The 112,917-nt window shown below is 66.9% G+C and carries 106 protein-coding genes and 1 tRNA gene (2 of these 107 cut by a window edge); 54 read left to right on the forward strand and 53 right to left on the reverse strand.

The window, feature by feature from the left end; genetic code table 11:
- The 3 genes in view from AC731_RS16835 to AC731_RS16845 are tightly spaced (at most 33 nt apart) and all read right to left on the reverse strand, a layout consistent with a single transcriptional unit that may run on beyond the window.
- On the reverse strand, positions 1–106 hold the 5' end (the start) of the coding sequence (locus AC731_RS16835; RefSeq protein WP_048707842.1) for an NIPSNAP family protein. The gene continues 251 nt to the left of window position 1, outside the view; 106 of the gene's 357 nt are visible here — the first part of the coding sequence; the start codon lies at positions 104–106; its stop codon lies beyond the left edge, outside the window.
- The gene (locus AC731_RS16840) at positions 96–1,865 is read right to left on the reverse strand and encodes an FAD-dependent oxidoreductase (RefSeq protein ID WP_048707844.1); all 1,770 of its coding nucleotides are present in this window, start codon (positions 1,863–1,865) and stop codon (positions 96–98) included. Before AC731_RS16840 ends, AC731_RS16835 begins: the two co-directional genes overlap by 11 nt.
- 33 nt (positions 1,866–1,898) lie before the next feature.
- On the reverse strand, positions 1,899–2,714 hold the full coding sequence (locus tag AC731_RS16845; protein ID WP_082794361.1) for an SDR family NAD(P)-dependent oxidoreductase: 816 nt from the start codon (positions 2,712–2,714) through the stop codon (positions 1,899–1,901).
- 123 nt (positions 2,715–2,837) lie between these two features.
- On the opposite strand from AC731_RS16845, the gene AC731_RS16850 reads away from it, so the two are divergent.
- Positions 2,838–3,734 (forward strand): helix-turn-helix domain-containing protein, encoded by an 897-nt coding sequence (locus AC731_RS16850; RefSeq protein ID WP_004259965.1) that lies wholly within the window; start codon positions 2,838–2,840, stop codon positions 3,732–3,734.
- 49 nt (positions 3,735–3,783) lie between these two features.
- Here AC731_RS16850 and AC731_RS16855 read toward each other — a convergent pair whose 3' ends face one another.
- The 3 genes from AC731_RS16855 to AC731_RS16865 form a co-directional block, all read right to left on the reverse strand.
- Positions 3,784–5,439: a methyl-accepting chemotaxis protein gene (locus AC731_RS16855; protein WP_048707848.1), complete on the reverse strand. Its 1,656-nt coding sequence runs from the start codon at positions 5,437–5,439 to the stop codon at positions 3,784–3,786.
- A gap of 224 nt (positions 5,440–5,663) precedes the next feature.
- Positions 5,664–6,689, reverse strand: coding sequence for a TRAP transporter substrate-binding protein (locus AC731_RS16860; RefSeq protein ID WP_048707850.1), 1,026 nt, complete (start codon positions 6,687–6,689; stop codon positions 5,664–5,666).
- A gap of 29 nt (positions 6,690–6,718) precedes the next feature.
- On the reverse strand, positions 6,719–7,744 hold the full coding sequence (locus AC731_RS16865) for a TRAP transporter substrate-binding protein (protein ID WP_048707851.1): 1,026 nt from the start codon (positions 7,742–7,744) through the stop codon (positions 6,719–6,721).
- A gap of 398 nt (positions 7,745–8,142) precedes the next feature.
- On the opposite strand from AC731_RS16865, the gene AC731_RS16870 reads away from it, so the two are divergent.
- The gene (locus AC731_RS16870) at positions 8,143–9,156 is read left to right on the forward strand and encodes a TRAP transporter substrate-binding protein (protein ID WP_048707854.1); all 1,014 of its coding nucleotides are present in this window, start codon (positions 8,143–8,145) and stop codon (positions 9,154–9,156) included.
- Between the two features lie 93 nt (positions 9,157–9,249).
- Positions 9,250–9,687 (forward strand): type II 3-dehydroquinate dehydratase, encoded by a 438-nt coding sequence (aroQ, locus tag AC731_RS16875; RefSeq protein ID WP_048707856.1) that lies wholly within the window; start codon positions 9,250–9,252, stop codon positions 9,685–9,687.
- Between the two features lie 18 nt (positions 9,688–9,705).
- Here aroQ and AC731_RS16880 read toward each other — a convergent pair whose 3' ends face one another.
- Positions 9,706–10,593, reverse strand: coding sequence for a LysR family transcriptional regulator (locus tag AC731_RS16880; protein ID WP_048707858.1), 888 nt, complete (start codon positions 10,591–10,593; stop codon positions 9,706–9,708).
- Positions 10,594–10,679: 86 nt separating this feature from the next.
- On the opposite strand from AC731_RS16880, the gene AC731_RS16885 reads away from it, so the two are divergent.
- From AC731_RS16885 to AC731_RS16915, 7 genes are all read left to right on the forward strand, one after another.
- Positions 10,680–11,039 (forward strand): protocatechuate 4,5-dioxygenase subunit alpha, encoded by a 360-nt coding sequence (locus tag AC731_RS16885; RefSeq protein ID WP_048707859.1) that lies wholly within the window; start codon positions 10,680–10,682, stop codon positions 11,037–11,039.
- Positions 11,040–11,055: 16 nt separating this feature from the next.
- Positions 11,056–11,898 carry a class III extradiol dioxygenase family protein gene (locus AC731_RS16890; RefSeq protein ID WP_004259997.1) on the forward strand — a complete coding sequence of 281 codons (843 nt, stop codon included), beginning with the start codon at positions 11,056–11,058 and terminating at the stop codon, positions 11,896–11,898.
- A gap of 248 nt (positions 11,899–12,146) precedes the next feature.
- Complete coding sequence (locus AC731_RS16895) at positions 12,147–13,172, forward strand: TRAP transporter substrate-binding protein (protein ID WP_004260001.1); 1,026 nt, start codon at positions 12,147–12,149, stop codon at positions 13,170–13,172.
- Positions 13,173–13,277: 105 nt separating this feature from the next.
- Positions 13,278–13,790, forward strand: coding sequence for a TRAP transporter small permease (locus tag AC731_RS16900; protein ID WP_237266556.1), 513 nt, complete (start codon positions 13,278–13,280; stop codon positions 13,788–13,790).
- Positions 13,787–15,112, forward strand: a complete 1,326-nt coding sequence (locus tag AC731_RS16905) for a TRAP transporter large permease (protein WP_048707861.1) — start codon at positions 13,787–13,789, stop codon at positions 15,110–15,112. The genes AC731_RS16900 and AC731_RS16905 overlap by 4 nt, the downstream gene beginning before the upstream one ends.
- Before the next feature lie 173 nt (positions 15,113–15,285).
- Positions 15,286–16,149: a VOC family protein gene (locus tag AC731_RS16910; RefSeq protein ID WP_048707863.1), complete on the forward strand. Its 864-nt coding sequence runs from the start codon at positions 15,286–15,288 to the stop codon at positions 16,147–16,149.
- Positions 16,150–16,185: 36 nt separating this feature from the next.
- Entirely contained in the window at positions 16,186–17,082 is an 897-nt protein-coding gene (locus AC731_RS16915; protein ID WP_048707865.1) for a sugar phosphate isomerase/epimerase family protein, read from the forward strand.
- 44 nt (positions 17,083–17,126) lie between these two features.
- Here the strand turns inward: AC731_RS16915 and AC731_RS16920 are convergent, their stop codons facing one another.
- The 5 genes from AC731_RS16920 to AC731_RS16940 are packed head-to-tail and all read right to left on the reverse strand — an operon-like array spanning position 17,127 to position 22,298.
- Positions 17,127–19,046, reverse strand: a complete 1,920-nt coding sequence (locus tag AC731_RS16920; protein WP_004260018.1) for a bifunctional sugar phosphate isomerase/epimerase/4-hydroxyphenylpyruvate dioxygenase family protein — start codon at positions 19,044–19,046, stop codon at positions 17,127–17,129.
- A 35-nt stretch (positions 19,047–19,081) separates the two neighbouring features.
- Complete coding sequence (locus AC731_RS16925) at positions 19,082–19,504, reverse strand: universal stress protein (protein ID WP_048707867.1); 423 nt, start codon at positions 19,502–19,504, stop codon at positions 19,082–19,084.
- A 5-nt stretch (positions 19,505–19,509) separates the two neighbouring features.
- Positions 19,510–20,394: a shikimate dehydrogenase gene (locus AC731_RS16930; protein ID WP_048707870.1), complete on the reverse strand. Its 885-nt coding sequence runs from the start codon at positions 20,392–20,394 to the stop codon at positions 19,510–19,512.
- Between the two features lie 36 nt (positions 20,395–20,430).
- Positions 20,431–21,708: a TRAP transporter large permease subunit gene (locus AC731_RS16935; protein WP_048707872.1), complete on the reverse strand. Its 1,278-nt coding sequence runs from the start codon at positions 21,706–21,708 to the stop codon at positions 20,431–20,433.
- Between the two features lie 11 nt (positions 21,709–21,719).
- Positions 21,720–22,298 carry a TRAP transporter small permease gene (locus AC731_RS16940; protein WP_004260034.1) on the reverse strand — a complete coding sequence of 193 codons (579 nt, stop codon included), beginning with the start codon at positions 22,296–22,298 and terminating at the stop codon, positions 21,720–21,722.
- Positions 22,299–22,436: 138 nt separating this feature from the next.
- Here AC731_RS16940 and AC731_RS16945 point away from each other — a divergent pair, with 138 nt between their 5' ends.
- Positions 22,437–23,288, forward strand: coding sequence for an IclR family transcriptional regulator domain-containing protein (locus AC731_RS16945; RefSeq protein WP_004260039.1), 852 nt, complete (start codon positions 22,437–22,439; stop codon positions 23,286–23,288).
- A gap of 69 nt (positions 23,289–23,357) precedes the next feature.
- On the opposite strand, the gene AC731_RS16950 is transcribed toward AC731_RS16945, so the two are convergent.
- The 4 genes from AC731_RS16950 to AC731_RS16965 form a co-directional block, all read right to left on the reverse strand.
- Positions 23,358–24,857: a tripartite tricarboxylate transporter permease gene (locus AC731_RS16950; protein WP_048707874.1), complete on the reverse strand. Its 1,500-nt coding sequence runs from the start codon at positions 24,855–24,857 to the stop codon at positions 23,358–23,360.
- Entirely contained in the window at positions 24,854–25,354 is a 501-nt protein-coding gene (locus AC731_RS16955; RefSeq protein ID WP_004260047.1) for a tripartite tricarboxylate transporter TctB family protein, read from the reverse strand. The genes AC731_RS16950 and AC731_RS16955 overlap by 4 nt, the downstream gene beginning before the upstream one ends.
- A gap of 100 nt (positions 25,355–25,454) precedes the next feature.
- Positions 25,455–26,444 (reverse strand): tripartite tricarboxylate transporter substrate binding protein, encoded by a 990-nt coding sequence (locus tag AC731_RS16960; RefSeq protein WP_004260050.1) that lies wholly within the window; start codon positions 26,442–26,444, stop codon positions 25,455–25,457.
- A 278-nt stretch (positions 26,445–26,722) separates the two neighbouring features.
- Positions 26,723–27,532, reverse strand: a complete 810-nt coding sequence (locus AC731_RS16965; protein WP_004260054.1) for an IclR family transcriptional regulator — start codon at positions 27,530–27,532, stop codon at positions 26,723–26,725.
- 195 nt (positions 27,533–27,727) lie between these two features.
- On the opposite strand from AC731_RS16965, the gene AC731_RS16970 reads away from it, so the two are divergent.
- Positions 27,728–29,548: an FAD-dependent oxidoreductase gene (locus AC731_RS16970; protein WP_237266557.1), complete on the forward strand. Its 1,821-nt coding sequence runs from the start codon at positions 27,728–27,730 to the stop codon at positions 29,546–29,548.
- 117 nt (positions 29,549–29,665) lie between these two features.
- On the opposite strand, the gene AC731_RS16975 is transcribed toward AC731_RS16970, so the two are convergent.
- The 7 genes from AC731_RS16975 to AC731_RS17005 all read right to left on the reverse strand — a co-directional run bounded on the left by AC731_RS16975 (position 29,666) and on the right by AC731_RS17005 (position 36,670).
- Entirely contained in the window at positions 29,666–30,475 is an 810-nt protein-coding gene (locus AC731_RS16975; protein ID WP_048707879.1) for a sugar phosphate isomerase/epimerase family protein, read from the reverse strand.
- A 13-nt stretch (positions 30,476–30,488) separates the two neighbouring features.
- Positions 30,489–31,109: an NIPSNAP family protein gene (locus tag AC731_RS16980; protein WP_004260063.1), complete on the reverse strand. Its 621-nt coding sequence runs from the start codon at positions 31,107–31,109 to the stop codon at positions 30,489–30,491.
- Positions 31,110–31,153: 44 nt separating this feature from the next.
- Positions 31,154–32,206 carry a Gfo/Idh/MocA family protein gene (locus AC731_RS16985; RefSeq protein WP_048707882.1) on the reverse strand — a complete coding sequence of 351 codons (1,053 nt, stop codon included), beginning with the start codon at positions 32,204–32,206 and terminating at the stop codon, positions 31,154–31,156.
- Positions 32,207–32,214: 8 nt separating this feature from the next.
- The gene (locus AC731_RS16990) at positions 32,215–33,003 is read right to left on the reverse strand and encodes an SDR family NAD(P)-dependent oxidoreductase (RefSeq protein ID WP_048707884.1); all 789 of its coding nucleotides are present in this window, start codon (positions 33,001–33,003) and stop codon (positions 32,215–32,217) included.
- Positions 33,004–33,022: 19 nt separating this feature from the next.
- A complete protein-coding gene (locus tag AC731_RS16995; RefSeq protein WP_048707886.1) occupies positions 33,023–33,859 on the reverse strand; it encodes a sugar phosphate isomerase/epimerase family protein in 837 nt (278 codons plus the stop codon).
- Between the two features lie 32 nt (positions 33,860–33,891).
- Positions 33,892–35,751 carry an FAD-dependent oxidoreductase gene (locus tag AC731_RS17000; protein WP_048707887.1) on the reverse strand — a complete coding sequence of 620 codons (1,860 nt, stop codon included), beginning with the start codon at positions 35,749–35,751 and terminating at the stop codon, positions 33,892–33,894.
- 100 nt (positions 35,752–35,851) lie between these two features.
- The gene (locus tag AC731_RS17005; protein WP_004260077.1) at positions 35,852–36,670 is read right to left on the reverse strand and encodes a shikimate dehydrogenase family protein; all 819 of its coding nucleotides are present in this window, start codon (positions 36,668–36,670) and stop codon (positions 35,852–35,854) included.
- 160 nt (positions 36,671–36,830) lie between these two features.
- On the opposite strand from AC731_RS17005, the gene AC731_RS17010 reads away from it, so the two are divergent.
- Positions 36,831–37,463, forward strand: coding sequence for an HAD-IA family hydrolase (locus AC731_RS17010; RefSeq protein ID WP_053085846.1), 633 nt, complete (start codon positions 36,831–36,833; stop codon positions 37,461–37,463).
- 266 nt (positions 37,464–37,729) lie between these two features.
- Here the strand turns inward: AC731_RS17010 and pobA are convergent, their stop codons facing one another.
- On the reverse strand, positions 37,730–38,917 hold the full coding sequence (gene pobA / locus AC731_RS17015) for a 4-hydroxybenzoate 3-monooxygenase (RefSeq protein WP_048707890.1): 1,188 nt from the start codon (positions 38,915–38,917) through the stop codon (positions 37,730–37,732).
- A gap of 117 nt (positions 38,918–39,034) precedes the next feature.
- Here pobA and AC731_RS17020 point away from each other — a divergent pair, with 117 nt between their 5' ends.
- Positions 39,035–39,976: a helix-turn-helix domain-containing protein gene (locus AC731_RS17020; protein ID WP_082794362.1), complete on the forward strand. Its 942-nt coding sequence runs from the start codon at positions 39,035–39,037 to the stop codon at positions 39,974–39,976.
- Between the two features lie 10 nt (positions 39,977–39,986).
- Here the strand turns inward: AC731_RS17020 and AC731_RS17025 are convergent, their stop codons facing one another.
- The gene (locus tag AC731_RS17025) at positions 39,987–40,484 is read right to left on the reverse strand and encodes a DUF4097 family beta strand repeat-containing protein (RefSeq protein ID WP_048707895.1); all 498 of its coding nucleotides are present in this window, start codon (positions 40,482–40,484) and stop codon (positions 39,987–39,989) included.
- A gap of 192 nt (positions 40,485–40,676) precedes the next feature.
- Between AC731_RS17025 and AC731_RS17030 the strand changes: the two genes are divergently transcribed.
- Positions 40,677–41,060, forward strand: coding sequence for a hypothetical protein (locus tag AC731_RS17030; protein WP_048707896.1), 384 nt, complete (start codon positions 40,677–40,679; stop codon positions 41,058–41,060).
- Between the two features lie 81 nt (positions 41,061–41,141).
- Here the strand turns inward: AC731_RS17030 and AC731_RS17035 are convergent, their stop codons facing one another.
- From AC731_RS17035 to AC731_RS17045, 3 genes are all read right to left on the reverse strand, one after another.
- Positions 41,142–42,452, reverse strand: a complete 1,311-nt coding sequence (locus AC731_RS17035; protein ID WP_048707899.1) for a Glu/Leu/Phe/Val family dehydrogenase — start codon at positions 42,450–42,452, stop codon at positions 41,142–41,144.
- Positions 42,453–42,540: 88 nt separating this feature from the next.
- A complete protein-coding gene (locus tag AC731_RS17040; protein WP_048707902.1) occupies positions 42,541–43,500 on the reverse strand; it encodes a LysR family transcriptional regulator in 960 nt (319 codons plus the stop codon).
- 40 nt (positions 43,501–43,540) lie between these two features.
- Positions 43,541–44,923, reverse strand: coding sequence for an L-serine ammonia-lyase (locus AC731_RS17045; protein WP_048707903.1), 1,383 nt, complete (start codon positions 44,921–44,923; stop codon positions 43,541–43,543).
- A gap of 187 nt (positions 44,924–45,110) precedes the next feature.
- Between AC731_RS17045 and hsdR the strand changes: the two genes are divergently transcribed.
- From hsdR to AC731_RS17065, 4 genes are all read left to right on the forward strand, one after another.
- Positions 45,111–48,632, forward strand: coding sequence for a type I restriction-modification system endonuclease (gene hsdR, locus AC731_RS17050; RefSeq protein WP_048707905.1), 3,522 nt, complete (start codon positions 45,111–45,113; stop codon positions 48,630–48,632).
- Between the two features lie 119 nt (positions 48,633–48,751).
- Positions 48,752–49,927 (forward strand): Fic family protein, encoded by a 1,176-nt coding sequence (locus AC731_RS17055; protein ID WP_048707907.1) that lies wholly within the window; start codon positions 48,752–48,754, stop codon positions 49,925–49,927.
- Positions 49,928–49,957: 30 nt separating this feature from the next.
- Complete coding sequence (locus AC731_RS17060) at positions 49,958–51,397, forward strand: class I SAM-dependent DNA methyltransferase (RefSeq protein ID WP_048707910.1); 1,440 nt, start codon at positions 49,958–49,960, stop codon at positions 51,395–51,397.
- Positions 51,394–52,806: a restriction endonuclease subunit S gene (locus AC731_RS17065; RefSeq protein ID WP_048707913.1), complete on the forward strand. Its 1,413-nt coding sequence runs from the start codon at positions 51,394–51,396 to the stop codon at positions 52,804–52,806. Before AC731_RS17060 ends, AC731_RS17065 begins: the two co-directional genes overlap by 4 nt.
- Positions 52,807–52,878: 72 nt before the next feature.
- Here the strand turns inward: AC731_RS17065 and AC731_RS17070 are convergent, their stop codons facing one another.
- A complete protein-coding gene (locus tag AC731_RS17070; RefSeq protein WP_048707916.1) occupies positions 52,879–53,361 on the reverse strand; it encodes an acyl-CoA thioesterase in 483 nt (160 codons plus the stop codon).
- Between the two features lie 106 nt (positions 53,362–53,467).
- Here AC731_RS17070 and AC731_RS17075 point away from each other — a divergent pair, with 106 nt between their 5' ends.
- From AC731_RS17075 to AC731_RS17085, 3 genes are all read left to right on the forward strand, one after another.
- The gene (locus AC731_RS17075) at positions 53,468–53,833 is read left to right on the forward strand and encodes a cupin domain-containing protein (RefSeq protein WP_048707919.1); all 366 of its coding nucleotides are present in this window, start codon (positions 53,468–53,470) and stop codon (positions 53,831–53,833) included.
- A gap of 76 nt (positions 53,834–53,909) precedes the next feature.
- Positions 53,910–55,109 (forward strand): hypothetical protein, encoded by a 1,200-nt coding sequence (locus AC731_RS17080; RefSeq protein WP_048707922.1) that lies wholly within the window; start codon positions 53,910–53,912, stop codon positions 55,107–55,109.
- 42 nt (positions 55,110–55,151) lie between these two features.
- Entirely contained in the window at positions 55,152–56,222 is a 1,071-nt protein-coding gene (locus AC731_RS17085; RefSeq protein WP_048707923.1) for a toll/interleukin-1 receptor domain-containing protein, read from the forward strand.
- An 11-nt stretch (positions 56,223–56,233) separates the two neighbouring features.
- Here AC731_RS17085 and AC731_RS17090 read toward each other — a convergent pair whose 3' ends face one another.
- Positions 56,234–57,301, reverse strand: a complete 1,068-nt coding sequence (locus AC731_RS17090) for an AraC family transcriptional regulator (RefSeq protein ID WP_048707925.1) — start codon at positions 57,299–57,301, stop codon at positions 56,234–56,236.
- Positions 57,302–57,462: 161 nt separating this feature from the next.
- Here AC731_RS17090 and AC731_RS17095 point away from each other — a divergent pair, with 161 nt between their 5' ends.
- The 15 genes from AC731_RS17095 (at position 57,463) to qhpG (ending at position 73,683) form a co-directional block, all read left to right on the forward strand.
- A complete protein-coding gene (locus AC731_RS17095) occupies positions 57,463–58,644 on the forward strand; it encodes an isovaleryl-CoA dehydrogenase (protein ID WP_004291841.1) in 1,182 nt (393 codons plus the stop codon).
- Positions 58,645–58,664: 20 nt separating this feature from the next.
- Complete coding sequence (locus AC731_RS17100) at positions 58,665–59,267, forward strand: 2-hydroxychromene-2-carboxylate isomerase (RefSeq protein ID WP_048707930.1); 603 nt, start codon at positions 58,665–58,667, stop codon at positions 59,265–59,267.
- A 163-nt stretch (positions 59,268–59,430) separates the two neighbouring features.
- Positions 59,431–60,597 carry a beta propeller repeat protein gene (locus tag AC731_RS17105; RefSeq protein WP_048707933.1) on the forward strand — a complete coding sequence of 389 codons (1,167 nt, stop codon included), beginning with the start codon at positions 59,431–59,433 and terminating at the stop codon, positions 60,595–60,597.
- Positions 60,597–60,854 carry a MoaD/ThiS family protein gene (locus tag AC731_RS17110; protein WP_048707936.1) on the forward strand — a complete coding sequence of 86 codons (258 nt, stop codon included), beginning with the start codon at positions 60,597–60,599 and terminating at the stop codon, positions 60,852–60,854. Before AC731_RS17105 ends, AC731_RS17110 begins: the two co-directional genes overlap by 1 nt.
- Before the next feature lie 343 nt (positions 60,855–61,197).
- The gene (locus AC731_RS17115) at positions 61,198–62,805 is read left to right on the forward strand and encodes a carboxyl transferase domain-containing protein (protein WP_048707939.1); all 1,608 of its coding nucleotides are present in this window, start codon (positions 61,198–61,200) and stop codon (positions 62,803–62,805) included.
- 18 nt (positions 62,806–62,823) lie between these two features.
- Positions 62,824–63,615, forward strand: coding sequence for an enoyl-CoA hydratase/isomerase family protein (locus tag AC731_RS17120; RefSeq protein WP_048707942.1), 792 nt, complete (start codon positions 62,824–62,826; stop codon positions 63,613–63,615).
- Positions 63,616–63,683: 68 nt separating this feature from the next.
- Positions 63,684–65,684, forward strand: a complete 2,001-nt coding sequence (locus AC731_RS17125; RefSeq protein ID WP_048707944.1) for an acetyl/propionyl/methylcrotonyl-CoA carboxylase subunit alpha — start codon at positions 63,684–63,686, stop codon at positions 65,682–65,684.
- Positions 65,685–65,789: 105 nt separating this feature from the next.
- Positions 65,790–67,481 (forward strand): AMP-binding protein, encoded by a 1,692-nt coding sequence (locus AC731_RS17130; RefSeq protein WP_048707947.1) that lies wholly within the window; start codon positions 65,790–65,792, stop codon positions 67,479–67,481.
- A 16-nt stretch (positions 67,482–67,497) separates the two neighbouring features.
- Positions 67,498–68,433, forward strand: a complete 936-nt coding sequence (locus AC731_RS17135; protein ID WP_048707949.1) for a hydroxymethylglutaryl-CoA lyase — start codon at positions 67,498–67,500, stop codon at positions 68,431–68,433.
- Positions 68,434–68,530: 97 nt separating this feature from the next.
- Positions 68,531–68,728, forward strand: a complete 198-nt coding sequence (locus AC731_RS19690; RefSeq protein WP_082794363.1) for a DUF1289 domain-containing protein — start codon at positions 68,531–68,533, stop codon at positions 68,726–68,728.
- Complete coding sequence (locus AC731_RS17140) at positions 68,725–68,922, forward strand: DUF1289 domain-containing protein (protein ID WP_048707952.1); 198 nt, start codon at positions 68,725–68,727, stop codon at positions 68,920–68,922. The genes AC731_RS19690 and AC731_RS17140 overlap by 4 nt, the downstream gene beginning before the upstream one ends.
- The gene (locus AC731_RS17145; RefSeq protein ID WP_048707954.1) at positions 68,919–69,839 is read left to right on the forward strand and encodes an MBL fold metallo-hydrolase; all 921 of its coding nucleotides are present in this window, start codon (positions 68,919–68,921) and stop codon (positions 69,837–69,839) included. The genes AC731_RS17140 and AC731_RS17145 overlap by 4 nt, the downstream gene beginning before the upstream one ends.
- A 94-nt stretch (positions 69,840–69,933) precedes the next feature.
- Positions 69,934–71,664 carry an ABC transporter ATP-binding protein gene (locus AC731_RS17150; protein ID WP_048710305.1) on the forward strand — a complete coding sequence of 577 codons (1,731 nt, stop codon included), beginning with the start codon at positions 69,934–69,936 and terminating at the stop codon, positions 71,662–71,664.
- Positions 71,665–71,666: 2 nt separating this feature from the next.
- The gene (gene qhpE, locus AC731_RS17155) at positions 71,667–72,350 is read left to right on the forward strand and encodes a subtilisin-like serine protease QhpE (protein WP_048707956.1); all 684 of its coding nucleotides are present in this window, start codon (positions 71,667–71,669) and stop codon (positions 72,348–72,350) included.
- Positions 72,340–73,683: a flavin-dependent monooxygenase QhpG gene (qhpG, locus tag AC731_RS17160; protein WP_048707959.1), complete on the forward strand. Its 1,344-nt coding sequence runs from the start codon at positions 72,340–72,342 to the stop codon at positions 73,681–73,683. The genes qhpE and qhpG overlap by 11 nt, the downstream gene beginning before the upstream one ends.
- Before the next feature lie 101 nt (positions 73,684–73,784).
- Here the strand turns inward: qhpG and AC731_RS17165 are convergent, their stop codons facing one another.
- Positions 73,785–74,768: a helix-turn-helix domain-containing protein gene (locus AC731_RS17165; RefSeq protein WP_048707962.1), complete on the reverse strand. Its 984-nt coding sequence runs from the start codon at positions 74,766–74,768 to the stop codon at positions 73,785–73,787.
- Positions 74,769–75,289: 521 nt separating this feature from the next.
- On the opposite strand from AC731_RS17165, the gene peaA reads away from it, so the two are divergent.
- From peaA to AC731_RS17220, 12 genes are all read left to right on the forward strand, one after another.
- Positions 75,290–76,873, forward strand: a complete 1,584-nt coding sequence (peaA, locus tag AC731_RS17170; RefSeq protein WP_048707965.1) for a quinohemoprotein amine dehydrogenase subunit alpha — start codon at positions 75,290–75,292, stop codon at positions 76,871–76,873.
- A 68-nt stretch (positions 76,874–76,941) separates the two neighbouring features.
- A complete protein-coding gene (peaB, locus tag AC731_RS17175; protein WP_004253573.1) occupies positions 76,942–78,372 on the forward strand; it encodes a quinohemoprotein amine dehydrogenase maturation protein in 1,431 nt (476 codons plus the stop codon).
- A complete protein-coding gene (gene qhpC / locus AC731_RS17180) occupies positions 78,369–78,695 on the forward strand; it encodes a quinohemoprotein amine dehydrogenase subunit gamma (protein ID WP_004253576.1) in 327 nt (108 codons plus the stop codon). The genes peaB and qhpC overlap by 4 nt, the downstream gene beginning before the upstream one ends.
- A gap of 11 nt (positions 78,696–78,706) precedes the next feature.
- Positions 78,707–79,840 (forward strand): quinohemoprotein amine dehydrogenase subunit beta, encoded by a 1,134-nt coding sequence (peaD, locus tag AC731_RS17185; protein WP_004253579.1) that lies wholly within the window; start codon positions 78,707–78,709, stop codon positions 79,838–79,840.
- Positions 79,841–79,954: 114 nt separating this feature from the next.
- On the forward strand, positions 79,955–81,268 hold the full coding sequence (locus AC731_RS17190) for an alginate export family protein (protein ID WP_048707974.1): 1,314 nt from the start codon (positions 79,955–79,957) through the stop codon (positions 81,266–81,268).
- Between the two features lie 70 nt (positions 81,269–81,338).
- Positions 81,339–82,841 (forward strand): aldehyde dehydrogenase family protein, encoded by a 1,503-nt coding sequence (locus tag AC731_RS17195; protein ID WP_048707978.1) that lies wholly within the window; start codon positions 81,339–81,341, stop codon positions 82,839–82,841.
- Between the two features lie 93 nt (positions 82,842–82,934).
- Positions 82,935–83,060, forward strand: a complete 126-nt coding sequence (locus tag AC731_RS20330; protein ID WP_257721757.1) for a hypothetical protein — start codon at positions 82,935–82,937, stop codon at positions 83,058–83,060.
- 28 nt (positions 83,061–83,088) lie between these two features.
- Positions 83,089–85,263, forward strand: coding sequence for a cytochrome c biogenesis protein CcsA (gene ccsA / locus AC731_RS17200; protein ID WP_237266558.1), 2,175 nt, complete (start codon positions 83,089–83,091; stop codon positions 85,261–85,263).
- Positions 85,264–85,362: 99 nt separating this feature from the next.
- On the forward strand, positions 85,363–86,817 hold the full coding sequence (locus AC731_RS17205) for an alanine/glycine:cation symporter family protein (protein WP_004253595.1): 1,455 nt from the start codon (positions 85,363–85,365) through the stop codon (positions 86,815–86,817).
- A 62-nt stretch (positions 86,818–86,879) separates the two neighbouring features.
- Positions 86,880–87,785, forward strand: a complete 906-nt coding sequence (rapZ, locus tag AC731_RS17210) for an RNase adapter RapZ (RefSeq protein WP_048707983.1) — start codon at positions 86,880–86,882, stop codon at positions 87,783–87,785.
- A complete protein-coding gene (locus tag AC731_RS17215; RefSeq protein WP_048707986.1) occupies positions 87,782–88,171 on the forward strand; it encodes a NusG domain II-containing protein in 390 nt (129 codons plus the stop codon). The genes rapZ and AC731_RS17215 overlap by 4 nt, the downstream gene beginning before the upstream one ends.
- Positions 88,152–88,715 carry a Gx transporter family protein gene (locus AC731_RS17220; RefSeq protein WP_205626605.1) on the forward strand — a complete coding sequence of 188 codons (564 nt, stop codon included), beginning with the start codon at positions 88,152–88,154 and terminating at the stop codon, positions 88,713–88,715. Before AC731_RS17215 ends, AC731_RS17220 begins: the two co-directional genes overlap by 20 nt.
- A 214-nt stretch (positions 88,716–88,929) precedes the next feature.
- On the opposite strand, the gene AC731_RS17225 is transcribed toward AC731_RS17220, so the two are convergent.
- The 14 genes from AC731_RS17225 to ybgC form a co-directional block, all read right to left on the reverse strand.
- Positions 88,930–89,811 (reverse strand): dienelactone hydrolase family protein, encoded by an 882-nt coding sequence (locus AC731_RS17225; protein WP_048707988.1) that lies wholly within the window; start codon positions 89,809–89,811, stop codon positions 88,930–88,932.
- A 204-nt stretch (positions 89,812–90,015) separates the two neighbouring features.
- A complete protein-coding gene (infA, locus tag AC731_RS17230; protein WP_004253614.1) occupies positions 90,016–90,282 on the reverse strand; it encodes a translation initiation factor IF-1 in 267 nt (88 codons plus the stop codon).
- A gap of 541 nt (positions 90,283–90,823) precedes the next feature.
- A complete protein-coding gene (locus tag AC731_RS17235) occupies positions 90,824–91,276 on the reverse strand; it encodes a YaiI/YqxD family protein (RefSeq protein ID WP_048707990.1) in 453 nt (150 codons plus the stop codon).
- A gap of 60 nt (positions 91,277–91,336) precedes the next feature.
- A tRNA-Lys gene (locus tag AC731_RS17240) sits at positions 91,337–91,412 on the reverse strand.
- Between the two features lie 99 nt (positions 91,413–91,511).
- Complete coding sequence (locus AC731_RS17245; protein ID WP_048710309.1) at positions 91,512–92,618, reverse strand: YeeE/YedE family protein; 1,107 nt, start codon at positions 92,616–92,618, stop codon at positions 91,512–91,514.
- A 108-nt stretch (positions 92,619–92,726) separates the two neighbouring features.
- Entirely contained in the window at positions 92,727–93,419 is a 693-nt protein-coding gene (gene queC, locus AC731_RS17250) for a 7-cyano-7-deazaguanine synthase QueC (protein ID WP_048707992.1), read from the reverse strand.
- Between the two features lie 41 nt (positions 93,420–93,460).
- The gene (gene queE, locus AC731_RS17255) at positions 93,461–94,114 is read right to left on the reverse strand and encodes a 7-carboxy-7-deazaguanine synthase QueE (RefSeq protein ID WP_048707994.1); all 654 of its coding nucleotides are present in this window, start codon (positions 94,112–94,114) and stop codon (positions 93,461–93,463) included.
- 24 nt (positions 94,115–94,138) lie between these two features.
- Positions 94,139–94,852 (reverse strand): tol-pal system protein YbgF, encoded by a 714-nt coding sequence (gene ybgF / locus AC731_RS17260; RefSeq protein WP_004253628.1) that lies wholly within the window; start codon positions 94,850–94,852, stop codon positions 94,139–94,141.
- Between the two features lies 1 nt (position 94,853).
- Complete coding sequence (pal, locus tag AC731_RS17265) at positions 94,854–95,369, reverse strand: peptidoglycan-associated lipoprotein Pal (RefSeq protein WP_004253631.1); 516 nt, start codon at positions 95,367–95,369, stop codon at positions 94,854–94,856.
- Between the two features lie 50 nt (positions 95,370–95,419).
- A complete protein-coding gene (gene tolB / locus AC731_RS17270; protein WP_048707997.1) occupies positions 95,420–96,700 on the reverse strand; it encodes a Tol-Pal system beta propeller repeat protein TolB in 1,281 nt (426 codons plus the stop codon).
- 54 nt (positions 96,701–96,754) lie between these two features.
- The gene (locus AC731_RS17275; RefSeq protein ID WP_048708000.1) at positions 96,755–97,651 is read right to left on the reverse strand and encodes an energy transducer TonB; all 897 of its coding nucleotides are present in this window, start codon (positions 97,649–97,651) and stop codon (positions 96,755–96,757) included.
- Positions 97,648–98,061, reverse strand: coding sequence for a protein TolR (gene tolR / locus AC731_RS17280; protein ID WP_048708002.1), 414 nt, complete (start codon positions 98,059–98,061; stop codon positions 97,648–97,650). The genes AC731_RS17275 and tolR overlap by 4 nt, the downstream gene beginning before the upstream one ends.
- Before the next feature lie 18 nt (positions 98,062–98,079).
- Entirely contained in the window at positions 98,080–98,748 is a 669-nt protein-coding gene (gene tolQ / locus AC731_RS17285) for a protein TolQ (protein ID WP_004253640.1), read from the reverse strand.
- A complete protein-coding gene (gene ybgC, locus AC731_RS17290; RefSeq protein WP_082794364.1) occupies positions 98,745–99,206 on the reverse strand; it encodes a tol-pal system-associated acyl-CoA thioesterase in 462 nt (153 codons plus the stop codon). Before ybgC ends, tolQ begins: the two co-directional genes overlap by 4 nt.
- A 167-nt stretch (positions 99,207–99,373) precedes the next feature.
- On the opposite strand from ybgC, the gene AC731_RS17295 reads away from it, so the two are divergent.
- The 5 genes from AC731_RS17295 (at position 99,374) to AC731_RS17315 (ending at position 103,845) form a co-directional block, all read left to right on the forward strand.
- Positions 99,374–100,549, forward strand: a complete 1,176-nt coding sequence (locus AC731_RS17295; RefSeq protein WP_053085871.1) for an STAS domain-containing protein — start codon at positions 99,374–99,376, stop codon at positions 100,547–100,549.
- Positions 100,550–100,596: 47 nt separating this feature from the next.
- Entirely contained in the window at positions 100,597–101,133 is a 537-nt protein-coding gene (gene hslV, locus AC731_RS17300; RefSeq protein ID WP_004253647.1) for an ATP-dependent protease subunit HslV, read from the forward strand.
- A 10-nt stretch (positions 101,134–101,143) separates the two neighbouring features.
- On the forward strand, positions 101,144–102,478 hold the full coding sequence (gene hslU, locus AC731_RS17305) for an ATP-dependent protease ATPase subunit HslU (RefSeq protein ID WP_004253650.1): 1,335 nt from the start codon (positions 101,144–101,146) through the stop codon (positions 102,476–102,478).
- Positions 102,479–102,611: 133 nt separating this feature from the next.
- Entirely contained in the window at positions 102,612–103,490 is an 879-nt protein-coding gene (locus AC731_RS17310) for an AEC family transporter (RefSeq protein WP_048708009.1), read from the forward strand.
- Position 103,491: 1 nt separating this feature from the next.
- Entirely contained in the window at positions 103,492–103,845 is a 354-nt protein-coding gene (locus AC731_RS17315) for a cupin domain-containing protein (protein WP_048708011.1), read from the forward strand.
- Between the two features lie 12 nt (positions 103,846–103,857).
- Here the strand turns inward: AC731_RS17315 and AC731_RS17320 are convergent, their stop codons facing one another.
- From AC731_RS17320 to AC731_RS20095, 8 genes are all read right to left on the reverse strand, one after another.
- Positions 103,858–104,646 carry a slipin family protein gene (locus AC731_RS17320; protein ID WP_048710311.1) on the reverse strand — a complete coding sequence of 263 codons (789 nt, stop codon included), beginning with the start codon at positions 104,644–104,646 and terminating at the stop codon, positions 103,858–103,860.
- Positions 104,646–106,115, reverse strand: coding sequence for an NfeD family protein (locus AC731_RS17325; RefSeq protein ID WP_048708013.1), 1,470 nt, complete (start codon positions 106,113–106,115; stop codon positions 104,646–104,648). Before AC731_RS17325 ends, AC731_RS17320 begins: the two co-directional genes overlap by 1 nt.
- Before the next feature lie 158 nt (positions 106,116–106,273).
- Positions 106,274–106,750 (reverse strand): RNA-binding S4 domain-containing protein, encoded by a 477-nt coding sequence (locus tag AC731_RS17330; protein ID WP_237266559.1) that lies wholly within the window; start codon positions 106,748–106,750, stop codon positions 106,274–106,276.
- Positions 106,747–108,612, reverse strand: a complete 1,866-nt coding sequence (locus AC731_RS17335) for a tetratricopeptide repeat protein (RefSeq protein ID WP_048708018.1) — start codon at positions 108,610–108,612, stop codon at positions 106,747–106,749. Before AC731_RS17335 ends, AC731_RS17330 begins: the two co-directional genes overlap by 4 nt.
- A 132-nt stretch (positions 108,613–108,744) precedes the next feature.
- The gene (locus AC731_RS17340) at positions 108,745–109,896 is read right to left on the reverse strand and encodes a PEP-CTERM sorting domain-containing protein (protein WP_048708021.1); all 1,152 of its coding nucleotides are present in this window, start codon (positions 109,894–109,896) and stop codon (positions 108,745–108,747) included.
- Between the two features lie 350 nt (positions 109,897–110,246).
- Entirely contained in the window at positions 110,247–111,527 is a 1,281-nt protein-coding gene (cysN, locus tag AC731_RS17345) for a sulfate adenylyltransferase subunit CysN (protein WP_048710314.1), read from the reverse strand.
- Positions 111,528–111,905: 378 nt separating this feature from the next.
- Positions 111,906–112,820: a sulfate adenylyltransferase subunit CysD gene (gene cysD, locus AC731_RS17350; RefSeq protein WP_048710317.1), complete on the reverse strand. Its 915-nt coding sequence runs from the start codon at positions 112,818–112,820 to the stop codon at positions 111,906–111,908.
- Between the two features lie 7 nt (positions 112,821–112,827).
- Positions 112,828–112,917, reverse strand: partial view of a hypothetical protein gene (locus tag AC731_RS20095; RefSeq protein WP_004253676.1) — the 3' portion only. The gene runs 63 nt beyond the window's last position; the window shows 90 of its 153 coding nt (coding positions 64–153); the start codon falls outside the window, past its right edge; its stop codon occupies positions 112,828–112,830.

Here is a 112,917-nt window from a genome sequence, read left to right on the forward strand (position 1 = left end):
GGTCGAAGACCTCGATGAACTCGTTCATCTTGCGCAGCTGGATGGTGTAGATGCGGTGATCCACCAGCGGCTTGTCGAGCGGGCGGGGCAGGGCCTCAGGCAACATGGACCATCTCCTTGCGCTCGATCTGCATGGCGGGGATCTGCACCGTTTCCAGCGCACCGGCGATGTGACGGCCCGTGATGTAGCCGAAGGTCATGATCGGCCCGAGCGTGATGCCGGCGCCGGGGTAGTTGCCGCCCATCACGCTGGCGCGGTCGTTGCCCACCGAGAACAGGCCGGGGATGGGGGCGCCGGTGTCGTCCAGCACTTCGCCGACCACGCTGGTGCGGATGCCGTCGAAGGTGCCGAGATCGCCCATCACCACCTTGACCGCGTAGTACGGCCCCTTGCCGACCGGTGCGACGCAGGGGTTGGGCTTGTTTTCCGGGTCGGCCAGGTAGCGGTTGAAGGCGGTGGTGCCGCGGCCGAACTGCAGGTCGTGGCCGCCGGCCGCGCCCTGGTTGTAGGCGGCGACGGTCTTTTCCAGGCCCTCGGCATCGATGCCGGCGTTGCGTGCCAGTTCGGCCAGCGTGTCGCCCTTGATCAGGTAGCCGTTGCGGAGGAACTTGCCGACCGGCATCGGCGCGGGCTTGACATAGCCCAGGCCATACTTGCTCAGCGTGGCCTGATCGCACACCAGCCACATCGCGGTTTCCTTCTCGTCCTTGCAGGCCTCGATCATGGCGGCGCCGACGTCGTGGTAGGACTCGGACTCGTTGCAGAAGCGCTTGCCCTTGCGCGTCACACCGATGATGCCCGGCTTGTAGCGGTCGAGCAGGTGGGGAAAGACGCCGAAGCGGCCCTTGCCCAGCGGCACCCGCGACACCGGCATCCAGGCCGAGGCGTTGGGGTAGCGGATCTCGACCACGCCGCCGACCTGCTCGGCCATGCGCGCGCCGTCACCGGTGTTGCCGGCCGGCACGGGCGACAGGTGTTCGCCGCCGCGCTGCAGGTGCGGATAGGCCTTCCTGATGCGTGCGACATCGTGTGAGAAACCGCCGCAGGCCAGCACCACGCCGCGCCTGGCGGTGATGTGCACGGTATTGCCGTCCGGACCGTCGGCCAGGGCGCCCACGATGCGGCCGTCGTGCAGCGCCAGCTCCTTGGCGCCGGTGCGCGTGTAGATGGGAATGCCCAGGTCGAGGCAGGACTTGGCCAGCCGCGCGGCCAGCGCATTGCCGCTGGTGACGTTGATGCCGCGTCGGTACAGCGCCAGTTCCTTGACGTGGGTGGCCAGTCGCCGGGCGACGTAGGTGAAGGATTTCAGCGACTTGGTGGCGTTGAAGAAGTGCTTCAGGTCGGCATTGGACGAATTGAACATCATGCCGATGAAGGTGATCGTTTCCAGCGGCGGACGCAGGCGACCCATGTGCTCGCCCAGCACGCGAATGTCGAAGGGCGCGGCGAGGATCGAGCGGCCGATGTCGACCCCGCCCGGCACGGTGGGGTGGTAGTCGGGATAGAGGGTGGGGACGAATTTCACCGCGGTCTCGCGCTCGAAGAACTCGACCATCTCCGGGCCGGCGTCGAGAAAGGCCTCGGCCGCGACGGCGTCGTAGAAGGCGCCGGTCTCGTTCTTCATGTATTCGACGGCGGCCTCGCGGCTATCCGGGATGCCGGCCTTCTTCGCATGCGGGTTGCCGGGAATCCAGAGCACGCCACCGGAGAAGGCGGTGGTGCCGCCGAAGACGTCTTCCTTCTCGATCACGACCACATCGAGGCCGTGCTTCTTCGCGGTGATGGCAGTGGACAGGCCGCCGGCGCCGGAGCCGACGACGAGCAGATCGCAGCTGATCCGGCTCGGGGGAACGGGGTGGTTCATGGTCTCTTCCTTGATATGGGGGGCGGGTGCCGTTCAGGCTGCCTTGCCGGTCTGGTTGTAGCCGGGGCGCGGCACCAGATCCATCAGCATGCAGTCCATGCCGCCATCGACCAGGATCTCGGCGCCATTGACGTATGCGGCACGATCGCTGGCGAGGAAGGCGGCGACGTTGGCGATATCGACCGGCTCGCCGATGCGGCGGCTGGCAGTGACGGCCGCGCGCTTCTGCTCGAAGCCCGGTTCCTCGTAGAACTTCGCCGACAGTGCGGTACGGATCATGCCGGGGCATACCGCATTGCTGCGGATGCCCTGCGGGCCCCATTCGGCCGCCATCTGGCGCGACATCAGCAGCACGCCGGCCTTGCTCGCGCTGTAGGCGCCGCTATTGGTCTGCGGATTGAGCGCCGAGATCGAGGCGACGTTGACGATGCTGCCGCCGCCGCGTTCGCGCATGTGCGCGGCGAAACTGCGCGCGCACAGCAGATAGCCCGTCAGGTTCACGGCCAGCACCTGGTTCCAGTCGGCGAGGCTGACGTCGGCCAGCGGCGCGGCGCGCAGCAGGCCGGCATTGTTGATCAGCGCCTGGCAGGGGCCCAGTTCGCCTTGCACGCGCTGAGCGGCAGCCTGCACCGCCGCTTCGTCCGCGGTGTCGAGGGCGAGGCCGAGGGTCGTGGCACCGGCAGCGTTGAGTTGCGCCGACAGGCGCGACACGCCTTCGGCATTGAGGTCGAGCAGGACGACGCGTGCGCCTGCAGCGGCAAGGGTCTCGGCGATGGCGGCGCCGATGCCGCTGGCCGCGCCGGTCACGACGCAGACCTTGCCTTCGAGGCCGAGCCAGTTGTCGATCATGTTGGTGTCTCCCATGGGGGTCTTGGTGTGAGGCCATGTTAGGGAGGTCTATCGTCCGATCAAATCGACAAATGCTTCGGTGAGCCGGATAATTCGTGCATCGGCGGAAAGGAGTTCGATGGCGTGAAGACCCTCCCAAATTACGATCTGTATGGCACGGAGGCCAAGCCCGCGTGGCTGGATTCCTTCAGTTTCGAGTGGATTCCCGAGCGTTCCGCGCCCAATAACTGGGAAATCGACGCTCACACCCACGACGCGATGATGCAGCTGCTGTATGTCTGCAGGGGGAGCGGTGAGGCGCTGATCGACGGGACGAAATGGGCAATCGAGCCCCCGTGCCTGATCGTGATCCCGGCGCACGTGGTGCATGGCTTTCATTTCTCGCCCGAGATGGACGGGCCTGTGGTGACGGCGCCGCAGCGGCCGCTCGAGGCGCTTGCCGCCGTCGGGCGGCCGGAACTGTTGTCGGTGCTGCGCACGCCGGCGGTGATCCCGGTGGCGGAGGAGGCGCGCCATGCGGATGCGCTGATGCCGCTTTTCCTTGCGCTGGAGCAGGAGTCGCGCGCCTATGCGCCGGGGCAGATCGCCGCAGGCAGCGCACTGCTGTTGGCGCTGTTCGTGCAGATTGCGCGCATCGGCGAGAACCGCGAGGCGGGCGCCGGCGTTGAGCGCTCACGCCGCGCGGCGCGTATCGAGCGCTTCCGTGCGATGGTCGACCGCCACTTTTCCGAGCATCTGCCGGTCGAGCACTATGCGGCGGCACTGGGGGTGTCGGCGGGGCAGCTCGCACGCCTGTGTCGCGAATCGCTCGGCATGTCGCCGCTGGATGTCATCAACGCGCGCCTGATGCACGAGGCACAGCGCGAACTGGTGTATTCGACCCTCGCCGTCAAGCAGATCGCCGGCTTTCTCGGCTTCGAGGACGAGGCTTACTTCGGTCGCTTCTTCAAGAAGCACGCCGGCCGTACGCCTACGGCATTCCGCGAGCTGGCCCGACGGCAGCTGGCCGACGAGCGCTGACGCGCCCTCGTCGGCAGGCGTGCCGGCGAGGGTGGCAGTGGTCGGCGGTTCAGCCCTGCAGGCGGAAGCGGCGTACGGTTTCGCGCAGTTGCGCCGAGAGCACGGCGAGTTGGCGCGTGGCCTTGTCCACGTCGCGTGCCGAGGTGCTGTTGCGGCCGCTCATGTCCGCGATCTCGGCGATGCCGCGGGCGATGTCGCTGCTGGTCTGCGACTGTTCCTGGAGAGCGCTGGAGACGTCGCTGACAGTCTCCACCACCTTTTCCGATGCGGCGTTGATGCGGGCGATGGCCTCGCCGGCTTCGCCCGCCAGCGCGACGCTCGCTTCCACGCTGCGCACCTGGGTGTCCATCGCTTTCACCGCCGAGTCGGTGCCCGCGGTGATCTGGCCGACGATGCGGGCGATGTCCTGGGTCGATGCGGCCGTGCGCTCTGCGAGCTTGCGCACCTCGTCGGCGACGACGGCGAAACCGCGCCCCTGTTCCCCGGCGCGAGCGGCTTCGATCGCGGCGTTGAGCGCGAGCAGGTTGGTCTGGTCTGCCACTTCCTTGATCACGGTGACCACCGAGGCGATGGCCTGGCTGTGCTGGCCGAGATCACGCACGGCAGCAGACGCCTGGTTCACCGAGTCGGCGATGCGCTCGATGTCGCCGACCACGCGACGGATCACCTCGGCCCCGGTGCGCGACGCCGCGCCCGAGTCGGTTGCGATGTCCTTGGCCTCGGCGGTGAAGTTCGAGACCTGGCCGATCGAGCCGCTCATCTGGTCGATCGCGGCGGCGATCGACTCGGCGGCGCTGGACTGCTGGACGGTCGCGGCCGAGATCGTACCGGTGCTGCTGGCCAGGTTCTCGCTTGCCGAGGCGATCTGTTCGGCGTTGTTCTGGATCAGCTGCACCATGTTGCGCAGTTCCAACTGCATCGTCTGCAGGGCTGCGGTGAGGCTGCCGATCTCGTCGTCGCGCTGCACCTCGATGCGGCTGCCGAGGTTGCCGGAGGCAATGTCGTTGGCGAAGCGGCGGGCGTCGTCCAGCGGACGCATCATGAAGTTGCGCGCGAAGATCACGCCGCCGATGCCCGACAGCGTCGCGGCGGCGACGATCATCAGGATCATCAGCGTGAGCGCATCGTGGAAGTTCGCCTGCTCGGCCTCGTAGTCGCTGCGCGCCTGCTCCAGCTGGGTTTCGATCAGCTGGCGCAGGACCTCGGTGATCGGGTCCAGCGTCGGATAGAGGGTCTGTTCGGCGATGCCGTGGATCTCGAACAAGGCGTTGAGCTTCAGGCGCTCGACCATCAGGTCGACCAGGGCGTTGCCCTTTTCCATCGCGGGCTCGGCCTTGGCGATCAGGGCGCGCTCCGCCTCCGACAGATGGGTACTGGCGGTATAGGCCTTCCATTTGTCGTCGATCAGGCTGCGCGCCCGGGCCATCGTCGCGGCGGCCGTGTCGGCCTGGATGGTGCCGTCGCGCACCTTCTGCGTCGCGTCGACGATGGCCACCGCGTATTCGTCGGAGATGACCTTGAGGTCGCGCAGGGGGATCACGCGGTCGTTGTAGACCTCGTTGAGTCCGTTCAGCGTCGAGTACATGCCGCGCAGGCCGAGCAAGCCGAGCGCAACCGCCAGCACGATCTGGAAGGCGATGGCGATGTACAGCAGATTGCGTACGGAAAGGCTGCCGCTGCGGGCGGACGTATGCGTGCTCTTCATGAGTCTCCCCTGTTTATTGTTCGAGATTCCGGCGCAGGCGCGTGTGCAGCCGCATCCGCGCGGGCGGCTGATGGTAGAGGAGCCCAACGGCGCCCGCGCTCATGAAACGCGATAGCAGCTAGAACGCTTCATGCATAACACGAGCCGGTGGAGTACGAAAAAGCGCCGAACCCCGGCGGCGTGACCGGGTGTTCGGCGCGGGATCGAGGCGTGCCGGCCGCGAATTACTTCGAGTAGCTGGCCATCAATGCGGCGGCCTCGTCATGCAGGCGCTGACCGTCGAGCCCCTTCTCGTTCGTCTCCTTGATCCAGTCGCCAGCGATGCCGGCCGTCGCCGCCTTCCAGCGCTCGACCTCGGCGGAGGGCAGCACATAGACCTTGTTGCCGTTGGCAATGGTCTGGTCGCGACCGACGGTGGCCTGCGCATGCAGCACCGCCGCGGCCTGGGCCGAGAACTCGCGGCCGGTGCTGTCGTCGATGATCTTCTTCAGGTCGTCAGGCAGGCTGTCGTACTTCTTCCGGTTCATTGCGATGATGGTCGTCGCGGCCGACATGCGGTACTCGGCGTTGGCATCGAAGCTGAACCGGGTCAGCTCGTGCAGCTTGGCCGAGGGCACGGACTCCCACGGATACAGCGCGCCGTCGATCACGCCCTTGGCGATGCCCTCGGACATCTGCGGTGCCGGCATGCCGACCGGCGTGGTGCCGAGCGCGGCAAGCAGCTTGTTGCCCAGGCGCGAGGGTGTGCGCACCTTCGCGCCCTTGAGGTCCTCGAGCCGGGTCACTTCCTTGCCGTTCATGTGGAAGGCGTAGGCGCCGGGCGTCCAGGTGGCGAGCGGCTTCATGCCGGGAAACTCGTCGAGCGCGTTCTTCTGCACGAAGTCCCACATTGCGCGGGCCGTCGCCTCGGGCGTGGTGGTGAAGAAGGGCAGTTCGAACACTTCGAGCTTGGGGAAGCGGCCGGCGTTGTAGCCCGGCATGGTCCAGATCACGTCGGCCACGCCGTCGCGTACCTGCGTCAGCAACTGCGTCGGCGTGCCGCCCAGCTGCATGGCGGGGTAGATCTGGCACACCATGCGGCCCTTCGATTCGGCGGCGATCCGGTCGCACCAGGGCACGATGACATGCACGTGATAGGGGTTGGTGGTGGGCATGAAGTGGGCGAACTTCAGCGTCACTTCCTGCGCTTGCGCGGCGGCCGGGGCCAGCGCCGCAGTGGCGAGGCCGAGGGCGATGCGGCGAATCTTCATGGCGGTCTCCTGAGGACGTTGGGGGGCGCTCAGTTCGAGTACTTCTGCACCAGCGCAGCGGCTTCGTCGTGCAGCTTGCGGCCGTCGAGGCCCTTGGCGTCCATGTCCTTGATCCATTCCTGGGCGACCGGGGCGGTGGTCTGCTTCCAGCGCTTGAGCTCTTCCGGTGCGAGCTGGTAGACCGTGTTGCCGTTCTTCAGCGTGATGTCACGGCTCGCATTGCCGGCCTCGGCCAGCTGGCCCGCAGCGAAAGCGGAGACTTCGCGGCCGCGGTTGTCGTCGATGACCTTCTTCAGGTCGGCCGGCAGGCTGTCGTACTTCTTCTGGCTCATGACGAAGATCGTCGTTGCCGTGCTGAGCGCGATCTTGCCGGTCGGCTCGGCGTGGTACTTGGTCAGTTCCTGGATCTTCAGGGCGGGCACGACTTCCCACGGCAGCAGGGCGCCGTCGATCACACCCTTGGCAAGACCTTCGGTCATCTGCGGTGCCGGCATGCCGACCGGGGTGGCGCCGAGTGCGGCGAGCATCTTGTTGCCCAAGCGCGAGGGCGTGCGCACCTTCAGCCCCTTCAGGTCCTCCAGCGCATTGACCTGCTTGTTGCGGAAGTGGAGCAGGTAGGGACCGGCCGACCAGGTGGCGATCGGGCGCAGGCCGGCGAACTCGCTTGCCGCGCTGCCTTCGATGAAATCCCACAGCGCACGCGAGGTGGCTTCGTAGCTCGTGCTGAAGAACGGCAGCTCGAACACCTCGGTGATCGGGAAGCGGCCCGGCGTGTAGCCCGGCAGCGTCCACACGATGTCGGCGACGCCGTCGCGCACCTGGTTGAGCAGTTGCGGCGGCGTGCCACCGAGGCTCATTGCCGGATAAAGCTGGCATTTCATCCGGCCCTGCGACTGCGCTTCGATCTTGCCGCACCACGGCTCGATGAACTTGACGTGGGCCGGCGTCGTGGGCGTCAGGAAGTGGGCGACCTTGAGCACGACTTCCTGTGCCTGGGCGGCGCCCGGAACGAGTGCTGCGGCAGCGATACCGAGGGCGAATTGGCGGGCCTTCATGGGCGTGTCTCCTGTTTTCATGGGTTCTGGCTGCATTCGGCAACCGTTATGAAGTGAGGACATGGTAGGTCGGACGGTTTGCGGATAAAAACCACAAATCGCTCGATGAATAGGACAAAACCGGCACTCGAGCTCGGACGGACGATGCGGGCCGGGTGCGTCGGGATGGGGAGACAGCAGCCTGCGTGTCGGGTAAATTGTGCGCCAGGCGAACAGTAGCGCGCCTCCCGCCTTGGCGTGGGCAGGTCCGGGGCATAGATTGCAGTGATGCGGCAATCAGATGGAGCTGTTCGTCGCAGGGCTGCGTGCCCGAGTTCCGGTTTCTGTAGAGTGTGACGGCACGCCGCATCCTGCACCCATCGATTGCGTGCCGCATACGAGCCAAACAGGAGACATTCATGAAGCGTCGTCTGATGATGAAGACCGCCCTCGCAGCGCTGGCTGCCGTCAGCTTCGGCACGGCGGTCCATGCCGCGGACTTTTCCGAGCGTTCGCTCAAGTTCGGGGTGCAGAACCCGAAGGGCCATCCGGCGGAAATCGGCGCGCAGAAGTTCGCCGAACTCATCGCCGAGAAGTCCGGCGGCAAGATCAAGGTCCGGGTGTTCGCTGGTGGGGTGCTGGGCGGTGACCAGCAGACCGTCTCGGCGCTGCAGGGCGGCACCATCGAGATGACCGCGCTGAACTCCGGCATCCTGGCCTCGCATGTCAAGGAAATGGCGATCTACGATTTCCCCTTCCTGTTCGGCAACGCGCAGGAAGTCGACGCCGTCGTCGATGGCCCGTTCGGGCAGAGCCTGCACAAGAAGCTGGAAGAGAAGGGCATCGTCGGCCTCGGCTACTGGGACCTGGGGTTCCGCAACATCACCAACGGCGTACGCCCGATCAACAAGGTCGAGGACATCGCCGGTCTCAAGCTGCGCGTGATCCCCAACCCGATCAACCTCGACTGGGTGAAGGCGCTCGGCGCCAACCCGGTGCCGCTGGCCTGGCCGGAGGTGTATACCGCGCTGGAGCAGAAGGCGATCGACGGCCAGGAGAACCCGGTCACCGTGATCCACGCCAACCGGTTCAACGAGGTGCAGAAGCACCTGGCGCTGACCAACCATGTGTATAACCCGCAGTCGATGATCATCAGCAAGAAGGTGTGGGACACCTTCAGCGCCGACGAGAAGAAGGCTTTCCAGGATGCCGCCGCCGAGGCGATCGCGCATCAGCGCAAGGTGTCGCGCGAGCAGGCGTCGACCGCGATCGAGGCGCTGAAGAAGGCGGGCATGCAGGTGACCGAATTGCCGCCCGAGGAGGTGGCCAAGCTGCGCGAGAAGATGAAGCCGGTCCTTGCCGCGCATGCGGCTGCGGTGGGGCAGGAGACGGTCGACGCGATCAACGCCGAACTGGCCAAGCTGCGCAAGTAAGCGCCGCTGGCATCGAGGGCCGCGGGTGGGGCGCATGCGCCCGCTGCGCGGCCCCTTTTGCATTCAAGAACCCCTGCAACGGAGCCTGCCCGCATGAGCAAAGTCCTCGTCATCAACGGTCCTAACCTCAACCTGCTTGGCACGCGCGAGCCGCACATCTACGGCTCGACCACGCTGGCCGACGTCGAAAACGGCCTGCGTGCCCAGGCCAAGGAGCTTGGCCTGGAACTGGAGTGCTTCCAGAGCAACCACGAAGGCGGGATCGTCGACCGCATCCACGAGGCGCGCACCGAGGGTGTGAAGTTCGTCATCATCAACCCGGGCGCTTACACGCACACCAGCGTGGCCATTCGCGATGCCTTCGGCGGCGTGGCGATTCCCTTCGTCGAGGTGCACATCTCCAACGTGCACAAGCGCGAGGCTTTCCGCCACCACTCCTACCTGTCCGACATCGCTGAGGCGGTGATGGCCGGCTTCGGCACCCTGGGCTACAACCTCGCGTTGCAGTTCGTCGCCAGCAAGCTGCGCTGAGCCGGCAGGCGTCACACGCTACACCAGCGCCTCCAGTTCCGCGCGCAGCCAGCTGTGCGCGGGATCGTGGCGGTGGCGCAGGTGCCAGATCATGTACATCGGCATGCGCGGCGCGTCGAACGGCGGGGCGCAGTGCGCCAGCCCCTGCATCGCACCGGATTCCAGCGCGCCGGGGACGGTGGCGAGCAAGGTGCTGCCGCGGATGAAGGCCGGGATGCCGGAGAAGCCCGGCACCATGACGGCGAAGCTGCGGCGGATGCCGCGTTCGGCGAGCTCGTCGTCGAGATCCAGCGTGCGGCGGGGCATGTAGAGCACGGTGACGTGGTCGGCGGCGAGGTAATCCGCCAGTGTCGCGGGCGCCTTGCGCTGGCTGGCGTCGTAGAACACGCGGTAGCCGTCGTCGAACAGGCGCTTGTGCAGGATGTCGCTGGCATCCGGCGGGCGCGGTGAGATCACGAGCTGGCAGCGCTCCTCGCGCAGCATGTCCGCGTCGGGGATGTCCGAGGGAATCACGCGCAGCGACACCTGGGGTGCGCGCGCGCGTAGCCTCGCCAGCAGGCGCGGCAGCAGCAGGTCGCGCTGGAAGTCGTTGGCGGCGATGGTGAAGGTGGTGCGCAGGCTTGCCGGGTCGAAGTTCTCGGCCGTGGCGAAGCGGCGCATGTCCTCCAGCAGCACGCGGGCCTCGCGCGCCAGCAGTTCGGCGCGGGCGGTGGCGACGATGCCACGCCCGGACTTGACCACCAGCGGGTCGTCCACGATGGCGCGCAGCTTGCCGAGCAGGTGCGACACCGCCGACTGGGTGACGCCGAGGCGCTCGGCGGCGCGGGTGATCGAGCCTTCTTCCACCACGGCGACGAGCAGCTGCAGCAGTCGGCCGTCGAGGTGTGAATAATCGAAATCGCTCATGAATTTGATGAGTGTTAATGTGTTTATCGATGCATTCGACTCCGTGATACTGCCATTTCCCGCATGAGGATGGAGAGGAGATTCGAATGAACGCGGCATCGCAGAAGCTGGAGATTCCGGGCACCCGGGTGTTCGACGGCGAACTCGCGCAGAAGGGCTATGCGCTCAACAAGATGTGTTTCTCCTTCAACAATGCCGAGAACCGCGAGGCCTTCCGCCAGGACGAGGCGGGCTATTGCAGGCAGTTCGGACTCAATGCGGAACAGTACGAAGCGATCCGTACGCGCAACGTGCTGGGCCTGCTGGCGGCGGGCGGCAACGTGTATTACCTCGCGAAGTTCGCCGGCATCCTCGGGCTCGATGTGCAGGATCTGGGGGCCGCGCAGACCGGGATGAGCAAGGACGAGTTCAAGGCCATGCTGCTGGCCGCGGGCAAAGGCATCTGAGGAAGGAAACCGACACATGGCAAAGATCGTAGGCGCAATCACCACTTCGCACGTCCCGGCCATCGGCCGCGCCATCGCCGGCAAGCTGCAGGACGACCCGTACTGGAAGCCTTTCTTCGACGGCTTCCCGCCGGTTCATGCCTGGCTCGACAAGGTCAGGCCCGACGTTGCGGTCGTGCTCTACAACGACCACGGGCTCAACTTTTTCCTCGACAAGATGCCGACCTTCGCCGTTGGCGCGGCACCCGAGTACCACAACGCCGACGAGGGCTGGGGCATCCCGACCCTGCCGCCGTTCAAGGGGCATCCGGAGCTTTCGTGGCATGTCATCAACGAGCTGGTGGCAAGGGAGTTCGACCTCACCACCTGCCAGGAAATGCTCGTGGATCATGCCTACTCGCTGCCGCTGAAGCTGCTGTGGCCGAACGACGAGAAGTGCCCGGTGCCGACCGTGCCGGTGTGCATCAACACCGTGCAGTATCCGCTGCCGAGCGCGAAGCGCTGCTACAAGCTGGGCAAGGCGCTCGGCGAAGCGATCGGGTCGTGGGACAAGGATCTGCGCGTCCTCGTGATCGGTACCGGTGGGCTGTCGCACCAGCTCGACGGCGAACGTGCGGGTTTCGTCAATCCGGAGTTCGACAAGGCCTTCATGGACAGCCTCGTCTCGGACCCGGAGTGGGTGACCCAGTTCAGCAACGAGCAGATCGTGGAGAAGACCGGCACGCAGGGCGTCGAGTTGCTGATGTGGGTGGCGGCCCGGGCCGCCCTGCCGGGCAGGGTGGGGCTGGTGCATTCGAACTACCACATCCCCATTTCCAACACGGCCGCAGGCTTGATGGTGATGGAGGTTGCGGCCTGATCCGGGCGGGCGTGAGGTCTTCAGGCCGTGCGGGTGCGTGCGCAGAGGGACGACGGCCGGCCTGAGTCACCCAATGGGGATACGTATTGCAATAGCGGGTATTCAGCTATTTCAAAATTTTATAACTGATAGTGTTTATCCGGACTTTTTTCTGCCGGGCCAACGCGCGAGACTCGTGATGTCTGGAAGACTTGTGGTGTTCCGTGCCGCAGACTTCCTTGTTGCAAGAACATCACGAGGAGACATCTATGAAGATTCGTTCGCTGGCGCTGGGTCTTGCTGCCGCCGCTCTGGTCCCGACCGTTGCCCAGGCCGAGGAAGTCATCCTGAAGGTGGCGCATTTCCTGCCGCCGGTTTCTCCCGCCCATACCAAGTTCATCAGCCCGTGGTGCGACAAGATCGCTGCCGAGTCGCAGGGCAAGATGAAGTGCCAGATCTATCCGGCAATGAGTCTCGGTGGCACGCCGCCGCAGTTGCTGAACCAGGTCCGCGACGGCGTGGCCGACATCGTGTGGACGCTGCCGGGCTACACCCCGGGCCGTTTCCCGACCTCCGAAGTCTTCGAGCTGCCCTTCATCACCACCACCCATGAGGCCTCGTCGCGCGCCATGTGGGACTTCGTGCAGGCGCACTCGATGAAGGAATTCGCCGGCATGAAGCCGATCGCGACCTGGGTGAACGGTCCGAACGTGCTGCACTTCCGCGACAAGGAAGTGAAGACGCTGGAAGACCTCAAGGGCATGAAGGTGCGTGCGCCGTCGCGCCTCGGCACCAAGCTGCTGGCCGCGCTCGGCGCGACTCCGGTCGGCATGCCGGTGCCGCAGATGGCGGAGAGTCTGTCCAAGGGCGTGATCGAAGGCGCGCTGATCCCGTGGGAAGTCGTCCCCGCGACCAAGACGCACGAACTGACCAAGTTCCATGCCGAAGCGGGCGGGTCGCATGCGATGACCACCGCGACGATGATCTTCGTCATGAACCAGAAGAAGTACGACAGCCTGTCGCCTGAACTGAAGAAGGTCATCGACGACAACAGCGGCCGCGAGACCTCGGCTTGGGTGTCGGCTCAGTTCAAGGATGCGGACGCGGGTGGCCGCGAGGCTGCCGTCGGTCGCGGCAACACCGTCTATGCCCTGCCGGCCGAAGAGATGGCCAAGTGGCAGGCGGCTTCCAAGCCGGTCGCCGAGGAGTGGATCAAGGAGATTTCCTCCAAGGGCGTCGATGGCCAGAAGCTGTTCGACGACGCCAATGCGCTCGTGACCCAGTACTCCAAGTAATCCAAGCAACCCGACGAAGGCCGGCCCCTGCGCCTCGACGGCGCGGCCGGCCTTGTTGATCAGAGCCTGAAGAATGCCGGAAGGAGACGTGTGATGGCGGAGGCGATGGACCAACCGTATGTGGCCCCGACAGGGCCGGTTGGCAAGAGTATCGAATGGGCCTGCGCGGCGATGGCGATTCTCGCCGGCGTGATGTTCTGCATCGAGTCGGTGATGTCGGTTGTGAGCGTGGTCGGACGTGCCACGATCGGAGAGCCGGTGCCGGGCGACTACGAACTGGTGCAGATGCTCTCGGCGATGGGGATTGCGATGTGCCTGCCCTACTGCCAGCTGAAGAAGGGTCATGTGTTCGTGGATTTCTTCACCCTGTGGGCCCCGGCCGGCCTGAAGCGTCTCCTCGATTCGATCGCGGCGTTGCTCATGGCGTTCTGCGCCTTCGTGCTGGCCTGGCGGATCTGGGAAGGCATGCTGGAGATGCGTGAATACGGCGAGACCTCGATGGTGATCTCGCTGCCGGTGTGGTGGGGCTATGTCCCGGTGGTGCCGGCCTTCGTGCTGCTCGGCATCGCGGCGCTGTACACCTTTGTCCAGGAACTGCGCTCGGGAGCGGCAGCATGAGTGGAACGACGATCGGCCTGATCATGGGCGTGGTGATGATGTCGATGCTGGCGCTGCGCGTGCAGATCGGCATCGCGATGTTCCTCACCGGCGCCATCGGCTACATCTGGGTGTCGGGGCTGGACCCGCTGCTCGCCTATCTGAAGAACGCGCCCTATGGCCGTTTCTCGCTGTACGACCTGTCGGTGGTGCCGCTCTTCCTGCTGATGGGGCAGTTCGCCACCCACGGCGGGTTGTCGCGTGCGCTGTTCAAGGCGGGCAATGCCTTCATCGGCCACTGGAAGGGTGGCATGGCCATGGCGGGCGTGGCCTCTTGCGCCGGCTTTGGCGCGATCTGCGGCTCCTCGCTGGCAACCGCCGCGACGATGTCGCACGTGGTGCTGCCCGAGCTCAAGCGCCACCAGTACAAGCCCAGCCTGGCGACGGGTTCGCTGGCTGCGGGCGGCACGCTCGGCATCCTGATCCCGCCGTCGGTGCCGCTGGTGATCTACGCCATCCTGGCCGAGCAGAACATCGCCAAGCTGTTCCTGGCCGCCTTCGTCCCGGGCATCCTGGCGGCGATCGGCTACATGCTGGTGATTGCCATCGTGTGCCGCGTCGATGCCGCTGCAGGCGGTCCGGGCTCGCCCAAGCACAGCTGGGCCGAGCGCCTCAGGACGGTGATCGATACCTGGCCGGTGCTGCTGATCTTCCTGGTGGTGATCGGCGGTATCTACGGCGGTCTCTTCACCCCGACCGAAGCCGCGGCCGTCGGTGCGCTGGCGACCGGGATCGCTGCGTGGCGGTCGGGCGGCCTGAAAGGGCGCGGCTTCATGGAGTGCATCTATGGCACCGCCACCGGCACCGGCATGATGTTCCTGATCCTGCTCGGGGCCGATACGCTGAACTCGTTCATGGCGCTGTCGCAGCTGCCGGCCGAGGCCGCGGCCTGGGTGCAGGAGATGGGCTTCGGTCCCTTCACGGTGCTGTTCGCGATCATCCTCATCTACCTGGTGCTGGGCTGCGTGATGGACAGCCTGTCGATGATCCTGCTGACGGTGCCCATCTTCCTGCCGATCATCCTGGGCCTGGACTACTGGGGCTTGGGCATGGAAGAGAAGGCGATCTGGTTCGGCATGGTCGCGCTGGTGGTGATGGAGGTGGGCCTGATCACGCCGCCGGTGGGGATGAACGTCTACATCATCAACGGGGTGGCGAAGGACGTGCCGATGGCGACGATCTTCCGCGGCGTGCTGCCTTTCCTCGCCTCGGACATCATCCGCATCTTCCTGCTGGTGTTCTTCCCGAGCATCTCGCTGGTGGCGCTGTGGGCCGTATCCTGAGCTGAGCATCCATGATGTCTGACGCGTCGGCCGGTCCGGGCCTCCTTGGAGGGGCAGGACCGGCCGACGCATTTGCAGCACGAGGCGCCATCGGCTAGGCTCGGGGCGTTCTCCGGTGCGGTGCCCCGAGGTGGTGCCACCCACGCTGTGTTCTTCCATTTCAAAGCGAGCCCATGACTGCGCGAGACCTGGTTCCAGAACCGCTCAACCCCCTCGGTATCGACGGGGTGGAATTCATCGAATTCGTCACCGGCCGGCCACAGGCGCTGGGCGGCGTGCTGCAGCGGCTCGGCTTCGCGCCGATCGCGCGCCACCGCTCGCGCGAGGTCGTGCTCTACCGCCAGGGGGCGATGAATCTCATCGTCAATGCCGAACCCGGCGGGGCCGATCCGTCAGCCACCTTCGTCTCTGCGGTCGCCTTCCGCGTGCGTGACGCCGCCTACGCCATGCGTCATTCGCTCGATGCCGGAGCATGGGAGGTGCCGCGCCGCGCCGCAGCGATGGAGCTGAACATTCCGGGCATCCTCGGCAGCGGCGAAAGCGCGATCTATTTCGTCGACCGCTACAAGGACTTCTCGATCTACGACGTCGACTTCGTGCCGCTGCCCGGCACGGACTCGAACCCGCCTGCCCTTGCCGGGCTGCATTACTTCGGCCTGGTGCAGGCGGTGGGTGCCTTCCGCAGCAGCGAGTGGGTGGATTTCTACCGTCAGATGCTGGGCTTCCGGCAGCTGACCGAGGCGGACTTTGTCGGCATCCTGCCCAAGGGCACGCTTCTGCAGAGCCCCTGTGGCCGGTTCTACCTGCAGCTTATCGAGCCACCGGAAGGGGCCGAAGACATCCATTGGGACGATGGCCTGGTACGCATCGGCCTGGGGGCGCCCGACGTGCTGGAGGCGATGCGGGTGTTGCGCGAGCGCGGCGTGGTGTTCATCGACGAGGGGGCACTGCATCCGGGCGAGAAGGGCGCGCTGACGCAGGTCTATCTCGGCAGCGTCACCTTCGAACTCGTCGCCAGCCGGCTCGCCGCGGGCTGAGCCCGGCGACGGTCGTCATTTCCTGCGGAGGACGTCTTGGATTTCGATTCTGTCGCGCTCGACACCAGCGCCATGGCCGGCCCGCTCGAGGTACGCCTGGGAGCGGCCATGGCCAGCGGCTTCCGGCAGGTCGTGGTGTCGGCTGCGGATCTGGTGAGCCATCCGCGCGGGGTGGACGAGGCGGTGGCGCTGGTGCGCCACAGTGGCGTCCGGGTGCAGGCCTTGCGCCAACTGCAGGACTACGAAGGACTGTCGGGGCCGTTGCACCAGTACAAGGTGAACATCGCCAAGGGGCTGCTCAACCTGTGCCGTGCCGTCGGGGCGCCGCTACTGCTGGTCACGGCCAGCACCGTCGCGGAGGCCGGCGAAGACGCCGAGCACGTGGCGCGCGACCTGGCCAAGCTCGCCACGCTGGCCGTGCCCAAGGGTATCGACATCGCCTATCAGGCGCAGCCCGGCTCGCGCGTCGCGGCGGACGTGGTGAGTGCCGAGGCCTGCGTGAATGCGGCCGATCGCGCCAACCTCGGCATGGCCATCGACACCGGCCATCTCTTCACTGGCGATGGCGGGCTCGATGCGCTCGATCGCTGCTATGCAGACCGCCTGTTCCTGGTCGGCCTGAGCGACACGATCGCGATGCGCGCGGGCGACGCCGCATCACCCGCCGCAGGGGAGCGGACGCGGGACTACGTGCGCGTGTTCCCCGGCGACGGCAGCAGTGCCGAAGCCCTGCTGGAACTGATTCGCCGTCTGCGGCTGATCGGCTTCCACGGCGGCTTCTGCCTCAACGCCGCGAATGCCGACCATGCCCAGCTGCCGGCCGCCTTCGTGGCCGAACAGGCCCGCGACTCACTGCACTGGCTGCTCGCCCGCCTGCGTCACATCGATCTGCCACGCCGCCGGACGCCGCGCCCCTCACTGCCGAAGGACTGAGTACGCCGCGCCGCGCGGGCGATCCCGGGCAGTGAGCGTCGCGCTCAGCGGTTCGTACGCAGGTGGGCCATCATGCGCGCCGGCGCGTTCGCTGCGCCGTACCCGTCATAGGCGCCGTTGCGCTGCACGATCTCGAAGAAGAAGCGTTCGGCGAACACCTGGGTGTAGACATGGAAGTACTCGCCCTCGGCCGTCGCGTCATACAGGATGCCGAGTGCAGCCATGCGGGCGACGAGCGCGTCGTCCAGCACGAAGCGGGTCGGCAGGTCGTCGTAGTAGTTCGGCGACACCGGGATGAAGCTGACGCCGTTGGCACGCAGCCGCTCCACCGTGGCGAAGATGTCGGCGCAGCTGAAGGACACGTGGTGCACGCTGGCGCCCGCCAGTTGCGTGATGGTGCGCGCGGTCGCGGTGGTGTCGCTGTCCGACACGTCGAGCACGAAGCGCAGCTTGCGGTCTGCCGTTGCGACCCCGCGGGTGCTGATCAGGCCGTAGGGATCGACGAGGTCCATGCTTTCACCGGGCTCGCCGCCGAGGATGGCACGATAGAACAGGGTCCAGGCATCCTGGCGCAGCTGCGGCAGGCCCTGCGCGATGTGGTCGACCGCCTGGAGGTCGGTGGGCGAGGGCGCGCTTGCGGTCTCGTCCTCGAGCAGGAAGTCGATCTCGAACAGCCGCTTCGAGCCTTGAGTGGACGGTACGAAATAGATCAGGCTGCCGTCGGGCGCGCGAATCGCTGGAATCTTCAACTCGTTCGGGCCGATGCGGCCTTCGAAGCGGGGGCAGCCGAAGGCGGTGGCGCGGTTCAGGGCGCGCAGGCTGTCTTCGGTGGCGATGCCCAGTGCGCAGATCGAGGGCCCGTGCTGCATGAAATGGCTGCGCGCGAAGGAACCGGGCTCCGCATTCAGGATGATGTCGATGTCGCCCTGGCGGTACAGCGTGACGGCCTTCGAGCGGTGCTCGCCGGCGCGGCGAAAGCCCAGCGCGCCCAGCACCTGGGCCAGGGCGCGTTCGGATTCGGTGTCGACCGCGAACTCGATGAAGGCCAGGCCGTCCAGTGCCGGGATGCGGGGCGGGCTGAACAGTTCGACGCGCGCGGCGGCGGCCTCGCGTGCCTGGTTCAGTAAGACGTCATCGCCGGGGGCGGCGAGCCGGCGTTCCACGGCTTCCTCCAAGTACAGCAGGGAGCGGTAGGCGTCGATTGCGGTCGGGCGGGTCGGCGCCGCGCGGAAATGGTCGTTGAACACCTCGAGCGACAGCGGCCCGGTGTAGCCGGCGAGCAGGACCTTCTCCAGGAAAGTGACCAGGTCGAAATTGCCCTGTCCCGGGAAGCAGCGGAAATGCCGGCTCCACTGCAGCACGTCCATGACCTTGTAGGGGGCGTCGGCCAGTTGCAGGAAGGCGATCTTGTCGCCCGGAATGTCCGCGATGGCGGCGGGGTCGTCGCCCAGCGACAGGATGTGGAAGCTGTCGAGCAGGATGCCGAGGTGCGGGTGGTTGGCCTCCTTCACGATCTTCCAGGCGTGCTGGTAGTGCCGGATGTGGCGCGACCACGCCAGCGCCTCGAAGCCGATCGTGATGTTGCGGCGGGCAGCGCGCTCGGCCAGTTCGTAGAGCTGGGCAGCCGAGCGCGCATCGTCGGCGATGGCGTCCGGCGCGCAACTCGAGCACACCAGGAGTTGCGGGGCGCCCAGTGCTTCCATGATGTCGAACTTGCGCTCGACGCGATCGAGGTTGCGCCTGAACTGGGCGTCGCTGACGCCTTCGAAGTCGCGGAAGGGCTGGTAGAGGTCGATCCCGAGGCCGAGGTCGTGACACAGGCGGCGCACGTCGGCCGCGGTGCCGTGGTAGTTGATGAAGTCGTTCTCGAAGATCTCGACTGCGTCGAAACGCGCCGAGGCGATGGCCTCGAGCTTTTCCTCGAGCGTGCCGCTGAGGCACACGGTGGCGATGGAACGACGCATCGGTCGGGTTTCCTGGGTCGGGGCGGAAGGCCGCGTCAGCGCACCACCAGCACCGGTACGCTGGTGCGCTTGAGGACGTCGGCGGTGACGCTGCCGAGCAACAGCTCGACGACGCCGCGGCGGGCGTGTGAGGCCATGTGGATCAGGTCGCAGCCGCGCTTGCGTGCGGTTTCGACGATCTCGTCGGCGGGCGAGTCGCTCTCGACGTAGAAGCACTCGGCCTCGACTCCGGCCTGCCTGGCCAGCGCGCCGATCGGGCGCAGGAAGCCCTGCGCCATCTCCGTGCGGGCGGCCTCGTCGCGGGTGGACTTGCCCAGGCCGGCCGCCACGGCGCTGTCGGTCAGCACGTAGAGCACGGTGGCGCGGGCTCCGTGGATCTTGGCCAATTCGAGTGCGCGCCTGGCGGCGTCGGTCGACATGTCGGAGCCGTCGATCGGAATCAGGATGTGCTTGTACATGGTGTTCAGTCCTTCTTGTTCGCGACCATCGACAGGAAGTGCGCGCGCATGCGTTCGGCGTCGGGTTCGAGGCCGGTGAAGTGGCGGAAGGCGCCGACGGCCTGGAACACCGCCATGCCGCCGCCGTCGAGCGTGCGGCAGCCCTTGGCGCGGGACACGCGCAGCAGTTCGGTCTCGAGCGGGAAGTAGACGATCTCCGCCACCCAGATGCGGCCGTCGATCAGCTCGGCCGGCAGCGGCAGGCCAGGCAGCTTGGCCATGCCGGTGGGGGTGCAGTGGATCAGGCCGTCGGTCTCGGCCATTGCGGTCGCGAGGTCGTTGCCCGCGATGCAGCGCCCGGCGCCGAAGCGCGCACACAGGCTGTCCGCAAGCTCGCGTGCGCGCGCCGGGTCGATGTCGAACACCGTCAGTTGCCGCGCGCCCAGGCCGAGCGCCGCATGCGCCACCGCGGCACCGGCGCCGCCGGCACCGAGCTGCACCACCCTGCCCATCTTCGCGCCCGGCAGGCCGCGGCGGAAACCCTCGGCAAAGCCCGAGCAGTCGGTGTTGTGTCCGATCAGGCGGCCGTCCCTGATCACCACGGTGTTCACCGCGTTGAGTGCACGCGCCTCGTCCGACAATTCATCGAGCAGCGGCACGATCGCCTGCTTGCACGGGAAGGTGATGTTCAGTCCCGAGAAGCCCATGCGCCGGGCGGCGGTCAGCAGCTCGGGCAGGTCGTCGGCCGTCAGGCCCAGCGGGTCGAGATCGATCTTCTTGTAGACGTAGCGGAAGCCCTGGGCTTCGCCCTCCTGCTCGTGCATTGCCGGCGTCAGCGAGGCCTGGATGCCCGAGCCGATCAGGCCGCAGACCATGGAGGGAAGCGATGGCGTGTTCGGCGTATTGCTCATCGGGTGTTTCCTTGGAGAGGTGTTGGGGGTGCGTGCTTAGGTCAGCCAGCGCAGCGGGGTCAGGATCAGCTCGGGGAAAAGCACGAGCAGGAACAGCACCGCGAACTGGGCGAGCAGGAAGGGCCACACGCCGCGCACGATCTCGTCCATGCTCATCTTTCCGGTCCCGGCCACGACGTTGAGTACGGTGCCGACCGGCGGGGTGATGAGACCGATCGAGGTGTTGATGATGAACAGCACGCCGAAATACACCGGGTCGATGCCCGCAGCCTTCACCACCGGCATCAGCACCGGTGCGAGGATCAGAATGGTGGGCGTCATGTCCATGCTGGTGCCGACGAGGATGATGGTGATCATGATCGCCAGCAGCAGCAGCGTCGGGCTGTCGAGCAAGGGCTCGAGCAGCTCGACCAGCAGGAAAGGCAGCTCGGCCACCGTCACCATCCACGACGACACCATCGCCGCGGCGACCAGCAGCATCACCACCGAGGTGGTCTTGGCGGCCGACACCACGACGTCGTAGATCTGCGACAGCTTGAGCTCGCGGTAGATGACGATGGCAACGAACAGCGCATAGACAGCCGCGACCACGGCCGCCTCGGTCGGCGTGAAGATGCCGAACTTGAGGCCGAGGATAATGATCAGCGGCAGGCCCAGCGCCCAGCTGCCCTCGATGACCGCACGGCGGATTTCTCGTGCGGATTTCTTCGGCTGGGGTTGCACGTCTTCGCTGCGGGAGTAGATCCACCACGCTGCCGCCAGCGCCAGGCCCATCATCAGGCCGGGGAAGATGCCGGCGAGGAAGAGCTTGGAGATCGACACGCCGGTGGCGACGCCGAACACGATGAAGCCGATCGAGGGCGGGATCACCGGGCCGATGATGCCACCGGCGGCAATCAGGCCTGCGGAGCGCTTCCTGTCGTGGCCGGCGGCGACCATCATCGGCACCAGCAGCGCAGACAGCGCAGCGGCGTCGGCCACCGCGGAGCCGGACAGCGAGGCGAGGATGCAGGACGCGAGGATGGCGACGTAGCCCAGGCCGCCTTTGACGTGGCCGACGGTGGCGAGCGCGATGTTGACGATGCGCTTCGACAGCCCGCCGGCGTTCATGATCTCGCCCGCCAGCATGAAGAAGGGCACGGCCAGCAAGGGGAAGCTATTGGCGCCGTTGATCAGGTTCTGCGCCACGATCTGGGCGTCGAACATGTCGAGGTGCATCATCATCGCCACGCCTACCAGCAGCAGGGCAAAGGCGATGGGCAGGCCGAGGGCGATGGTGCCGATCAGCGAGGTGATGAAAATGGTGACGGCCATGTCGTGTCTCCTCAGGCCTTGGCGCCGGGCGCACTGCTTTTGCCCGCGTGTTGCTGTTCGTGCTGCAGGCGCTCGACTTCCTCGGCTGCGTCGTTGCTGGCGACCATGACCAGTTCGTGATCGCCGGTACGGCCGAAGGCAATGCGCACCGCCTCGTAGAGCAGGACGGCCGCGGCCGAGATGCCGAACAGCACGCCCACGCCATAGAACGCGCCCATGGACAGGCCGGTTGCGGGCGCGGGGACGGAAAGGTTGATCTGCGTCTGCTGCCAGCTGCCGGTGGTGATCAGCCAGCAGACATACAGCATCAGCATGTGGCCGAGCAGCAGGGCGAAGCGGCGGCCCAGTGGCGGCAGGCGGCGGATCAGCGTGTCGACGCCGAGGTGGGCATGTTCGCGCAACGCCACGATGGCACCGAGGAAGGTCATCCACACGAACAGGAAGCGGGCCAGCTCTTCGGACATGGTCAGGCCCGAGTTGAAGGCATAGCGCATCACCACGTTGCCGAACACCATGACGACCATGCCGACCATGCACAGGAACATCAGCAGCTTGAGCAGCCGGAAGTAGCCATCGACGAGTGTTTTCATTGTTCCTCCTGGGTGGCGGAGTCCCGCCTGGATGTGCCCGAACTCTAGTCTTCGGGAGACTTGCGTGAAAGGCTGCATTGTCCCTATTGTGCGCAGTGCGCACAAATATCGGGTGGCGCCAACAGAGGGGGCAGCGACATGAAGCATGTGCCGAACAGGAGTGCCGACGCGCCAACCGGCGGCGCGCTGCCGGGCGAGCCGGATGCCGAGGTGCCCGAGGGCGATGACCTCGCGGACTACGCCACCGATCGCAACTTCGTGACCGCACTGGCACGCGGGCTGGCGGTGATCCAGGCCTTCACCAACCAGGGCCGGCAGATGTCGATCTCGCAGATCAGCTACCGCACGGGCATCACGCGCGCGGCGGTGCGGCGCTACCTGCACACGCTCACCGCACTGGGCTACGCGCGCTGCCACGACGGCACCCGCTTCTCGCTGACGCCCAAGACCGTGTCACTGGGCAATGCCTATCTCTCGGGCACGCCGCTGTCGGGCAAGGGGCAGCCGGTGCTGGACAAGCTCAGCGAGACGGTGGGCGAAGCCTGCTCGATGGCGGTGCTCGACGGCACGGACATCGTCTATATCGCCCGCGCGGCGGCGTCGCGGATCATGTCGCCGTCGCTGAACGTCGGCAACCGCCTGCCCGCCTATGCGACCTCGATCGGCATGGTGCTGCTGGCCCACCTCCCCGAGGCCGAGCTCGACGCCTGCCTGGCGCGCACGAGCTTCCTGCCTTTCACCCAGAACACCATCGTCTCGCCCGCCGAGCTGGGCAAGGTGCTGCAGCAGGTGAGGACGCAAGGCTACGCCATTGCCAACCAGCAGATGGAGATCGGCCTGCGCTCGATCGCAGTGCCGGTCCGCGACAAGGCCGGCACGGTCGTCAGCGGCATCAACATCATCGGCCCGACCTCGCGCATGGGCATCGAACACATGCGCACGCGCTTCCTGCCGCTGCTGCGGGAGGCGGCGGAGGCGCTGCGTATCTGAACGGAAGATAAAAAATGCCCCGTGGATGCTTTCCACGGGGCATCGGACAGGGCTCCGACAGTCGGTCGTTCAGGCCGCCTTATCCTTGCGCCAGCGTTGCCACCAAGGCGTTTGGCTGATCAGCGTCAAGGCCATCGCCAACGCGATCGTGAGCGAGATCGGCGAGGTGAAGAAGCTCGCGAAGTAGGTGATCAGGTCGCCTTCGGCCGAAATCATCGCCTGGCGGTAGCTGCGATCCATGAGTGGGCCAAGGATGATGCCGAGGATGATTGGCGCGACCTGGAAGCCGTACATTTTCATGAGGTAGCCGAACAACCCAAAGCCAAGCATCCAATAGACATCGACCACGTTATTGTTGATCGCATAGGCGCCGATCGTCGACAGCACGAGGATGAGGGGCAGCAGGATGGGCTTGGGAATCTCCATGATCTTGCAGAACACCTTGATGCCGGTGAGCCCGAAGATAAGGAGGAAGACGTTGGCGAGGCACAAGGCGCCGACGAGGAACCAGAACAGATGCGGCGTCTGGATCATCAGCATCGGTCCGGGGTTGAGCCCGTGGATGTAGAGCGCACCGATGATCACCGCAGTGACTGCGTCGCCCGGGATGCCCAGCGTCAGCATAGGCACATGGGCGCCGCCGACCGCTGCGTTGTTGGCCGATTCGGGCGCAACCAGTCCCTCGTAGGCGCCCTCGCCGAAGGGGCGCGACGGATTCTTTACGCTGCGTTTGGCGTGGTCATAGGCGAGCAGTGCAGCGATGTCGCCGCCAGCACCCGGAAGCGCGCCGACAACGACGCCGATCCCCGATGTCCGCATCGACAGGGGCAGGTATTTCTTCACCATGGCCCACGACGGAAGGATCTTGGATACGTCCTGTCGGACGGCCTTGAGCTTGATGTCGTGCACCTGAGACAGTACCTCGGCGACACCGAAGAAGCCGATCATCGCGGCGACATAGGAGATGCCGGCCGATAACTGCATGGAGCCGAAGGTCAGACGGGGTTCCGCGGTCAGCGGATCGAGGCCTACCGTGCCGATGGTGACACCGAGTGCACCCGCGAAGATGCCCTTGTACAAGGACTCGCCGGACAGGCTGCCGACCAGCAGGATGCCCCAGATCGCCAGCAGTAGGTAGTCGCGTGAATGGAACTGCAGTGCGAAGTCCGACATTGCTGGAGCGGCCAGGGCCAGAGCGCCAATGCCGACGAAGCCGCCGATGACCGACACGATCGTGGTCAGTCCGATTGCTGCGCCTGCCTCGCCGCGCTTGGCCATTGGATAGCCGTCGAAAGCGGTGGCGATGGCTGATGGCGCGCCCGGGATGTTGAGTAGGATCGCCGTGCGCGAGCCGCCATAGACTCCACCGAGGTAGATGCCGCACATCAACGCCAGCGCCTCGTTGACCTGCCATTTGAAAGTGAAGGAGATCAGGATCGATACGGCCATCGTCACTGACAGCCCGGGGATGGCGCCGATATAGATGCCTGCGAGCGTGCCCGCGGCAACCAGCCCGATCAGGCCTGGATCCATCCACGAAATGAGGAAGTAGCCGAGCGCTTCGTTCATTTGAACAGTCCTTGGATCAGCGTGCCCTTGGGTACGACGACCGAAAAGATGGTTTGAAACACGACGTAGATGAAGCCGATCATGGCAGCGCTGACGAGCAAGTTGATCATCAGCTTGCGGCTGCCCAGCAGCCACATCGAGATAACGAGGAAAACGTAGGAACTGAGGATGAAACCCAGTTGCTCCAGCGCCAGCATGTAACCGATGATCGCCGCGGTGAAGGCAACGATGAGGGTTGGCGTCACGTGGGCATAGAACTGAAAGATCAATGATTGTCCGGGTTCGCCTTCGACGCGGCCGACGCGCAGGGTCTGGAACAGGATGATGATCGCGCTGATGCTCATCACCGCCGTCGTCACCATCGGGTAGGCGCCGGCCGAGGTAAAGGATGAGAAGCCGGAGATCTTGTATGAATGCCAGAACAGGAAGAGGCTGGCTGCGAGCAACAGCAGCGCGAAAACGACCTCACCGGCCAGGCGGCGGCGTTGGATGTGCATGATGGCCTCCAGTGGTGATGTTCTTGTTTTGTGTGTTGCGCCGCGCCACGGCGTCGGGCGCCGTGGCGGGCAGACAGAGCGGTAGCGTATCCGGTGCGGATCAGGGCTTCGGAATGCCCAGTTCGGCGGGGTTCTTCTTGGCGACCCCCGCGTCCTGATAGACCCATGCAGTCACAGACTGCCAACGGTCGATGAACTGCTTGGCTTCGTCACCGGAGATGTTCAGCATGACGTTTCCGCGGCTTTCCATCATGGCCCGGTATTCCGGGGTGTCGACCGCAGTCTTGAACGCCGCAGCCAGCTTCTGCTTGGCCTCGTCCGGAATATCCTTCTTGGCGAAGACGCCGAAGAAGGAGCCCCATGGCACGTATTTCTTGAGATCCGGTAGCGCTTCGGTCATCGGCGGAATGTCCATGTAGGGCTTGGAATCGAGCACGCCGAGCACTTTCAGGCGACCCGCCTTGATGTGTTCCTGCACGGCGCCCGCTGCGATGAAGCCGAAGTCGACGTGGCCGCCCAGCATCGCAGTAATGCCCGGACCATCGCCATCGAACGGGACCGGATTGACCGGGAACTTAGTCAGCGACGCGATCATGGCGCTTGAAGTGAAGGGCACGGTGCCAATTCCGGCGGTGTACATCTTGATCTTGCCCGGGTTGGCCTGGACGTCCGTCAACAGATCCTTGAAGCTGTTCCAGGACTTGTCCTTGTTTGCCACCAGCAGCACGTTGCCGCGCGAGATGATGTTGACCGGGTAGAAGGCGTTGTAGTCAAAGTCGGCGAGACCCATTACCTTGTACAGGGCCGGGTTCTCGGCCCCCATCAGCAGGGTGTAGCCGTCTGAAGGCTGCTGCAACACGAAATTGGCGCCAATCACGCCAACGCCCCCAGCCTTGTTCTGTAACACGAGCTTCTTGCCGAGGGCCTGTTCAGCTTGGGCTGCCATGCCGCGCACAGCAACGTCGGTCGCACCACCCGGACCCCACTGGATCACCCCCGAAACTTCACGTTCGGGAAAACTCTGTGCTGCTGCCAGGCTGCTGAGCAGTGACAGGGCAGCGACGCCCGCCAGCTTGCGGTAATTCATCATGGTTGTCTCCTCTGGTTAGGATGTGGTGTGCAAGGTGCTTCAGGTGACTTGTGTGCGGCGCACCTGATCAGGCCGCAAACCGTAGTGCACGATTACGCTCGCGGATCTCGCGCCGTGCTTCCAGCGGGTGCCCGCTGGTCTCCTTTTCCCGATGCGTTCTGCTGTTGTCGCGACGTGCGTCCAATCTAGTTCAGGGTTGGGCATCGTAGTGTCCCCTGTGATACGTGTTTGTGCGCACAGCGAACAAACTCCAGCAGAGGCCACGCGAACGATGCGCCTCAATGGCTACGCGCACGGCCGCCGAACAAGCTCGAGTTCTGGTAGCCCAGTCCCAGCTCTTCTGCGGTCTTCAGGAGTTCAGGCGCCAGGGCCTGCATCCGCTCCTCGGTCAGGCGGGCGCTCGGGCCCGAGACGCTCAACACACCGATCACGGCTTTCGTCACCGGGTGCTTGACTGCCGTCGCAATGGCCGCGAGTCCTGGTTCTGAGCAGTCCGTGACCATGGCGTAGCCTCGTTCGCGCGCGAGTTCGATGCAGGACAGCACTTCCTTCAGTGTCCGCGGTGCATTGCGACCGAGCTCTGGCCCCAGTGCGATGCCCTGACGCGACACCAGTTGCAGCGCGTCTTCGTCACTCAGGCAGGCCAGCCAGGCAAACCCGGTCGACGTGCACGACAGGGGGGCTGCGCGCCCCATGTCGGGGTCGTAGCGCAGGCCTTGCTGCGCCCCCTGTGCCTTGCCGACCCAGACCTGGCTCTGGTTGGGTGGATCGCCTTCGATGACACTCAGGCGTACCAACTCACCGGTCGAGGTGGCAAGTCGATCCATCAGCGGTTGGGCGATGTCGTTGATGCCGCTGCGGGCGAGGAAGCCCAGTGCGACCGTCAGCAGACGCATCGTCAACATGTAGTGGGCGCTTGCGGTGTCCTGTCGCACGTAGCCGTACTCCACCAGTGAGGCCAGCAGGCGGTGCGCGGCGCTCTTGGGAATGTTCAGCGAATCGGCGACATCCTGCAGGGCAATGCCCTGTGGGTGGTTCGCAAGCAGTTCGAGGGCGCCAAAGGCGCGCGAGAGAAGTGATCCGGCCATGGGTTCGATAATAGAGAATGAGGTTCTAGAATGGAATAGTGTTCAAGAAAAATTTTTATTCAAGTAAAAGGGAAATCTTGAACGCTGGCTTCGGGTCGATGGAAACGGGATTTGGTTCCACTTCGGAACCATACGCCTCCTCCTGGCTGGACACCAGCATGCGTGAGAAACGGCGCCGAAAAAGCGCAACCAGGCATGCTCAAAAAATACTGGTACAACCTTTTAAAGTGGAATACAGTTCTAAAAATAACATCCAGTACATCATCGAGAAGAACGAGGAGCCTCATGCTGAAACGTATCGAAGACATCCAGGACGGTGAGCGCTACGACGTCGTTGTCGTCGGCGCCGGTGGCGCTGGCATGTCCGCAGCGCTGTATGCCGCCATCGACGGTGCCAAGGTCCTATTGGTCGAGTCGACCGAATATGTGGGCGGCACGACGGCCTATTCGGGCGCGACCACCTGGATCGTGGGGACGCGGCATGCCCCCAAAGTGAATCCGAAGGATTCATTGCAGGATGCCAAGCGATTCCTTGATCTGGCGGTGGGCGAGCGCTCGGATCCGCGTGTCCGGCAGGCTTTCCTCGACAACGGCGCAGATGCGGTGGCGAAGATCGAGGACAATTCGCACGTCAAGTACCGCCCGCGCGACTTTCACCCCGACTACCTGTCCGAGCTCGAAGGATCGACCACGTGTGGCCGCGCGCTGGAGCCCTATCCGTTTGATGGCCGCTTGTTGGGCGAACACTTCAACCTTATCCGCCCGCCCATTCCGGAGTTCACCGTGCTGAAGGGCATGATGGTCGACCGTGACGACATCTTGCGGTTGATGGCCTTCATCAAGCAGTGGTGGGGCTCATGGGACACTTTCAAGTACGTCACCCGCATCATGTTGCGCCACGCCGGCGACCGACTGCGCTACCCGCGTGGCACACGATTGGTGATGGGTAACGCGCTGATCGGACGTCTGTTGTTGTCCATCCGCGAGCGTGGCGTGAGCCTGATGACGGAAACGCGTGTCACGGAGTTGAGGCGTGGCGCCGAAGGGGTCGATGCGCTGGTCTTGAGTCAGCGCGGCGTGTCGCGTCGTATCGAGGTGACGGGCGGGGTGATCATGGCGACCGGCGGCTTCAATCGCCACCCGCAGCGCCGTGCGCAACTGATGCCGGGCGCCGACGTCAATTGGTGTCCGGGCGGTCCAGGTCACACCGGGGCCTTGCATGAGCTGGCCGAAGCGGTGGGTGCGCGCTATGGCGAGGGTGAACTCAGCCCGTGCTTCTGGGCGCCGGTGTCGATCCGCAAGCGCAAGGATGGCAGTCAGGCGGTGTTTCCGCACTTCGTTTTCGATCGTGCCAAGCCGGGCATGATGATCGTCAATCAGCACGGCAAGCGTTACTACAACGAGTCGATTTCCTATCACCTCACCGGCATCACCATGCAGGCGGCGAACAAGACCACGCCGTCGGTCCCGTCCTTCCTCGTCACCGATGCAGACGGGATGCGCAAGTACGGCATGGGCATGGTGCGGCCGAACAAGATGGGGTTGGCCGAGGCGCTGGCCGATGGCTATGTCGTTTCCGGCAATACGCTTGCGGAACTGGCGCGCAAGCTCGGCGTGGAGGCCGCCAATCTCGAGCAGGCCGCGGCCGATATCGGGCGCTTCGCCAAAACCGGCGTGGATGAACATTTCCAGCGCGGTACGACGTTGTATCAGCGGGCCAACGGCGATGCGACCTGGAGCGGCCCCAACCCCAGCCTGGGTCCGATCGAGACCGCGCCGTTCTATGCGGTGCGCCTCTACCCGGGCGATATCGGCGCGGCCAAAGGCTTTCAGACCGATGAGAACGCACGCGCGCTCGATGCCGCTGACCAGTCGATTCCCGGGCTGTATGCCGTCGGCAACGACCAGCAGTCGATCATGGGAGGCACCTATCCGGGGCCGGGGATCACCCTTGGGCCGGGGGTGGTGTTTGCCTACCTGGCGGCGCGGGACGCCGTAGCCCGGGCACGGCGCTGAGTACGCCACACCAGCCCTGCCTGGCAGGGCTGCAACGCCAAGGGCGTTGACGCAAAAAGGGAGGGGATATCCCCTCCCTTTTTTGCATCAACGTCGTTCACCCGTCAGGGCTGCATCTCAGCAGCTTGCTAGCAGATGTTGGCACGCCTCGCGCAGACGGCGTGCGCGTTGGAATGGGCCCACGGTGCGGGCCAATGCCATCTGCGGCACCTCGATGGACAGCGCGATGCCTGCCGGCAATGCCCCGAGCAGTTCGCGCAGTGGCAGTCCGCCTTCAGCCGGAGGCAAACGTTCGGCACGGGCCTGAAACAGGATTTCCTCGGTGCTGGTCGGGCGTGCGGCCGGCGCATCGCAGAACTGCATGTAGCGGAAGCGCGATGGCGGGATGGCGGCAAGCCCCTCAATGGTGTCGCCGCTGCGGTCGAAATGGATCGGATCGACAATGATGCCGGCATTGTCGCGTCCGGCGGCGCGGATGATCGTGTCGGCTTCGGCGACGTTGCGCACGTCGGTCCACGGCATCGGTTCGAGGTGGGCTGCCAGACCGTAGCGCGCTGCGAGGTCGCAGGTGGCGCCAAAGTTGTCGACCAGGCGTGCGTGATCGGGGTCGTTGCCCGCGAGCAAGACGTGCTGGGCACCCAGGCGGGCGCCGGTTTCGAAGAAGGCTTCGAAATCGGTGACCCGTGTGTCGGGTTTCAGGCGCAGGATCTCGATGTCCAGCACCTTGACCCCGGTATCCTGCAGGCGCGCAAGCACGTCGCGGATCACGGGTGTATCGCCGATGGTGGGGTAATGGGCCTCCGTCGGCGTCGCCGGGTTGAGGCGCAGGCCGACGTGGGAATAGCCCGCCCACGCGGCGCAGCTCACCATGTCGGCGGGGGAGAGGTCCAGCACGGTGAGTGCTGCGAGCGAGAGCGGGCGATTCATCGGGTCTGGCCTCTCAGCGCAGCGGCGAATTCGGCGCCGGCAGGAAGATGGCGCTGTGCAGCGTGGTCAGGTGGGCAGGGCCGCCCTTCGGCGGCCACACACCTTGTGCCACGGAGTCGGCACGAGCCTTGGCGCGGGCGTCGGTGCTGGCGTACGGCCAGATGTTCATGAAGCGCGGGCCTTGGCCGTCCAGTGCGTACATCGCGATCAGCAGGGGTGACACCGCGTGGCGTGCGGCGTAGGCGCCCTTCCAGGCTTCGATGGTGGCGGCGACGCCTTCGGGTTTGATGCCGTAGGTCCGCACTTCGTATACCGGGCCGCGCGCACCGGTCTCGACGGGCGGCAGGAAAGGGAACGCCGCGTAGGTCGACAGATTCAGGCCCAGCATCAATTCGTTGTCGAGGCCAAAGGGCTTGCCGCCCAGCATCATGCGTTCGCGCTCGGCGTCGAGATCGGAGGCGGTCTCGAATTCGCGCAGCACCATGACCTGGTTCAGTTCGCCGATGTCCGAATACCAGATCGCGAGCAGGCGACCGAGAGCCTGTGGCGCGGTGGCGTAGGCCTCGATCAGCGGATAGACCTTGGCATTGGAGAACATCGGGATGTCGATGAGGGCGACTTCATATTTTTTCATGTCGGTTTCCTTCGGTGAGAAAAGGGGAGGGGCTGAGGCGAGGTTCAGGGGTAAGTCGGCGTCACCGCGCGGCGTTCTCGCGCTGCCTGGTGGATGGCGTCGACCACGGCGATGGTGCGTGCCGCGTCTGCAACACTGATCAGCGGGGCGACTTCACCGCGTGCCACGCGCACGAAGTGACGCAACTGAAGCACTTGCGGGTCATCGGCCTGGTAGCCGATCTGCTGCTGCGACAGGGGCGCCTCCCAGTCGGCGCGCTCGTCGTAGCGCCACAGCTTGAGCTGCGGAATGGACAGTGCGCCCTCGGTACCCGACAGCAACAGGCAGGGTTGATCGTATTCCTTGGCGAACTTGGGGACCTCGTTGAGGTTCTTTTCCCAGCCCCAGGGAGAGGCGACGGCATCCGAGCCGACGATGCTGGCCAGTGCGCCGCTCTCGAAACGGAAGTTGATCGTCGCCGTGTCTTCCACCGCGAAGCCGCGTAGCGCATTGCTTGTGAAGGCCTGCACCTCGACCACTTCGCCGTAGAGGTGGCGGAGCAGGTCGGTTTCGTGCACCAGGTTGATCAGGATGACTCCGGCGCCCGCTTCGCGGCGCCAGGTCATGTCGTAATAGGCGTCGGGCTTCTTCGTTTGCCACAGTGCGGTCGCCAGGCTGGGGCGGCCGAGCGCGCCAGAGTCGATGACCTCTTTGGCGCGCGCAATCACCGGATTGTGGCGGCGATGGTGACCGACGAGGATGGGGGTCGGGCTGTCGCGCAGTGCGGCGATCAGACGACGTGCGTCATCCAGCGAGGTCGCGACCGGCTTCTCGAGCAGGGCAGGTACGCCCGCGGCGATGCAGTCGAGTGCGGTCGGCACATGGAGGTCGTTGGGATTGACGATCAGCGCGGCGTCCGGCTTCACCACGGAGAGCATCGTCCGGGCGTCGGTGAAGGCGGCGACGCCTTCTTCGTCAGCCAGGCTGCGAGTGAAGGGGTCGACCACTGCGACCAGTTCGACGTCGGGCACGCGTTTCATTGTGCCGACGTGCTGGCGACCCATGATGCCTGCGCCGATCAGGGCGATACGCAGCGGCGTGGAATGGGAGGTGTGCATTGCGTCGCTCAGTCCGTCTTGGGCATGCCGGGGATGGTGCTCATCAACGAATGGGTGAATCCGCCATCGACGCAGATGTTCTGCCCGGTGATGTAGGTCGCGCCCGGACTGAGCAGGAAGGCGACGGTGTGGGCGATGTCCTCCGGTTGGCCGATGCGATGCAGCGGGACGATGGCCTTGCGGCGCGCGGCGACGTCGGCGTTCTGGTACAGACGGTCGGTCAGGGTGGTATGCACCATGCCGGGCGACAGGCTGTTGACGCGGATCCCGTCGGCAGCCCACTCCAGCGCCAGTTGCTGGCACAGCATGATCATCGCCGCCTTGGATGAGGAGTACGCGCCGCTGTTGGGGTGGGCTTGCATGCCGGCCATCGAGGCCACGGCGACCATTGCACCGCAGCTGTTCTTCAGTGCCGGGTAGGCGGCCTGGGCCAGAAGCCAGGTGGCGCGGGTGTTGACGGCGAACAGGCGGTCCCAGCTGTCGATGTCGAGCTGGGCGAGTGAGCTGGGGCCGAGGATGCCGGCGTTGCAGACCAGGGCGTCGAGCCCCCCGCAGAATTCTTCCGCCTCGGACACCAGGCGTGCCGGCACGGCTGGGTCGGACAGGTCGCCCAGCACGGCCGCGGCGTCGGCGCCCAAGCTTTTCAGCTCGGACAACAGATTGGCGAGGTGCTCGCCCGGGTGGGTTGCGCCGATGGCCAGGCGCACGGTCTGTCCGGCGGCCCGGGCGTCACGTGTCAGCTGAAGGGCGATGGCGGCGCCGATGCCACGGCTGGCGCCGGTAATGAGTGCGCGCATGGGGTGTCTCCTCGGTGTGTCAGGCAGCGGTTCTGGCGTGGATCACGATGGCCTTGGCGGCTTCGAGCGCACTGCGGGCCCAGTGCTCGACACCGACCAGGGGAACGCGTGCGTCGTTCGGAATCTCGACGCCCACCGGCAGATCCGCCGGCAACGACTTCCAGATGCCGGCGAGGTTGATCGCGCCTTCGCCCGGCAGTAGCCGCTCGCAGCGTGCGGCATGGATCAGGCCCTCCGTGGTGGTCGGCCGTTCGGCGGGACCGTCGCAGATCTGTGCGTAGTGCAACCATTCGCGCGGGAGCCCGTCGAGGTCGGCCAGCGTGCCGCCGGAGCGGTCGAAATGTAGTGCGTCGATGAGGATGCCGCCGTTGTCCGGCCGGGCTGCGGAGATGATTTCGATGGCGTCGTGGATACCCGGCGCGGCGGTCCAGGGCATGAACTCGAGGTCGCCCGACAACCCGTAGGGCTTTGCGGCTTCGCACAGCCGGGCGTAGGAGTCGATCAGACGCGCGCGGTCGGCGTCGTCGCAGGCGACCAATATGCATTGCGCTCCCAAGCGTTGGCCCACCTCGAAGAAGCGCGTGTACTGCGCCGGATCGAAGTCGGCATTCAGACGGATCATCTCCAGGTCGAAGATCTTCACGCCGGTATCGGCAATACGCGCAAGTGTTTCCCGCAGCAGCGCTTCGTCGTCCATCAGCGGATAGGCGGCGCCGCCAGGCGCCGCGGGCAGCAGCCGGATGCCGGCGTGGCTGTAGCCGCAGCGTGCCGCCAGCTCGACAAGTTGTGGCGGTTTGTGGTCCAACGCGGTGAGCTGCGACGGGGAAAACGGCGGTAGGGCGGGGGTGGGGATCATTGTCTCTTCCGTGTTGTGGTTATTAGGGGGTGTCATGCGCGGCGGCGTTCGCTGCTTTCGTCAGGCCTCCAGACGGCAACGGTTTCGTGCGGGATGTGCGGAGCGCTGCCCGTCATGGCATGGCCTTGCGTAGATGCGGGGGCACCTTCCAGCGCGACACCTGCTGCGTGGTGAGCTGCGATGTAGCCGAAGGTCATTGCCGGACCCAACGTGATGCCACCGCTTGGATAGCGCCCGCCCATCACGCTCGACATGTCCGCACCGCAGGCGTACAGGCCGTCGATGGGCTGGCCGTCGGCATCCAGCACGCGGGCCGCGGCGTCGGTGCGCAGGCCGGCAAAGGTGCCCAGGCTGCCGGGCAGCACGTGAACCGCGTAGTAGGGGCCGCTTTCGATCGGGGCGACGCAGGGGTTCGGTTGATGGCCTGCGTCGCCATTGATGCGGTTGTATGGGGTGTCGCCACGACCAAAGGCGGGGTCTTCGCCGCGCTGGGCGTAGCGGTTGTATTGCGCCACGGTCGCAGCCAGGCCGGCTGCGTCGATGCCGCAGGCATGTGCCAGCGCTTCGATGCTGTCGCCGCGTTTCAGGTAGCCCGAGCGCAGCATGGGGCCGAGCGGAAAAGGTGCGGGACGCACACGGCCCAGCCCGTAGCGACGGATGAAGCGGTGGTCGCACAGCAACCAGGCTTCTGCCGCGTCGCCTTGATGTGTGGTGGCGAATAGCGCAGAAATGAAGTCGTAGTAGGACCCGGCTTCATTCACGAAGCGGTTGCCGTCGCGGCGCACGGCGATGATGCCCGGCTTGGCACGCTCGATCAGATGCGGGAAATGACCGACGCTGCCGTCCTTGCGTTCCACGCGAGACACGGGCGCCCAGGCGCCGGCCGCCGGCAGTGTGTCCGGGACCGTGCCGCCCGCGCTTTCGCCCAGGCGCAGACCGTCGCCGGTGTTGCTGAAAGGCGCGGCGGACCAGTGCTCGCGTCCTGTCGGCGTATGTGGAAACAAACGTTGAGCCCGTTTGGGATCGTGCGGAAAGCCGCCAGCGGCCAGCACTACGCCACAACGGGCGCGAACTTCGATGTCGCCGCGTGGGGCACCGCTGAATGCCGTGCTCACCAAGGCGCCATGCACCTTGCCGTTCTCGACGATCAACTCGCGCACCGGACTATCGGTCCAGATCTGCACGTCGCGATCGAATGCGGACTTGGCCAGCCGCGCGACTAGGGCGTTGCCGTTGACCAGCCTCATGCCGCGGCGGTGGAGGAGCAGATCCATGAAATGCACCAGTACGCGGCGGGTAACGTGGCGGAAGGATTCCCACGATCGCAGGCTGTTCATGAAATGACGCAGGTCGGCCCCCGATGCGATGCCCATGCCCCAGGGTGCGATGAGGTCCAGCGGCGGACGCAGACGCTTGACGTGCGCCCCAAGTTCGCGTGCGTCGAACGGTGCCGCGCACACCGAGCGTCCGCCGGTAGCCGCGCCTGGCTGCTTGCCGTGGAAGTCGGGGATCAGGTTGCCGTCGATGAACTGCACGGTGGTTTTCTTGCGGAAGAAGTCCACCATGCGCGGGCCATGCGTCAGGAAAGCATCGACGCGGTCGGCGTCGTAGTGCTCGCCCAGTTCATTGCGCAGATAGGTGCGTGGCACCTCGATGTCTTCGACGATACCGGCTTCTACAGCCAGCGGATTGCGCGGAATCCATAGCCAGCCGCCCGACCAGGCCGAGGTGCCGCCATAGACGGATTCCTTCTCGACCACCAGGACTTTCAGGCCGAGCTCGGCGGCGACCACTGCGCTCGACAGGCCGCCTGCTCCGGAGCCGACCACCAGCAGGTCGACTTCGATGGGCGCGTTGGAAACGGGTGAGGCAGAGGCAGTCGCAGCGTTCATCGGATTGATCCGGTTCGAGCAAAAAGATGGGGCGGGCGGAGGTGTTCTGTGGCCTGCCGGCTTGGCTAGGGCGCCCGCCCCGAAGGGACGCGGTAGACGCTCAGCGGGCCAGTGGACCGGCTTCGAGCAGGAAGTCGATCATCCGATCGCGCACGGCAGCGAACATGCCGGTGCCGATCTGCGTCAGGCAGCCCTTGTCCCGCGCGGCCTGGATCATCGGTGTGACGGCAGGTACGGTGATCACGTCGCCGACGAACATGCCCGCGACGAACTTGTCGGCCTGAACCGGCAGTGGGTCATCGGCGCGCATGCCGGCGGGCGTGGCGTTGACGATGACGTCGAAGCCGCTCGGGTCATTGCTGCCGGCGATGACCTTGTCGCCATGCACGCTGCGCAGGCGGGTGATCAAGGCATCGCAACGTTGGGTGTCACCGTCATGCACGGCCAGTTCGGAGACGCCGGCGTCGAGCAGAGCCAGGGCGATGGCCGAGCCTGCGCCACCGGCGCCGACCAACAGAGCGCGCTTGCCTTCGGGCTGACAGCCCACCGCGCGCGCCGCGGCAACGAAGCCTTCGCCATCACACATGTCGCCATGCCAGCTGCCGTCAGGGTTGCGGCGCATGATGTTGCAGGCGCTCAGGAAATTCGCACGATCGGTGGCGGTGGCACACAGCGCGTGGGCGGCGAACTTGTGCGGCACGGTCATGCTGATGCCGTCGAAGTTCTTGGCAAGGCTGATGCCGCTCACCAGCGTGGCGAGGTCGGCCGGGCTGACATGGACCGGCACCATGACTGCATTCACGCCCCGTTCGTGCAAGGTCGCGGTAACGCCTGCGGGCGATTTCACCTGTGCAATCGGGTCACCCATGATCGCGAGGACACGGGTTTCGCCGCTGAGGGACTGAAGGGGGTGGCTCATGTATCGTCTCCGTGAAGCCCGTTTTTGTAAAAATTGAAATGCAGTTCCAAAATGAAAACATATTTCAGAAATAACTGCAACGCGTGCATGATGTCTGGGGTGTAACAGGGCTGCGCAGTGGCAAGATCAACGAGGTCGGTAGCGGCCTTCAGGAGGACGAATGAAGATCGATGGGGTGATATTCGATTGCGACGGCACGCTGGTTGACAGTGAAGGGCTGGCCGTCGAGATCGTGTTGGAACTGCTGGCGGAAGCCGGCGTGAGGCTGAGCGCGGCTGAGCTGATGCCACGCTTTCACGGCCGGCGCTTTGCGACAGTGGTCGACGAACTGTGTCAGGCGTTTCCGGTGCTGGATGCGCAGGCTCTGACGGCGCACTTTCGCGCACGTACCCCGGTGGTGTTCCGTCAGCGGCTCAAGGCCATGCCTGGTGCGCTGGCGTTGGTGAGTGGCCTGGAGATCGAGAAATGTGTGGCGTCGAACGGGCCCGTCAGCAAGATCGAGACCTGCTTGGCGGTGACCGGGCTGCTGCCGCATTTCGAAGGGCGGATCGTCAGTGCCTTCGAAGTTGAGGCGTGGAAACCGGACCCGCGCCTGATCGAGGTGGCTGCGCAGCGCATGGGCGTGGCGATCGATCGGTGCCTGCTGGTCGAGGACAGCCTGCCCGGTGTGCAGGCTGGACTAACTGCGGGCGCGCGGGTCGTCGCCTACCGGATGAGCGATCTGCAGCTCGGGGCGCTAGTGGGGCGAGTTACCCGGATCGATGAGCTGAGCGACCTTCAGGCTTTGCTCTGAGGGCAGGGCGCCGCGAACATGAGCGGCACCTCCGTCAGCTCCACCCCATCCGGTGTCTCGAATCAAACGCCCGTCGTTGCAGTCAAGTGCCTGCGGATACCCGATATTCCCGGAAGGATGCTCGTGCTCCGTCACACTCTCGAGCGCCTCGCAGGCTGACACGATGTGCAGCTGAACCCTATCAGGGCGAAAGAACAGAACGGGCGACACCTTGTGGGTGACGCCCGTTCTGGCATGCGGCGCCGCTTTCCGGCGCGCGATGAGGCTTACTTGAAGGTCGGGTCGAACGGCAGGCCGACGTAGTTCTCGGCGATGGTCGTCTTGCCGGCGGTCGAGCTCATCAGGTAGTCCAGCTCGGCGATCTGGATCTTGTGCTCGATCGGGTCGTCGTTGAACTTGTGCATGATCGAGGTGAACCACCACGAGAAGCGCACGGCGGCCCAGACGCGGCGCAGCGCAGTCTCCGAGTAGCGGTCGAGCAGGTCGTCGCGGCCTTCGGTGTAGTGGGCGATCAGTGCGGTCGACAGGTAGTACATGTCGGACGCGGCCAGGTTCAGGCCCTTGGCACCGGTCGGCGGCACGATGTGGGCGGCGTCGCCGACCAGGAACATGTTGCCGAAGCGCATCGGCTCGGTGACGAAGGAGCGCAGCGGGGCGATGCTCTTCTCGAGCGAGGGGCCGGTGACGAGCTTGGCGGCGATGTGCTCGGGCAGGCGCTTCTTCAGCTCTTCCCAGAAGCGCTGGTCGGACCAGTCCTCGACCTTCTCGTCCAGGCCGACCTGCAGGTAGTAGCGGCTGCGGGTGTGCGAACGCTGCGAGCACAGTGCGAAGCCACGCTTGTGGTTGGCATAGATCAGCTCTTCGTGCACCGGCGGGGTGTCGGACAGCAGGCCCAGCCAGCCGAAGGGGTAGATGCGCTCGTACTCGGTGATCATGTCGCGCGGCACCGAGGCGCGCGAGGCACCGTGGTAGCCGTCGCAGCCGGCGATGTAGTCGCAGTCGACCGTGATCTGCTGGCCGTCCTTGAAGAACTGCAGCTGAGGCTTGCCTTCGAGGAAGTTGATCGGGCGCACGTCGCCGGCGTTGAAGATGACGGTGATGTTCTCGTCCTTCAGCACCGCGTCGTACAGGTCCTTGGTCAGCTCGGTCTGGCCATACACCATGACCTGCTGGCCGCCGGTGAGCGACTTCATGTCGATGCGCTCTTCGCGGTCATTGAAGGTCAGCACGATGCCGTCGTGGACCAGGCCTTCCTTGTCCATGCGCTCGCTCACCTTGGCGCGGCGCATCAGGTCGATCATGCCCTGCTCGAGGATGCCGGCGCGGATGCGGGCTTCGACGTAGGCGCGGTCCTGGCGCTCGAGGATGACGCTCTTGATGCCCGACAGGCTGAGCAGGCGGGCGAGGCACAGGCCCGATGGGCCGCCGCCGATGATGCCGACTTGTGTTTGCATGAGTCTCTCTCCGTTTGTGGGATTGTTGTCGCGGGGACGGACTGAACTATAGGTATCGGAATGCCGCCCCGCTTGAACTCCACATCGTGAATGCTTGTACTTTTAGAAAGTCGTGGCATGCTGACTGTGCGCCCATTTACACGGATCAAGGACGAAGCGATGGCCCTGCCCGGCGTGCCTACCTACAAGCTGTTCGGCGAGAAGGAACTGTGGCCGACGCCCGAGCCGGTGCACTACGAGACGATTGCCGCGCGCAGCGCGCTGCATGACTGGGAAATCACCCCCCACAGCCATGACGGCTTGATACAGATCGTGTTTCTGCTATCGGGCGAGGCGCGCATGACCTTCGAGACGCGCAGCTTCGAGCTGCAGACGCCGTGCCTGGTCATGGTGCCGGCGCGTCACATCCATGGCTTTCGCTTTTCGCCCGACATGGTGGGGCACATCGTGACGCTGCCGCAGGCGCTGCTGGGCGAATTGCTTGTACTTTCGCCTGATCTGCGGGTGGCATTCGACTCGCTGCGCTACCTGCCGCTGGCCGAGGGCGAGGAAAGTGTCGAACGCATGCGACTGCGCTTCGAGCAGTTCGGACGGGAGTACGCGGGCCATCAGCCCGGGCGCATCAGCATGCTGATGGCGATCCTCGGACTGGTGGTGGTGGAGCTTGCCCGCGCCGGCGGGGCAACCGCCGAGCGCGCGTCGCAGGACCGCATCCGGCAGCGCGTGGAGCGCTTCCACATGCTCATCGAGCAGCACTTCCGCGACTGGCAGCCGGTGAGCTTCTACGCGCAGCGCCTGGGCGTGTCGCCCCAGCAGCTCAACGAGAGCTGCCGGCGCGAGGCCGGCACCAATGCGCAGAACCTGATCCACGAACGCCTGCTGCTGGAGGCGCGACGCTTGCTCGCGTATTCCGATCTCGACGTGACCGGCATCGGCTACTCCCTCGGCTTTCGCGATCCGGCCTACTTTTCGCGCTTCTTCGCGCGGCACCAGGGGCTCACGCCCACCGAGTTCCGGCAGGCGTTCTCCCCTGCAGCGCCGTCGGGCACGGCACCCTGAACAGCGCGCGTCACAGCCCGGCGCACTGATCCTCCTTGTTGCCGCGCACGCGGTTGCCGCCGCCGGTGATCGGGTGCTGGTTCGACTTGCACTGCAGGTTGCCATCCACCCGGTTGCGATTCACATGCACCGCACCGCTGTTCGAGAACAGCTGGATGTCGCCGTCGACCTCGGCGGTATCCACCTTCACCGAACTGCCCTGTTCGAGCTGGACATTGCCGCCCACGTAGGAGCCGCCAAGCAAGGACACCTGGCGTGCGCCCTCGGCCTGGATGTTGCCTTCGACCTTCACGTCGCGGGCCAGCAGGGTGGCTGCGCGGGCAACCCTGACGTTGCCGTCGACGCGCGTGCCGTTCAGCGTGCAGGTGCGGCCCGAGGGCACGCGGATGTCGCCGTCGATGGAGACGGCGCCCATGCTGCCGCTGCAGTCGACCTCGTCCGCGTAAGCGGGGAGGGACAACAGGGTCGTGCCGAGCAGCAGGCTGGCGAAGCGGATCGTCGCATTCATCGTCGTTTCCCGTTCCTGGTGACATGCATGCTTCATTCTAGAGGGGCTTGCGTCGCTCGGGCGCTTCGATGTCGTGACAGGACGCCTCGCGCTGGCTGGGCGCATCCTGGATCGATGTGTGCGGTTTGTTGTCGTATCCGGTGACCGGCAGGTCTAAACTGTCAGTCGTAACGAACCCGACGAGGTGTAGCCATGGACGGAATCTCGAGCAGTGCCGCGATGCAGCCGCGCGAGCTGATGCGCCAGTCCGAGGCGCGGATCACCGATCCCCGCGCCTTGCAGGCGCCGACGCGGCCCGACGCGCCGGCTTCGCCTGCTGCTTCGGAACCAGCCAGTGCCGTCGTCACGCTCAGCGATGCTGCGCGCAGCCAGGCCAGTCGTCCCGCGCAGCCCGACCAGAACACGCCCGAAGCCCGCGCGGCTGCGGCCGTGCAGGGGGCGCCGGCTGAGGATGGGCAGGTCAGCTACACGGCGCAGCGCGCCGTAGAGGCCTACCGCGACGTCGAACAGGTTGCCGTCGCTCGTGATGCCGCCATGCCGCCGGGCCAGCAGGCCCCCAGCTTGTTGCGCGGCTGATGTCTCTGTCCTTCTAGTCCAGCAAAAGAGGAACGGGGCCTTGCGGCCCCGTTCCTCTTTTGCTGGACTGCGTACGTCCGATCAGGGGTAAAGCCCGCGCTCGGCGCGCGCTTCCAGCACGCGCTGGCAGGCGATGATGAAGGCAGCGGTCCGCAGCGAAACGTGCTTTTCCTGCGCGAGCTTCCAGATCGCAGAGAAGGCGCCGACCATGATGCGTTCGAGGCGCTCGTTGATCTCGTCCTCGGTCCAGAAGAAGCTCGAGAAGTCCTGCACCCACTCGAAATACGACACGGTCACGCCGCCCGCGTTGGCGAGCACGTCGGGCACGACGAGGGTGCCGCGCTCGCGCAGCACGTCGTCCGCTGCCGGGGTCGTCGGGCCGTTGGCGCCTTCGACCACGATGCGGGCACGCACGCCGGCGGCGCGCTCGACGGTGAGCTGCCCTTCGAGCGCGGCCGGAACCAGGAACTCGCACTCGAGCCGCCAGAAATCCTCGATGTCGATCGGCGAGGCGCCTGCAAAGCCCTTCAGGCCGCCGTTTTCCGCGGCGTGTGCCATCGCCGCCGGGATGTCGATGCCAGCTTCGTTCACCAGCGTTGCGGTGTGATCGGCGACTGCGATCACGCGCGCGCCGGCCGCGTGGAACAGTCGCGCACCGATGCCGCCGACGTTGCCGAAGCCTTGCACCACCACCCGCGCGCCTTCGATCGGCACACCCATCTGGCGGCCTGCCTCGCGCGCGGTGATGAACACCCCGCGCCCGGTCGCTTCCTGCCGCCCGAGGCTGCCGCCCAGTGCGATCGGCTTGCCGGTGACGACGCCGGTAGCGGTGCCGCCACGATTCATCGAGAAGGTGTCCATCATCACCGCCATCGTCATCGCGTTGGTGCCGACGTCAGGTGCGGGAATGTCCTTGTCGGGGCCGATGATGATGCCGATCTCGGAGGTGTAGCGGCGCGTGATGCGCTGCAGTTCGCCCTTGCTGACGCTGCCCGGATCGACGCGGATGCCGCCCTTGGCGCCGCCGAAGGGCAGGCCGACCGCGGCGTTCTTGATCGTCATCCAGCCGGCCAGTGCCATCACTTCGTTCAGGGTCACGTCCGGGTGGAAGCGCACGCCGCCCTTGCCCGGCCCGCGCGACAGGTTGTGCTGCACGCGGTAGCCCTCGTAGTGGGCCACGGTGCCGTCGTCGCGCTCGATCGGCACATCGACGATCAGGGTGCGCTTCGGATGCTTGAGCGTCTCGATCCAGCGTTCCAGCGAACCCAGGTAGGGGCGCACGCGCTCGATCTGTTCGACGAAGCTGGCCCACGGTTCCGGTGCCGCCGGGTTCAGGTAGGACAGGCCGGCAATGCGGTCAAGGTCTTGCTGAGTCTGGGGTGTCGCGCTCATGTTCGTCCCTCCGGGGGTTGGGTGATGCACGAATTCTGTGCCTTGCGATCGTGCAGGCACATGCCGTTGCCTCATCGGGTCATGCGTTTCATGCATGACCTTGCGGTGCGACGCCCTTGTACGGGTCGGCCGGCCGATCCGGATGGCCGGCCTGCGTCGCAAGGTGGTTCCACAGGCGGTTCAGCTCGGGCCGCCGGTTCGCGCGATCGCGGTACAGGCGTACCTCCATGTCCAGGCTCCACTCCGGTCCGCCCGCACTCACGACCTCGCCGCGCGCCAGCTCGCGGCTCACCGCGCTTGCCGGCAGGAAGGCGAGGCCGTGGCCGGCCAGAAGCATCGCCTTCAGGCTCTCGGCCATGTCCGACTCGTACTGCAGGGCGAGGTGCGCGGGCTGGCTGGCACGGTCGAGGATGGTGTCGACCATGCGCCGCAGGTAGGTGTTCGGTCCGTAGCGCAGGAAGGGGATCGGCGCCCTGGCCGTGCCGGGCAGCTGCCAGTTCGCATTGCCCGCGTGCTGGCGCGGCAGGTAGGGGCGGACGTGCTCGACGCCGAGGGACAGCCCCTCGAAGCGTGCCGGGTCCAGCCACACCGGGTGGGCCGGATGGTGGTAGCACAGCAGCAGGTCGCAGCCGCCTTCGGCCAGCATCATCACCACATCATGGACATTTCCCGCCACCAGGCGCGTGGGCACCTCGCCGAAGCTCTGTTTCAGCCGTCCCAGCCAGGCCGGGAAGAAGGCGAAGGCGAGGGTGTGCGGCACGGCAACCACCAGCGCATCGCTGGCGATGGCCTGGTGGCCGCGTACCTGTGCCCGCGCCGCATGCAGGCGGTTGAGCAGGTCGATCGCCGGCCCCTTGAAGGCCTCGCCGGCTTCGGTCAGCCGGGTCGGATAGGTGCTGCGGTCGACCAGGGCCACGCCCAGCCAGGCCTCGAGTGCGCGGATGCGGCGCGAGAAGGCCGGCTGCGACACGTGGCGCTGCTCGGCCGAGCGCGAGAAGCTGCCGCTCTCGGCAAGGCTGAGGAAGTCTTCCAGCCACTTCAGTTCCATCGTCGGGTGTCCTGTTGCCGGATCGTCGTCCGGGAATGACTCAGCACGCCGGGAAGCTGACGGCCAGGCCGCCGCGCGAGGTTTCCTTGTACTTGTCCAGCATGTCGCGACCGGTGTCACGCATCGTCAGGATCACCTGGTCGAGCGAGATCGCGTGTGCCCCGTCGCCGCGCAGGGCGAGCTGGGCGGCGTTGATCGCCTTGACCGCGGCCATCGCGTTGCGTTCGATGCAGGGAATCTGCACCAGGCCACCGACCGGGTCGCAGGTCAGCCCCAGGTTGTGCTCGAGGCCGATCTCGGCGGCGTTTTCGACCTGCTCGGGCGTGCCACCCAGTACCTCGGCCAGGCCCGCGGCCGCCATCGCGCAGGCCGAGCCCACCTCGCCCTGGCAGCCGACCTCGGCGCCGGAGATCGACGCGTTCTTCTTGCACAGCGCGCCCACGGCCGCGGCCGCGAGCAGGAAGGTCTCGACGTCGCGCTCGCCGCTGCCGGGCATGAAATCCATGTAGTAGTGCAGCACCGCCGGAATGATGCCGGCCGCGCCGTTGGTGGGCGCGGTCACGACCCGGCCGCCGCCGGCGTTCTCTTCATTGACGGCCAGTGCGTAGAGGTCGATCCAGTCGAGCGCCACCATGGTGTCGCTGATCAGGTTGTGACCGGTGTCGCGCTCGGCGAGCTTGCGGTGCAGGGCCGCGGCACGACGGCGAACCTTGAGGCCGCCGGGTAGCACGCCTTCCTGCGCGATGCCGCGCGCCACGCAACTTCGCATCGCGGCCCAGATGCGTTGCAGCGCGGCGCGCGTGTCGGCCTCGCTGCGCCAGGCGCTTTCGTTGGCCAGCATCAACTCGCTGATGCGCAAGCCGTGGCGGTGGCATTGCGCGAGCATTTCGGCGCCGGTGTCGAAGGGGTAGGGCAGCACGACGTCGGTCTCGGTCCCGCTGCCGGCCTGCGCCTGCGCCTCGTCGACGACGAAGCCGCCGCCGACCGAGTAGTAGGTGTTCTCGTGGATCGCGCGTGCATCGCCATCGAACGCGGTGAGGCGCAGCGCATTCGGGTGGTAGGGCAGGCTCACCGGCAACAGCCGCATGTCGCGCGCCCAGTCGAAAGGCAGCGCGCGCGCGCCCATCAGCGCGAGCTCGCCGTCGTGCCGCACCCGGTCGACGGCGGTGATGAGGAAGTCCGGCTCGACCTCGTCCGGGCGCGCGCCCATCAAGCCGGCCACGACGGCACGGTCGGTGCCGTGGCCGATGCCCGTCGCCGACAGCGACCCATAGAGCTTCACCTCGATGCGGCAGACGCGGTCGAGCAGGCCCTGCTGCGCCAGCGTCGCGGCGAAGTCATGTGCGGCACGCATCGGTCCGACCGTGTGCGAGCTGGACGGACCGATGCCGATCTTGAACAGGTCGAGGACGCTGATGGACATGGGCGATTCCGGGAACGAGTCGACGTCGATGAATCATTCTGCGTCCGCGCGGATGTGGCCTCAATCCGTTGTTTCCCACCCCCTCTGCGCTACTCGTCTGCGCCACGTCGCTCCGTTGCGGCTTTTCGGTTACATTCGCCTCAATGCTGTATGCAAGCGCCACCCCGGTGGCGCCACACCCCGGGGCATGGCCACTTCGCGCAACTTCTCCTTTCTTGCCGAGCACGATCCGGTCTTCCTGCAACTGGCGTCCACCGCCGAGCAGGTCTTTGCCGCCGACCCCAACACCACGCTGATCAAGCTGCGCCAGCTCGGCGAGGCCATCGCGCAGGACCTTGCCGCCCGCGTCGGCATCGTGTTCGACGACACGACCACGCAGGCCGACCTGCTGTTCCGCCTCGGCCGCGAGATCAACCTCGATCCCGCCATCCGCGGCCTGTTCCACACGCTGCGCATCGAGGGCAACAAGGCCACCCACCAGTTCCGCACCCTGCACAAGGAGGCGATGGACGGCCTGCGCGTGGCGCGGGCGCTGGCGGTGTGGTTCCACCAGAGCTTTGGCCCGCAGGGCGAGCGCTTCAAACCCGGCCCCTTCGTGCCGCCCGAAGACCCCAGTGCGCAGCTGCGCGCGCTGCAGGCCGAGATCGAGCGCCTGCGCGCCGATCTCGCGAGTCAGCACCAGGCGCTCGACAGCAACCAGCAGCTCGCCGAGCTGATGCGGCAGGAGAAGGCGCAATACGCCGCGCTGGCCGAGCGCATGCAGGCCGACGCTGCCGCAGCCTTCGCGCTGGCCGAGGAACAGAGCGCGCTCGTCGACAGGCTCGAGGCCGAGTTCGACGCGCGCCTCCGCGCGCTGCAGGCCGAACTCGAAGCCACGCGCGCAGCCTCGCGCCAGGCCGGTGCCGAAGCCCTGCGCCAGGTCGCCACCCGCACCCAGCGCGCGTCCCGCAACCTCGAACTCAGCGAAGAGCTCACCCGCATCCTCATCGACCAACAGCTCGTCGATGCCGGCTGGGAGGCCGACACCCAGCGCCTGCACCATGCCCGCGGCGCCCGCCCGGTCAAGGGTCGCAACCGCGCCATTGCCGAATGGCCCACCACCGGCCGGCAGGCGGCGGATTACGTGCTGTTCGCCGGGCTCACCCCGCTGGCGGTGGTCGAAGCCAAGCGCGAGAACGAACACGTCGCCGGCAAGATCCCGCAGGCCGAACGCTACGCCGCGGGCTTCGAACAGCGCGAAGGCTTCGAGCCCGCCTGGCGGCTCGAAGGCCGCAGCGCGGGCTGGCCCGATGCGCAGGGCGGCGCCTTCGAAGTGCCCTTCGCCTACTCCAGCAACAGCCGGCCCTACCTGCCGCAGCTCGCCGAGCACAGCGGCACCTGGTTCCGCGACCTGCGCAGCCCGGCCAACCTTGCCCGGCCGCTGGTCGACTTCCATTCGCCGCAAGGCCTCCTCGACCAGCTCACGCGCAGCCGCGAGAAGGCTGAACAAAGCTTGCGCGACGAAGGCTTCGCCTACCTGCGCCTGCGCCCCTATCAGGAGCTCGCCATCCAGGCGGTCGAGGACGCCCTGGCCGCTGGCCGCTTGCGCTGTCTGGTGGCGATGGCCACCGGCACCGGCAAGACGCGCACCATCATCGGGCTGATGTACCGCCTGCTCAAGGCCGAGCGCTTCCGCCGCATCCTGTTCCTGGTCGACCGCACGGCGCTCGGCGACCAGGCGCTGGAAGCCTTCGACGACGCCCTGCTGGAGCAGAACCAGCCGCTGTCGAAGATCTACAACGTCGCCGCGCTCGGCGACATGGCGGTCGAGGCCGAGACCCGCGTGCAGGTCGCCACCGTGCAGGCCATGGTCCGGCGCCTCTTCCAGGCGGACGACGCGGCCACCGCGCCCCCGCCCATCGACGCCTTCGACTGCGTCATCGTCGACGAAGCCCACCGCGGCTACACGCTCGACCAGGACATGACCGAAGGCGAGCTGGCGGTGCGCGACCAGGCGCAATATCTGTCCACCTACCGCCGCGTGCTCGACTACTTCGACGCGGTCCGCATCGGCCTCACCGCCACGCCGGCCAGGCACACCACCGAGATCTTCGGCAAACCGGTCTATACCTACTCGTACCGCGAAGCCGTCGCCGACGACTGGCTGATCGACCACGAACCGCCGATCCGCTACGAGACCCTGCTCACCCGCAACGGCATCCGCTTCGAACGGGGCGAGACGGTCAGCGCCATCGACCTCGGCAGCGGCGAAATCGAGCAGTCCGAACTCGAGGACGAGCTCGCCTTCGACGTCGACGCCTTCAACCGCCGCGTCATCAACGAGGACTTCAACCGCGTCATCTGCGAACAGCTCGCACAGGAGCTTGACCCCTTCGGCGAGGAGAAGGCGATGATCTTCTGCGCCTCCGACCTGCACGCCGACATGGTCAAGCGCCTGCTCGACGACGCCTTCAAGGCGGTGCATGGCGAGGCCTACGCCGAAGCCGCGGTGCGCAAGATCACCGGCAAGTCCGACCGCGTGGCCGAGCTCATCAAGCGCTACAAGAACGAGCGCTATCCCAACATCGCCATCACCGTCGACCTGCTCACCACCGGCATCGACGTGCCGCGCATCTGCCACCTCGTCTTCCTGCGCAAGGTGCGCTCGCGCATCCTCTACGAGCAGATGATCGGCCGCGCCACCCGACGCTGTGACGAGATCGGCAAGACCGTGTTCCGCATCTACGACCCGGTCGACCTCTACCGCGACCTGCAGGACGTCAGCAGCATGAAGCCGCTGGTCAAGGATCCGGCCATCACGCTGGCGCAGCTCGTGTCCGAGCTCGCCGATCCGGCCAGCCACGCCGCGCCGGGTAGCGGGGAGCATCTGGCGCACGAACGAACTCACGCCCACGACGTACTCGACGCCCTCGCGCAGAAGCTGATGCGCGTGCTGCGCGACGCCACGCACAAGGCGGAGAAGAAGCCTGCGCTCAAGGCCCGCCTGGACGAACTCGAGCAGCACTGGGGCGTGCCGCCCGCCGCCCTGCACCGGCACCTGAAGCAGCTCGGCCCGCAGGGCGCCGCCGATTTCCTCCGCGCGCAGGCCGGCCTGCTCGAGCAGATCGAGGACGTGCAGGTGCTGGTCGGCAGCCGCTACCGCCCGCTACTCTCGCTGCACCGCGACGAACTGGTCGCGCGCGAGCAGAGCTACGGCACTTACCAGAAGCCCGAGGACTACCTCGACGCCTTCGGCCGCTTCGTCCGCGAACAGCTCAACGAATCGGTGGCGCTGGCGGTGGTGGTCAGGCGTCCGCGCGACCTCACCCGCGAACAACTGAAGGAAGTCCGCCTGCTGCTCGACCGCCACGGCTACGCCGAAGCCCGGCTGCAGACCGCCTGGCGCAACAAGACCAACGTTGATCTCGCCGCCAGCATCGTCGGCTACATCCGCCAGGCCGCGCTTGGCGAGGCGCTCATCCCCTTCGAGCAGCGCGTCGCCCAGGCCATGGCGCGCATCCACGCGATTGCCCCGTGGACGCCGATGCAGCGCAAGTGGCTCGACCGCCTCGCCAGGCAGCTCGGCCACGAGGTCGTCATCGACGCCGACTTCGTCAATCGCGCCTTCGCCCAGGACGGCGGCGCGCACCAGCTCGACGTCCGCCTCGGCGGCCGGCTGGAGGCCGTGCTCGAAACGCTCGCCGATGCGCTATGGCCGTCGGCGGCGTGAAGCGCGGCGCTCGTCTGCGCACATGAGCCGAATCGACCTCTTATTCGGCTCATTAATAGGTATTAAGTGAGCCGAATGGTGCTAGCATTCGGCTCACCCTTCTTCTTTGCAAGGCCCTGATGCCGCGCTGGATCTGGCAATACCCTGACTGGCCGCACTTCACCTGGCAGGCCGAGGCACTGGCACCGCTGCTGCGCCAGGTCACGCTCGCCCAAGGGGCGCTGCTCGGTCGCGCCCTGGGCTCCGAGCCGGAACTGCGCGCGGAATTCACGCTCGATGCGCTGCTGCAGAACATCATCGACTCCAGCGCCATCGAAGGCGAAACGCTCAATGTCGGCTCGGTGCGCTCCAGCATCGCCCGCCGGCTGGGCCTGGCGGACAGCGACAGCGCTCCGGCGGAGCCGCGCGCGGAGGGCCTCGCGCAGATCATGCTGGACGCCACGACCAACCTCGATGCGCCACTGACCGAATCGCGCCTGCTGCAATGGCACGCCTGGCTTTTCGCCGGCGAGGAGGGCTCGCTCGAAGGCTTTCTCGGTCGCCGCATCCGTATTGGCGACTGGCGCGGAGCAGACGTCATGCAGGTGGTCTCTGGCCGCATCGACCGCCCGACCGTGCATTTCGAGGCGCCGCCGCGCGAAGGTCTGGAAGCCCGGGTCGCCGGGTTCGTCGCCTGGTTCAACGCCAGCCAGGCTGATATCACGCTCGACCCCTTGCTGCGCGCGGCGCTGGCGCACTTCTGGTTCGTCACCCTCCACCCCTTCGACGACGGCAACGGCCGCATCACCCGCGCGCTCACCGATCTCGCGCTGGCGCAGAGCGAGCGGCAGAGCATCCGTTTCTACGCCATGTCGGCCGCGATCCTTGCCGACCGCAAGGGCTATTACGCCCAACTCGAAACCGCCCAGAAGATGCATGCAGCGCCTGCGCCGCTCGATCTGACACCGTGGCTGCACTGGTTCCTCGCCACGCTGCTGCACGCCATCGAGTCGGCATCGGCGCAGATCGACCGCGTGCTCGCCAAGAGCCGCTTCTGGCATCGCCACCGCGAGCAGGTCGCGAGCCCGGAGCAGGTCAAGGTCCTCAACCGCCTGCTCGACGGCGACCAGCGCGGGCGGGGCGGATTCGAGCACGGCATCAGCGCCGCGCAATATCAGGCGGTCGCCAAGGTCTCCAAGGCCACCGCCACCCGTCATCTGGCCGATCTCGTCGCCAAGGGCTGCCTGCAAAAGCTGCCCGGCGGCGGTCGCTCGACCCGCTATCAGATCCGCTGGCCGGCGGCGGGCGATGTCTAGCCATTTAAAATCAATGTCTTAAGTAAAAACATGAGCAACAACGAGATCGTCCAGAAGCTCTGGAACCTGTGTGACGTGCTGCGCGACGACGGCATCAACTACTCCGACTACGTCACCGAGCTGGTGCTGCTGCTGTTCATCAAGATGGAGCACGAGAACACCCAGAGCGGCGTGCTGTCCGGCCACAAGCTGCCCGCGGGCGCGCGCTGGCCCGACATCGCCCGGCTCTCCGGGCTCAACCTGCTCAACCACTACCGCGCCACGCTGCTCGAGCTGTCGAAGAGCACCGACCCGCTGCTCGCCGCCATCTACGCCGACGCCCAGACCCGGCTCAAGGAACCCCGCCACCTCGAGCAACTGGTCAAGAGCATCGACGCCATCGACTGGTTCTCCGCCCGCCGCGACGGCCTCGGCGACCTCTACGAGGGCCTGCTGGAAAAGAACGCCACCGAGACCAAGTCCGGCGCCGGCCAGTACTTCACCCCGCGCCCGCTCATCGACACCATCGTCGCCCTCATCGACCCCAGGCCGGGCGAAACCATCCAGGACCCGGCGGCGGGCACGGCCGGCTTCCTCATCGCCGCCGACGCGCACATCAAGGCGCGTACCGACGAGCTCTACGACCTCGACGAGAAGCAGCGCAGCTTCCAGCGCAACAAGGCCTTCATCGGCATGGAGCTGGTGCCCGGCACCCGCCGCCTGGCGCTGATGAACTGCCTGCTGCACGGCATGGAGGGCGATGCCGAAGGCGTGGTGCACCTGGGCAACACGCTGGGCGGCGCCGGCGCCGACCTGCCCCATAGCGACATCATCCTCAGCAATCCGCCCTTCGGTACTGCCCGGGGCGGCGGCGGCCCTACCCGCGACGACTTCACCTTTGCCACCAGCAACAAGCAGCTCGCCTTCGTGCAACACATCGTCCGCCACCTCAAGGATGGCGGCCGCGCCGCGGTGGTGCTGCCCGACAACGTGCTGTTCGAATCCGGCGTCGGCACCGAGATCCGCCGCGACCTCATGGACAAGTGCAACCTGCACACGATCCTGCGCCTGCCCACCGGCATCTTCTACGCCCAGGGCGTCAAGACCAACGTGCTGTTCTTCGACAAGGTCGGCCAGCACGCCGAAGGCGGCACGCAGGAAGTCTGGGTGTACGACCTGCGCGCCAACATGCCGCGCTTCGGCAAGCGCACGCCGCTTACCCGCGCCCACTTCGCCGATTTCGAAGCCGCGTATGCCGCGACCCCGCGCGTCGACCAGGGCGAACAGGGGCGCTTTCGCCGTTTCACCCGCGACTGGATCCGCGAGCGCGGCGACAGCCTGGACATCGCCTGGCTGAAGGACCACAGCGCCGAAGACGCCGCCGACCTGCCCGAGCCGATGGAACTGGCGCGCGAGGCGATGGGGGAACTGGAAGCGGCGCTGGCGGAGTTGCGGGCGCTGATGGGGGAGTTGGGGGAGGGGGGGGGATGAGCGGGCTGCCGGAAGGTTGGGCGTGGACGACGCTGGAAAGCGTTGCCGTTCTGACAACCGGGAGTACCCCGTCAACGAAGAACGAAGGCTTCTATGGAGGCGATATCCCTTTCGTCAAACCTGGCGACCTGGACCGACGCGCTCCGATTCAGTGCACTGATCAGAGTCTGACAGGGGAGGGGGCCGAGCAAGCAAGGCTGCTGCGGGCTGGCGCGGTACTTGTTTCTTGTATCGGGACTCTCGGAAAGGTCGGTATCGCTGGCGTAGAGCTTGCGTCGAATCAGCAGATCAATGCGGCTGAGTTTCGTCCGAATGTCACCGATGACCGTTACGGCTATTACGTCTGCCGAACGTTTAAGCCTTGGATGGAGAGCGAAGCATCCGCAACGACAATCGCCATACTGAACAAGGGGCGTTTTGGAGAGGCGCCGTTTCCGCTCGCACCGCTCGCCGAACAAAAACGCATCGCCGACAAACTCGACAGCGTGCTGGCGCGGGTGGATGCCTGCCGCGATCGCCTCGACCGCATCCCGAGCTTGCTCAAACGCTTCCGGCAGTCCGTGCTCGCGGAAGCGACGTCCGGTCGGTTGTCCGCTGATTGGCGAACGCGCCGCTGCGAGATGCGTGCATCGAAGGACCACGAGACCGCGGCGCCTGTTTCATCTCTCGACCTGTCACTGTCCGAACCGACAGGCTGGACGTTCGAACGCGCTGGTTCGGTTTGCGGGAAGGTTCAGAGTGGGGGAACGCCGAAGGAGGGGTTTGCTGAATTTGGTGTCCCTTTCCTTAAGGTCTACAACCTCGTCGACCAGAAAGTCGCCTTCGACTACAAGCCGCAATATATCGCTCAGGAACTGCACTCTGGGTCAATGTCGAAGTCGCGAGTCCTACCGGGCGATGTGCTGATGAACATCGTTGGACCTCCACTTGGCAAAGTCGCGGTTGTGCCGAATAGCCGCGATGAGTGGAATATCAACCAAGCGATAACCCTCTTCAGGCCGAGCGAGCGGATCACGACGGGGTGGCTTTTCTACGTCCTCTGTAGTGGCGAGAACATTGCCGACATTGTCCATGAGACAAAGGGCTCAGCGGGGCAGGTCAATATCTCCCTGTCTCAATGCAGGAATTTCATATTTCCTGTGCCACCAGTGGAAGAACAACACGAAATCGTCCGCCGCGTCGAAACCCTGTTCGCCTTCGCGGACCGCCTCGAAGCCCGCTGCGCCGCCGCACGCAAGCAGGCTGGGCAGCTGACGCCGGCCCTGCTTGCCAAGGCCTTCCGCGGCGAACTGGTGCCGCAGGACCCGGCCGACGAACCCGCTACCGAACTGCTCAAGCGCCTGGCTGCCCGCCGTGCCGAGGCGCCCAAGACGCGGCGCGGGCGCAAGCCGGTTGCGGCGGGTGAGTGAGCCGGCCGACGGCGCGCAGCGCGGTGCTCAGTCCTGCGTTCCGTAACCCGCTCGGCTTTCAGTCATCGGCGCTCACTCCCCGCCGTGCACCTCGGCGAACTTGCGCTCCATCTCGCGCCGCATCGCGCGGCGCACTTCGGCTTCGGCGAAGCGGCGGCGTTCGTCCGGGGTGTGGGGTTCCAGCGGCGGCACCTTGGTCGGGCGGCCATCGTCGTCGACCGCAATCATGGTGAAGAAGCAGCTATTGACGTGGCGCACGACCTTGCCGCGGATGTCCTCGGCGATGACCTTGATGCCCACTTCCATCGACGAGTTGCCGGTGTGGTTGACCGAGGCGAGGAAGGTGACGAGTTCGCCGACCTGGATGGGCTGGCGGAACATCACCTGATCGACGCTGAGCGTGACGACGTAGTGGCCGGCGTAGCGTGCGGCGCAGGCGTAGGCGACCTGGTCGAGCAGCTTGAGGATGGCGCCGCCGTGCACCTTGCCCGAGAAGTTCGCGGTGTCGGGCGTCATCAGGACGGTCATGGTGAGCTGGTGGGCGGGCAGGTCCATTGCGGTGTCTCTGGCTTGGGGGGTCGATGAGGGCGACGCAGTGTCGCCCCTGACGCGGTGTGGCGCAAGGCTAGAATTCGGCTCCCGATCCAGTCCTTCCGCAGCCATGCACAAGACCCTCACCGCCTTCGCCCACGCCGACACCCCCGCCAGCGTCGACCACCCGCGCCCCGAGCGCCTGGTCGACGGCAACCCGCTGCGCACGACCTGGAACCACTTCGAGCGCGACGGCATGTCCGCCGGCCTGTGGTCCTGCACGCCGGGGGCGTGGCGCATCGCCTTTGCCGACGACACCGACGAGTTCTTCCACGTGCTGTCCGGCCGCATCCGCATCACCGACGAAGCCGGGCTGGCGCGCATCTTCGGGCCGGGCGAGGCCTGCGTGATTCCGGCGGGCTTCAGGGGCGTGTTCGAGGTGCTGGAACCGGTGACGAAGCACTATGTGTTCGTGAAGCGTGGCGAGATGCGCTGAGGCGCGCCCGGGCGGGCGCCTTGCCCGTACCCGGTGCGGCGTCTAGGCTGCAGAAGCAGCCCCGGAGGTCGCCGCCATGTCCAGAAAACTGTTGTCGTTCGTCCTTGGCGTCTGGGTGTCTTCGGTCGCGTTCGCGCAGGCACGTCCGCCCATTCCGAGCGTGGTGCTCGATCACATGAACGATCTCGACCGCCGCTGTGCCGCGGCCGGCGGGCGCGCGGGGGAAGGGCGCTTCGTCGTGGCGCAGGATTTCACCGGCGATGGCCGGCTCGACTACCTGCTGTCGGAGGGCGATTACAACTGTGTCGGGCGCCCGGGGCTGTTCCGCCAGGGCGGCGTGGGGCGGGTGGATATCTTCGTCGTCGACGCGCGCAACGCGGCGCGCCGGGTCTATTCCGACCAGCTCATCGCCTACCGGGTGCTCGCCGGCAAGCCGGCCAAGGTCCAGATCGCGCGCCAGGGCACGGCCTGCGGCCCCGGCAGCGACGCCCGTACCCAGTGTGCGGCGCAGCTGGCGTGGAACGGGCAGGGTTTTGGCGAGGCGGTCGCGGTGAGCGACGCGCGGGCGCCGGGGGGTGCGGCGCCCGCAGCCCGGTCGCCGGCGGTGGCCACGCCGGCTGTCGACGCCGCGGCGGGGGCGGTGGCACCGACGCCTCTGGCGGTGCCGGCCGAGGCGCGTCCGCGTTTCCTGGCCGAATGCCGCCAGGCCTATGTGTCGCGCAGTGCCGATGCCGCGCGCTGGGCCGACGAGCAGTGCGTGGCGGACTGGGGCAAGGTCACCGCGAGCGCTGCGGCCACCGACGCCTTGCTGGCAGCCCTGCCGGCGGTGGCAGGCGAGGCGGTGCCGCTGGCGAGTCTGCGCCAGCGCCTGGCCGGCGTGCGCTGGGCGGCCAAGCCCCGCTCGCGCGAGCTGTCGGCGAGCGGTCGCCTGGGCAACCTGGATGTCTCGGTGACCGGCGCGCCCGCGGCGAAGACGCTGGGCATGAACTGGATGGAGGTGGGCGCCGAGCCGCCCTACGACATCGTCGGCGCGATGCGGGTGCGTGGCGTCACGCTGACCGAGATCGCCTGCGAGGAGTTCGGTGCCGGCGAGTGGCAGCGGGTGTTCTCCGGCAGCGCGCCGGGACGCGCGCCCTTCCGGCTGGAGCTGGGCCAGCGCACCGCGCCCTTTGCGAATTCCAATTCCTACTACGGGGTGACGATCGACCTCTCCGGGCGGGCGCCCGCGCCGCTCGCGTCGCGTTCGGTGTGCAGCAACCCGAGCAATCTGCTCTAGGACCTGGATGAAAGGCGCACGAGCCACCGAGGGGATGCCTCCATGCCCGCCTACCCGCACATCCTCGTCGTTGGCACCACGTTCACCGTTCCGCTGCCCTGGTATCGGCCGTTCCGGCGCCTCGCCGACATGGTGGGCCGCGAGCTGGCGCGCAGCGGATTCGGGCTGCTCACCGGCAACACGCCGGGGGTCGACAAGGTCGCGGCGCGTGCTTTCTGGGCGGAATGCCTGCGCCGGGGCCTGGCGCCGGAGGCGGGCTATCAGCAACTGTGGCTGCCGCACTTCCAGCGTGGCTATTTCCTGCCGGGCGAAGGCTTTGCGGCGCCGGTCGAGTGCACGGTACGTCTGTCCGACTACGACGAGTGGATCGAGCAGGCGATCGGCCGTGCCGGCGCGGCGGTGATGATCGGCGGGCGCAGTGGCTCGCTTGCGATTGCGCGCCGCTTCATCGACGCCGGCAAGCCGGTGTTGCCGATTCCCTTCGCCGGCGGCGAATCGCGCGAGGTGTTCCACGAGATCCTGCGGACCTGGGGCGAGGCGCCCGTGCCGGGGTTGAGCCAGACGCAGTTCCTGAGCCTGGCCGTGCCCTGGATCAACAGCACCGGACTGCTTGCGCGGCTGTTGCTGGGCACGCTCGCCGCGCAGGCCGACATCTTCATCTCCTACCGTCGTGCGGATACCGGCATGGCCGCCGGCCGCCTGCGCGACGACCTGATCGAGCATTTCGGCGCGCGCCGCGTGTTCATGGACCTGCACGGCATCGACCCGAGCGCGGATTGGCGCGAGACGATCGGCGCGGCGATCGCGGCCTGCAAGGTCGGCGTGGTGCTGATCGGGCACGGCTTCATGGCGGGCGATGCACAGGGGCGTCCGCGGCTGTGGGACGAGGGCGACGTGTTGCGATTCGAACTCGCGTCCCTGCTTGCAGGGCAGAAACGCATCCTGCCCTTGCTGGTGGACGATGCCCCGTTGCCTGCGGAGGACGCCTTGCCCGAGGCGCTCAGGCCCTTGCTGCGCTACCAGACCCCGCGCATCGACAACGCCAACTGGCAGGCGGTGAGCGCGGCGGTGGTGAGGGCAATCGAGGCGGTGTTGAGTCCCTCGGTGGGTTGATCCCGGGGGACTCAGCGCGGTGAAGCGGGCTGCGGCGTTTCCGCTGAAGCGCCGATCCGGTACGCACTCGGCGCCACCCCCGTCCACTCCCGGAACGCCCGCGCGAAGCTCTTCTCGCTGTCGAAGCCCACCGCGGCCGCGATCTGTTTCACCGGTTTGCGGGTCTGCAGCAGCAGCTTGATCGCACGTTCGCGGCGGGCCTCGTTCTTCAGCCGCTGCAGGGACACGCCTTCTTCCTTGAGCTGGCGGTGCAGGGTGCGGACCGAGGTGTTGAGCTGGGCGGCGACGTCCTCGGCGGTGTGCGCGGCAGCGGGGTCGGTGGCCAGGATCTGGGCGACGCTGTGCACCAGCAGGCGGTCGCGGCGGTATTGCAGCACGGTGAGCGGCAGCGCGCGCTGCAGCATGGTCTGCAGCGCCTTCTCGTCGCGCCGCACGGGCAGTTCGAGATAGCGTGCATCGAACGACAGGCTCGCGGTGTCGGCGTCGAAACGCACCGGGCCGGGAAACAGGTAGTGGTAGGCGTCGGCGTGGTGCGGGGCGGGGAAGGGAAAGGTCGTCTCGGCGAGCGCGATGCGCGAATCCACCAGCCAGCAGGCGTAGCCCAGCAGGTAGCGGAGGGTGGAGACGAGGCAGAACTCGCGCAGCTCGCCCAGTCCGGTGTGCTCGACGATGCGGATGGTGGCGCTGCCGCGCGGCTGGCTGAAGTCCAGCACGATGTCTTCGGTGAGCAGGCGGTGGTGCCGGCACCAGCGCTTGAGCGCCACTTCGAGCGTCGGCGAGGTGAGCGAGGCGCGACAGAGCATGCCGTAGCTGCCCCAGGGCAGCCGCCGCGAGAACCAGCCCAGGGTTTCGTCGTCGAGTTCCTGCATGGCCACGCCCGACATCACTTCCATCTGCGCCGCGGTGACGCGCGCGTCGGGGGTCTCGAGCAGCGCGGGCGGGATCTGCGCCTGGGCGAGCGCGTTGGCGGGATCCATGCCCAGTCGGCGGTAGCCGGTGACGATCGCGCGGATGAATGCGATCGGCGTGGCGGCGCGGCCGATGGTCAGCTCGGTGGGCGACGGCGTGAGGATCTTCATGTGCCGGAATGCTATCTGGCGTGGCATGAATTGCAACCATGATGGCACTCATGGGCCACCGTGCGCGGCTAATCTCGATCCATCCTCGGGCATGCGCCGTCCATAATGGATTCGCGCAGGAAGCCCGGCGCGCCAGGACAACCTCGAGAAGGAGACACCCCATGAACGTGCCCAGCCTGAACTTCAACCTCGGCGAGACCATCGACGCCTTGCGCGACACGCTGCAGGCCTTCTGTGCCGCGGAGATCGCGCCGCGCGCGGCCGAGATCGATCGCGTCAACGAATTCCCCGCCGACCTGTGGAAGAAGCTGGGCGACCTCGGCGTGCACGGCATGACGGTGAGCGAGGAGTACGGCGGCACCGACATGGGCTATCTGGCCCACATCGTGGCGATGGAAGAGATCTCGCGCGCGTCGGCCTCGGTCGGCCTGTCCTACGGCGCGCACTCCAACCTGTGCATCAACCAGATCCGCCGCAACGGCACCGAGGCGCAGAAGCAGAAGTACCTGCCCAAGCTGATCTCGGGCGACCACGTCGGCGCGCTGGCGATGTCCGAGCCCAACGCCGGTTCCGACGTGGTGTCGATGAAGCTGCGCGCTGACCGCAAGGGCGACCATTTCGTGCTCAACGGCAGCAAGATGTGGATCACCAACGGCGGCGACGCCGACACCCTGGTGGTCTATGCCAAGACCGACCTCGCCGCCGGCCCCAAGGGCATCACCGCCTTCATCATCGAGAAGGGCATGAAGGGCTTCTCCTGCGGTACCCACCTCGACAAGCTGGGCATGCGCGGCTCCAACACCTTCCCGCTGTTCTTCGACGACGTCGAGGTGCCGCTGGAGAACGTGCTCGGCGGTGAGGCCAACATCGGCCGCGGCGTGCAGGTGCTGATGAGCGGCCTGGACTACGAGCGCGCGGTGCTGTCCGGCGGTCCGCTCGGCATCATGGCCGCGTGCATGGACGTGGTCGTGCCCTACATGCACGAGCGCAAGCAGTTCGACACCCCGATCGGCGAGTTCCAGCTCATGCAGGGCAAGATCGCCGACATGTACTCCACCTGGAGCGCCTGCCGCGCCTATGCCTACGCCGTGGGCCAGGCCTGCGACCGCGCCGACCACGCGCGCGCGCTGCGCAAGGACGCTGCCGGCGTGATCCTCTACACCGCCGAGAAGGCGACCTGGATGGCGGGCGAGGCGATTCAGGCGCTGGGTGGCGTGGGCTATACCAACGAGTATCCGACCGGCCGCCTGTGGCGCGATGCCAAGCTGTACGAGATCGGTGCCGGCACCAGCGAGATCCGCCGCATGCTGATCGGCCGAGAACTGTTCTCCGAGACGCGCTGAGTCGCCGGCGGAGCGGAAAGATGGCCGAGCCGATCGATTTCTACTTCGACTTCTCCTCGCCCTACGGCTACTTCATGGCGGAGAAGATCGACGTGCTGGCGGCCGCCCACGGCCGCAGCGTGCGCTGGCGTCCCTTCCTGCTGGGGGCGGTGTACAAGGTGACGGGCGAGGTCCCGCTGCCCTCGAAACCGCTCAAGGGGGACTACTCGAAGCGCGATTTCGAGCGCTCGGCGCGTTTCCTCGGCCTGCGCTGCCGCATGCCCGAGGCCTTCCCGATCGGCACCCAGGTCGCGGCGCGCGCCTTCTACTGGCTGGACGAGCGCGATCCGGTCGCAGCACGCGCCTTCGCGCTGGCCGCCTACCGTGCCTACTTCGGCGAGGGGCGCGACATCTCGCAGGAGGCGGCGGTGCTGGACCTCGCCGCGGCCCACGGCGCCGACCGTGCCGGCTTGGCCGAAGCGCTCGCCGGCGAGGCGATCCGCAACCGTCTCAAGGACGAATGCGCCCAGGCCATCGCACGCGGCGTGTTCGGCTCGCCCTTCGTCCTCGTCGACGGCGAACCCTTCTGGGGCGTGGACCGCATCCCGCAGATCGAGCGCTGGCTGCAGACGGGCGGCTTCTAGCGCCACGTCCCACTCTTCGGTACCGCGTGTCCGCCTGCGGTGATCGTGTATCGCCGCTCGATCTGTCCGCACGCTTCCGCTCGCCTTGACTATCCTGAAGAGGATCGAAGGCCGACTACGCCCCTGTCCTGCGGACGGGGCGTTTGCCGAGGAGGTGCGCAACATGCCGGGCGATACCGCTACATCCACTACCCTGGTCCCGCTGATTCTGGTCGCCACGCGCAAGGGGGCATGGCTCGTCCATGGCGATGCCGGACGCAGCCGATGGCGCCTGGACGGGCCGCATTTCCTCGGCCACATCGTCAGTCACCTGATGCTCGATCCGCGCGACGGGCGCACCCTGCTGGCCGCGGCCAAGACCGGCCACCTCGGCCCCACGGTGTTCCGTTCGATGGACCTGGGCGCCACCTGGCGCGAGGCTGCGCGGCCACCCGCCTTCGCGAAAAGCGCCGATGGCAAGGGGCGCGCGGTCGACCATACCTTCTGGTTGACCCCGGGCCATCCGTCCGAGCCCGGCTGCTGGTACGCCGGCACCTCGCCGCAAGGCCTGTTCCGCTCCGAGGACGGCGGCGACACCTGGGTGCCCTTCTCGTCGATCAATGACGATCCCGACTACCTGCGCTGGATGGGCACGGTGCAGGACGGCACGCCCGATGGTCCGAAACTGCACTCCATCCTTGTCGACCCGCGCGATCCGGCGCACCTCTACTTCGGCATGTCGGGCGGCGGGGTCCATGAGTCGCGCGACGCTGGCAAGACCTTCGCGCCGCTGCTGAACGGGCTGGAAGTCGTCGAGGGCTTCGACGTCGCCGATCCCACCTTCCACGATCCGCACTGCCTGCGCCTGTCACCGGCCGACCCCGATCGCCTGTACCAGCAGAACCACTGCGGCATCTACCGGCTCGACCGCCCGGGCGACACCTGGGTGCGGATCGGCCGGACGATGCCGCCGGAGGTCGGCGACATTGGTTTCCCGATGGTGGTGCATCCGCGCGACCCCGACCGTGCCTGGGTCTTCCCGATGGATGGCCAGACCGTATGGCCGCGCACCAGCCCGGACGGCAAGCCCGCCGTTTACGGCACCCGCGACGCGGGCGCGACCTGGCAGCGCCTCGATGCCGGCCTGCCGCGCGCGCAGGCGTGGTGGACCGTGAAGCGCCAGGCCATGAGCGCCGATGCGCTCGACCCGGTCGGTCTGTACTTCGGCACCACGAGCGGCGAGCTGTGGATGAGTGCCGACGAGGGCGGCAGCTGGACCTGCGTTGCCCGCCACCTGCCCGAGATCTATGCCGTCGAGGTCGCACAGCGTGCCGTGGAGGCCGGTGGGTGATGAAGGTGCTGATCCCCACGCCGCTGCGGACCTACACCGGCGCGCATTGCGTCGCGGGCAGTGGCACGACGCTGGCCGAGGTGCTCGCCGATCTCGAGGCGCGCTTCCCCGGCATCCGCTTCCGCATGATCGACGAGCAGGACCGCATGCGTCCGCACGTCCGCTTCTTCATCAACGGCCGGGCGGTGCACGACGTGGCGGTGCGGCTCGATGACACGGATGAGCTCGCCATCGTGCAGGCACTGAGCGGTGGCTGAGCCTGCATCTTCGCAGCGGCGTGCCTGGCCGGATCCATTCCTGGCCGGCCCTGGCCGCGAGAAGGCGGGGCCGCAATGGCAAGCCGCATCGAAGCGGGCTTGCGTGTAGGATGCAGCGAGCGGGTCAGGGCCGGACCGGTGGAGCGCATTGCGTCGTCCGATGGCATGAATTGCGACCATCTTGGCACTCGGCGCATGGCCGTGGCCGCTAGTCTTTCGCCATGACCCGACCTGCTTGGGCTGGATGCGCATGTTTGTTGCGCGAAGCGGCCGCAAGGCCGTGGCAGGGGATGGACAACGCCGACCGACGGCCCCGCAGGGCAAGACACGAGGACGAGGAGACATGAGCACGATCAAATCTGCCATCAATACGCGCAGCGAGGACTTCCAGGCCAACGCCGCCAGCCTGCGCGCCCAGGTCGAGGACCTGCGCGCCAGGGCGGCGCAGGTCAGCCTCGGCGGCGGCGAGTCGGCCCGCGCCAAGCACACCGCGCGCGGCAAGCTGTTGCCGCGCGACCGCGTCGGTCACCTGCTCGACCCCGGCACCCCCTTCCTCGAGGTCGGCCAGATGGCGGCCTACGGCATGTACGACGACGAGGCGCCGAGCGCCGGCGTCATCACCGGCATCGGCCGTGTGCAGGGCGTGGAGTGCATGATCGTGGCCAACGACGCCACGGTGAAGGGCGGCACCTACTACCCGATGACGGTCAAGAAGCACCTGCGCGCGCAGGAGATCGCCGAGCAGAACAATCTGCCCTGCATCTACCTGGTCGACTCCGGTGGCGCCTTCCTGCCCAGGCAGGACGAGGTTTTCCCTGACCGCGACCACTTCGGCCGCATCTTCTACAACCAGGCCAACATGTCGGCCCAGGGCATCCCGCAGATCGCGGTGGTGATGGGCTCGTGCACCGCGGGCGGCGCCTACGTGCCGGCGATGTCGGACGAGACCGTCATCGTCAAGAACCAGGGCACCATCTTCCTCGGCGGCCCGCCGCTGGTGAAGGCGGCGACCGGCGAGGTGGTGAGCGCCGAGGACCTTGGCGGCGGCGACGTGCATACGCGGCTCTCGGGTGTGGCCGACCACCTGGCCGAGAACGACGCCCACGCGCTCTACATCGCGCGCCGCATCGTCTCCAACCTCAACCGGACCAAGCCGATCAACCTCGCGCTGGGCCAGGGCGAGGAGCCGCTGTACGACCCGGAAGAGATCTACGGCATCATCCCCACCGACACCCGCAAGCCCTTCGACGTGCGCGAGATCATCGCCCGCGTGGTCGATGGCTCGCGCTTCGACGAGTTCAAGGCACGCTACGGCACGACCCTGGTGTGCGGCTTCGCCCAGCTCCACGGCTACCCGGTGGGCATCGTCGCCAACAACGGCATCCTGTTCGGCGAGTCGGCGCAGAAGGGCGCGCACTTCATCGAACTGTGCGGCCAGCGCGGCATCCCGCTGCTGTTCCTGCAGAACATCACCGGCTTCATGGTCGGCCGCAAGTACGAGAACGGCGGCATCGCCAAGGACGGCGCCAAGATGGTGACCGCCGTGGCCACCGTACAGGTGCCCAAGATCACGATGCTGATCGGCGGCAGCTTCGGCGCCGGCAACTACGGCATGTGTGGCCGCGCCTACAGCCCGCGCTTCCTGTGGATGTGGCCGAATTCGCGCATCAGCGTGATGGGTGGCGAGCAGGCCGCGAGCGTGCTGTCCACCGTGCGCCGCGACGGCATCGAGGCCAAGGGCGGCAGCTGGAGCAAGGAAGAGGAAGAGGCCTTCAAGGCGCCGATCCGCGAGCAGTACGAGTTCCAGGGCCACCCCTATTACGCCACCGCGCGCATGTGGGACGACGGCGTGGTCGATCCGGCGCAGTCGCGGCGCATCCTAGGCCTTTCGCTCTCGGCGGCCCTCAATGCGCCGATCCAGCCGACCAAGTTCGGCGTGTTCCGGATGTAAGTGGGGCGGAGGACACCGATGAGCTACGAGACCCTGGAAATCGTCCGCGACGGTGGCGTCGCGACGGTGTGGATGAACCGTCCGGACGTACACAACGCCTTCAACGCGCAGCTGATCGCCGACCTCACCGCGGCGTGCAGGGCGCTGGATGCCGACGACACGGTGCGGGCGGTGGTGCTGGCCGGGCGGGGCAAGAGTTTCTCGGCGGGGGCCGACCTCAACTGGATGAAGGCGGCAGGCGAGGCGAGCGAGGCGGAGAACTTCGCCGACGCGATGAAGCTCGCCGGCATGATGCGCACGCTCGCCGAGATGAGGAAGCCCACCATCGCGCGCGTGCATGGCGCGGCGCTGGGCGGCGGCATGGGGCTGGCGAGCGCCTGCGACATCTGCATCGCCTCTGACCGTGCGGTGTTCGCGACCTCCGAGGTCAAGTTCGGGATCATCCCGTCGGCAATCAGCCCTTATGTGATCCGTGCCATCGGCGAGCGCCAGGCCTACCGCTACTTCCAGACCGCCGAGCGCATCAACGCCACGCGCGCGGCCGAACTCGGTCTGGCGCACGAAGCGGTGGCCGCCGAGGAACTGGACGCCAAGGTGAAGGAAGTGGTCGAGGCCCTGCTGCAGGGCGGGCCGAAGTCGCAGGCCGCGGCCAAGGATCTGATCCGCGCGGTGGCCAACCAGCCGGTGAGTGACGCGCTGGTGGAAGACACCGCGCGCCGTATCGCCGGCCTGCGCGCCACGCCCGAGGCCAGGGAGGGGCTTGCCGCCTTCCTCGACAAACGCCCCGCAGCCTGGATCGCGCAGGGCTGAACGCCGGAATTGGGCCGAGATTGCACCCAGCCTCGCGCCGAACCGACACAAGACACGCTGGAGACAACATGTTCGACAAGATCCTGATTGCCAATCGTGGAGAGATCGCCTGCAGGGTGATCAAGACCGCCCGCCGCATGGGCATCAAGACCGTCGCGGTGTATTCCGAGGCCGACGCCAATGCCCGCCACGTGCGCCTGGCCGACGAAGCCGTGCTGATCGGACCGGCGGCGGCGCGTGAGTCCTACCTCGTCATCGACAAGATCATCGCCGCCGCGAAGCAGACCGGCGCCCAGGCCATTCACCCCGGCTACGGCTTCCTGTCGGAGAACGAGGACTTCTGCCACGCCTGCGAGCGCGAAGGCATCGTCTTCATCGGCCCGCCGGTGGCGGCGATCCGCGCCATGGGCTCGAAGTCCGAGGCCAAGAAGCTGATGGAAGCGGCCGGCGTGCCGCTCACGCCCGGCTACCACGGCGACGACCAGAATCCTGCGTATCTGCATCAACAGGCCGACGCCATCGGCTACCCGGTGCTGATCAAGGCCGCGGCCGGCGGCGGTGGCAAGGGCATGCGCCTGGTGGAACGCTCCGAAGACTTCATCGACCTGCTCGCCTCGTGCAAGCGCGAGGCCATCTCCAGCTTTGGCGACGACCACGTGCTGATCGAGAAGTACATCACCAAGCCGCGCCACATCGAGATCCAGGTCTTCGGCGACACCCACGGCAACGTGGTGTATCTGTTCGAGCGCGACTGCTCGGTGCAGCGCCGCCACCAGAAGGTACTGGAAGAGGCGCCCGCGCCGGGCATGACGCCCGAGCGCCGCGCGGCGATGGGCAAGGCCGCGGTCGATGCGGCCAGGGCGGTGGGTTACGTCGGTGCCGGCACGGTCGAGTTCATCGCCAATCAGGACGGCTCCTTCTACTTCATGGAGATGAACACCCGCCTGCAGGTCGAGCATCCGGTCACCGAGATGATCACCGGGCTGGACCTGGTGGAGTGGCAGCTGCGCGTGGCCTCGGGCGAGAAGCTGCCGCTGGCGCAGGAGCAGTTGCAGATCCGCGGTCATGCGCTGGAAGCGCGCATCTACGCCGAGGACCCGGCCAAGGGCTTCCTGCCCTCCACCGGCAGGCTGGTGCACCTGGCGCCGCCGGCCGAGAGCCTGCACGTGCGCGTCGATACCGGTGTGGAGGAGGGCGACGAGATCAGCCCGCACTACGACCCGATGATCGCCAAGCTGATCGTGTGGGACATCAACCGCGACCGCGCGCTTGCCCGCATGCTGCAGGCGCTGGCGGACTACCGCGTGGTGGGTGTCGCCAACAACATCGAGTTCCTGTCGCGCCTGACCGCCTGCCCGGCGTTCTCCGGCGCCGACCTCGACACCGGCCTGATCGAGCGCGAGAAGACCTACCTCTTCCCGGCCGAGGAAGGCGTGCCCGACGAGGTGCTGCAGATTGCCGCGCTTGCCGAGCTGTTGCGTGAGGCGGCGCTCGCCGACAAGCGCGCCCAGCGCACGGCCGATGCACGCTCGCCCTGGCATGCGCGCGACGGCTGGCGCATGAACGCCACCGCGCGCCGCACGCTGTTGTTCCGCCACGGCGAGACCGACCGCACGGTCGAGGTCGCCTACCTGCCCGGCGCGTACCGGCTGACGGTCGAAGGCCGCAGCGTCGAGGCGCGCGGCGAGCTCAACCCGCGTGGCCTGCTGCGCGTGGAGCTCGACGGCACGCGCATGGACGCCACCGTGATCGCCGCAGCGGGTCGCCGCCATGTCTTCGCCAAGGGCCGGGCCTGGCAACTCGCCGCGGTCGATCCGCTGCACCACGGCGGCGAGGGCGGCGGCGCTGAGGGCGGGCTGCTGGCGCCGATGCCGGGCAAGGTCATCGCCCTGGTCGCCGCCGAGGGCGCCAAGGTGGAGAAGGGCGCGCCGCTGCTGATCCTGGAGGCGATGAAGATGGAGCACACCATCACCGCGCCGTCGGCTGGTACGGTCAAGGCCTTCCGCTTCGGGGTCGGCGACCAGGTGGGCGACGGGGCCGAGCTGGTGGAGTTCGAAGTCGCCGCCTGAGCAGTCCGAAAGTCACGAATGAACACGCTGAAAGGGGCTTGAGCCCGAGGGCGCGATCCGGCCGCAAGAGCCGGCGCGCCCTGCATGGAGAAGAGAGACACACCGATGAGCAGTACGCAGAGCTATGTCCACGGCGCATCCGAGAAACAACTGATCGGCCAGACCATCGGCCGCTTCTTCGACGAGGCCTGCGCCCGTCACGCCGAGCGCGAGGCGCTGGTCGTGCGCCACCAGAACGTGCGCCTGACCTATGCGCAGCTGAAGAGCAAGGTCGACGCGCTCGCCTGCGGGTTGATGCGTCTCGGCCTGGAACCGGGCGAGCGCATCGGCATCTGGTCGCAGAACACCATGGAGTGGGCGCTGACCCAGTTCGCCACCGCCAAGGCCGGCCTGGTGCTGGTGAACATCAACCCCGCCTATCGCCGCTCCGAGCTCGAATACGCGCTCAACAAGGTCGGCTGTCGCGCGCTGGTGCTGTCGCCGGCGTTCAAGACCAGCAACTACCTCGAGATGATCGCCGACCTCGCGCCCGAGCTCGGCCACTGCGAACCCGGCCTGTTGCGCAGCCACCGCCTGCCATCGCTCGAGATGGTGATCCGCATGGGGGCGGGCGCCTCGCCCGGCATGCTCAGCTTCGAAGAACTGCTGCAGGCGCCGACGCGCGACGAACTGGCTGCGCTCGAGGCGCGGTCCGACAGGCTGCAGTTCGACGATCCGATCAACATCCAGTTCACCTCCGGCACCACCGGTCACCCCAAGGGCGCGACGCTCTCGCACCACAACATCCTCAACAACGGCTACTTCGTCGGCGAGGCGATCAAGCTGGTGCCGGGCGACCGCCTGTGCATCCCGGTACCGCTCTATCACTGCTTCGGCATGGTGATGGGCAACCTCGGCTGCCTGACCCACGGCGCCACCATGGTCTACCCGGCCGAGGCCTTCGAGCCGCTGGCGGTGCTGGAGACGGTGGCGCAGGAAAAATGCACCGGCCTCTACGGCGTGCCGACCATGTTCATCGCTGCGCTCGACCATCCGCGTTTCGCCGACTTCGATCTTTCCAGCCTGCGCACCGGCATCATGGCCGGCAGCCCGTGCCCGATCGAGGTCATGAAGCGGGTGATCGGCAAGATGAACATGGCCGAGGTGACGATCGCCTACGGCATGACCGAGACCTCGCCGGTGAGCTTCCAGAGCGGCACCGACGACCCCATCGACCGCCGTGTGTCGACGGTCGGCCGCGTCCAGCCGCATCTGGAAGTGAAGATCGTCGACAACGAGGGCCGCATCGTGCCCCGCGGTCAGGCGGGCGAGCTGTGCACCCGCGGCTACTCGGTGATGCTCGGCTACTGGAACGACGAGACCAAGACCCGGGAGGCGATCGACGCCGGCGGCTGGATGCATACGGGCGACCTCGCGGTGATCGACGACGAGGGCTACTGCAACATCGTCGGCCGCATCAAGGACATGGTGATCCGCGGCGGCGAGAACATCTATCCGCGCGAGATCGAGGAGTTCCTCTACGCCCATCCCAAGGTGCTCGACGTCCAGGTGGTCGGTATCCCCGACCAGAAGTTCGGCGAGGAGCTGTGCGCCTGGATCATCGTGCGCGAGGGCGAGGGCCTTTCTGAAGACGAGGTGCGTGCCTATTGCCAGGGGCAAATCGCGCACTACAAGATTCCGCGCTACATCCGCTTCGTCGACAGCTTCCCGATGACCGTGACCGGCAAGATCCAGAAGTTCCAGATCCGCCAGAAAATGAAGGAAGAGCTGGGGCTGGACGAGGCGCAGACCGCCTGACATCGAGGACGCATCCATGACCACATCCAAGTTGCCCGCCGCCGTCCGCATCGTCGAGATGGGGCCGCGCGATGGCCTGCAGAACGAGAAGCAGCTCGTTTCCACCGACACCAAGGTCGAGCTCGTGCGCCGCCTCGAGCGCGCCGGGCTGAAGGCGATCGAGACCACGTCCTTCGTGTCGCCCAAGTGGGTGCCGCAGATGGGCGACAACAGCGAGGTGCTGACCCGCGTGCTTGCGGCTGCCGCACCCGGCGTCGCCTATCCGGTGCTGACGCCCAACCTGAAGGGCTTCGAGGCCGCGCTGGCGGCCGGGGCACGGGAGGTCGCGGTGTTTGGCGCCGCCTCCGAGTCCTTCAGCCAGAAGAACATCAACTGCTCGATCGCCGAGTCGCTCGAGCGCTTCCGCCCCGTCACCGAGGCGGCGCACGCGGCGGGCGTGAAGGTGCGCGGCTATGTCTCCTGCGTGGTCGGCTGCCCCTACGAGGGGGCGGTGGCGCCACAGGCGGTGGCGGACGTGGCGGCGACGCTGATGGAGATGGGCTGCTACGAGGTCTCGCTGGGCGACACCATCGGCGTCGGCACCCCGGCAGGCATCGTCCGCATGCTGGAGGCGGTGGCGAAGCGCGTGCCGGTGGAGAAGCTCGCCGGTCACTACCACGACACCTACGGCATGGCGGTGGCCAACGTCTTTGCTTCGCTGCAGATGGGCGTGGCGGTGTTCGATGCCTCGGTCGGTGGTCTGGGCGGCTGTCCCTACGCCGCCGGGGCATCGGGGAACGTTGCCACCGAGGACGTGGTCTGGTTGCTCAACGGGCTCGGCATCGAGACGGGCATCGATCTCGATGCCCTGGTCGACACCGCGGCCTGGATCAGCGCCCAGCTCGACCGCGAACCCGCCTCACGCGTGGCGCGCGCGGTATTGGCCAAGCGCGCCAAGGCCGCCAGCGCCTGAATGGGCCGCCTCGCGGCGGACTCGTTCATAATCGGGGCTTCGCAATCGAGACGGTGCGCACGGATGTGCCGTCCACGCCCCTGCAGAGACTGTCGCAATGAGTATTCCTTCCCCCTGTACCAACATCTGCCGCATGAGCCCGGACACGGGCTGGTGCGAGGGCTGCCAACGCACGATCGAGGAGATCACGCGCTGGAGCCAGACCAACGACGACGACCGTCGCACCATCCTGGCCGCGGTCGCCGAGCGTCGCGAATGGCTGGCCGAAGCCAGCGGCGCGGAGACGCGGGCATGAGCGGTGATGCGCTGTGTGTCGGCGTGTGCATGATCGACTGGGATTCGGGCGTGTGCCTGGGCTGCGGACGCACGGCTGACGAGATCAACGGTGTGCCGGTGGCGCCGCCGTCCGACGCCTTGCTGCCCACCGCCGGGCAGTCCGCCGTGCTGCCGCCCAATGTCGCCGCGCAGGTCGGGGAGGGCAGCGATTGACAGCGCGTCCCCGCCTGCCCGATACCGTGCAGGTCTTCGAACGTGGCTGGCTGTCGGCCAACAACGTGCTGCTGTTCGACGGCGGCGAGGCGACGCTGGTCGACAGCGGCTATGTCACGCATGCGGGGCAGACGGTGGCGCTGGTCGGTGCCGCGCTCGACGGTCGCAGGCTCGGCCGGCTGATCAACACCCACTCGCATTCCGACCACATCGGCGGCAACGCCAGCGTGCAGCGCGCCTTCGGCTGCACGATCACGGTGCCGGCCGGCATGGCACAGGCCGTGCGGCATTGGGACGAGGCGGCGCTGCTGCTGTCCACCGCCGCGCAGCATGGCGAACGCTTCGAGGCCGACGGCACGCTTGCCCCCGGCGACCGCTTCGTCGCCGGCGAACTCGAATGGCAGGCCATCGCCGCGCCCGGCCACGACATGGACGCGCTCGCCTATTACAACGCCGAGCACCGCATCCTGATGTCCGGCGATGCGCTGTGGCGCGACGGCTTCGGCATCCTCTTCGCCGATGTGCTCGGCACCGGCGATGGTCTGGGCGAGGCACGGCGTACGCTGGAAGGCATCGGCCGGCTCGCGGTGGATAGGGTCATACCGGGCCACGGCGCGCCCTTCACCGAGTTCGACGACGCCCTCGAGCGTGCCTTCGCCCGCCTGCAGGCCTTCGAGGCCGACGGCGCCCGGATGGCGCGCAATGCCATCCGCGCCTGCATCACCTTCAAGCTGCTGGATGTGCGCAGCATCGCGCTGGACGACCTGCCGCGCCATCTCGACGAGACGCCGCTGTACCGCGAGGCGAACCGCCGCTTCCTCGGCCTCGACGCCGACGCGCTGGCGGGCTGGCTGGTGAAGGAGCTCGAACGCGCCGGGGTGGCGCGGCGCGAGCATGGCCTGCTGGTCGCGAGCTGAGTCGGGTGATGCGCCCGCAGAGTCGGTTTTTCGGGGTGCGCGGGCGGCGGTGCTCGGTGCGTCCGGCACACAGGCGGTCGTTGCGGGCCCGGTCATGCTTGCACGCCTGATTCACGCCGAACGCCCCGAAGCGTTGCAGTGCGGCCTGCGCTGGCTTTACAGCTTCGTGCGCCCGCAGCGACGCCGCATCGCCGGCCTGCTGCTGCTGTCGTTCGCCGCCACCCTGCTGGTGCTGCTGCAGCCCTGGCTGACGAAGCTGCTGATCGACGACGGTCTGCTGGCGCGCGACTACCGCACGCTGCTGCTGGTCGCCGGCGCCATGATCGTTGCCGGCATCGCGAGCACCGTGCTCGGCGGGGTCAACCGCCAACTGCACACGCGGCTTTCCGGCACGATCCTTTTTGCGCTGCGCAGCGACCTCTACCGTCACCTGCAGACGCTGTCGCCCGCCTTCTACGGCCGCCAGCGCATGGGCGATCTGCTGTCGCGCCTTGACGGCGACGTCGCCGAGATCCAGCGTTTTGCGGTCGACAGCCTGTTCGCAGCGGTGAGCAGCGTCATCGGGCTGATTGGGGCGGTGGCGCTGATGTTGAGCCTGTCGTGGAAGCTGTCGCTGCTGGTGCTGGTGCTGGTGCCGCTCGAAACCCTTTGGCTGCGCTGGATGCGGCGCAAGGTCGAGACGCGTACGCGCACCGTTCGCGAACGCGCGGCAGACGTGTCGAGCTTCCTGGTCGAGACCCTGCCGGCGATGAAGTTCATCCAGGCCTCGCGGCGCGAGGCCGACGAGCGCAGCCGCCTCGACGGGCTCGGCGCGCGTTACCTCGACGACCTGCTGCGCCTGCAGCGCACCGAGTTCATGACCCATGCGATCCCGTCCACGCTGACCTCGCTGACGCGTGCTGCCGCGTTCATGATCGGCGGCTTGTGGGTCATCGAAGGCAGCTGGCAACTCGGTGCCCTCATCGCATTCTCGACCTACCTGGGCATGGCCACCGGGCCGGTCAACAGCCTGCTGGGGCTCTACGTCGCGATCCAGCGCATGAGCGTGAGCCTGATGCGGGTCAGCGAGCTGCGCGAGGCCGCGGCGGATGTCGTGGAGCGCGCCGATCCGGCCTTGGCGCAGTCGGCCGTGCCGGCGTGGCGAGGGCAGATCGAGCTCGAGGGTGTCGTCTTCCTCCACCAGGGGCGCGGCGAGGCGGTACTCGACGGCGCCCGGCTGACGATCCCGGCCGGCAGCAAGCTGGCGCTCACCGGTGCGTCGGGCGTCGGCAAGTCCACGCTGATCGACCTCCTGCACCGCCATTACGACCCTCAGGCCGGCAGCATCCGTCTCGACGGCACCGACCTGCGCGAGATCCCGCTCGGCGAACTGCGCCGCGCGGTGGCCGTCGTGAGCCAGGACATCGTGCTGTTCCGCGGCACGCTCGCCGAGAACATCCGCTACGCCGCGCCGCAGGCGGACGACGAGGCGGTGCGTGCGGCGGCGCGGCGGGCACATCTGGATGCGCTCGTTGCCAGCCTGCCGCAGGGCCTGGATACGCCGCTGGGCGAGCGCGGGCAGCAGCTCTCCGGCGGCCAGCGCCAGCGCATCGCGATTGCGCGTGCGTTGTTGCAGGACCCCTGCGTGCTGGTGATGGACGAGGCGACCTCGGCGGTCGACGAGGCGACCGAGGCGGCGATCATTGCCGAGGTCGATGCGCTCTTCGCCGGGCGGACCCGCATTCTGATCAGCCATCGCGCGGCGACGCTCGCGGGCTGTGATGTGCGCGTGCGGCTCGCGAGCGGACGGCTCGAGGTGCTGCCGCTGCCCGCGGAGATGATGTAGCGATGGCGCTGCGGGTCGCGGTGGTCGACAGCGGCTGCTCGGCGGTGCATGCGCCGCGGGTGCGGGCGGCTGCTGCCTTCGTCATCGGTGATGGCGGCCTGGACGAGGTGCCGGTCATCGAGGATGTGCTCGGCCATGGCAGCCGCGTGGCGGACATCCTGCTGCACGGTGCGCCGCAGGCCGAGCTGCTGGTTGCCCAGGTGTTCCGCGAACGCCTGACGACGACCGCGGCGCAGGTGGCGGCGGCGATCGACTGGGCGGTGGCGAACGGTGCCCAGCTCGTCAACCTCAGCCTGGGCCTGCGCGAACCCCGGCCGGCGCTGGCCGAGGCCTGCGCGCGTGCCGTGGCGGCCGGCGTCGTACTGTGCGCGGCGGCGCCCGCGCGCGGCCAGGCGGTGTATCCGGCGGCTTTCGCGGGCGTTCTGCGGGTGAGCGGCGATGCGCGTTGCGCACCCGGCGAGCTCGCAGCGATCGGCTCTGCCGAGATCGATTTCGGTGCTCATGTGCGGCCGCTCGGTGGCAGCCTCACCGGCGCAGGCGCGAGCATGGCCTGCGCCTGGCTCAGCGGTCTTGCGGCGCAGTACCTGGCCAGTGGCGGTGGCGTGGAAACGCTGCGCGACTGGCTGGAGGAAAAGGCGTGCCACCGCGGCGTGGACGACCCGAGGAGAAGACAGCATGGCGACTGAAGGCATCGTCATCATCGGCGCCGGGCCTGCCGGCGCGGCTGCCGCGATCGGACTGGCGCGGATGGGCGAACCCGTGGTGCTGGTGGGTGAGCCGCGCCGCTTTGCCGCGGTCGAGGGCACGTCGGTGCGTGTCATCGATGCGCTGCGCGGCTTGGGCCTGCGGCAGGCGCTTCAGGCCTTGGCGCCACCCTCGCCGCGACGGGCGGTCTGGAACGGCCGCTATACCGAGGCCAACCAGGAAAGTCTGGTGGACCGCGAGCGCTTCGATCGCGGCCTGCTCGACGATCTCGAACGCCTCGGCGTGAAACTCGTGCGTGGCCGGGTGACGGCGCTGCATTCCGCCCCCGGTCTGCACGAACTCGAGATCGACACCGACGCTGGCCGGCGTACGCTGGCGGCGGACTTCCTGGTCGAGGCACGCGGGCGCGCGGCGCCCGGGGGCGGTGCGCCGCGGCTGCGGGGTGTGGAAACGGTGTCCCTGCTGCAGTACTGGCGGGGGCCGGCGGGCGAGGCGGGTTCGGCCGTGACGGGCGTCGAGGACGGCTGGATGTGGATGGCTGCGCTGGCCGACGGCCGGCGTTACCTGCAGCTGACCATCGATGTTGCCAGCGCCTCCCTGCCGCCCAAGCGTGCGCTGGGCGATTATTGCAGCGCGCGGTTTCGCGCGGTCGAGGCGGCGACGCCCTTCCTGCGCGACGCGGAGCCGGTCGGCGAGCCGTACGCCCGCACCAGCACCGCGGTGCTCAATGAAGTGGTGGCGGGCGATGACTGGATTCGCGTCGGCGATGCGGCAATGGCGGTCGATCCGCTGTCGGGCAACGGCATCTTTCAGGCTTTGTCGTCCGCGCTGCAGGCGCCAGCGGTGGTCGCCACCCTGCGCCACGACCCGCACCGCGCCGCGCTCGCGCGGCAGTTCCACAGTCGGCGGATCGAGCACCTGTTCCATCGCTTTGCCCGCATCGGGCGCGACTTCTACGCGCAGGAACTGCGCTGGCCGCAGGCGCCGTTCTGGGCCGCGCGCCGCGGCTGGCCGGACGCCCAGCCTCTTCACGCCACGGTGACGCCCGAGACCGTTCGCGTCGCGCGCGGGCCCGTGGTGTGCGAGGGGCGGATCGTCGAGGCAGATGTGGTGGTGACGCCCGATCAGCCGCTTGGTGTGTGGCAGGTCGACGGTCTGGCGGTGGCGCCCATACTTGCCGCCTTGCGCGCGGAGGAAGGCTCTGCGCGCGACAAGGTCCGGGGCGAGGCGGTGCTCTGCGCGCGTTTCGGACTCGAGCCTGCGCGTGCAGCGGGCTTGCTGGCCTGGATGCGGGCTCAGAACTGGCTGATTTGAGCGCTGCCTGCGCGATTCTTGTCTTCGAAGCAGCGGGCGTGTTGCCGATTTCGGCTAATGGTTCCAGCAAAAAAATTTATTTAAGCGAGTGGTGGGCCCGTTCAGCCCGCACGCCTGAGCGTGTCCGACGGTAGCTCGCCGAACATCGTCTTGTACTCGGCGGAAAAGTGCGACAGGTGCCAGAAGCCCCAGCGCGCGGCGACGTCGGCGACGGTGCTGCGGCCGTTGGGGGGGGGCGCCTTCAGCGCGCGGCGCACCGCATTCAGGCGGATCGCACGCAGGAACTTGACCGGGTTGAGATCGAGCACGTCCTGAAAGCTGTACTGCAGGGTGCGGCGCGAGACGCCGAGCTCGATGCACAGGTCCGCGACCGTGATCGGTTCGTCGATATGGGCTTCCATGTAGGCGCGGGCTCGTGCCACCACCAGCTGGCGGGCACTGCACGAGGGTGCGGTAGCCTGCACGCTCCCTGAGGACAGCGTATCGAGCAGCGTGGCGAACAGCGCCTGCTCCATCGCCTTGCGCATCTGCGGGTGCACAAGCAGCTCGGGCGTGGCCCGCAGGCTGGACATCATGGTCGCCAGCAGCTGGCCGAGCGCTGCAAGCCGTTCCGGCGTGGCGGGCGCCATCTTGCGCCCGGCGAGTTCGGTCTCGATGTTGCGGTGGTCCACCTGCTGCGCGTACGCGTCGAGCGCCACGGCGTCGGCGGTGCAGGCGACGATCTCCAGGCGGCGCGGGGTACGGAAGTCGAGCTCGTCGTCGCTACCCAGCGTCAGCATGGAGTGCGCGTCATAAACCTCGCCGCCGAACCAGCCCGTCCCCTCGATCATGACCGGGACGGCGAAGGTGCGCGAGCCACGCCACGCCTCGCCCGCCTGATGCACCGACTGGTTCAGCCCCTCGCGGAACAGTTGCACCTTGCCGAAGCAGAACTCCTCGAACACGCCGGCGAATACCCCTGCGCTGAGCTGGTCGTAACGCTGCTGCCAGTTGGTCAGGCAGGCGGCGTGCTCGTCGGCATCGAGCGTGTCACGCAAGGTGTAAGCATACGGAGCGCGTCGCGAATCCTGAGCATCCGTGCTCATTGCCCGCACCTCCTCGGCGCGTGCCGGTTGGCGTTGGCGAACATGTCTCTTCCTCTCTCGACCGTCGAGCGATCGTGCTTGTCGTTATGTGTGTTCCTGCCTGCGTTCGCGGTGCATCTGTTGCGCCGTCCGCTGAAGCAGTCGCTTTAAAGGATGGCACGGTGCCGGGCGGTTCTGCAACCTTGGGTGCCGCTTCGTGCATCGCCGCCGCTTGCCGTTTTCGGATAACGCTTGCGTCACCTGTGCTCCTACGATTTGTCCGCCTCCTGCATCAGCCGGGAACAGACCCGGCGTGTGGAGGCAAAGCCAGCAGCTGTGCAGGCCCTCGCAGAAGGGCTGGTAGCGGACTCGCGTGACCTTGCGGTGGCGTGAGGAGGAGACAGGATCGGATCGCCCGTTGCGAACGGTGTCCGTTGTCGCCCTCGGACTGCGCAGCGCTGCGGTGTTCTCCTCAAACGGGTCGGCTTGGCCGGCCCGCCGGGGGGATGCTTCATCAAAGGATATGAAGAGGAGATCCGGTCTTGAAAATCAGAACCCTTGCCACTGCCCTGAGCAGCATGGCTGTGATTGGCATCTCGCTGGCGCCCCCCCAGGCGCACGCCTCGGCTGAAGCGCTGATCCGCGCAAAGTGCTTGCCCTGTCACACCGAAAGCGACGACGGCATCAGCCGTATCAGCCAACAGCGCAAGACGCCTGAAGGCTGGCTGATGTCGGTGGCGCGCATGCAGATCGTCCATGGCCTGAAGATCACCGACGAGGAGCGCCGTACGGTGGTCAAGTATCTGGCCGACACCCGGGGCCTGGCGCCGTCGGAGACCGCCGGTGCGCGTTATGCGATGGAACGCCGCCTCAACACCATGGAGGCCTTCGAGTCCGAGCAGTTCACCCAGATGTGCGCGCGCTGCCATACCGGCGCGCGCGTGCTCCTGCAGCGCCGCCCCGCATCCGAGTGGGAGCATCTGGTGCATTTTCACCTCGGCCAGTACCCCACCGCGGAGTATCAGGCCCTGGGGCGCGACCGCGACTGGCTGGGCATCGCGTTGAAGGAGATGGTGCCGGAGCTGGCGAGCAAGCTGCCGCTGGAGTCGGAAGCCTGGAAGCAGTGGCAGGCGCACGCGCCGCAGGCGGTGAAGGGCGAGTGGAGCATGAGCGGCCACATGAGCGGCCGTGGCGGCTTCTCGGGCGTGATGAAGGTCGCGGCGGGCAAGGGCAAGGACCGCTACACGCTTGCCTTTGACGGTCGCTGGGACGACGGCAGGCCGATGCAGGGCAAGGGACAGGCGCTGATCTACACCGGCTACGAGTGGCGCGGTGACCTGGTGGTGGATGGCACGCCAATGCGCCAGGTATTCGCAGTGGAAGACGGTGTGATGCGCGGCCGCATGTTCATGCGTGATCAGGATGAGGTCGGCGCCGACGTGGTCGCCAGCCTGCAAGGGGCCGGCAACAGCCGCGTGCTGGCGGTGCATCCTTCGTACCTGAAGGCGGGCGAGAGCGCCGAGCTGCGCATCGTCGGTTCCGGCCTGGCGGGCGACGTGACGCTGCCCGCGGGCGTGAAGCTGATCGACACGGTCAAGCGCTCCGCGACCGAGGTGGTGGTTCGCGTGCAGGCCGATGGCGCGGCGCGCGGCGTGCACCCGGTGGCGGTCGGCAAGGTTTCGGGTGGCGCGCTGGCGCTGTACGACAGCGTGGCCGCGGTGAAGGTGCTGCCCGCGTTCGCGGTCGCCCGCATTGGCGGCAACGGGACGCCGACGGCCAAGGTCGAGGCGCGCTTCGATGCCGAGGCGTGGGCGGCTGGCGCCGACGGCAAGGCCGGCACCGAGGACGATTTCCGCATCGGCGTGATGCCGGCGAAGTGGTCGGTGGAGCCCTTCAACGAGGTGGCGGCACATGATCAGGACGTCAAGTTCGCCGGCCTGATGGATGCCGCGAGCGGCGTATTCGTGCCCGGAGACGCTGGTCCCAACCCGGCACGCCGCATGTCGGCGAGCAACGTGGGCAACCTCAAGGTGGTGGCCGAGGTGGAGCAGGGGGGCGAAAGGCTGCGGGGCGAAGGCCAGGTCATCGTGGCGCCGCCGCGCTGGAACAACCCGCCGCTGCCCTGATCGGTGGTGCGCTTCGTTCCGGCAGGCGCGGCCTGCCCTCCGCAATCCCGACACCGAAGGAGGCTCCCATGGGTGCCGTCTTGAATCTGGTGCAGAACAACCTGCACGAGCTGCGCGTCGATGAAACGCGCATGCTGTTCCACATCCCGAGCAGTTCGCTGTTCGCGCTCGACCCGCTGACTGCGGCGCTGATCGATCGCATCCGTCGTCAGAGCCTGACCGCCGAGGCGCTGATCGACGGCCTGCGCACCGAGTTCGACGCCGACGAGGTGGCCGAGGCGATTCGCGAGCTGGTGGCCCTCGAACTGGTCGACGACGGTCGTCCGGCCGGCGCCACTGCGCTCGCGCACACCTTCGAGCGTTTCCCGCTCACCACGGTGGTGCTCAACGTCAACACGGGCTGCAACCTGAGCTGCACCTACTGCTACAAGGAAGATCTCGACAAGCCCTCGGCGGGCCGCAAGATGGCCTTCGAGACCGCACGCGACGCGATCGAGATGATGCTGCGCGAGTCGCCCGACGAACCGCGCTACACCGTCGTCTTCTTCGGCGGCGAGCCGCTCAGCAACCTGCCGCTGATCAAGGACGTGGTGGCGTACTGCGAGACGCGCTTCCCCGAGCTCGGCAAGCAGGTCGATTTCGTCATGACGACGAACGCCACGCTGCTTGCAGACGACACGATCGACTGGCTCAACGCCCACCGCTTCGGCCTGTCGATCAGCATCGACGGTCCCAAGGCGATCCATGACCGCAACCGGCTCACGGTCGGCGGTCAGGGCACCTACGAGACCGTGCGGCGCAAGGCCGAGCGCCTGCTGTCGCGCTACAGCGCGCGGCCGGTGGGTGCGCGCGTCACGCTGACCCACGGCACCACCGAGGTCGAGCGCATCTGGGACCACCTGTTCAACGAGCTCGGCTTTGCCGAAGTCGGCTTCGCGCCGGTGACCTCCGGCGACATCAGCACCTTCAACCTGACGGGTGAGGAGCTGGTCGAGGTCTTCGCCGGACTCAAGCGGCTTGGTCAGCGTTACCTGGAGGCGGCGCTGGAGGGGCGCAACATCGGCTTCTCCAACATGCACCAGCTGATCACCGACCTGCATGAAGGCCACAAGAAGGCGCTGCCCTGCGGTGCCGGGCTGAAGATGCTGGCGGTCGATCACAAGGGCGAACTGAACCTGTGCCACCGCTTCACCGGCTCCACGCTGCCGACCTTCGGCGACGTGAAGAACGGCATCAAGCGCGAGCAGCTCGGCGACTTCCTGTCCCAGCGCCTGGACCGCACGGATACCGGCTGCGCGAGCTGCCGCATCCGCAACCTGTGCTCGGGCGGCTGCTACCACGAGAGCTACGCGCGCTACGGCGATCCGGCACATCCCACCTATCACTACTGCGATCTGATGCGGGACTGGGTGGACTTCGGCATCGAGGTCTACAGCCGCATCATGGCCGGCAACCCGGCCTTCATCGAACAGCACATTTCCCCGAGGAGGGCGTCATGAAGCATCTCAAGGCGATCAACAACAAGGCGCGACTGCTGGACAAGGCGGTCGCAGAGGACCGGGTCGAGGAAGTGGTGGCGATGAGCGCCATCGCCGGCTGCACGGCGACGGTGGACCCGGGCTGGGAAGTGGACGCCTTCGGCGGCGTGGCTTCGCTGTGCCAGCCGATGGAGTCGGATCTCTATGGCTGCGCCGATCCGTGCTGGTGGCCGGCCCAGGTGCCGGACGTGATGAACACCTACCCGGACTGGAACAAGGACGCTGCCAACACCCGCGAGGACTGGCGCAATCTCGGCTCGGTCTTCCCGGGCGACAAGCTGTGAAGGGGGCGGACATGAAGAAAACGATGATCGGCTGCGCCCTGCGCCGCACCGCGGCCGCGCTCGCCTGCCTGGCCGCCGGCACCTTGCACGCCGCCGCCAACGAGTCGCTGGCGCTCAAGCCCGGCAGCGAGTACCTGATGGTGGCCAACTATCCGAACAACCTGAACGTGGTCGACCTGGCCAGCGAGACGGTCTACAAGACCTGCGCGTTGCCCGACGCGTTCGGGCCGGGCGTCACGCAGATTGCCCCCGACCGCCGCACCGCCTACATCCTCAACAACCGCTTCGGCACGATCTACGGCGTCGACCTCGATACCTGCAAGCTCACGTTCCGCGCCGAGATGTCGCAGGGCGATAACGAGCGCGCCAAATCGATCGCCTCCTTTACCATCAGCCCCGATGGCAAGGAACTGTATGCGGTGCAGAACCCGACCACGATCAACCGCGACCACTATCGTGTCGGCGAGCCACGTTTCGCGGTCTACGACACCGGTGCCGGCCTGGAGGCCAGGCCGGTGCGCACCTTCCCGGCCCCGCGCCAGGCCAACATCATGCAGTCGGGCGACGACGGCGCGGTCTACCTGGCGGGCCCGAACATCTACAAGGTGGATGTGAAGACCGGTGCCATGACGGTGGCGCTGCCGATCCGGGACTGGCAGCGTTCGACGCATGCCCCGCTCGACGTGCTCTACCTGTGGCCGGTGCAGACGCCCACCCGGGACTTCACCATCCTGTACACCACGGCGAAGTTCCAGGACGACAAGCAGGACATGGCGACGGCCGAGTACCAGTACGGTTTCCTGAACGTCAACCTGAAGAATGGCGAGACCGAGGCGCGCGAGTTCGGACCGCTGACCGAGATCTACTTCACCGGCATCCGCTCGCCGAAGGACCGCAACATCATCTACGGCCTGCTGCATCGCCTGACCAAGTACGACATCGCCCAGCAGAAGCTGCTGCAGGCCGCCGAGCTTGATCACACCTACTACACGGTGCTGACCAACCAGTCAGGTAGCCGGCTCTATCTCACCGGCACCTTCAACGACATCTCCATCCATGACGCCGACACCCTGGGCAAGGTCGGCCAGGTGAAGCTGCCGGGCGGGGACATGTCGCTCGGCACCGGGCAGGTCTTCGTGCGCTGAATCCGCACGCACACGTACTGATCCGCTGACCCGCGTCGCGGGGCGTTCATCGGGGCCTCAACGTCCCCGAGAGCCCCGCGCACGCCAAAAAAAATCAATCAGGAGACGAACATCATGCGCATTCACACGACCGTGGCCGCCCTGCTCGCGGGGCTGGCCACGCTGGGCAGCGCGCAGGCCGCAGATTTCTACGAACGCGATGGCACCACCCTGGGGTTCAACGTGGACGGCATGGCCGGTGCCTTTTCGACGAGCGAGGACTACCTTGCCGAGGGCGGCAAGAAGTGGCGCGAAGCCTTCGTGCATGGCGTGCTGGTCGGCAAGACCCGCGCCGGCGAAGGCGAACTGTATGGCGGGCTGGGCGCGATCGCGCAGGGCACCTGGGGCGACGGCGACGCCGGCGGCTACACCAACGGACGCGAGCGCGATGTCGATCTGGAGGACGCCTACCTCGGCTGGCGCAGCGCTGGCGGCCTGCTCGATTTCTCGTTCGGTCGCCAGCAGTTCCAGCTCGGAGACGGCTTCCTGATTGCGGGCGACCGCATCAACCTCGGCAGGGGGCTTGACGCCTTGGGTGTTGATGTCGACCGTGGCGGCGCCTACTACCTGGCGGCGAAGAAGAGCTTCCGCAACACGGCCATCCTGCGTGTGGACCCCGACGGCCCGCTGCGTGGCGATGCCTTCTGGCTGCAGTCGGACAACCCCTACCAGCAGGACACCGAGCTCGGCGGGTTGAATGTGGAATACGTGTCCGAGACGCACGGCACTCTGGGCCTGAGCTGGATGAAGGTGCTCGACGTGGACAAGGGCGCCGGGCTGGGCATCTTCGACCGCCGCGACGGCATGCGCATCACCAGCGTTCGCGGCCAGGGCAGCCTGGGGGTGGAGAACCTGTTCCTGTCCCTCGAGTACGTCGACCAGCGCGGTGGCAACGCCGCGGTGAAGAACGACGCCGACGCGTGGACGGTCGAGGGCGGCTGGACCTTCGCCGATCTGCCGTGGAGTCCGACGCTGAACTACCGCCACGCCCGCTTCTCGGCCGACAAGGCCGGAACCGCCCGCAACGAGGCTTTCGACCCGCTGTTCTTCGGCCTGAGCCGTGGCCTCGGTACCTGGTTCCAGGGCGAAGTCGCCGCCAACTACGCCGGCCCGGCCAACAGCGGCAACAAGGTGGACCGCCTCGAGCTGACGCTTGCGCCGCGCGCGGATCTGTCGGTGAGCCTGCAGTACTGGGACATCAAGTCGATCGGCGATGCCGACGTCGATGGGCGCGAGATTGACCTGTTCGCCTTCTGGCAGATCAACGACAACTTCACCTTCGTGCCGTTGATCGGCATCTATGAGCCACGCGGCGCAGACGTGAAGACGCTGCAGGGCAACGACCGGCGCAACGTCTATCTGCAGGCGGTGATGCTGTTCAACTTCTGAAGCGCGCGGACTTCGCGCCCAAACTTTACCGATCGACCTGGCAGAACACATACACATACGGAGACGAACGATGGATCGATACAAGGGTGAATTGCTCAGTGCCAACACGCGCCGCTTCCTGGCCCAGCCAAAGCGCATGCTGATCGGCGGCGAATGGCTGGATGCCGCCGGCGGCGGCACGCTGGACGTGGTCGACCCCGCCAGCACGCAGGTGTTTGCCCGCGTGCCGGCGGGCGAGGCGGCCGACATCGATCGAGCGGTCGCGGCGGCGCGCAAGGCCTTCGAGCAGGGCGAGTGGCCGAAAATGCGCCCGGTCGACCGCGAGCGCCTGCTGCTGCGCCTGGCCGACCTGGTGGAGGCGAACGCACAGGAGCTGGCCGAGATCGAGGCGCTCGACAACGGCAAGCCGGTGACCATGGCGCGCGCGGTCGACCTCGCGCTGATGGTGGACTTCCTGCGCTACATGGCGGGTTGGGCGACCAAGATCGAGGGTGCGACGATGGACGTGTCGGTGCCGCTGGTGCGGGACCGCGAGTTCTTCGGTTTCACCCGGCGCGAGCCGGTGGGCGTGGTCGGCGCGATCATTCCGTGGAACTTCCCGCTCCTGATGGCGGCGTGGAAGGCCGGTCCGGCGCTGGCCTCGGGCTGCACCATGGTGCTCAAGCCGGCCGAAGAGACGCCCTTGTCGGCGCTGCGCTTTGCCGAACTGGTGCTGGAAGCCGGCTACCCGGCCGGGGTGTTCAACGTGGTCACCGGCCACGGCCACACCGCGGGCGCTGCGCTGGCCTCTCACACCGGCATCGAGAAGGTCGCCTTCACCGGCTCGACCGAGATCGGCAAGCTCGTCGGCAAGGCGGCGCTCGACAACATGACGCGGGTGTCGCTGGAGCTTGGCGGCAAGAGTCCGGTGATCGTGCTCGATGACGCCGATCCGGCGGTGGCGGCGGCCGGTGCGGCGCAGGCGATCTTCTTCAACCAGGGTCAGGTGTGCTGCGCGGGTTCGCGCCTGTATGTGCACAAGAGCCGCTTCGAGCGTGTGGTCGAGGGCCTGTCCGAGATCGCCGCCGGCATGAAGCTCGGCGCCGGCATCGACCCCGCGACCCAGATCGGCCCGCTGGTCTCGGCCGCCCAGCAGCAGCGCGTGCTCGGCTACATCCGCAGCGGTTTCGACCAGGGGGCGCGGGCACTGGCGGGCGGTACGGCGGGCGAGGGGGAGGGCTACTTCGTCAAGCCCACCGTGCTGGTCAACACCCGTGATGACATGAAGGTGGTGCGCGAGGAGATCTTCGGCCCGGTGGTGGTCGCGATGCCCTACGACGATCTCGACGAGGTCGCCCGCCGCGCCAACGACACGCCCTACGGGCTGGGTGCGAGCATCTGGTCCAACGACCTGTCGCGGGTGCATCGACTGGTGCCGAAGATCAAGGCCGGTACGGTCTGGGTCAACTGCCACAACATCCTCGATGCCTCGATGCCCTTCGGTGGCTACAAGCAGTCGGGCATCGGGCGCGAGATGGGGCGTGCGGTGCTCGATCTGTATACCGAGAGCAAGTCGGTGATCATGGCCCTGTGAGCATCCTGCGCGCCGCCTCCATGCGGCGGCGCGCAGTAAGGCGCTTGCGGGTCGGCGGCTCAGGATCCTGACGGGCAGCGAGGAGGAATCGGAATGAACCCCCCTGAACTGGCGGCGACGTCAGTGCGTGCGTTCGTGATCGGGCGGCTTGCGGAAGCAGCTGGGGCAACCGGTTGCTTGCCCGGCCTCCTCGATGTCTTCAAGGCGAAGGGCTGCTGAGATGGGCGCCTTGTCCCGTGGGGCGCCGATGGGGGCGGCCGTTGTGCTGGTGGCGCTATGGCCTGCATTCGGCCCGTTGCTTCTCGCGGTGGCGGTGGGACTGGCCCTGCACGCCGCGCTACGCCCGACCGGGCGGGTGCCCGCATTGGCGCTTGCGGCGAAGCTGGCGTGGGCGTGTGTGGTCGCACTCGCCTGGCACTTCGGCGCCGACCGGTTCGAGCTGCGCTACGTCTGGCTCTACAGCAGCGCCGAGTTGCCCTTGCACCTGAAGGTCGCCAACCTGTGGGGCGGCGACGAGGGCACGACGCTGATGCTCGCCGCCTGCTGTCTCGGCCTTGCAGCGCGCCGGGCTGGCGTTGGCGCCGATCCAGCCCGTTTTTCGCTCAGCGCCGCGATCGCCGCGTGGTTGGGGCTGACGGCACTGTGGCTGGCGCCTTTTGCCACGACGCCGGCCGAGTGGCTGGCGCAGTCGCCGTCGCAGGGCATGAACGCCCACCTGATGAAGCCCTGGATGCTGTTCCATGCGCCGCTGGTGCTGGCAGCCTATGCGTGGACACTGGCGCTCGCGGCACCGGCGCTCGATGCCCTGCGCGGCGTGTCGGCGCGGTGGTCCGCGCTTGCGCAAGAGCATGCGCGCCGTGCCTGGCTGGTGCTCACCGCGGGCATCGGCTTTGGCATGCTGTGGGCGTTCGAGGATGCGATGTACGGGCAGGTGTGGCATTGGGATCCGGTACAGACTGCGGTCTTCTGCCTGTGGTGCCTGCTGGGTGCCCATCTGCACGGCGTGGCCGGCTGGGGCGTGGGCCGCCCGCATTGGCGGGCGATGCCGTGGGCCGGCGTGCTCGCTGCGGCGGCCGTCCCACTGGCGATGGCAGTAACGCGTAATCCGGTACTCGCAAGTTCGCATCGCTATGTGGGCGCCGATTCCTGGATGGCGCATCTTGCGCTCGGTGCTGCACTCTTGCTGATCGCCACGGGGTGCGCGGTGGCGGGCCGGGGCGCGGGTAGGGCAACGCGAAACGATGTGGACCGGCGGGCCCGGTTCATGGGGCTGCGCGCGCCCTCCGGGTTGTGGCTGGCCCAGCTGTGCTTCCTGGGCGCTGCGGCGGTCGCCGCCGTGCAGTTGCTGTCTGCGTTTGGTGCCGGTGTGCTGCAGCTGCCCCGGCCCGAGGCGTACAAGCCGTTTCTCGCGATGCTGAGCAACCTGACGACCGGCAGCGAGCTGGCAGCCCTGCGCGCGGCCTTCGAGCAGTGGGACGTGGACGGCTATGTGCTCGCCGCTCACCTCCTGTTGCCGCTGGCCGGGTTCGGGCTGGTTGGCGGCTGGTACTTCTTCCGGCGGATCTCGGTGGTGGCTGGGCGCCTGTCCCTGCTGCTGGCGGTGGTGGCGATCGGGGGCAACGCGGCGTGGGGCGGCGTGGTGACGCGGTCGTATGCGGGTGAGGGCATCCTGTCGCAGCAGATCGTGGCCGTGTTGCCGTGGCTCGATGCGAGCTTGATCGGTGGTGCCTACCTTGCCCTCGGCGGCATTGCGTGGGCGGCGCACGTCCTGCGCCGGCAGGGTCGCAAGGCGGTGGCGAGCGTCGTGCCGTTGGCAGCGATTCACGCCGGCGTCGCGCTGGCCTTGTGGGGGGGCTTGTTGGCGACGGCGCTCAACAGCTATACCCAGCACGAGATTGCCTTCGACGGCGGCCCGAGCGCCTGGGCGACGGATCGCCATGGCTATGCGCTCCGGCTTGCGGAGATCCGTGTCGGGGCGGCGAACGATGGTGCGGTCGGCGCGCAGTCCGTGGTGCAGGCCTTGACGACGATCGAGGTGCGCGGCCCGGACGGTGAACGGCTCGACGGGCAGACCCTGTACCGGGATGCGAGGGCGCCGTCCGAGCGCTTCGATGGGCCGCTGCGGCAGGTGTGCGAGCTGCTCGACTATCGCTACGCACGTCATGTCGGCACGCCGGGTTATCTGCTGCAGCCGCTGATCGACCAGGGCTGGGCGCGCTCGGTGCAGTTCTGGGTGTCGCCGGCCGCTGTCGTCGGGGCCCTCGATGGGTCAGGCGGCGGACCTGCGATCGTGGTGGTGAAGGTGTTCCCCTTCATGTCCTTGTTGTGGATCGGCCTGCTGCTGCTCCTGTTCGGCAGCGCGTGGCTGGCCTTGTCCGGCGCGCGCGGCGTGCGTCGGGGGCGGCGCGGCGCGACGAGTTGATGCGCCGGCCGCGGTCGGAGCACGGCGGGCCACGCATCAACTCAGCGTTCTGCAACAAGCGGATACAATCCTGCTTTCTGTGCATTCGGAATCAAGAACATGCAAGCAGCAGTGGATTGGATCAACGGTTGGGTGTGGAGTCCCGCACTCGTTTACCTGTGCCTCGCCGTGGGCCTGTACTTCTCGGTTCGCACCCGCTTCCTGCAGGTTCGCCATATTGGCGAGATGGTGAGGCAGATGTTCTCCGGCAAGAGTTCGTCGGCCGGTGTGTCCTCCTTTCAGGCGCTGACCATCGCCCTTTCCGGGCGCGTGGGCACCGGCAACATCGCGGGAGTCGCGACTGCGATCGGCTTCGGCGGTCCGGGTGCGATCTTCTGGATGTGGATGGTCGCCTTCCTCGGGGCGGCAACGGCCTACATCGAATCGACGCTGGGGCAGATCTACAAGACCGAGCACCATGGCCTGTATCGTGGCGGCCCGGCCTACTTCATTGAAAAGGGCCTGGGCTGGCGCGCGTACGCGATCGTGTTCGCAGTGGCGACGCTGATCGCGTGCGGCGTGCTGCTGCCGGGCGTGCAGACGAACAGCATCGCCGCGGGCATGCAGAATGCCTTCGGGATTGCGCCGGCGGTGACCGGCACCCTCATCGTGATCCTGCTGGGCCTGATCATCTTCGGTGGCGTGCGTCGCATCGCACAGGTGACGCAGATCGTGGTGCCCTTCATGGCGCTGGGCTACATCCTCGCCGCGGCCGTGGTCGTGCTGCTCAACATCGAGAAGCTGCCGGGCGTGATTTCCCTGATCGTTTCGTCGGCCTTCGGTGTCGAGGCGGGTTTCGGCGCGATGATCGGACTGGCGATCCAGTGGGGTGTGAAGCGTGGCGTGTATTCGAACGAAGCGGGCCAGGGCACCGGCCCCCATGCAGCCGCCGCGGCCGAGGTGAGCCACCCCGCGGCGCAGGGCCTGGTGCAGGCCTTCTCGATCTATGTCGATACGCTCTTCGTGTGCACCGCGACTGCCTTCATGATCCTGATCACCGGCACCTACAACGTGACCGGCGCGGACGGGACGCAGGTATTCACCGGCCTGGCCAACATCGCCGCGGGTACGGGCTTCACCCAGGCTGCGATGGAGTCGGTGCTGCCGGGCTTCGGCGCCGTGTTCGTGGCCATCGCGCTGTTCTTCTTCGCCTTCACGACGGTGCTGGCCTACTACTACATTGCCGAGACGAACCTCGCTTACCTGACCCGCAACATCCGTTCCGATGCGCTGATGTTCGTGTTGCGGATCGCGCTGATCGGTTCTGCCCTCTACGGCTGCGTACGGACCAGCGACCTCGCCTGGGGGCTGGGCGACATCGGCGTGGGTATCATGGCGTGGCTCAACATCGTAGCCATCCTGGTGCTGCAGAAGCCGGCGATGCTGGCGCTGAGGGACTATGAGGCGCAGCAGGCAAAGGGCCGGATCCAGCCTGTGTTCGATCCGCGTGCGCTCGGGATCGAAAACGCCGACTTGTGGGTCAAACGCGCAGACAAGCGCGACGGTCGCGCTTGAACGGTGTCGAATGCGCTGGCGGTCGTGTCCGCTGGCGTATCTTTCGTCATTGAAGGAGAAGCATGCAGATCGTACTCATCAGCGGCCTGTCGGGATCCGGCAAGAGCATCGCCCTCAACGTGCTCGAGGACGCCGCCTATTACGTCGTGGATAACCTGCCGGCGGTGTTGCTGCCGCAACTTGTGACGCATCTGCGAGGGGCGGGCTGGCGGCGTGTGGCGGTGGCGGTCGACATGCGCTCGGGTGCGAGCATCGCGGCTCTCCCGAACCAGGTCGATGCCTTGCGCGAAGCGGGGCACGATCTGCGTTTCATCTTCCTCGAAGCGCGCGATGATGCGCTGCTTGCGCGCTTCTCGGAGACGCGGCGGCGCCACCCGATGGCAGGCGAGGGCGTCACGGTCGCGGAGGCCATCCAGCGCGAGCGCGATGCGCTGGCCCAGATTGCCGAACTCGGCCACCGCATCGACACCAGCGACCTGCATCCCAATACGCTGCGTGCGTGGGTGAAGGATTTCATCGAGATCGAGGCGAGCGACGGGCTGACGCTGATGTTCCAGTCCTTCGGCTTCAAGTATGGCATTCCGCTCGATGCCGACCTGGTGTTCGATGTCCGCTGCCTGCCCAATCCCCATTACGACCCGGCCCTGCGTCCCCTGACCGGTCGTGATGAGCCGGTGATCGAGTTCCTGCAGAAGCTGCCCGAAGTCGGAAAGATGGCGGAGGATATCCGCAAGTTCATCGGCAACTGGCTGCCGGCCTATGTGCGCGACAACCGCAGCTATCTGACGGTTGCAATCGGCTGCACCGGCGGGCAGCACCGCTCGGTCTATCTGGCCGAATGGCTGGCGGCCCGCTTCCGTGACCAGGTTCGGGTGATCGTCCGCCATCGGTCCGCCGCGCGACGCGCCGCCGACCGTGAAGCGGCCGCTGCACAGTCTGCCCGGCCGGTGGTCTCGTCTGCGTCGTGAGTCCGGAGCCTGCCGCCTGGCGAGCCTTGCTCCGCCCGGGCGACGTGTTGGTTGTGCTGGGCGGCGTGCTGGTGTGCGGGTATTCGCTGGTCGCGCTGTGGCAGGGAGGGCGGCCGGATGCCGCCATTGTCCGCGCGGGCGGCAAGGTCGTCGCCGAGGTCGATCTCAAGTCCGCCCGCATCATCGACGTGCCCGGCCCGATCGGCACCACCCGCATCGAGATCCAGCCCGGTCGCGCCCGCGTTGCGGCGGACCCCGGTCCGCGCCAGTACTGCGTGCGTCAGGGGTGGCTGACCCAGGCCGGCGCTGTGGCGATCTGTGCGCCGAACGAGGTCAGCCTGAGCCTGAGCGGGCGCGGCACCGATTATGACTCCCTCAACTATTGAACTCGTCCCCACGGAGAAAGACCGCCGCATTGCCCGTCATGCGGCGGCGGCGATCGTCCTGACGGTGGCCGAGGCAGCCATCCCGCTGCCGCTGCCGGGGGTCAAGCCGGGCTTGGCGAACATCGTTACCCTGATCGTGCTGGCGCGCTGGGGATGGCGCGAGGCGGTGTGGGTGGCATTGCTGCGCGTGCTGGCGGGCAGTCTGCTGCTGGGCCAGTTCCTGGCGCCAGGCTTCTTCCTGAGCCTGTCGGGCGCCATTGCCAGCCTCGTGGTGCTGGGCTTGGCAATGCACTTGCCCCGGCGCTGGTTCGGTCCGGTCAGCCACAGCATCCTGGCCGCGTTTGCGCATATCGGTGCGCAACTGGTCGTGGCCCGCCTGTGGCTGGTGCCGCACGACGGCGTGTTCTATCTGCTGCCGGTCTTCGCCTTGGCTGCCGTGGTCTTCGGGCTGGTCAACGGTCTCGTCGCGGCGCGCCTGCTCGAGGAACTGCACGGCGCGGCACGCGCCGTTTCGAAAGCTTCCGCCACAACGCCGGAACACTGACGGCACACGCGCGTCCAACCTGGCACTTCGGGGTGCAAGCAAGGATGGAGGCACGGATGAAGCGTGGCTGGTGGCGCTGGTTGTCCGCTGCGATCGCGGCAATGTGCGGGGTTGCATTCGGCTGGGTGGCGGGCACCGGCGTGGCGCGCGCGGACTCGCCTCCCGTGGCGGCGAGCGCGCCCGCCGCCCGGGTTGTCGGTGCGATGCGCGCCGATCAGACGTTCTTGGAGAACCACTCCAGCAGGCGCTTCCAGCCATCCTCGGCTTCGGTCTTGCGGAAGCTCGGGCGGTAGTCGGCGTGGAAGGCATGCGGGGCGTCGGGATAGACGATGATGTCGCCCGGCTTGCCGGCAGCCTTGATCGCCTCGCGCATGGCCTCGACATCGTCGAGCGGAATGCCCTGGTCCTGGCCGCCGTAGAGGCCGAGCACCGGTGCGTTCAGGTTTGCGGCGACGTCGATCGGCTGCTTCGGCTGGTTGTCCGAGGGGGCGCCGTCGAGCCGGCCATACCAGGCGACACCCGCCTTGAGCTTCGGGTTGTGCGCAGCGTACAGCCAGGTGATGCGTCCACCCCAGCAGAAGCCGGTGATGGCCAGGCGCGCAGCATCGCCGCCGCGGGTGACGGCCCACTCGGCGCAGGCGTCGAGGTCGGCCATGACCTGCGCGTCCGGTACCTTCGACACGATCGACGACAGGATGTCGGCGACATTCTCGAGCTTGGTCGGGTCGCCCTGGCGGAAGAACAGCTCCGGCGCGATCGCCAGGTAGCCCTGCTTGGCCAGGCGGCGGCAGACGTCGCGGATGTGCTCGTGGACGCCGAAGATCTCCTGCACGACGAGCACGACCGGCAGCTTTTCGCCCTGGGCAGGGCGGGCATAGTAGACCGGCAGTTCGCTGCCGCTCGCCTTGACCGTGGCGCTGCCGGCGTCGAGGCCGCTGGCGTCGGTCGTGATCACGGTACTGGCCTGCACGGGCTGGACCGCAAGCGCGAATCCTGCTGCGGCGAGGGTCGTCACGAAGCCGCGGCGGTTCATCTGTGCGGTAGGCAGCAGGCTGTCGAAGGCGGCCTGGTCGAGTTCGGTGCTGCGTTCACTCATGTTGTTCTCCGTTTTCCAGGGGGGCTGAGCCATTTGGCGATGGCGGTCAGAGGGCGCTGAGCCGTGTGTGCGGGCACAAGCCCCATCGTGACAGCACCCGCGACGCAATGTTCCGCATCACGGTGCTCCGACGCTCCTGCTCGCCCGGCAGACTGACAAAAAAAGACCCCTGCGAATCGGCAGGGGTCTGCGGGGCTGAGCGTTTCAGCGGCGGCGCGGCGGCGGTGCCGAGGCCGAGCCGGCCGGGCGGCCGGGCAGGTGGCGGAAGGTGATCCGCCCCTTGGTCAGATCATAGGGCGACATCTCGAGCGAGACGTTGTCACCGGCGATGATGCGGATATGGTGCTTGCGCATCTTGCCGCCGGAGTAGGCGATCAGGTTGTGGCCGTTGTCCAGCGTAACGCGATAGCGTCCGTCGGGCAGGACTTCGGTAACCGATCCGTGCATTTCAATGAGTTCTTCCTTGGCCATGTTTGGGCTCCTTGTCGTTGTGCCGGCGCATGCCTGAAGAGTGCGGCGGCTAGGCGCTCGTCTCCGCCGGGGCGAGCATGAGGCCGGAGGGCTGCGCGAGTGGCGCAGCAGGCGGACCGGCCGGGCCTGCGAAAAAGGGGCAGGCCGCGCGAAAATCTGGAACGATTGCACGCGCGCGCCACAAGGCACAGGCGTGAGCGGCGCGTTTGATACCGGTGGCGCGCTGCATTACGGACGACCCCGTCTGCGAAGGGAGATCGCGTCTGTCCTGCGACGCTTGGGCGCAGGAGGTGTCTCGGAGAAACCGGGCGGTACCGCAAGGGAACGCCGGATGACACGGCAAGGGTTTGCGGGAGGAGGGGAACGCCTTCGCAGGTCGCGTGATGTCATCCAGACCACGCGCGCACGATGCCGTTGCGACTTTGGCGCCGATGTAGCCCGTTGCCGGGATCAATAGGTCAAAAGCCAGTTCTCTGCACCCGGCATTCTACCTGCCACGAGGCGGGTCTGTCCAATCGACCAGTGCAGCTCGACCGCTGGTTCAGCCTTGAGGGCGCTTGTGCAGGAAGCTGTCCAACCGGCTGGCGAACGCCTTGCTGTCACCGGCACTGAAGGCCGCGGGCCCGCCGGTGTCGACGCCGGTGCTCCGCAGCGTATCCATGAAGTTGCGCATGTCCAGTAGCTCGCGGATGTTTTCCTTGCCGAAGAGTTCACCTCTCGGCGAAAGAGCCTGGGCATCCTTGGCGACAACATCGGCTGCCAGCGGAATATCGGCGGTGATCACGAGGTCGCCCGCGGAGACGTGAGCGGCAATGTACTTGTCGGCCTCGTCGAACCCTCCTGGAACCTGGACCATGCGGATATGCGGCGAGGCCGGCACCCGCAGGTACTGATTCGCGACCAGGGTCAGGGTGCGTCGTGTGCGCTCGGCCGCGCGGAAGAGAATCTCCTTGACGACGACGGGGCAGGCGTCGGCATCGACCCAGATATGCATGGCGCGAGCGTCCTTGAAAAAGAAAATGCCCCGACCGAAGCCGAGGCATTTCCCTGATTCTGGTAGGCCGTGCGGGACTCGAACCTGCGACCAACGGATTAAAAGTCCGCTGCTCTACCAACTGAGCTAACGACCCAAAAGTGAGGCGGAATTTTAGGGTGCCAGTCGACGCGCGTCAAGGTGCAAATTGCAGGCCGGCGCGCGGGGCTGGCCGGGACTGCAGCGCAGGCGCTGATCAGGCCTCTCGCATCATCATCCAGTACTGGATCTTCATCGTCACCGCCGAACCGGCGATGATGGCGGCGGTCGTGATGATCGAGCCAAGTGCCAGGGTGGACAAACCGGTAATGCCCTGGCCGATGGTGCAGCCCAGGGCGGTGACGCCACCGAAGCCCATCAGGATGCCGCCGATCATGTGGCGGACGAGGTCGGGCGCGTCGCGGAAGCCTTCGATGCGGAAGCTGCGCGTGACGACTGCATGCAGTGCGGCGCCGGCGATGACACCGAGCGCGCTCGCGATGCCGAAGGTGACGACCCGGCTGCTGTCGCTCCACAGCATCAGCAATTCGAGCGTGAACGCCATCGGCGCGACGAACGTGAGCGATTCGGCGCGCCCGCTGTTGGTGCCGATGAAGGCTTCCTCCAGCGTCTCGGGATGTTCGGCGACATAGCCGATGTGCCCGGAGACGTACCACGCAGCCACCACCGTCGCACCGATCACCGCCCCGCCCAGCAGTACGTCGGCCTGGCGCGCCTCGCGATTGGCGAGCGCCCAGATCAGCAGGGCGCCGCCGATGACGCCCGCTGCAAGCGCCAGCGCGGTCGGCGCATCAACGCCGGCCGCCGAGATGAACGACGGGATGTCCTGCCCGTGCGTCAGGTCGGTGGCGACGCTGTCGAGATAGCGCACGCGCCAGACACCGAACAGGCCGCGCAGCGTCATGTATGCACTGATGCCGAGGAAGACGAACACGATAAGCGACTTCAGATTGCCGCCGCCGATGCGGATCAGTGTCTTGCTGCCACAGCCCGAGGCGAGCGTCATGCCCACGCCGAAGGCGAGGCCGCCCACGATGTGCGACAGCCAAGCCAGTCGGCTGCCGGTGTAGATGGATTTGGATGCGTCGAACACACCGGCGTACTGCAGCGCCGCGGTGCCGAGAATGGCGACGGCGACGGCCAGCGCCCACATGCGCATGCGGCTCCAGTCACCCATGTTGACGATGTCGGAGACGGCGCCCATCGTGCAGAAGTTCGTACGGCTGGCGACCAGTCCGAACACCGTGCCGATGACGAAGGCGAGCCACACGATGGTGGAGGCGGATACGAGCGTTTCTTCCATGATGCGATCAGCGGCGAAATGGCCGGCCATTCTAGGTTAAAAGGCCGGCATCGTTGAAAAATGCTCGACGCACCGCCGGACATCCCGCGCCGCGGGATGCGTGCGTAATCAGTCCGTGCGCAACTGATACGGGGTCGGGTCGGGGATGCCTGCCGCCTCGAAGCCGGCGGCGCGCAGGCGGCAGGCTTCGCAGCGGCCGCAGGCGCGGCCGTCGTCGTCGGCCTGGTAGCAGGTCACCGTGATGCCGTAGTCGACCCCGAGCGCGACGCCGCGGCGGATGATGTCGGCCTTGCTGAGTTCGATCAGCGGCGCATGGATGTGCAGCCTCGCGCCTTCGACCCCAGCCTTGGTTGCCAGGTTCGCCATGGTTTCGAAGGCCTGGATGAACTCGGGGCGGCAGTCGGGGTAGCCGGAGTAGTCCACGGCATTGACGCCGACGAAGATGTCCTGCGCGCCCAGCACCTCCGCCCACGCCATCGCGATCGACAGCATCACCGTGTTGCGGGCAGGTACGTAGGTGACCGGGATGCCGCCGTTGTCCTCGTTCTCGGGCACGGCGATGCCAGGGTCGGTCAGCGCGGAGCCGCCGAACTGGCCGAGATTGACGCGGGCAAGGCGATGCTCCTTCGCACCGAGGGCCTGCGCGACCCGGGCGGATGCGGTCAGTTCGGCAGCATGGCGCTGGCCATAGGCAACCGACAGCGCATAGGTCTCGAAACCCATGTCGCGCGCGATGGCGAGGCAGGTGGCGGAGTCGAGGCCGCCCGAAAGCAGGACGACGGCGCGTTTGGCGTGGTTCATCGAAGCGGGTTCCGGCGAGGATGTGCGCAGCGCGGTCCGGATCAGCGTCCGCGCGCGTCGTTCCAGAGGATCTTGTGGAGTTGCAGCTGAAAGCGCACGGGCAGGCGGTCGCGCACGATCCATTCGGCCAGCTGCGCCGGATCGAGTTCGCCGGCGACCGGGGAAAGCAGCACAGTACAGCGTTCGGCGAGCCGATGAGTGGCGATCTGCTGCTTCGCCCACGCGTAATCGTCCGCGTTGGCGAGCACGATCTTGACCTCGTCGTCGGCCTTCAGCTGGGCGATGTTGTCGTAAAGGTTGCGCTCCACCTCGCCCGACCCCGGCGCCTTGAGATCCATGATGCGCGACACGCGTGGGTCTGCCGCGCCGATGTCGAGTGCACCGCTGGTTTCGAGCGAGACTGCGTAGCCGGCGTCGCACAGGGCGCTCAGCAGCGGCAGGCAGCCTTTCTGCGACAGCGGTTCGCCGCCGGTGACGCACACGTGCTTGAGGCCGTGACGCGCTACCTCGGCGAGAACCTCGTCGAGCGACCGGTTTTCGCCGCCAGTGAAGGCGTAGGCAGTGTCACACCAGCTGCAGCGCAGCGGACAGCCGGTGAGACGGACAAACACGGTCGGCAGGCCGACCCACGTCGACTCGCCCTGAATCGAGGCAAAGATTTCGGTAATGCGCAGCTTGACGGCGGGTGCCGTCATCGTCGCTTTCGTCACGACTACGCCTCAGCGCTGGCCCAGGCGCTGCCTGGCGACTTGTGCGGCGTTGCTCTGCGGGTAGCGCTCGACCAGCGCCTGCAGGGTGCGGCGGGACGTGGGGGCATCGCCCAGTGCCTGCTGGCTGTTGGCCAGGCCAAGCATGGCGTCGGGTGCGACGTTCTCATTCGGCCAGCGCGTCAGCACGGTGTTGAAATGCTTGTTGGCAGCGTTGACGTCCTTGGCCTGCAGGGCGGCATTGCCGGCCCAGAAATGCGCGCCGGCGCTGAAACTGCCCGACGGGTATTTGGCGAGGAAGGCGTCGAAGGCGGCGAGCGCCTCGCTGTGCTTGCCGTCCTTGAGCAGGTTGAGGGCGGCTTCGTACTCGCCGGACTCCGCGGCCGGATCGGCATTGGCTGCACCCGCGCCCGGGCCGGCGCTTTCGATCTGGCGCAGACGGGTGTCGAGATCGACATAGAAGTCCCGCTGCCGCTGCTTGAGGGTTTCAACCTCGTTCACCAGCAGTTCGATCTGGCCGTTCAGGCGCGCCACTTCGGCACGCAGCTGTTCGTTCTGGTTGGCGAGCTCGAGTTGGCCACGGCTGGTGGTTTCGAGCCGGCTTTCGAGATCCTGGCGCATTTCGGTGATCTGGCGACGGGCCTCGGCGTCATCGAACAGACCCGCTTGCGCGGGTCCGGCCGATGACAGTGCGAGCAGCGCCGCCAGCGGCAGCAGGCGCTTCATCTCAGAACTCGCCCGAGTACAGCATGTCGCCGCGACGGTTCTCGGCGTAGCAGGCTTCGGAGGCGTCGTCGCAACGCGGCTTCTCTTCACCCAGGCTGACGGACTCGATCTGCGCTTCCTTGGCGCCCAGCAGCATCAGTGCCTGCTTGACGACGTCGGCACGCTTCTGGCCCAGCGCCAGGTTGTACTCGCGGCTGCCGCGCTCGTCGGTGTTGCCCTGGATGAGCATCTTCATCTGCGGGTTCTGCACCAGGAAGCGGGCGTGCGCTTCGACCAGCGGCTTGGCTTCCGACTTGATGACGTAGCTGTCGAAGTCGAAGAACACGCTGCGCTTGGACAGGATGTTGTTCGGATCGGTCAGGGCGGCAATGCCAGAACCCGACGGGCTGCCGGCGGTGACGGTGGTGACGCCGGCGCCGGAACGGTCTTCGACCTTGGTGGCGGCGGTGTCGGTGCCGGTGCTCGAGCACGCGGCGAGGACGAGCGACAGCAGGGCGGGGAGTGCAAGTTTCTTCATGGGTGATGCTCCGGTTGCTTGAGTTGAAGACAGCAGTGATTACAGCTTTTTTATTGCCGCGGCTGCGGACCCCAGGCGGGCTCGCGCACATCGGCTGCCTGCACCGTCAGGCGTTGCTTCACCCGTCCATCCGACGACACCGCGGACAGCACGCCCCGACCACCGCTTTCGGTGGCGTAGAGGATCATGCGGCCGTTGGGAGCGAAGCTGGGGGATTCGTCACGCGCCGAATCGGTGAGGATCGTCGTCTGGCGGGTGGCAAGGTCTTGCACGGCCACCTGGAAGCGGCCGGCATTGCGGGTGATGAAGGCCAGCAGCGTGCCATCCGCCGAGAGGCGCGGAGTCACGTTGTAGCTGCCGTCGAAGGTCACCCGCTGGGCACTGCCGCCGCCAGCGGAGATACGGTAGATCTGCGGGCTGCCGCCGCGATCGGAGGTGAAGTAGATGTTGCTGTCGTTGCCCCAGAAGGGTTCGGTGTCGATGCCCGAGGAACTGGCCAGGCGGCGCACGCCTGAGCCGTCGGCGTTGAGCACGTAGAGCTGGGACTGGCCGTCCTTGGTCAGCACGACGGCGAGCTGGTTGCCGTCCGGTGACCAGGTGGGTGCGGAGTTCGAGCCCTTGAAGTTGGCGACCACGCGGCGCTGACCGGTGGCGAGCGTATGTACGTAGATGATCGGCTTCTTCTGCTCGAAGGAGACGTAGGCCAGGCGCTGGCCGTCCGGCGACCAGGTAGGCGAGATGATGGGCTCGCGCGAGCGCAGTGCCGTTGCGGCGTTCATGCCGTCGGCGTCGGCGACCTGCAGCTCGAAGTTGGGGCCGCTCTTGATGACGTAGGCAATGCGGGTCGAGAAGTAGCCCGGCTGCCCGGTGAGCTTCTCGTACACGAAATCGGCGATGCGATGCCCGATCAGGCGGTTCTGCGAGGCCATCATCGGCATGGCCATGGCGCCGAGTTCGAGCTGCTTCTGCGTGTCGAACAGGCGGAAACGCACGTCGTAGCGTCCGCCGCCGAGCGGAATGACGCTGCCGGTCAGGACGGCATCGGCACCGCGGCCGCGCATGGCGGGCAGATCGGGCATGGCCGACTCGGGCAGCGCGAGCGGACCGAGGTCGACGAGGCTGAACAGGCCGCTGCGATCGAGGTCCGCGCGGACGACGTCGGTGACGCTGTTCGGCAGCTGGCCTTCATTCTCGAAGATCGGAATGATCACCGGGAAGCGCGATGCGCCTGCACCGGTGATCTCGATGGACAGTTGGGCGCGGGCGCCAAAGGCGAGGCTGGCGAGCGCGAGAATCAGCAGGAGGCGGAAGGCGGTGAGGAATCGGATCATGTGGGCGTACTCCAGCCGCGGATTATATAGACAAATTAAGTAGATAAGGCAGACTTACTCGTCTGCCAACGGGCGGAACTTGAACTCGATCGTGCGCTGGAAAAGGCTCTGGTTGGCGGGTAGCGGCAGCGGGCTCGAGCGGCGGATCGCACGCTCGATGGCCTCATCCAGCGCAGGGACGCCCGACGAGCGCTTGAGCCGGATGTTGAGCACCTCGCCCGAAGGCAGCTGATCGACCTCGAACGTCGCCTCGGGGTTTCCGCTGAGGCCCGGCGGACGCAGCAGATTGCCGCGCACCTTGGTGGCGATGGCGAGCTTGTACTTGTCCATGTCGCCCTGGGCGCCGGCGCGTGCGGATTCCTGCTTGAGCAGGCCCTCCAGGCGCGCGTTCTGTGCGGCCTGTGTTTCCTGCGCGAGCAGTTGCTTCATGTAGTCGTCCTGCACCGGCTTGGGCTCGGGCTTGGCCTCCGGCTTGGGTACTGGTTTCGGCTCCGGCTTGGGTTGCGGCTTGGGCGGTTCGGGCTTGGGCTCCGGTTTGGGTTGGGGCTTGGGCTCGGGTTTCGGCTCCGGCTTGGGCGCAGGCTTGGGCGGCTCCGGCTTCTTCTCCGGCGCCTTTGTGGCGATCTCGGGTTTGGGTGCGGGCTTGGGTGGCTCGGGCTGCGGTTTGGGTTCCGGCTTCGGCTCCGGCTTCACTTCGGGCTTGGGTTCCGGCTTGGGCTCGGGTTTCGGCTCCGGCTTGGGGGGCGGAGTCGGTTCCGGCTTGGGCGCGGGCGCGGGTGCGGCGACGCGCGGCGCGCTGGCAAGGCTGACCTCCAGTGCGGCGGGGGGCGCGCTCTGCCAGCGTATCCCGAAGAACAGGAACAGGAACAGGCCCAGGTGGACCGCGACGGTCAACCCGAGGGATTGCCATTTGCCCGGCGCTTCGCGGGGCGTTGCTGCGCGTTCCCTCATCGACTTGCAGAACTCGTCTGAGTCTGAAGGCTGATCTTCTGCACGCCTGCGTTACGGGCGGCTTCGAGCACGTCGATCACCTTCTGGTAAGGCAGCTTGCTGTCCGCCGCGACGAGAAAGGGTTGCGCCGCGTTCTTGGCTAAAGCTTCGCTGACCGCGCGCTGGAACTCGGTGTTGCTCACCGGGCGGGAGGCGCCGCTGGTCGCTGCGCGAAGAGCCAGCGCGCCGTCGGCCTTGACCTCGATGACGATCGCCTCGGTCGGCGTGGCAGACACCTGGCCGGCCGAGGGTACGTTGATCGTGCCGGTCTGGATCATCGGCGCGGTGACCATGAAGATCACGAGCAGCACCAGCATCACGTCGATGTAGGGCACGACGTTGATCTGGTTCATGAGACGGCGTTGGCGCATCACAGGTCTCCGGGGCCGTCAGCGCAGGTTACGCTGCAGGATGTTGGAGAACTCTTCCATGAAGCTCTCGAAGCGGATGCCGAGGCGGTCGATGTCGTGCGCGAAGCGGTTGTAGGCGACGACGGCCGGGATCGCGGCGAACAGGCCGATGGCAGTGGCGACGAGCGCTTCGGCGATGCCGGGGGCGACTTGGGCCAGTGTGGCCGAGCCGACGCTGGACAGGCCGCGGAACGAGTTCATGATCCCCCACACGGTGCCGAGCAGGCCGATGTAGGGCGACACCGAGCCGACCGAGGCGAGGAAGGCGAGGTGTGCCTCAAGGTCGTCGACCTCGCGCTGATAGGTGGCGCGCATCGCGCGGCGGGCGCCGTCGAGGATGGCCGAATGATCGTGGCCCTTGGCGCGCAGCTTGGTGAACTCGCGGTAACCGGCTTCGAAGATACGCTCCATGCCGCCGGTCTCGTGACGCGTGGCGGCCTCGAACAGGGTATTGAGATCACCGCCGCTCCAGAAGTCACGTTCGAATTCGTCGGTCTGGGCACGTGCGGCGCGGATCTGGAACCACTTGCGGAAGATCCAGTACCAGGAGACCAGTGAGAGCGTGGCGAGCAGCGCCATCACCAGTTGGACGAGGACGCTGGCCTGGCTGATCAGGCTGAGAATGGAGAGGTCGTGAGTGACGGTCATGCGAAGCTTCTTTCGAAGAGGGAATGCAGGTCGGCCGGAATGGATGCCGGTTTCTGGCGGCGGGTGTCGATGCAGGCCACTAGGACCTGCGCGGTAAACAGAAGTTGCCCCTGGCGACGGATCGCCTGGTCGAACAGGAGGCTGGCGCGGCGCAGTGTTGCGATGCGCGTGACGACCTCGAGTGCGTCGTCGAGGCGAGCGGGGGCAAGGTAGTCGGCTTGCACCGATCGCACGACGAAGGCCGTGCCGGCAGATGTCATCATCGCCTGCTGCTCGAAACCGAGCGCCCGTAGCCATTCGGTGCGGGCCCGCTCGCAGAAGCGCAGATAGTTGGCGTAGTAGACGACACCGGCCGCGTCAGTGTCCTCGTAATAGACACGGACGGGCAGCACAAAAGACGGCTGCGCAGGCGATGTCTCGTCTGACGCAGCCGCTGTGGCGGGGGAGTTCAGTTGCATTGCAGCATTCTATCCGAGCCCCGGTGCAAGGGAAGGGGGGCGGTGATGCCGAGTTTTGCAAAACGTAATGGGCCGCGGTGGGCGCCAACCCAGCCGCGCTGCAGGAAGTGCTATCCTTGACCGAGAATCTTTCGGGACTGCATCGATCATTCAGGACGGACGGCGGCGTGGCAATTCCTTTTTTCGGTCGGAAACCAACGGGTAGCGCTGCGCCCGCGGGGAAAGAGCCGTCCGTGAAAGGCGACAGCTTCACCCTCCCGCCCCCGCCTACGGAACTGTCCGAACTCGATTTCGCCGCGACCGATGCGGGGCGCGGTCTGGCCGAGGTCGAGGTTCAGGAGGTCGGTGCGGGGATCGGCGCCGCCTACGAGGAAGCTGCGGTTCTCTACGCAAACGGCAATGTGGCCGAAGCCGAGCAGGTGCTGGTCGCCACCTTGGACGAGCCGTCGTCGAATCCCGGCGAGGGCTTGTGGATGATGCTGCTCGACCTCTACCGCTTGACGGGGAAGCGCCAGCAGTTCGAGTCGCGGGTGCTCGACTACGCGACGCGCTTCGAGCGTTCGCCACCACCTTGGGTCGATCTGTCGGTCGGCGTCGCAAAGCCGGCCCAGCCGCGCCCCTCGACGGTCAGCCTGGCAGGAAGCTTGTCGGCACAGGCCGAGGCGCAGTTGCGACAGATCGCGGTCGCCGCGCGTCGGACGGGCTCTGCCCGCATCGACGTCGGCCGGCTCAAGGGCTTGGGTGACGGCGCTTGCGGGCAGCTGCGCGCGGTGCTCGACGAGCTTGCAGCCGAACGGATCAAGGTCTCTCTGGTCAATGTAGGGCCGCTGGTCGATGAACTCGGCAAACGCGTCGAGGCCGGGCGCGCGGAAGATCGCGACACCTGGCTGCTGTTGCTCGAACTGTTGCAGCACTCGGGCGACGAGGAGCGCTTCGAGAACCTTGCCATCGACTATGCGATCACGTTCGAGGAGTCGCCGCCCTCATGGAAAGGCCTGCCGCCCCCGGCAGCGGCCATTTCAGGAATGAAGCCGGTGACGACACCCGATCCCGCCACGACACCGGAGCAGGACGGGTTTGCGCTGGAAGGAGAGCTCTGTGGCGCATCGAACGACGCGCTCAAGCGTTTTGCTGCCTACGTGGCCGACCGGCGCGAGGTGACGGTGAACTGTACGCAGTTGCGCCGGCTGGATTTCGTCTGCGCGGGGCAGTTGTTCAACATCCTCGCGACGCTCCAGGCTCAGGGTAAACTTGTGGGCCTACGCAACGTCAATGCCATGGTTGCCGCACTGCTGCGGGTCATGAGCGTCGACCAGGTCGCGCACGTCACGCTGCGCAGTTAGAACTCATTGCATCATCGACGCCGGCCTTCAGCCGGCGAGGAATCGGCATGGAACAATATCGCGGCACCACCATCCTGTCGGTGCGGCGCGGCAATCGCGTTGCGCTCGGCGGGGACGGCCAGGTCACCCTGGGCAACATCGTCATCAAGGCGTCGGCGCGCAAGGTCCGCACGCTCTATGACGGCAATATCCTCGCGGGGTTTGCGGGCGGCACGGCCGACGCGTTCACGCTCTTCGAGCGCTTCGAGGCCAAGCTCGACAAGCATCAGGGCAACCTGCTGCGCAGCGCGGTGGAACTGGCCAAGGACTGGCGTACCGACCGCATGCTGCGCCGGCTCGAGGCCATGCTCGCCGTGGCCGATCGCGAGCACTCGTTGGTGATCACCGGTAATGGCGACGTGCTCGAGCCGGAGCAGGGGATCGTGGCCATCGGCAGCGGCGGCGCTTATGCCCAGTCGGCAGCGCGGGCGCTCATCGAGAACACGGCGCTTGAGCCCAAGGAGGTCGTGTCGAAGGCGCTTGGCATCGCCGCCGACCTCTGCATCTACACCAATCACCACCACACCATCGAAGTGCTGGATTGAGGTTGAACGCATGACCCAGATGACCCCGCCGGAGATCGTCTCCGAACTCGACAAGCACATCGTCGGGCAGGACAAGGCCAAGAAGGCGGTCGCGATCGCGCTGCGCAACCGGTGGCGCCGCGCCCAGGTCGCCGAGCCGCTGCGCAGCGAGATCACGCCCAAGAACATCCTGATGATCGGGCCCACCGGCGTCGGCAAGACCGAGATCGCCCGTCGCCTGGCGCGGCTTGCCAACGCACCCTTCATCAAGATCGAGGCGACCAAGTTCACCGAAGTGGGCTACGTCGGCCGCGACGTGGACACCATCATCCGCGACCTGATCGAGATCGCGATCAAGGATGGGCGCGAACGCGCGATGAAGTCGGTACGCGACCGCGCGCTCGATGCCGCCGAGGACCGCGTTCTCGACGCCCTGCTGCCGCCGGCCCGCCCCGTGGCGTTCAACGCGGAACCGGAGCCTGCGCCAGATTCGGCGACCCGGCAGAAATTCCGCAAGAAGCTGCGCGAAGGCGAACTCGACGACAAGGAGATCGAGATCGAGGTCGCCGCGCCGTCGATGAGCGCCGAGATCTTCGCCCCGCCGGGCATGGAGGAGCTCACGCAGCAGATCCAGGGCATGTTCCAGAACCTGGGCGGCGGCAAGCGCAAGCAGCGCAAGCTGCAGATCCGCGAGGCGCTGAAGCTGCTCGCCGACGAGGAAGCCGCACGGCTGATCAACGACGAGGAGGTCAAGCTCGAGGCGGTCCGTGCCGTGGAACAGAACGGCATCGTCTTCCTCGACGAGGTGGACAAGATTGCCGCGCGCAGCGACGTGCATGGCGCCGACGTGTCGCGCCAGGGGGTCCAGCGCGACCTGCTGCCCCTGGTCGAGGGCACGACGATCTCCACCAAGTACGGCATGATCAAGACCGATCACATCCTGTTCATCGCCAGCGGTGCCTTCCACCTGTCGAAGCCGTCGGACCTGATCCCGGAACTGCAGGGCCGCTTCCCGATCCGGGTCGAGCTCGAGTCGCTGTCGGTCGAGGATTTCGAGCGCATCCTGACCAGCACCGACGCCTGCCTGACCCGCCAGTACGAGGCGCTGCTGGCCACCGATGGCGTCACGCTGCGCTTCGCGCCCGATGGCGTCCGCCGTCTGGCCGAGATCGCCTACCGGGTCAACGAGAAGACGGAGAACATCGGCGCCCGTCGTCTGTACACGGTGATGGAAAAGCTGCTCGAGGAGGTCTCTTTCGAGGCCGGCAAGGGCGGGCTCGACACGGTGATGGTCGATGCCGCTTACGTCGACTCGCGTCTGGACATGCTGGCGCAACGCGAGGACCTGGCGCGTTACGTGCTCTGAGCGGCGGGGTGCCGTTTCCTGCCCAGATGCGCCCCGGCGGCGGGTTGTCGCGGCCGGGGCGCAGGCTTTTCTAGGCAAGGCATGCGCTGTGCGCCCCGGGGGCGCAGCTCCATTCCCTCCACCGATCCCTGTCATGCTGATCCGAATCGTCGAAATCCTCTTCCCGCTGTTCTCGATCACCGCGCTCGGCTATTTCGTCGGACGCCGCGTCAAGCCGGATCTGTCCCACGCCAACAAGCTGAACATGGATGTTTTCGTGCCGGCACTGGTGTTCGCTGCGCTGGCGAACAAGGCTTTCGATGTTGGTGCCTTCCTGCCGCTGATCTGCGCCGCGACGCTGATGGTGGTCGGGACCGGTCTCGCAGCGTGGGTGCTGGCGCGTGCGGTCGGCATCGATCCCAAGACGCTGGTGCCGCCGATCATGTTCAACAACTGCGGCAATCTGGGCTTGCCCTTGGCCGTGCTGGCCTTCGGCGAGGCGGCACTGGCGCCGATGGTGGTGCTGTTCATGGTGTCGAACCTCATCCACTTTTCATTCGGCGCCTGGCTGCTCGATCACCGGGTCCGGCTGCTGACGGTGTGGAAAGTGCCGTCGGTGGTGGCGACCGTCCTCGGTCTTGCCGTCAGCCTGACGCACTTCGAGGTCTGGCCCCCCTTGCTGACGGCGATCCGCATGCTTGGCGAGATCTCCATCCCGCTGATGCTGTTCGGCCTGGGCGTGCGGCTCGCGGATTCGCGCATCAGTGCGCTTGGTGTCGGGGTCTTGGGCGGCGGGTTGGCGCGTCCGCTGATCGGGCTCGCGCTGGCGTGGGCCGTGCTGCAGGTCATCGAACTGCCGCAGCGCGAACAGGCCCTGGTGCTGGTGTTCGGCGCCCTGCCGCCGGCGGTGCTCAACTTCATGTTCGCCGAGCGTTACCAGCAGGAGCCGGGCAAGGTGGCCTCGATGGTGCTCATCGGCAACCTTGCGGCGGTGGTGTTCCTGCCGCTGGCACTCGCGCTCGTGCTGGACTGACATGTCGGAGGCGAGCCGGCTGCGGCGAGGCAACCTCTACGTACCGTTGCCCGAGGCGGGCGTCGAAGAGCACTTCCAGACGCTCTTCGCGGGAACCGCTTGCCGGGTCGAGCGCATCGTGTCGCACCGCCATGCCAGTCCGCCGGGCTTCTGGTACGAGCAGGCCGAGGACGAGTGGGTCGTGCTGCTGCAGGGGGCGGCGGAGTTGGGTTTTGACGATGGCGGGCGGATTGCGCTGACGCCCGGCGACTGGGTGGAGATTCCCGCCGGCTGCAGGCACCGCGTGCTGTCGACGGCCCTGGCCACGGTGTGGCTGGCCGTGCATGGTTCGCGTTCGGGGGCAGCGCCCGCCTGAGTCGGAGGGCGGTCAGGGTTCCGCCCTCATGCCTGCGCCCCGGTACTTGTCCGCCTGCCCCATCAGTTGCCCGATCAGGTCGACGGGCACCGGAAACACCAGCGTCGAGGTCCTGTCGCCTGCCACCTGGGTCAAGGTCTGCAGGTAGCGCAACTGCATCGCCGCAGGCTCGCGCGACAGCATTTCGGCGGCTTCGAGCAGCGATTGCGCAGCCTGCTTTTCGCCTTCCGCGTGGATCACCTTGGCGCGGCGTTCACGCTCCGCCTCGGCTTGGCGCGCAATGGCGCGAACCATGCTCTCGTTGAGATCGACATGCTTGATCTCGACGTTTGCCACCTTGATCCCCCAGGCGTCGGTCTGGGCGTCGAGAATCTGCTGCACGTCGAGGTTGAGCTTCTCGCGCTCGGCCAACATCTCGTCGAGTTCGTGCTTGCCGAGCACCGCACGGAGTGTCGTCTGTGCGAGCTGGCTGGTCGCCATCAGGTAGTTTTCCACCTGGATGATGGCCTTTTGCGGATCGACGACGCGAAAATACACCACCGCATTGACCTTCACCGAGACGTTGTCCTTCGAGATCACGTCCTGCGGCGGCACGTCCATTGTCACCACCCGCAGGTCGACCTTCACCATCTGTTGCACGCCGGGGATCACGATGACCAGGCCCGGCCCCTTCACGCGCCAGAAGCGGCCGAGCAGGAAGATCACGCCGCGCTCGTACTCGCGCAGGATCTTGACCGAGGCGACGACGAGGAAGATCAGCAGCACCAGCAAGGGCGCGAGACCGAACTGAAGATCGAGCATCATGGCGGACTCCCGGGAGGGTGGGGGGGATCGGTGGGGGAAACGTGGAGGACGAGGCCATCCATGCGCTCGACGCGGACGGGCGCGCCGGGTACGAGCGGACGATCGGCCCGGGCGCGCCAGTTCTCGCCGTGCACCGCGATCCACCAGGTGCCGTCCGGTGCAGGGCCGATCACCGTGCCGCGCGTGCCGAGCATCGCCTCGCGCCCACTGACGACTGCGCGGCGCAGGCTGCGTGCCGCGAGGTTGCCGATGGCGAGCAGGATCGCGGCGCTGGCCAGGGCCAGGCCCACGATCAGCGCCAGCGGGATGCCGAATCCCGGCACCTCGGCGTCCATCAGGAACAGGCCGCCGACGACGAAGGCGATGATGCCGCCGATGCCGAGTGCGCCGAAGCTGGGCAGGAAGGCCTCGGCCAGCATCAGGCCGGCGCCGACCGCCAGCAGCAGCACGCCGGCCCAATTGACCGGCAGCAGCTGGAAGGCATAGAGCGCGACCAGCAGCGAGATCGCCCCGGCGATGCCCGGTACGCCGAAGCCGGGTGAGGTGAACTCGAAGAACAGGCCATAGATGCCGATCATCATCAGGATCAGCGCCACCTGCGGGTTGGCGAGTACGGCGAGGATACGGTTGCGCCAGTCCGGTTCCAGACGCTCGATGGCCAGGTCCGCCGTGGCGAGCGTGCGCTTGCCGTCGAGGACCGCGATCTCCCGGCCGTCGAGTTTGTGCAGCAGGTCGGCGGTGTCCATGGCTATGATGTCGATCACCCCCTCCGTCAGCGCTTCCTCGGCGGACAGGCTGGCCGCCTCGCGCACCGCGCGTTCGGCGAAATCGACATCGCGACCGCGCAGTTGCGCAAGGCTGCGGATGTAGGCCGTGGCGTCGGACATGGACTTGGCGGCCATGGCATCGGCCGGGCTGCGGGCGGTTGCAGGGCGTGAGGTCGTGGGGCTTGCAGGCGCCTGCTCTGTCGTCCGCTCATCGGACGTGGCGGCGGGGGTGTCCGTCTCCTCTTCCCGCGGCGCAGTGCTGCCGGGTTGGGGGCCGCCGAGGCCGATGGCGACGGGCGTCGCGGCACCGAGGTTGGTCGCCGGCGCCATCGCGGCGATATGGCTGGCGTAGAGGATGTAGGTGCCCGCACTCGCCGCTCTGGCGCCCTCCGGGGCGACGAAGCCTGCGACCGGTACGGGCGAGGCGAGGATGTCCTTGATGATGCTGCGCATCGAGGTGTCGAGCCCGCCGGGGGTATCCATCTCGATCACGACCAGTTGCGCGCCGCGCGCGGTGGCCTGAGCCAGTCCCTTGTGGATGTAGTCGGCGCTGGCCGGACCGATGACGCCATCGATCCGCAGCACAAGCGCGAAGCCGGAACTGCCGTTGGCGGCAAGGAGGGTCAAGCCGGCACTGCTGAGCAAGAGAAACAGCAGGGCGACGACATGGCGGAAGACAATCCCATGGCGGGTCGACATCGACACTCTCCTCGGGCGGTCGCGGCATCAGTGTGGCGAACCCTGATGATCGGAGTGTCGGAGGGTGGCCGAAGTTCAGCGCTTCGGCTGCATGGGTGGCGATGGTGCCGTTGAAGGGCGGGCCTGACTGCGATGTGCCCGCCCGCCGCGGGCCGATTTCAGTATCCGCCGAAGCGGTCGATCCGACGGCGATCACGCTTGGTCGGGCGGCCATGCAGGTCGGCGCCCGGCGGTGCGGCGAACCTGCGCAGCTCGCGCGCGCGCTCACGCTGTTCGATGCTTTCGGTCGTTTCTTCGTAAAGCGTTTGCGCGACCGTCGCCGATCCGCGTTTTTCGGCAATCGCGCGCACGACGACCGAGCGGGTTTCCTCGCCGATGGTGACGTCGATCCGGTCTCCAGCCTTGACCTCGCGGGCGGGCTTCACCGCTGCGCCATTGAGCTTGACCTTGCCGCCATCGACGGCCTCGGTGGCAGCAGTACGATGCTTGAAGAAGCGGGCTGCCCACAGCCATTTATCGAGACGGGTGCGCACGCTGCTGGGGGAGGCCGCTGCGTCTACCACCGAAGAGACACCGTGCGCAGACTCCTTCTCCACAGCCCCTCGTCCTCGCGTGACGGGTGTCTCACTCGTCATTGCGGCGCCTTGTCGAGCCGAGTTCGGGCGTCGCTCGCCCAGTCTTCCTGCGGGGCGAGTTCGAGCGCCTTCTGCAGCGCTAGACGCGCGTCGGGGTGTCGGCCGGCGGCCTGCTGAGCGAGCCCAAGGTGGTAGAACACCGCCCCCTGCGTCGGGGCGAGTGTGCTTGCGGTTGTCAGAGTGGCGACCGCATCGCCGTGCCGGCCGAGCTTGTGCTGGATCCAGCCCAGGGTGTCGAGCACCATGCCGTTGTCGGGCAAGGCTTTGCGCGCCTGTTCGGCTAACGGCAGGGCCTCGTCCGTGCGACCGCGTTCAGCAAGCATGTGCGCGAGGTTGTTGAGCGCCAGCCCGTGCTCTGGTGCGCGTTCGAGGATGTTGCGGTACTCGGCTTCCGCGGCCTTGGCCTGATCGTTCGCCTGCAGCAGGCTGGCTAGCAGGAAGCGATTGCGAATGCTGTCGGGGCTCAGCTTCACCAACCGGCGTGCGGTGTCGATCGAGGCCTTGAGTTTGCCTTGGCGCGACTCGATCGCCGCGAGCAGGTATAGGGTTTCGGCATCGTCCGGCTTCAGCTTCAGGGCGGCGCGTGAGGCCGCCTCGGCACGCTCGTATTGGGTAGCAAACGCGAAGTAGCGTCCAGCCTCGAAGTGCGCCACAGGATCGGTGGGATAGCGCTGCTGTAGCAACTCTGCGGCCGTGGTGGCCGCGGCGAGGTCACCGCTGGCCTGCGCAGCGGCTAGCCAGCGCGTCACGATCGGGCGCGGGGCACCGGTTTCGGCAGCAAGTTCGCGCAGCATGGCGGCGGCGGCAGCTGCGTCCTGGGCGTCGAGCAGCAGCTCGGCCAGCCGTGACTTGGCGCGCAGCGGCTGGTGGTTTGCGGCGGCGAGCGCGTGCAATGCATCGATCGCCTGCGGGCGGCGATCAAGGGCAATGAGCGTTTCAATACGTTGGAATTGCGCCTCGATATTGTCTGGGGCGAGCTTGAGGGCGCGCTCCAGCGCGGCGAGAGAGCCTGCGCCATCCCCGGTGTCGCGCAGCGCGATTCCGCGCGCGAGCTGGTAGCCTGCATTGCCGGGTTCGGCCGTCGCGGCCTTGTTGAAGCGGGCCAGGGCCTCCTGAGTCTTGCCCAGGCGCAGGTAGGCGGTGCCGAGCACCACGTTGGCGTTGAGTTCGGCACCGCGCGCCTGCTCGGCCAGTCCGTCGAGCAGCGCCACGGTGTCCTCGAAACGTCCGCTGAGGTTGTAAAGCCGACCGAGGTTGATCTTGACCCCGATGTAGCCCGGCGGCGTGCCGGTGAGGCCCTTCTCGAAATGACTGATGGCGGCAGGAATCTCGTTGCGCGCCTCGCGGATCAGGCCCATGCGCTGATGGGCAAAGCGATCGGCCGGGTCGATGCGCAGGGCACGCTCGAAATGCTCGATTGCCTCGTCGTTGCGGTCCATCGCCAGCAGCAGCGAGCCCGCCTTTGTGATGGCCGAGCTGCGCGTGGGGGCGAGTTTGATGGCCGTCTGCAGGGCTGCCAGTGCCTCCTTCGGTTGTGCCCGCAGGCCGAGCGTGACACCGAGCAACTCGTGCGCGGCGGCGTCGCGCGGATGGATCTTGACCGTTTCGCGGGCGAGTTGCTCTGCACCTTCCAGGTCTCCGGCGCGCAGTCGCTTGACCACTGCATCCAACGAGGGGGCGGCCTGGCCGCGTTCGAATCCGAGTTCGGGCAGCGTGCTGGACAGGGACTCGGTCAGCTCTGCCGCCCGACGTTCATCCTCGACCATCAGCGCGGCGGGTGCGACCCCCGCCCACAGCACCGTGCTTGCGGCGAGAAAGTTGCGCGCGAGAAGCGTAGCGCTATGAGGGCGTGTCCCGGTCATGGTGTCTCCAGCATTTGAGTTGGAACCGGTATTCCACCTGTGCGCGATCGATCGCGCAAGGACCTGTTCCACACGATGACAAACGAACGGCGGCTCCGAAGAGCCGCCGTTCGCTGCCAAGGCAGGTGCTGCTTAGTGCTTGCGACGGCGCGCGAAACCGGCCCCGAGCAGGCTCGCGGCAAGCAGGCCGAGCGTGCCGGGCTCAGGGACCGTCCCGCCACCATCAGCGGTCACGGTGATGAGGTCACGCTCGGACGCGCCGGCGACACCCGGGGCGATAACGGTGAAATCATAGTCGCCCGGCGTCAACCCGGTGATCGTCATGTCGAAGGTCCGCGACTCGCCGCCGGCAACGTCGTCGCAGCCTTCCGTGCTGGTGCACACGAAGCTGATATTCAATCCGGCGGGCACGCCACCCTGCACGGCCAGGGACAGGTCGAGGGTGGAGGTGGCGTCACCGATAGCACCGACGATCGAATCGACGATGTTGGCGATGGGCACGGAGGCGAAGTTATTGACGATCACGCCGCCGGTCGCGGCCACGATCGAGTCGGCCTGGTTGCTGCCGTCGATGCCGCTGTTGTCGCCGCTGCTATTCATCGCGACCACGGTGACGCCGTTCGCCGTCAGTGCCGCAATGGCCTCATCCTGGCTGACAGTGGTCGTGTGCGAAACGATATCGCCGAACCATACGATCACGCGCGCCGCGCCTTCACGCCAGCCAGTCGCCAGACCGGTGCTGTAGCCTGCACCGCCGTTATCGGTGGTGCCAAGCCCGTCCGTGAAGCCGCCCGAGGTGGCCACCTGGTGCAGCGCAAAGAAGTTGGCTTCCGGGCTGTCGCCGCCGCCGCCAGCCGCCCAGGTGTTGATCGCAGCTTCCACCTGCGTGGTGTCGGTGGTGATCATCGATTGGCGGGAGTATGCCGCCGTCAGGTTGGCAGCGGGCGGGCTCGCGATCGGAACACCTTCGCGGGGGTCGCCATCGTAGCTGCCGACGCCGAAGGCGATATCGGTATACGTGTCCTGCAGTGCGGTCAGGAGGGCTGCCGCCGTGGTCTTCACGTTGTTGATGGGGCCGCCCATGCTGCCGGTGTCGTCGGTGAGGAAGAAGACGTCTACCTTGCTGGCGCCGATGGCGTCGGTGGTGACCGTTTTGCTGACGGTGACCGAGCCACCGACCGCAATAGTTGCCTCGAAGGTGGCGGGGCTAATCGATCCGGCGATAGCTGCGGCCGGGACGGTGAAGGCCGCGGTGATGGCGGCGGTGATGATGAAGCGTTTCATGTTTTGGGCTCCTCGCAGGAATGAGCGCTTTGATTGCAGTGCCGGGATCGACTGGGAGCTTCTTGGGTCGGTCTCCCGTCAAAGAGCTCATAGCAATATTGGGGCCATGACATGAAAGTGTTTATAAAACAGTGAATTGTTTTCTTGCAGCTGGCGTGGGAAGATGAGATTGTAAAAAACGTCGACAGCCTTTCTCCTATGTAATGCCCTCTTTGCCCGGCGAGCAGGGTGGCCGAACACTTGCATGTGGTGCTGAGCTTTGGCGCTTACGTTGGTCGCGGATTAAATGCACAGGCCCCCGGCGCCCTCAAGGGGCAGGGGGCCTGCAGGCTTTCGCGATGAGGGCGGTTTCAGCCGATCATGCCCGCACCCACCGTGTTGTTGGTGCTCTCGTCGATGATGATGAAGGCGCCGGTGGCGCGGTTGTCCTTGTAGCGGTCGGCGACGATCGGCTGTGCGAGCTTGAGCGTGACACGGGCGATGTCGTTCATGGCGAGGCCGGTGCTCGCTTCTCGCTCCAGGGTGTTCACATCGAGCCGGTAATCGATGGTCGCGACCTTGGCCTTCACCTCGCGAGTGGTGTGCCGCACCAGATAGGTTCGGGCCGGATTCAACGGGGTTTCCGACAGCCAGCACACGGTGGCGTCGACTTGCTTGACGGGTTCTGGCGCCTCGCTCGACTTCACGATGAGGTCGCCGCGCGAGATGTCGATCTCGTCTTCCAGCAGCAGGGTCACCGATTGCTCGTGGATCGCGCGCGGCAGGCTGGCGCCTCCGAGTTCGATGCGCTTGACGCGGCTGGTGACTCCCGAAGGCAGCACGGTGACAGCCTCGCCGACGGCGATCTCGCCCGATTCGACCCGGCCCATGAAGCCGCGGTAGTCGTGCAGCTCGGGGTTGGCGGAATCCTGCGGGCGGCACACGAACTGCACGGGCAGGCGGAAGTTCTCGGCCTGTTCGGTGTGGGCGGCGGGGGCGTTCTCGAGGATGTCGAGCAGGGTCGGGCCGTCGTACCAGCCGAGGCGCTCGCCGCGATCGACGATCATGTCGCCTTCCAGCGCCGAGATCGGGATGAAGCGCACGTCATTGATGCCGAGCTTGCCGGCGAAGGCGAGGTACTCCGCCTTGATGCGCTCGAACACCGCCTGGTCGTAGTCGACCAGGTCCATCTTGTTGACCGCGACCACCAGGTGGGGAATGCCGACCAGGCTGGCGAGGTAGGAGTGGCGGCGGGTCTGCGTCAGCACGCCTTTGCGCGCATCGATGAGGATGATCGCCAGGTTGGCCGTGGAGGCTGCGGTCACCATGTTGCGGGTGTACTGCTCGTGGCCGGGGGCGTCGGCGATGATGTACTTGCGCCGGCCGGTGGAGAAGTAGCGGTAGGCGACGTCGATGGTGATGCCCTGCTCGCGCTCGGCCTGCAGGCCGTCGGTGAGCAGGGAGAGGTCGACCGCGCTCATGCCGCGCTTGGCCGAGGTCTTCTCGATGGCGTTGAGGGTGTCGGCGAGGATGGTCTTGGTGTCGAACAGCAGGCGGCCGATCAGGGTGCTCTTGCCGTCATCGACGCTGCCGCAGGTGAGGAAGCGCAGCAGGCCGTTATCGATCTCGGGCAGGTGTTCAAGGGCGGACATGGTCATGATTCCTTCAATCTTTCTGTCAAATTCAGTTGCTGATCGGCGCCGTTTGCCTTGCTTGCCGCTGGGGCCGCGCGGGGTATTCCTTCCGAGGCTGCGGAACTCGCCCTTCGGGCTCAGACAGTCCTCGCCTCTTCACGCATACCCCACACATCCCCAGCTACGTGCTTGCTGCGCGAAGGCACAGAACCCTCTACGTCCGCGGGTTCTGGTCTCGCGTTGGGCTGCTCTCACGATGCCTGGATGCGCACGGGGTGTTCCTGAAGGGGCGAGGACTGTCCGAGCGCAGCGAGTTCCGCAGCCCCGGAGGGAACACCCCGTGCGCGTCCCCGCAACGAACCTTTCAGCACAGACACTCAAGCAAGAAAACAACGCTCAGAAATACCCTTCCTTCTTCCGCTGCTCCATCGACGCCTCCGAAGTCTGGTCGTCCATCCGCGTCGCACCTCGCTCGGTGATCGTCGTCGTTGCCGTCTCTGCGAGGATCTTCTCCACCGTGTCCGCGTCGGATTCCACAGGCGCCGTGCAGGTGATGTCGCCCACGGTGCGGAAGCGCACCAGTACGTCCTCGACGACGTCGCCGTCCTTCGCCGGGGTCAGCTCGGTCACCGGCTGCAGCAGGCCGTTCTTGCGCACTACCGGGCGGGGGTGGGCGAAGTAGATCGACGGCAGTTCCAGCTGCTCGCGCTGGATGTACTGCCACACGTCGAGCTCGGTCCAGTTGCTGATCGGGAAGGCGCGGATGTTCTCGCCCTTGTGGCTGCGCGCGTTGTACAGGTTCCACAGCTCGGGGCGCTGGTTCTTCGGATCCCACTGCCCGAACTCGTCGCGGAAGCTCATGATGCGTTCCTTGGCGCGCGCCTTCTCCTCGTCGCGCCGCGCGCCGCCGATGCAGGCGTCGAAGCCGAACTCCTCGATCGCCTCCAGCAGGGTCACCGACTGGTGCTTGTTGCGCGACTCGCCCGGGTGCTTCAGCACCACGGTGCCGCGCGCCATCGAGTCTTCCACCGAGCGCACGATCAGGCGTTCGCCCAGCTCGGCGGCGCGCTTGTCGCGGAAGTCGGTCACTTCCTTGTAGTTGTGGCCGGTGTCGATGTGCATCAGCGGGAAGGGGAAGCGGCCAGGGCGGAAGGCCTTCTCGGCCAGGCGCAGCAGGCAGATCGAATCCTTGCCGCCGGAGAACAGCAGCACCGGGTTGGCGCACTGGCCAGCGACTTCGCGCAGGATGTGGATGGCTTCGGCCTCGAGCCAGTCGAGGTGGGACAGCGTCTGTTTGGTCAGCGTCGACATGATCAATTTACCGTTGCGGATGCTTGTTCGGGTGTGTGCGGAAGGCGCGCAGGGCCGCCTTGAGGCCGGCGCGTAGCGCGCCCAGGCGGTGTTGCAG

It is taken from the genome of Thauera humireducens (assembly GCF_001051995.2).
GTDB classification, from domain to species: Bacteria; Pseudomonadota; Gammaproteobacteria; order Burkholderiales; family Rhodocyclaceae; genus Thauera; species Thauera humireducens.

Bases quoted from the DNA above. Each gene is read 5' to 3' on its own strand.
- tolR (WP_048708002.1), bottom strand. From the start codon at position 98,061: ATGCGCCAACGCCGTCTCATGAACCAGATCAACGTCGTGCCCTACATC.
- AC731_RS16975 (WP_048707879.1), bottom strand. From the start codon at position 30,475: ATGAATCGCCCGCTCTCGCTCGCAGCACTCACCGTGCTGGACCTCTCC.
- AC731_RS17165 (WP_048707962.1), bottom strand. From the start codon at position 74,768: ATGAGCACGGATGCTCAGGATTCGCGACGCGCTCCGTATGCTTACACC.
- AC731_RS17080 (WP_048707922.1), top strand. From the start codon at position 53,910: ATGTCCAGAAAACTGTTGTCGTTCGTCCTTGGCGTCTGGGTGTCTTCG.
- AC731_RS17120 (WP_048707942.1), top strand. From the start codon at position 62,824: ATGAGCTACGAGACCCTGGAAATCGTCCGCGACGGTGGCGTCGCGACG.
- tolB (WP_048707997.1), bottom strand. From the start codon at position 96,700: ATGATCCGATTCCTCACCGCCTTCCGCCTCCTGCTGATTCTCGCGCTC.
- queC (WP_048707992.1), bottom strand. From the start codon at position 93,419: ATGAACCACGCCAAACGCGCCGTCGTCCTGCTTTCGGGCGGCCTCGAC.
- AC731_RS17135 (WP_048707949.1), top strand. From the start codon at position 67,498: ATGACCACATCCAAGTTGCCCGCCGCCGTCCGCATCGTCGAGATGGGG.
- qhpE (WP_048707956.1), top strand. From the start codon at position 71,667: ATGGCGCTGCGGGTCGCGGTGGTCGACAGCGGCTGCTCGGCGGTGCAT.
- AC731_RS16890 (WP_004259997.1), top strand. From the start codon at position 11,056: ATGGCAAAGATCGTAGGCGCAATCACCACTTCGCACGTCCCGGCCATC.
- tolQ (WP_004253640.1), bottom strand. From the start codon at position 98,748: ATGACCGTCACTCACGACCTCTCCATTCTCAGCCTGATCAGCCAGGCC.
- AC731_RS16900 (WP_237266556.1), top strand. From the start codon at position 13,278: ATGGACCAACCGTATGTGGCCCCGACAGGGCCGGTTGGCAAGAGTATC.
- AC731_RS16950 (WP_048707874.1), bottom strand. From the start codon at position 24,857: ATGAACGAAGCGCTCGGCTACTTCCTCATTTCGTGGATGGATCCAGGC.
- qhpG (WP_048707959.1), top strand. From the start codon at position 72,340: ATGGCGACTGAAGGCATCGTCATCATCGGCGCCGGGCCTGCCGGCGCG.
- AC731_RS17310 (WP_048708009.1), top strand. From the start codon at position 102,612: ATGCTGATCCGAATCGTCGAAATCCTCTTCCCGCTGTTCTCGATCACC.
- AC731_RS16845 (WP_082794361.1), bottom strand. From the start codon at position 2,714: ATGATCGACAACTGGCTCGGCCTCGAAGGCAAGGTCTGCGTCGTGACC.
- hsdR (WP_048707905.1), top strand. From the start codon at position 45,111: ATGGCCACTTCGCGCAACTTCTCCTTTCTTGCCGAGCACGATCCGGTC.
- AC731_RS17245 (WP_048710309.1), bottom strand. From the start codon at position 92,618: ATGGAAGAAACGCTCGTATCCGCCTCCACCATCGTGTGGCTCGCCTTC.
- AC731_RS17095 (WP_004291841.1), top strand. From the start codon at position 57,463: ATGAACGTGCCCAGCCTGAACTTCAACCTCGGCGAGACCATCGACGCC.
- AC731_RS16925 (WP_048707867.1), bottom strand. From the start codon at position 19,504: ATGTACAAGCACATCCTGATTCCGATCGACGGCTCCGACATGTCGACC.
- pobA (WP_048707890.1), bottom strand. From the start codon at position 38,917: ATGCAAACACAAGTCGGCATCATCGGCGGCGGCCCATCGGGCCTGTGC.
- AC731_RS17055 (WP_048707907.1), top strand. From the start codon at position 48,752: ATGCCGCGCTGGATCTGGCAATACCCTGACTGGCCGCACTTCACCTGG.
- AC731_RS17225 (WP_048707988.1), bottom strand. From the start codon at position 89,811: ATGAGTGAACGCAGCACCGAACTCGACCAGGCCGCCTTCGACAGCCTG.
- AC731_RS17105 (WP_048707933.1), top strand. From the start codon at position 59,431: ATGCCGGGCGATACCGCTACATCCACTACCCTGGTCCCGCTGATTCTG.
- AC731_RS17115 (WP_048707939.1), top strand. From the start codon at position 61,198: ATGAGCACGATCAAATCTGCCATCAATACGCGCAGCGAGGACTTCCAG.
- AC731_RS17195 (WP_048707978.1), top strand. From the start codon at position 81,339: ATGGATCGATACAAGGGTGAATTGCTCAGTGCCAACACGCGCCGCTTC.
- AC731_RS16940 (WP_004260034.1), bottom strand. From the start codon at position 22,298: ATGAAAACACTCGTCGATGGCTACTTCCGGCTGCTCAAGCTGCTGATG.
- AC731_RS17065 (WP_048707913.1), top strand. From the start codon at position 51,394: ATGAGCGGGCTGCCGGAAGGTTGGGCGTGGACGACGCTGGAAAGCGTT.
- ybgC (WP_082794364.1), bottom strand. From the start codon at position 99,206: ATGCAACTGAACTCCCCCGCCACAGCGGCTGCGTCAGACGAGACATCG.
- AC731_RS17040 (WP_048707902.1), bottom strand. From the start codon at position 43,500: ATGGAACTGAAGTGGCTGGAAGACTTCCTCAGCCTTGCCGAGAGCGGC.
- AC731_RS17030 (WP_048707896.1), top strand. From the start codon at position 40,677: ATGGACGGAATCTCGAGCAGTGCCGCGATGCAGCCGCGCGAGCTGATG.
- AC731_RS17090 (WP_048707925.1), bottom strand. From the start codon at position 57,301: ATGAAGATCCTCACGCCGTCGCCCACCGAGCTGACCATCGGCCGCGCC.
- AC731_RS17010 (WP_053085846.1), top strand. From the start codon at position 36,831: ATGAAGATCGATGGGGTGATATTCGATTGCGACGGCACGCTGGTTGAC.
- AC731_RS17130 (WP_048707947.1), top strand. From the start codon at position 65,790: ATGAGCAGTACGCAGAGCTATGTCCACGGCGCATCCGAGAAACAACTG.
- AC731_RS16990 (WP_048707884.1), bottom strand. From the start codon at position 33,003: ATGCGCGCACTCATTACCGGCGCCAGCCGTGGCATCGGCGCCGCCATC.
- AC731_RS16860 (WP_048707850.1), bottom strand. From the start codon at position 6,689: ATGAAGATTCGCCGCATCGCCCTCGGCCTCGCCACTGCGGCGCTGGCC.
- cysD (WP_048710317.1), bottom strand. From the start codon at position 112,820: ATGTCGACGCTGACCAAACAGACGCTGTCCCACCTCGACTGGCTCGAG.
- AC731_RS16935 (WP_048707872.1), bottom strand. From the start codon at position 21,708: ATGGCCGTCACCATTTTCATCACCTCGCTGATCGGCACCATCGCCCTC.
- AC731_RS17060 (WP_048707910.1), top strand. From the start codon at position 49,958: ATGAGCAACAACGAGATCGTCCAGAAGCTCTGGAACCTGTGTGACGTG.
- AC731_RS20330 (WP_257721757.1), top strand. From the start codon at position 82,935: ATGAACCCCCCTGAACTGGCGGCGACGTCAGTGCGTGCGTTCGTGATC.
- pal (WP_004253631.1), bottom strand. From the start codon at position 95,369: ATGAAGAAACTTGCACTCCCCGCCCTGCTGTCGCTCGTCCTCGCCGCG.
- queE (WP_048707994.1), bottom strand. From the start codon at position 94,114: ATGACGGCACCCGCCGTCAAGCTGCGCATTACCGAAATCTTTGCCTCG.
- AC731_RS17075 (WP_048707919.1), top strand. From the start codon at position 53,468: ATGCACAAGACCCTCACCGCCTTCGCCCACGCCGACACCCCCGCCAGC.
- AC731_RS17000 (WP_048707887.1), bottom strand. From the start codon at position 35,751: ATGAACGCTGCGACTGCCTCTGCCTCACCCGTTTCCAACGCGCCCATC.
- AC731_RS17020 (WP_082794362.1), top strand. From the start codon at position 39,035: ATGCTGACTGTGCGCCCATTTACACGGATCAAGGACGAAGCGATGGCC.
- hslU (WP_004253650.1), top strand. From the start codon at position 101,144: ATGACCCAGATGACCCCGCCGGAGATCGTCTCCGAACTCGACAAGCAC.
- AC731_RS16910 (WP_048707863.1), top strand. From the start codon at position 15,286: ATGACTGCGCGAGACCTGGTTCCAGAACCGCTCAACCCCCTCGGTATC.
- AC731_RS16855 (WP_048707848.1), bottom strand. From the start codon at position 5,439: ATGAAGAGCACGCATACGTCCGCCCGCAGCGGCAGCCTTTCCGTACGC.
- AC731_RS17275 (WP_048708000.1), bottom strand. From the start codon at position 97,651: ATGAGGGAACGCGCAGCAACGCCCCGCGAAGCGCCGGGCAAATGGCAA.
- hslV (WP_004253647.1), top strand. From the start codon at position 100,597: ATGGAACAATATCGCGGCACCACCATCCTGTCGGTGCGGCGCGGCAAT.
- AC731_RS17205 (WP_004253595.1), top strand. From the start codon at position 85,363: ATGCAAGCAGCAGTGGATTGGATCAACGGTTGGGTGTGGAGTCCCGCA.
- ybgF (WP_004253628.1), bottom strand. From the start codon at position 94,852: ATGAAGCGCCTGCTGCCGCTGGCGGCGCTGCTCGCACTGTCATCGGCC.
- AC731_RS19690 (WP_082794363.1), top strand. From the start codon at position 68,531: ATGAGTATTCCTTCCCCCTGTACCAACATCTGCCGCATGAGCCCGGAC.
- AC731_RS16970 (WP_237266557.1), top strand. From the start codon at position 27,728: ATGCTCAAAAAATACTGGTACAACCTTTTAAAGTGGAATACAGTTCTA.
- AC731_RS17085 (WP_048707923.1), top strand. From the start codon at position 55,152: ATGCCCGCCTACCCGCACATCCTCGTCGTTGGCACCACGTTCACCGTT.
- AC731_RS16945 (WP_004260039.1), top strand. From the start codon at position 22,437: ATGAAGCATGTGCCGAACAGGAGTGCCGACGCGCCAACCGGCGGCGCG.
- AC731_RS17335 (WP_048708018.1), bottom strand. From the start codon at position 108,612: ATGACCGGGACACGCCCTCATAGCGCTACGCTTCTCGCGCGCAACTTT.
- AC731_RS17235 (WP_048707990.1), bottom strand. From the start codon at position 91,276: ATGCATATCTGGGTCGATGCCGACGCCTGCCCCGTCGTCGTCAAGGAG.
- AC731_RS17320 (WP_048710311.1), bottom strand. From the start codon at position 104,646: ATGCTCGATCTTCAGTTCGGTCTCGCGCCCTTGCTGGTGCTGCTGATC.
- peaB (WP_004253573.1), top strand. From the start codon at position 76,942: ATGGGTGCCGTCTTGAATCTGGTGCAGAACAACCTGCACGAGCTGCGC.
- AC731_RS17330 (WP_237266559.1), bottom strand. From the start codon at position 106,750: ATGACGAGTGAGACACCCGTCACGCGAGGACGAGGGGCTGTGGAGAAG.
- AC731_RS16965 (WP_004260054.1), bottom strand. From the start codon at position 27,532: ATGGCCGGATCACTTCTCTCGCGCGCCTTTGGCGCCCTCGAACTGCTT.
- AC731_RS17110 (WP_048707936.1), top strand. From the start codon at position 60,597: ATGAAGGTGCTGATCCCCACGCCGCTGCGGACCTACACCGGCGCGCAT.
- cysN (WP_048710314.1), bottom strand. From the start codon at position 111,527: ATGTCCGCCCTTGAACACCTGCCCGAGATCGATAACGGCCTGCTGCGC.
- aroQ (WP_048707856.1), top strand. From the start codon at position 9,250: ATGAGCAAAGTCCTCGTCATCAACGGTCCTAACCTCAACCTGCTTGGC.
- AC731_RS16840 (WP_048707844.1), bottom strand. From the start codon at position 1,865: ATGAACCACCCCGTTCCCCCGAGCCGGATCAGCTGCGATCTGCTCGTC.
- AC731_RS16885 (WP_048707859.1), top strand. From the start codon at position 10,680: ATGAACGCGGCATCGCAGAAGCTGGAGATTCCGGGCACCCGGGTGTTC.
- AC731_RS17100 (WP_048707930.1), top strand. From the start codon at position 58,665: ATGGCCGAGCCGATCGATTTCTACTTCGACTTCTCCTCGCCCTACGGC.
- AC731_RS17045 (WP_048707903.1), bottom strand. From the start codon at position 44,923: ATGTCCATCAGCGTCCTCGACCTGTTCAAGATCGGCATCGGTCCGTCC.
- AC731_RS17150 (WP_048710305.1), top strand. From the start codon at position 69,934: ATGCTTGCACGCCTGATTCACGCCGAACGCCCCGAAGCGTTGCAGTGC.
- AC731_RS17190 (WP_048707974.1), top strand. From the start codon at position 79,955: ATGCGCATTCACACGACCGTGGCCGCCCTGCTCGCGGGGCTGGCCACG.
- infA (WP_004253614.1), bottom strand. From the start codon at position 90,282: ATGGCCAAGGAAGAACTCATTGAAATGCACGGATCGGTTACCGAAGTC.
- AC731_RS17025 (WP_048707895.1), bottom strand. From the start codon at position 40,484: ATGAATGCGACGATCCGCTTCGCCAGCCTGCTGCTCGGCACGACCCTG.
- AC731_RS17005 (WP_004260077.1), bottom strand. From the start codon at position 36,670: ATGAGCCACCCCCTTCAGTCCCTCAGCGGCGAAACCCGTGTCCTCGCG.
- AC731_RS16980 (WP_004260063.1), bottom strand. From the start codon at position 31,109: ATGAAAAAATATGAAGTCGCCCTCATCGACATCCCGATGTTCTCCAAT.
- AC731_RS16870 (WP_048707854.1), top strand. From the start codon at position 8,143: ATGAAGCGTCGTCTGATGATGAAGACCGCCCTCGCAGCGCTGGCTGCC.
- rapZ (WP_048707983.1), top strand. From the start codon at position 86,880: ATGCAGATCGTACTCATCAGCGGCCTGTCGGGATCCGGCAAGAGCATC.
- AC731_RS16985 (WP_048707882.1), bottom strand. From the start codon at position 32,206: ATGCACACCTCCCATTCCACGCCGCTGCGTATCGCCCTGATCGGCGCA.
- AC731_RS16865 (WP_048707851.1), bottom strand. From the start codon at position 7,744: ATGAAGGCCCGCCAATTCGCCCTCGGTATCGCTGCCGCAGCACTCGTT.
- peaD (WP_004253579.1), top strand. From the start codon at position 78,707: ATGAAGAAAACGATGATCGGCTGCGCCCTGCGCCGCACCGCGGCCGCG.
- AC731_RS17340 (WP_048708021.1), bottom strand. From the start codon at position 109,896: ATGAAACGCTTCATCATCACCGCCGCCATCACCGCGGCCTTCACCGTC.
- AC731_RS17315 (WP_048708011.1), top strand. From the start codon at position 103,492: ATGTCGGAGGCGAGCCGGCTGCGGCGAGGCAACCTCTACGTACCGTTG.
- AC731_RS17140 (WP_048707952.1), top strand. From the start codon at position 68,725: ATGAGCGGTGATGCGCTGTGTGTCGGCGTGTGCATGATCGACTGGGAT.
- AC731_RS16920 (WP_004260018.1), bottom strand. From the start codon at position 19,046: ATGCGTCGTTCCATCGCCACCGTGTGCCTCAGCGGCACGCTCGAGGAA.
- AC731_RS16995 (WP_048707886.1), bottom strand. From the start codon at position 33,859: ATGATCCCCACCCCCGCCCTACCGCCGTTTTCCCCGTCGCAGCTCACC.
- AC731_RS16905 (WP_048707861.1), top strand. From the start codon at position 13,787: ATGAGTGGAACGACGATCGGCCTGATCATGGGCGTGGTGATGATGTCG.
- AC731_RS17070 (WP_048707916.1), bottom strand. From the start codon at position 53,361: ATGGACCTGCCCGCCCACCAGCTCACCATGACCGTCCTGATGACGCCC.
- AC731_RS16895 (WP_004260001.1), top strand. From the start codon at position 12,147: ATGAAGATTCGTTCGCTGGCGCTGGGTCTTGCTGCCGCCGCTCTGGTC.
- qhpC (WP_004253576.1), top strand. From the start codon at position 78,369: ATGAAGCATCTCAAGGCGATCAACAACAAGGCGCGACTGCTGGACAAG.
- AC731_RS17220 (WP_205626605.1), top strand. From the start codon at position 88,152: ATGACTCCCTCAACTATTGAACTCGTCCCCACGGAGAAAGACCGCCGC.
- AC731_RS16955 (WP_004260047.1), bottom strand. From the start codon at position 25,354: ATGCACATCCAACGCCGCCGCCTGGCCGGTGAGGTCGTTTTCGCGCTG.
- AC731_RS17325 (WP_048708013.1), bottom strand. From the start codon at position 106,115: ATGTCGACCCGCCATGGGATTGTCTTCCGCCATGTCGTCGCCCTGCTG.
- AC731_RS16930 (WP_048707870.1), bottom strand. From the start codon at position 20,394: ATGAGCAATACGCCGAACACGCCATCGCTTCCCTCCATGGTCTGCGGC.
- AC731_RS16960 (WP_004260050.1), bottom strand. From the start codon at position 26,444: ATGATGAATTACCGCAAGCTGGCGGGCGTCGCTGCCCTGTCACTGCTC.
- AC731_RS16880 (WP_048707858.1), bottom strand. From the start codon at position 10,593: ATGAGCGATTTCGATTATTCACACCTCGACGGCCGACTGCTGCAGCTG.
- ccsA (WP_237266558.1), top strand. From the start codon at position 83,089: ATGGGGGCGGCCGTTGTGCTGGTGGCGCTATGGCCTGCATTCGGCCCG.
- AC731_RS17035 (WP_048707899.1), bottom strand. From the start codon at position 42,452: ATGAGCGCGACACCCCAGACTCAGCAAGACCTTGACCGCATTGCCGGC.
- AC731_RS17125 (WP_048707944.1), top strand. From the start codon at position 63,684: ATGTTCGACAAGATCCTGATTGCCAATCGTGGAGAGATCGCCTGCAGG.